Annotated in this window: 108 protein-coding genes and 1 tRNA gene (2 of these 109 cut by a window edge); 58 read left to right on the top strand and 51 right to left on the bottom strand. The window is 64.6% G+C overall.

Going from position 1 to position 113,593, the window contains the following annotated elements:
- Both MJ8_RS03490 and MJ8_RS03485 read right to left on the bottom strand, forming a co-directional pair.
- Positions 1-7 carry the beginning of a DedA family protein gene (locus MJ8_RS03490; protein ID WP_201413109.1) on the bottom strand. The gene continues 617 nt to the left of window position 1, outside the view, so only the first 7 of its 624 coding nucleotides appear in the window; it begins with the start codon at positions 5-7; the stop codon falls past the left edge of the window.
- On the bottom strand, positions 4-603 hold the full coding sequence (locus MJ8_RS03485) for a class I SAM-dependent methyltransferase (RefSeq protein WP_201413108.1): 600 nt from the start codon (positions 601-603) through the stop codon (positions 4-6). The genes MJ8_RS03490 and MJ8_RS03485 overlap by 4 nt, the downstream gene beginning before the upstream one ends.
- A gap of 214 nt (positions 604-817) precedes the next feature.
- Here MJ8_RS03485 and MJ8_RS03480 point away from each other — a divergent pair, with 214 nt between their 5' ends.
- Positions 818-1,492, top strand: coding sequence for a response regulator transcription factor (locus tag MJ8_RS03480; RefSeq protein WP_201413107.1), 675 nt, complete (start codon positions 818-820; stop codon positions 1,490-1,492).
- The gene (locus tag MJ8_RS03475) at positions 1,489-2,841 is read left to right on the top strand and encodes a sensor histidine kinase (protein WP_201413106.1); all 1,353 of its coding nucleotides are present in this window, start codon (positions 1,489-1,491) and stop codon (positions 2,839-2,841) included. Before MJ8_RS03480 ends, MJ8_RS03475 begins: the two co-directional genes overlap by 4 nt.
- 47 nt (positions 2,842-2,888) lie before the next feature.
- On the opposite strand, the gene MJ8_RS03470 is transcribed toward MJ8_RS03475, so the two are convergent.
- Positions 2,889-3,653, bottom strand: a complete 765-nt coding sequence (locus MJ8_RS03470; protein ID WP_201413105.1) for a DeoR/GlpR family DNA-binding transcription regulator — start codon at positions 3,651-3,653, stop codon at positions 2,889-2,891.
- Between the two features lie 384 nt (positions 3,654-4,037).
- Here MJ8_RS03470 and MJ8_RS03465 point away from each other — a divergent pair, with 384 nt between their 5' ends.
- On the top strand, positions 4,038-4,922 hold the full coding sequence (locus MJ8_RS03465) for a phosphotransferase family protein (RefSeq protein ID WP_201413104.1): 885 nt from the start codon (positions 4,038-4,040) through the stop codon (positions 4,920-4,922).
- Positions 4,919-7,372, top strand: a complete 2,454-nt coding sequence (locus tag MJ8_RS03460) for a GcvT family protein (RefSeq protein WP_201413103.1) — start codon at positions 4,919-4,921, stop codon at positions 7,370-7,372. The genes MJ8_RS03465 and MJ8_RS03460 overlap by 4 nt, the downstream gene beginning before the upstream one ends.
- Before the next feature lie 15 nt (positions 7,373-7,387).
- On the opposite strand, the gene MJ8_RS03455 is transcribed toward MJ8_RS03460, so the two are convergent.
- Positions 7,388-8,020 (bottom strand): class I SAM-dependent DNA methyltransferase, encoded by a 633-nt coding sequence (locus tag MJ8_RS03455; RefSeq protein WP_201413102.1) that lies wholly within the window; start codon positions 8,018-8,020, stop codon positions 7,388-7,390.
- Between the two features lie 101 nt (positions 8,021-8,121).
- Between MJ8_RS03455 and MJ8_RS03450 the strand changes: the two genes are divergently transcribed.
- Positions 8,122-9,021, top strand: a complete 900-nt coding sequence (locus tag MJ8_RS03450; RefSeq protein WP_201413101.1) for a phosphotransferase family protein — start codon at positions 8,122-8,124, stop codon at positions 9,019-9,021.
- Positions 9,022-9,024: 3 nt separating this feature from the next.
- Here MJ8_RS03450 and MJ8_RS03445 read toward each other — a convergent pair whose 3' ends face one another.
- Both MJ8_RS03445 and MJ8_RS03440 read right to left on the bottom strand, forming a co-directional pair.
- Complete coding sequence (locus MJ8_RS03445) at positions 9,025-9,948, bottom strand: DMT family transporter (RefSeq protein ID WP_201413100.1); 924 nt, start codon at positions 9,946-9,948, stop codon at positions 9,025-9,027.
- Positions 9,949-10,029: 81 nt separating this feature from the next.
- The gene (locus MJ8_RS03440; RefSeq protein WP_201413099.1) at positions 10,030-11,310 is read right to left on the bottom strand and encodes an amidohydrolase family protein; all 1,281 of its coding nucleotides are present in this window, start codon (positions 11,308-11,310) and stop codon (positions 10,030-10,032) included.
- A gap of 179 nt (positions 11,311-11,489) precedes the next feature.
- Between MJ8_RS03440 and MJ8_RS03435 the strand changes: the two genes are divergently transcribed.
- Positions 11,490-13,244 carry an ABC transporter ATP-binding protein gene (locus tag MJ8_RS03435; protein WP_201413098.1) on the top strand — a complete coding sequence of 585 codons (1,755 nt, stop codon included), beginning with the start codon at positions 11,490-11,492 and terminating at the stop codon, positions 13,242-13,244.
- A 165-nt stretch (positions 13,245-13,409) separates the two neighbouring features.
- Here MJ8_RS03435 and ilvD read toward each other — a convergent pair whose 3' ends face one another.
- The gene (gene ilvD, locus MJ8_RS03430) at positions 13,410-15,254 is read right to left on the bottom strand and encodes a dihydroxy-acid dehydratase (RefSeq protein WP_201413097.1); all 1,845 of its coding nucleotides are present in this window, start codon (positions 15,252-15,254) and stop codon (positions 13,410-13,412) included.
- A 270-nt stretch (positions 15,255-15,524) separates the two neighbouring features.
- Here ilvD and MJ8_RS03425 point away from each other — a divergent pair, with 270 nt between their 5' ends.
- Positions 15,525-15,992 carry a VOC family protein gene (locus MJ8_RS03425; protein WP_201413096.1) on the top strand — a complete coding sequence of 156 codons (468 nt, stop codon included), beginning with the start codon at positions 15,525-15,527 and terminating at the stop codon, positions 15,990-15,992.
- 162 nt (positions 15,993-16,154) lie between these two features.
- Here the strand turns inward: MJ8_RS03425 and MJ8_RS03420 are convergent, their stop codons facing one another.
- The 4 genes from MJ8_RS03420 to MJ8_RS03405 all read right to left on the bottom strand — a co-directional run bounded on the left by MJ8_RS03420 (position 16,155) and on the right by MJ8_RS03405 (position 19,014).
- Positions 16,155-17,747 carry a peptide chain release factor 3 gene (locus tag MJ8_RS03420; protein ID WP_201413095.1) on the bottom strand — a complete coding sequence of 531 codons (1,593 nt, stop codon included), beginning with the start codon at positions 17,745-17,747 and terminating at the stop codon, positions 16,155-16,157.
- Positions 17,748-17,870: 123 nt separating this feature from the next.
- The gene (locus MJ8_RS32085; RefSeq protein WP_210345617.1) at positions 17,871-18,029 is read right to left on the bottom strand and encodes a DUF1127 domain-containing protein; all 159 of its coding nucleotides are present in this window, start codon (positions 18,027-18,029) and stop codon (positions 17,871-17,873) included.
- Between the two features lie 171 nt (positions 18,030-18,200).
- A complete protein-coding gene (locus MJ8_RS03410) occupies positions 18,201-18,716 on the bottom strand; it encodes a hypothetical protein (protein ID WP_201413093.1) in 516 nt (171 codons plus the stop codon).
- 16 nt (positions 18,717-18,732) lie between these two features.
- Positions 18,733-19,014 (bottom strand): DUF4242 domain-containing protein, encoded by a 282-nt coding sequence (locus MJ8_RS03405; protein WP_201413092.1) that lies wholly within the window; start codon positions 19,012-19,014, stop codon positions 18,733-18,735.
- 204 nt (positions 19,015-19,218) lie between these two features.
- On the opposite strand from MJ8_RS03405, the gene MJ8_RS03400 reads away from it, so the two are divergent.
- Both MJ8_RS03400 and MJ8_RS03395 read left to right on the top strand, forming a co-directional pair.
- On the top strand, positions 19,219-21,048 hold the full coding sequence (locus tag MJ8_RS03400; protein WP_201413091.1) for a winged helix-turn-helix domain-containing protein: 1,830 nt from the start codon (positions 19,219-19,221) through the stop codon (positions 21,046-21,048).
- A gap of 51 nt (positions 21,049-21,099) precedes the next feature.
- The gene (locus MJ8_RS03395; protein WP_201413090.1) at positions 21,100-22,173 is read left to right on the top strand and encodes an NAD(P)/FAD-dependent oxidoreductase; all 1,074 of its coding nucleotides are present in this window, start codon (positions 21,100-21,102) and stop codon (positions 22,171-22,173) included.
- Between the two features lie 44 nt (positions 22,174-22,217).
- On the opposite strand, the gene MJ8_RS03390 is transcribed toward MJ8_RS03395, so the two are convergent.
- From MJ8_RS03390 to MJ8_RS03380, 3 genes are all read right to left on the bottom strand, one after another.
- Positions 22,218-23,018, bottom strand: coding sequence for a class II glutamine amidotransferase (locus tag MJ8_RS03390; protein WP_201413089.1), 801 nt, complete (start codon positions 23,016-23,018; stop codon positions 22,218-22,220).
- A 151-nt stretch (positions 23,019-23,169) separates the two neighbouring features.
- Positions 23,170-23,970 carry a class II glutamine amidotransferase gene (locus tag MJ8_RS03385; protein ID WP_201413088.1) on the bottom strand — a complete coding sequence of 267 codons (801 nt, stop codon included), beginning with the start codon at positions 23,968-23,970 and terminating at the stop codon, positions 23,170-23,172.
- A gap of 16 nt (positions 23,971-23,986) precedes the next feature.
- Positions 23,987-24,244 carry a DUF6356 family protein gene (locus tag MJ8_RS03380; protein WP_201413087.1) on the bottom strand — a complete coding sequence of 86 codons (258 nt, stop codon included), beginning with the start codon at positions 24,242-24,244 and terminating at the stop codon, positions 23,987-23,989.
- A gap of 115 nt (positions 24,245-24,359) precedes the next feature.
- Here MJ8_RS03380 and MJ8_RS03375 point away from each other — a divergent pair, with 115 nt between their 5' ends.
- The 5 genes from MJ8_RS03375 (at position 24,360) to MJ8_RS03355 (ending at position 28,030) form a co-directional block, all read left to right on the top strand.
- Positions 24,360-24,830: an Lrp/AsnC family transcriptional regulator gene (locus MJ8_RS03375; RefSeq protein WP_140750775.1), complete on the top strand. Its 471-nt coding sequence runs from the start codon at positions 24,360-24,362 to the stop codon at positions 24,828-24,830.
- Between the two features lie 150 nt (positions 24,831-24,980).
- On the top strand, positions 24,981-25,466 hold the full coding sequence (dut, locus tag MJ8_RS03370; protein ID WP_201413086.1) for a dUTP diphosphatase: 486 nt from the start codon (positions 24,981-24,983) through the stop codon (positions 25,464-25,466).
- Entirely contained in the window at positions 25,466-26,125 is a 660-nt protein-coding gene (locus MJ8_RS03365) for an HAD family hydrolase (protein WP_201413085.1), read from the top strand. Before dut ends, MJ8_RS03365 begins: the two co-directional genes overlap by 1 nt.
- Before the next feature lie 308 nt (positions 26,126-26,433).
- Positions 26,434-27,141 (top strand): hypothetical protein, encoded by a 708-nt coding sequence (locus MJ8_RS03360; RefSeq protein WP_225248115.1) that lies wholly within the window; start codon positions 26,434-26,436, stop codon positions 27,139-27,141.
- Between the two features lie 79 nt (positions 27,142-27,220).
- On the top strand, positions 27,221-28,030 hold the full coding sequence (locus MJ8_RS03355; RefSeq protein ID WP_201413083.1) for an isocitrate lyase/PEP mutase family protein: 810 nt from the start codon (positions 27,221-27,223) through the stop codon (positions 28,028-28,030).
- A gap of 1 nt (position 28,031) precedes the next feature.
- Here the strand turns inward: MJ8_RS03355 and MJ8_RS03350 are convergent, their stop codons facing one another.
- Together MJ8_RS03350 and MJ8_RS03345 are read right to left on the bottom strand one after the other, a co-directional pair.
- Entirely contained in the window at positions 28,032-28,727 is a 696-nt protein-coding gene (locus tag MJ8_RS03350; RefSeq protein WP_201413082.1) for a sulfate transporter family protein, read from the bottom strand.
- A gap of 94 nt (positions 28,728-28,821) precedes the next feature.
- Entirely contained in the window at positions 28,822-29,733 is a 912-nt protein-coding gene (locus tag MJ8_RS03345) for an EamA family transporter (RefSeq protein WP_201413081.1), read from the bottom strand.
- 277 nt (positions 29,734-30,010) lie between these two features.
- Between MJ8_RS03345 and MJ8_RS03340 the strand changes: the two genes are divergently transcribed.
- Positions 30,011-31,003 (top strand): adenosine kinase, encoded by a 993-nt coding sequence (locus MJ8_RS03340; protein ID WP_201413080.1) that lies wholly within the window; start codon positions 30,011-30,013, stop codon positions 31,001-31,003.
- A 267-nt stretch (positions 31,004-31,270) separates the two neighbouring features.
- Here the strand turns inward: MJ8_RS03340 and MJ8_RS32630 are convergent, their stop codons facing one another.
- Positions 31,271-31,414, bottom strand: coding sequence for a hypothetical protein (locus MJ8_RS32630; protein ID WP_318528203.1), 144 nt, complete (start codon positions 31,412-31,414; stop codon positions 31,271-31,273).
- A 156-nt stretch (positions 31,415-31,570) separates the two neighbouring features.
- Here MJ8_RS32630 and MJ8_RS32625 point away from each other — a divergent pair, with 156 nt between their 5' ends.
- Entirely contained in the window at positions 31,571-31,948 is a 378-nt protein-coding gene (locus MJ8_RS32625; RefSeq protein ID WP_318528202.1) for an antitoxin Xre/MbcA/ParS toxin-binding domain-containing protein, read from the top strand.
- Positions 31,949-32,316: 368 nt separating this feature from the next.
- Positions 32,317-33,420, top strand: coding sequence for a porin (locus MJ8_RS03330; RefSeq protein WP_201413078.1), 1,104 nt, complete (start codon positions 32,317-32,319; stop codon positions 33,418-33,420).
- Positions 33,421-33,512: 92 nt separating this feature from the next.
- Here MJ8_RS03330 and MJ8_RS03325 read toward each other — a convergent pair whose 3' ends face one another.
- Together MJ8_RS03325 and MJ8_RS03320 are read right to left on the bottom strand one after the other, a co-directional pair.
- Positions 33,513-35,792: an NADP-dependent malic enzyme gene (locus MJ8_RS03325; protein WP_201413077.1), complete on the bottom strand. Its 2,280-nt coding sequence runs from the start codon at positions 35,790-35,792 to the stop codon at positions 33,513-33,515.
- A 101-nt stretch (positions 35,793-35,893) separates the two neighbouring features.
- The gene (locus MJ8_RS03320) at positions 35,894-37,075 is read right to left on the bottom strand and encodes a glycosyltransferase (RefSeq protein ID WP_201413076.1); all 1,182 of its coding nucleotides are present in this window, start codon (positions 37,073-37,075) and stop codon (positions 35,894-35,896) included.
- A 148-nt stretch (positions 37,076-37,223) separates the two neighbouring features.
- Between MJ8_RS03320 and mutS the strand changes: the two genes are divergently transcribed.
- The 3 genes from mutS (at position 37,224) to MJ8_RS03305 (ending at position 41,129) form a co-directional block, all read left to right on the top strand.
- A complete protein-coding gene (gene mutS / locus MJ8_RS03315; RefSeq protein ID WP_201413075.1) occupies positions 37,224-39,962 on the top strand; it encodes a DNA mismatch repair protein MutS in 2,739 nt (912 codons plus the stop codon).
- 79 nt (positions 39,963-40,041) lie between these two features.
- A complete protein-coding gene (locus tag MJ8_RS03310; protein WP_201413074.1) occupies positions 40,042-40,506 on the top strand; it encodes a DUF1348 family protein in 465 nt (154 codons plus the stop codon).
- Between the two features lie 59 nt (positions 40,507-40,565).
- Positions 40,566-41,129, top strand: coding sequence for a TetR/AcrR family transcriptional regulator (locus MJ8_RS03305; RefSeq protein WP_201413073.1), 564 nt, complete (start codon positions 40,566-40,568; stop codon positions 41,127-41,129).
- A gap of 9 nt (positions 41,130-41,138) precedes the next feature.
- Here MJ8_RS03305 and MJ8_RS03300 read toward each other — a convergent pair whose 3' ends face one another.
- The 4 genes from MJ8_RS03300 to MJ8_RS03285 all read right to left on the bottom strand — a co-directional run bounded on the left by MJ8_RS03300 (position 41,139) and on the right by MJ8_RS03285 (position 45,851).
- Complete coding sequence (locus MJ8_RS03300) at positions 41,139-41,942, bottom strand: MBL fold metallo-hydrolase (protein ID WP_201413072.1); 804 nt, start codon at positions 41,940-41,942, stop codon at positions 41,139-41,141.
- Positions 41,943-41,984: 42 nt separating this feature from the next.
- A complete protein-coding gene (locus tag MJ8_RS03295; RefSeq protein ID WP_201413071.1) occupies positions 41,985-42,830 on the bottom strand; it encodes an aldo/keto reductase in 846 nt (281 codons plus the stop codon).
- Between the two features lie 89 nt (positions 42,831-42,919).
- Positions 42,920-43,309 (bottom strand): DUF305 domain-containing protein, encoded by a 390-nt coding sequence (locus MJ8_RS03290; RefSeq protein WP_201413070.1) that lies wholly within the window; start codon positions 43,307-43,309, stop codon positions 42,920-42,922.
- Between the two features lie 40 nt (positions 43,310-43,349).
- Entirely contained in the window at positions 43,350-45,851 is a 2,502-nt protein-coding gene (locus tag MJ8_RS03285) for a heavy metal translocating P-type ATPase (protein WP_201413069.1), read from the bottom strand.
- Positions 45,852-46,039: 188 nt separating this feature from the next.
- On the opposite strand from MJ8_RS03285, the gene MJ8_RS03280 reads away from it, so the two are divergent.
- Both MJ8_RS03280 and murJ read left to right on the top strand, forming a co-directional pair.
- Positions 46,040-48,841, top strand: coding sequence for a [protein-PII] uridylyltransferase (locus tag MJ8_RS03280; RefSeq protein WP_201413068.1), 2,802 nt, complete (start codon positions 46,040-46,042; stop codon positions 48,839-48,841).
- A 40-nt stretch (positions 48,842-48,881) separates the two neighbouring features.
- Entirely contained in the window at positions 48,882-50,486 is a 1,605-nt protein-coding gene (murJ, locus tag MJ8_RS03275) for a murein biosynthesis integral membrane protein MurJ (RefSeq protein ID WP_201413067.1), read from the top strand.
- Here the strand turns inward: murJ and MJ8_RS03270 are convergent.
- Together MJ8_RS03270 and MJ8_RS03265 are read right to left on the bottom strand one after the other, a co-directional pair.
- Entirely contained in the window at positions 50,461-50,865 is a 405-nt protein-coding gene (locus MJ8_RS03270; protein WP_201413066.1) for a type II toxin-antitoxin system VapC family toxin, read from the bottom strand. The two genes, murJ and MJ8_RS03270, sit on opposite strands and share 26 nt — an antisense overlap.
- Positions 50,865-51,110 (bottom strand): type II toxin-antitoxin system VapB family antitoxin, encoded by a 246-nt coding sequence (locus MJ8_RS03265; RefSeq protein WP_201413065.1) that lies wholly within the window; start codon positions 51,108-51,110, stop codon positions 50,865-50,867. The genes MJ8_RS03270 and MJ8_RS03265 overlap by 1 nt, the downstream gene beginning before the upstream one ends.
- 179 nt (positions 51,111-51,289) lie before the next feature.
- On the opposite strand from MJ8_RS03265, the gene trpS reads away from it, so the two are divergent.
- From trpS to MJ8_RS03250, 3 genes are all read left to right on the top strand, one after another.
- Positions 51,290-52,357 (top strand): tryptophan--tRNA ligase, encoded by a 1,068-nt coding sequence (gene trpS, locus MJ8_RS03260; protein WP_201413064.1) that lies wholly within the window; start codon positions 51,290-51,292, stop codon positions 52,355-52,357.
- A 99-nt stretch (positions 52,358-52,456) separates the two neighbouring features.
- Positions 52,457-52,948 (top strand): universal stress protein, encoded by a 492-nt coding sequence (locus tag MJ8_RS03255; RefSeq protein ID WP_201413063.1) that lies wholly within the window; start codon positions 52,457-52,459, stop codon positions 52,946-52,948.
- 274 nt (positions 52,949-53,222) lie between these two features.
- On the top strand, positions 53,223-53,792 hold the full coding sequence (locus MJ8_RS03250; protein WP_201413062.1) for a NifU family protein: 570 nt from the start codon (positions 53,223-53,225) through the stop codon (positions 53,790-53,792).
- Positions 53,793-53,973: 181 nt separating this feature from the next.
- Here MJ8_RS03250 and MJ8_RS03245 read toward each other — a convergent pair whose 3' ends face one another.
- Positions 53,974-54,591, bottom strand: coding sequence for a L,D-transpeptidase (locus MJ8_RS03245; protein WP_201413061.1), 618 nt, complete (start codon positions 54,589-54,591; stop codon positions 53,974-53,976).
- A gap of 226 nt (positions 54,592-54,817) precedes the next feature.
- Between MJ8_RS03245 and cueR the strand changes: the two genes are divergently transcribed.
- Complete coding sequence (gene cueR / locus MJ8_RS03240; protein WP_201413060.1) at positions 54,818-55,222, top strand: Cu(I)-responsive transcriptional regulator; 405 nt, start codon at positions 54,818-54,820, stop codon at positions 55,220-55,222.
- Between the two features lie 106 nt (positions 55,223-55,328).
- Here cueR and MJ8_RS03235 read toward each other — a convergent pair whose 3' ends face one another.
- Entirely contained in the window at positions 55,329-56,294 is a 966-nt protein-coding gene (locus tag MJ8_RS03235) for a helix-turn-helix domain-containing protein (RefSeq protein WP_201413059.1), read from the bottom strand.
- Between the two features lie 270 nt (positions 56,295-56,564).
- On the opposite strand from MJ8_RS03235, the gene MJ8_RS03230 reads away from it, so the two are divergent.
- Complete coding sequence (locus MJ8_RS03230) at positions 56,565-57,314, top strand: outer membrane protein (protein ID WP_201413058.1); 750 nt, start codon at positions 56,565-56,567, stop codon at positions 57,312-57,314.
- A gap of 7 nt (positions 57,315-57,321) precedes the next feature.
- On the opposite strand, the gene MJ8_RS03225 is transcribed toward MJ8_RS03230, so the two are convergent.
- Entirely contained in the window at positions 57,322-57,792 is a 471-nt protein-coding gene (locus MJ8_RS03225; protein WP_201413057.1) for a nucleoside deaminase, read from the bottom strand.
- Between the two features lie 145 nt (positions 57,793-57,937).
- On the opposite strand from MJ8_RS03225, the gene MJ8_RS03220 reads away from it, so the two are divergent.
- The 8 genes from MJ8_RS03220 (at position 57,938) to MJ8_RS03185 (ending at position 64,889) form a co-directional block, all read left to right on the top strand.
- Positions 57,938-58,159, top strand: coding sequence for a hypothetical protein (locus MJ8_RS03220; protein WP_201413056.1), 222 nt, complete (start codon positions 57,938-57,940; stop codon positions 58,157-58,159).
- A 917-nt stretch (positions 58,160-59,076) separates the two neighbouring features.
- Entirely contained in the window at positions 59,077-60,018 is a 942-nt protein-coding gene (locus MJ8_RS03215; RefSeq protein WP_201413055.1) for an IS1595 family transposase, read from the top strand.
- Positions 60,019-60,634: 616 nt separating this feature from the next.
- Positions 60,635-60,737, top strand: a tRNA-Trp gene (locus MJ8_RS03210).
- Between the two features lie 273 nt (positions 60,738-61,010).
- Positions 61,011-61,187 carry a hypothetical protein gene (locus MJ8_RS03205; RefSeq protein ID WP_201413054.1) on the top strand — a complete coding sequence of 59 codons (177 nt, stop codon included), beginning with the start codon at positions 61,011-61,013 and terminating at the stop codon, positions 61,185-61,187.
- Positions 61,188-61,193: 6 nt separating this feature from the next.
- Positions 61,194-62,015, top strand: a complete 822-nt coding sequence (locus tag MJ8_RS03200; RefSeq protein ID WP_201413053.1) for a DUF3800 domain-containing protein — start codon at positions 61,194-61,196, stop codon at positions 62,013-62,015.
- Positions 62,016-62,384: 369 nt separating this feature from the next.
- On the top strand, positions 62,385-62,885 hold the full coding sequence (locus tag MJ8_RS03195) for an MmcB family DNA repair protein (RefSeq protein ID WP_201413052.1): 501 nt from the start codon (positions 62,385-62,387) through the stop codon (positions 62,883-62,885).
- Between the two features lie 175 nt (positions 62,886-63,060).
- Positions 63,061-63,807, top strand: coding sequence for an SDR family NAD(P)-dependent oxidoreductase (locus MJ8_RS03190; RefSeq protein WP_201413051.1), 747 nt, complete (start codon positions 63,061-63,063; stop codon positions 63,805-63,807).
- 41 nt (positions 63,808-63,848) lie between these two features.
- Positions 63,849-64,889, top strand: a complete 1,041-nt coding sequence (locus tag MJ8_RS03185) for an RNA polymerase subunit sigma-70 (RefSeq protein WP_201413050.1) — start codon at positions 63,849-63,851, stop codon at positions 64,887-64,889.
- A 3-nt stretch (positions 64,890-64,892) separates the two neighbouring features.
- Here the strand turns inward: MJ8_RS03185 and nhaA are convergent, their stop codons facing one another.
- The 5 genes from nhaA to MJ8_RS03160 all read right to left on the bottom strand — a co-directional run bounded on the left by nhaA (position 64,893) and on the right by MJ8_RS03160 (position 72,010).
- Positions 64,893-66,089 (bottom strand): Na+/H+ antiporter NhaA, encoded by a 1,197-nt coding sequence (gene nhaA / locus MJ8_RS03180; protein ID WP_201413049.1) that lies wholly within the window; start codon positions 66,087-66,089, stop codon positions 64,893-64,895.
- Positions 66,090-66,410: 321 nt separating this feature from the next.
- Positions 66,411-66,974: an ActR/PrrA/RegA family redox response regulator transcription factor gene (locus tag MJ8_RS03175; protein WP_040993706.1), complete on the bottom strand. Its 564-nt coding sequence runs from the start codon at positions 66,972-66,974 to the stop codon at positions 66,411-66,413.
- A 202-nt stretch (positions 66,975-67,176) separates the two neighbouring features.
- Positions 67,177-68,502: an ActS/PrrB/RegB family redox-sensitive histidine kinase gene (locus MJ8_RS03170; protein ID WP_201415286.1), complete on the bottom strand. Its 1,326-nt coding sequence runs from the start codon at positions 68,500-68,502 to the stop codon at positions 67,177-67,179.
- Between the two features lie 101 nt (positions 68,503-68,603).
- Positions 68,604-71,066, bottom strand: coding sequence for an ATP-dependent helicase HrpB (gene hrpB / locus MJ8_RS03165; RefSeq protein WP_201413048.1), 2,463 nt, complete (start codon positions 71,064-71,066; stop codon positions 68,604-68,606).
- A gap of 53 nt (positions 71,067-71,119) precedes the next feature.
- Positions 71,120-72,010, bottom strand: a complete 891-nt coding sequence (locus tag MJ8_RS03160; RefSeq protein WP_201413047.1) for a DMT family transporter — start codon at positions 72,008-72,010, stop codon at positions 71,120-71,122.
- A gap of 21 nt (positions 72,011-72,031) precedes the next feature.
- Between MJ8_RS03160 and MJ8_RS03155 the strand changes: the two genes are divergently transcribed.
- The 15 genes from MJ8_RS03155 (at position 72,032) to MJ8_RS03085 (ending at position 86,164) form a co-directional block, all read left to right on the top strand.
- Positions 72,032-72,730, top strand: coding sequence for a PIG-L deacetylase family protein (locus tag MJ8_RS03155; RefSeq protein ID WP_201413046.1), 699 nt, complete (start codon positions 72,032-72,034; stop codon positions 72,728-72,730).
- 233 nt (positions 72,731-72,963) lie between these two features.
- On the top strand, positions 72,964-74,295 hold the full coding sequence (locus tag MJ8_RS03150; RefSeq protein ID WP_201413045.1) for an ABC transporter substrate-binding protein: 1,332 nt from the start codon (positions 72,964-72,966) through the stop codon (positions 74,293-74,295).
- A gap of 107 nt (positions 74,296-74,402) precedes the next feature.
- Entirely contained in the window at positions 74,403-75,350 is a 948-nt protein-coding gene (locus tag MJ8_RS03145; protein WP_201413044.1) for a carbohydrate ABC transporter permease, read from the top strand.
- Positions 75,347-76,297 (top strand): carbohydrate ABC transporter permease, encoded by a 951-nt coding sequence (locus tag MJ8_RS03140; protein WP_041001244.1) that lies wholly within the window; start codon positions 75,347-75,349, stop codon positions 76,295-76,297. Before MJ8_RS03145 ends, MJ8_RS03140 begins: the two co-directional genes overlap by 4 nt.
- Before the next feature lie 217 nt (positions 76,298-76,514).
- Complete coding sequence (locus MJ8_RS03135; RefSeq protein WP_201413043.1) at positions 76,515-76,718, top strand: hypothetical protein; 204 nt, start codon at positions 76,515-76,517, stop codon at positions 76,716-76,718.
- A 2-nt stretch (positions 76,719-76,720) separates the two neighbouring features.
- Entirely contained in the window at positions 76,721-77,827 is a 1,107-nt protein-coding gene (locus MJ8_RS03130; RefSeq protein ID WP_201413042.1) for an ABC transporter ATP-binding protein, read from the top strand.
- The gene (locus MJ8_RS03125) at positions 77,820-78,833 is read left to right on the top strand and encodes an ABC transporter ATP-binding protein (RefSeq protein ID WP_201413041.1); all 1,014 of its coding nucleotides are present in this window, start codon (positions 77,820-77,822) and stop codon (positions 78,831-78,833) included. Before MJ8_RS03130 ends, MJ8_RS03125 begins: the two co-directional genes overlap by 8 nt.
- A gap of 94 nt (positions 78,834-78,927) precedes the next feature.
- A complete protein-coding gene (locus tag MJ8_RS03120) occupies positions 78,928-80,568 on the top strand; it encodes a dihydroxyacetone kinase subunit DhaK (protein ID WP_201413040.1) in 1,641 nt (546 codons plus the stop codon).
- A gap of 10 nt (positions 80,569-80,578) precedes the next feature.
- Positions 80,579-81,178, top strand: a complete 600-nt coding sequence (gene dhaL, locus MJ8_RS03115; RefSeq protein WP_201415285.1) for a dihydroxyacetone kinase subunit DhaL — start codon at positions 80,579-80,581, stop codon at positions 81,176-81,178.
- Entirely contained in the window at positions 81,178-81,567 is a 390-nt protein-coding gene (gene dhaM / locus MJ8_RS03110) for a dihydroxyacetone kinase phosphoryl donor subunit DhaM (RefSeq protein WP_042645089.1), read from the top strand. The genes dhaL and dhaM overlap by 1 nt, the downstream gene beginning before the upstream one ends.
- Positions 81,568-81,586: 19 nt before the next feature.
- On the top strand, positions 81,587-81,889 hold the full coding sequence (locus MJ8_RS03105) for an HPr family phosphocarrier protein (protein WP_201413039.1): 303 nt from the start codon (positions 81,587-81,589) through the stop codon (positions 81,887-81,889).
- 41 nt (positions 81,890-81,930) lie between these two features.
- A complete protein-coding gene (gene ptsP / locus MJ8_RS03100) occupies positions 81,931-83,505 on the top strand; it encodes a phosphoenolpyruvate--protein phosphotransferase (RefSeq protein ID WP_201413038.1) in 1,575 nt (524 codons plus the stop codon).
- A gap of 7 nt (positions 83,506-83,512) precedes the next feature.
- Positions 83,513-83,944, top strand: a complete 432-nt coding sequence (locus MJ8_RS03095; RefSeq protein WP_201413037.1) for a hypothetical protein — start codon at positions 83,513-83,515, stop codon at positions 83,942-83,944.
- Between the two features lie 80 nt (positions 83,945-84,024).
- Positions 84,025-85,011: a dihydroxyacetone kinase subunit DhaK gene (dhaK, locus tag MJ8_RS03090; RefSeq protein ID WP_201413036.1), complete on the top strand. Its 987-nt coding sequence runs from the start codon at positions 84,025-84,027 to the stop codon at positions 85,009-85,011.
- 127 nt (positions 85,012-85,138) lie between these two features.
- Entirely contained in the window at positions 85,139-86,164 is a 1,026-nt protein-coding gene (locus tag MJ8_RS03085; protein WP_201413035.1) for a nucleotidyltransferase family protein, read from the top strand.
- 21 nt (positions 86,165-86,185) lie between these two features.
- Here the strand turns inward: MJ8_RS03085 and MJ8_RS03080 are convergent, their stop codons facing one another.
- From MJ8_RS03080 to MJ8_RS03070, 3 genes are read right to left on the bottom strand one after another with little or no spacing between them, the layout of a single operon-like run.
- Complete coding sequence (locus MJ8_RS03080; protein ID WP_201413034.1) at positions 86,186-87,166, bottom strand: serine kinase; 981 nt, start codon at positions 87,164-87,166, stop codon at positions 86,186-86,188.
- The gene (locus MJ8_RS03075) at positions 87,163-87,594 is read right to left on the bottom strand and encodes a lasso peptide biosynthesis B2 protein (protein ID WP_201413033.1); all 432 of its coding nucleotides are present in this window, start codon (positions 87,592-87,594) and stop codon (positions 87,163-87,165) included. Before MJ8_RS03075 ends, MJ8_RS03080 begins: the two co-directional genes overlap by 4 nt.
- Complete coding sequence (locus tag MJ8_RS03070) at positions 87,594-87,881, bottom strand: PqqD family protein (RefSeq protein WP_201413032.1); 288 nt, start codon at positions 87,879-87,881, stop codon at positions 87,594-87,596. The genes MJ8_RS03075 and MJ8_RS03070 overlap by 1 nt, the downstream gene beginning before the upstream one ends.
- Positions 87,882-88,338: 457 nt before the next feature.
- On the opposite strand from MJ8_RS03070, the gene MJ8_RS03065 reads away from it, so the two are divergent.
- From MJ8_RS03065 to MJ8_RS03055, 3 genes are all read left to right on the top strand, one after another.
- Positions 88,339-90,246: a propionyl-CoA synthetase gene (locus MJ8_RS03065; RefSeq protein WP_201413031.1), complete on the top strand. Its 1,908-nt coding sequence runs from the start codon at positions 88,339-88,341 to the stop codon at positions 90,244-90,246.
- Positions 90,247-90,368: 122 nt separating this feature from the next.
- Positions 90,369-91,448: an acyltransferase family protein gene (locus tag MJ8_RS03060; RefSeq protein WP_201413030.1), complete on the top strand. Its 1,080-nt coding sequence runs from the start codon at positions 90,369-90,371 to the stop codon at positions 91,446-91,448.
- Between the two features lie 150 nt (positions 91,449-91,598).
- On the top strand, positions 91,599-92,312 hold the full coding sequence (locus MJ8_RS03055; protein ID WP_225248114.1) for a metallophosphoesterase: 714 nt from the start codon (positions 91,599-91,601) through the stop codon (positions 92,310-92,312).
- 55 nt (positions 92,313-92,367) lie between these two features.
- On the opposite strand, the gene MJ8_RS03050 is transcribed toward MJ8_RS03055, so the two are convergent.
- The 6 genes from MJ8_RS03050 to MJ8_RS03025 form a co-directional block, all read right to left on the bottom strand.
- Positions 92,368-94,749 (bottom strand): polysaccharide biosynthesis tyrosine autokinase, encoded by a 2,382-nt coding sequence (locus tag MJ8_RS03050; RefSeq protein ID WP_201413028.1) that lies wholly within the window; start codon positions 94,747-94,749, stop codon positions 92,368-92,370.
- Positions 94,750-94,916: 167 nt separating this feature from the next.
- Positions 94,917-95,813, bottom strand: a complete 897-nt coding sequence (galU, locus tag MJ8_RS03045; protein WP_201413027.1) for a UTP--glucose-1-phosphate uridylyltransferase GalU — start codon at positions 95,811-95,813, stop codon at positions 94,917-94,919.
- A gap of 23 nt (positions 95,814-95,836) precedes the next feature.
- Entirely contained in the window at positions 95,837-96,823 is a 987-nt protein-coding gene (locus tag MJ8_RS03040) for a glycosyltransferase family 2 protein (RefSeq protein WP_201413026.1), read from the bottom strand.
- A complete protein-coding gene (locus MJ8_RS03035) occupies positions 96,813-97,754 on the bottom strand; it encodes a glycosyltransferase (protein WP_201413025.1) in 942 nt (313 codons plus the stop codon). Before MJ8_RS03035 ends, MJ8_RS03040 begins: the two co-directional genes overlap by 11 nt.
- A complete protein-coding gene (locus MJ8_RS03030; protein WP_201413024.1) occupies positions 97,751-98,764 on the bottom strand; it encodes a glycosyltransferase family 2 protein in 1,014 nt (337 codons plus the stop codon). Before MJ8_RS03030 ends, MJ8_RS03035 begins: the two co-directional genes overlap by 4 nt.
- Entirely contained in the window at positions 98,764-99,939 is a 1,176-nt protein-coding gene (locus MJ8_RS03025; RefSeq protein WP_201413023.1) for a glycosyl transferase family 1, read from the bottom strand. The genes MJ8_RS03030 and MJ8_RS03025 overlap by 1 nt, the downstream gene beginning before the upstream one ends.
- A 196-nt stretch (positions 99,940-100,135) precedes the next feature.
- Here MJ8_RS03025 and MJ8_RS03020 point away from each other — a divergent pair, with 196 nt between their 5' ends.
- Together MJ8_RS03020 and MJ8_RS03015 are read left to right on the top strand one after the other, a co-directional pair.
- Positions 100,136-101,632: a lipopolysaccharide biosynthesis protein gene (locus tag MJ8_RS03020; RefSeq protein ID WP_201413022.1), complete on the top strand. Its 1,497-nt coding sequence runs from the start codon at positions 100,136-100,138 to the stop codon at positions 101,630-101,632.
- A gap of 46 nt (positions 101,633-101,678) precedes the next feature.
- On the top strand, positions 101,679-102,701 hold the full coding sequence (locus tag MJ8_RS03015) for a phosphoribosyltransferase (protein ID WP_201413021.1): 1,023 nt from the start codon (positions 101,679-101,681) through the stop codon (positions 102,699-102,701).
- A gap of 2 nt (positions 102,702-102,703) precedes the next feature.
- On the opposite strand, the gene MJ8_RS03010 is transcribed toward MJ8_RS03015, so the two are convergent.
- From MJ8_RS03010 to MJ8_RS02970, 9 genes are all read right to left on the bottom strand, one after another.
- On the bottom strand, positions 102,704-103,783 hold the full coding sequence (locus MJ8_RS03010; RefSeq protein ID WP_201413020.1) for a glycosyltransferase: 1,080 nt from the start codon (positions 103,781-103,783) through the stop codon (positions 102,704-102,706).
- 59 nt (positions 103,784-103,842) lie between these two features.
- Positions 103,843-105,063, bottom strand: coding sequence for a glycosyltransferase family 2 protein (locus tag MJ8_RS03005; protein ID WP_201413019.1), 1,221 nt, complete (start codon positions 105,061-105,063; stop codon positions 103,843-103,845).
- A gap of 93 nt (positions 105,064-105,156) precedes the next feature.
- A complete protein-coding gene (locus MJ8_RS03000; protein ID WP_201413018.1) occupies positions 105,157-105,600 on the bottom strand; it encodes a hypothetical protein in 444 nt (147 codons plus the stop codon).
- 11 nt (positions 105,601-105,611) lie between these two features.
- On the bottom strand, positions 105,612-107,060 hold the full coding sequence (locus tag MJ8_RS02995) for a GMC oxidoreductase (protein WP_201413017.1): 1,449 nt from the start codon (positions 107,058-107,060) through the stop codon (positions 105,612-105,614).
- 90 nt (positions 107,061-107,150) lie between these two features.
- Complete coding sequence (locus MJ8_RS02990; RefSeq protein WP_201413016.1) at positions 107,151-108,482, bottom strand: UDP-glucose dehydrogenase family protein; 1,332 nt, start codon at positions 108,480-108,482, stop codon at positions 107,151-107,153.
- Positions 108,483-108,653: 171 nt separating this feature from the next.
- Positions 108,654-109,538: a family 16 glycosylhydrolase gene (locus MJ8_RS02985; RefSeq protein WP_201413015.1), complete on the bottom strand. Its 885-nt coding sequence runs from the start codon at positions 109,536-109,538 to the stop codon at positions 108,654-108,656.
- A 128-nt stretch (positions 109,539-109,666) separates the two neighbouring features.
- A complete protein-coding gene (locus MJ8_RS02980) occupies positions 109,667-110,044 on the bottom strand; it encodes a hypothetical protein (RefSeq protein ID WP_201415284.1) in 378 nt (125 codons plus the stop codon).
- Positions 110,045-110,168: 124 nt separating this feature from the next.
- The gene (locus MJ8_RS02975) at positions 110,169-111,197 is read right to left on the bottom strand and encodes a glycosyltransferase family 2 protein (RefSeq protein ID WP_201413014.1); all 1,029 of its coding nucleotides are present in this window, start codon (positions 111,195-111,197) and stop codon (positions 110,169-110,171) included.
- Positions 111,198-111,201: 4 nt separating this feature from the next.
- A complete protein-coding gene (locus MJ8_RS02970; protein ID WP_201413013.1) occupies positions 111,202-112,434 on the bottom strand; it encodes a nucleotidyltransferase family protein in 1,233 nt (410 codons plus the stop codon).
- Positions 112,435-112,935: 501 nt separating this feature from the next.
- Between MJ8_RS02970 and MJ8_RS02965 the strand changes: the two genes are divergently transcribed.
- From MJ8_RS02965 to MJ8_RS02955, 3 genes are all read left to right on the top strand, one after another.
- Positions 112,936-113,088: a lasso RiPP family leader peptide-containing protein gene (locus MJ8_RS02965; protein ID WP_095769314.1), complete on the top strand. Its 153-nt coding sequence runs from the start codon at positions 112,936-112,938 to the stop codon at positions 113,086-113,088.
- A gap of 161 nt (positions 113,089-113,249) precedes the next feature.
- Entirely contained in the window at positions 113,250-113,549 is a 300-nt protein-coding gene (locus MJ8_RS02960) for a PqqD family protein (protein ID WP_201413012.1), read from the top strand.
- On the top strand, positions 113,533-113,593 hold the 5' portion of the coding sequence (locus MJ8_RS02955) for a lasso peptide biosynthesis B2 protein (protein ID WP_225248113.1). 356 nt of this gene lie beyond the right edge of the window; only the first 61 of its 417 coding nucleotides appear in the window; its start codon is at positions 113,533-113,535; its stop codon lies off the right edge, out of view. The genes MJ8_RS02960 and MJ8_RS02955 overlap by 17 nt, the downstream gene beginning before the upstream one ends.

Raw genomic sequence — 113,593 nt, 5'->3', positions numbered from 1 at the left:
CGCTCATGCGAAACGCCAGTCATAGGTGTCGAGACCTTTGATGCGTGAAACACGATAGACCGTCGCCGGCGGGAAGTTGCGGAGGGTGCCGCCGATGCGCACCGCCTCGAGGTCGAGCCTGTCCAGCACCGTTTGCTCGAAAGGACACCGACGGCCAAAGGTGAACTGGTAGAGGGCCGCGCCCGGCCGCAGACAGGCAAAGACGCCTTCCAGGATCGCGGATGATTTGCGCGGTGATATCAGCCGGAACGGCAATCCGCTGACCGCCGAGCCGACGACGGGGCCATCGAACAGCGAAAGATGGCGCAGGCCGACCGCGTCCATCTCGACGATGCGCGCCGACGGGAAACGGCGCGCGAGCAGCGCGGCAAAATCGGGATCGGACTCGACCAGCGTCAGGTCGTTTTCGCGCACGCCGCGCTGCAGCAGGGCGCGGGTGAATGGACCGGTGCCCGGCCCGAGTTCCAGCACCGGCCCCGTGTCGGGGCCGATCTCGCGCGTCATCAGCGCCGCGAGACTTGGACTGGAGGGCGTGACCGAGCCCACCCGGAAGGGCGCCAGGGTCCAGGCCTTCAGGAAGGACAAAGCGTCATTTGCAGGCATGTTGACCTCATTGCTTGCGCGGGCGATTCGAGTTGCCCGGCATGGACGAGGCGCTGTTTGGAGGCCGCGGATTGCATGGACATTGCGAAGGGCATGGCTTCGCGAAAGAAAAAGTTCGCCGACGGCGGCAAGAAGTGGCGCCATGTTTATGCAATCTTGGCGCGATAGTCGGCGAGGCAAGAATTATAAGAGATGGGACTGCAAGAGGTCTTCAATGCGTATCCTGCTGGTCGAGGACGAGCCGGAAATGGTTTCGGCGCTGCGGGCGGCGCTGAGGCGGCACGACATGGTGGTCGACCATGCCGGCTCGCTGCTGGAAGCGGAAGGGTTCGTCGCCGTCGACGGCTATGACGCGATCCTGCTCGACCGGCAATTGCCGGACGGCGACGGGTTGACGCTGGTGCCTAAGCTTCGCGACGCCAGGAACACGACGCCGGTGCTGATGCTGACGGCACGGGGCGACACCGCCGACAAGGTCGACGGGCTCGACATGGGCGCCGACGACTATCTGGCCAAGCCTTTCGCCTTCGAGGAACTGCTGGCGCGGCTGAGGGCATTGCTGCGACGCCCGGCGGCGATCGAGACGCAGACGATCCGTGCCGGCCATCTTTCCCTCGATGTCGGCCACCGCGAGGCCTCGATCCGCGGCGAGCCGCTCGCCTTGCCGCGCCGCGAATTGCTGGTGCTGGAAGCGCTGATGCGGCGGACGGGGCGCATGGTACAGCGCGAGGCCTTGATGGAGGCCGTGTTCGGGCTGGACGACGAGATCCAGTCCAACGCGCTCGATACCCATGTCTCGCGGCTGCGTCGCAAGCTCAGCGAAGCCGACAGCGGGGTCGTCATCAACGGCATACGCGGCGTCGGCTACCTGCTGCGCGAAACGACATGAAGGTTCGCCGTCCGCGCTCGCTGAAATGGAGCCTGGTGCTGCGCATCGCCATCCTGCAATGCGTGATGCTGACGCTCATCATCGCCGGCATCATCGGCGCAATGCTCGCCACCGGCATCATCCCGCACGACTATGAGGACGGCACGATGGACGTGCTGGCGGATGCGGTGGCGCGCGACGCCAGCGGGGCGCTGGTGCTGAAGGAAAATTCCGATCTGACCAAGCTGCGGTCGGATGTCCCGGACCTCTGGTTCATCATACGCGACAAGGACGGACACCGGCTTCAGCAGGGCACCGTGCCGGTTGCCTACCAACCGTTCGTCGGATTGCTGGACAACATCAGCGATGCCCGCATCGACCTTGCCATCGGCGAAGCCGCGCCGCCGGGCGGCAAGATCCGCTGGACCGACACGGCGGCCGGCAATGTCCAGATCATGAGCGGCACCAAGGGCGAGCTCTCGCTGCTGCGCGTTCTCGGGCAGGCGCCCGCCCTCTTCCTGCAGGGGATCCTGCCGCTGGCCGGGCTGATGGCGCTGGCGACGCTGTTCGCGACGCCCTGGGTGGTGCGCGGCGCGCTTTCCGGCCTCGGCAACGCGGCGCGCGCAGCGGAGCAGATCGAAATCGACAAGCGCGGCGTGCAACTGCCGCTGGACGGCGTGCCGAAGGAAGTCACGCCGCTGGTCGACGCGGTCAACGCCGCCCTGTCGCGCCTCGATGCCGGCTACGCGCGGCACAAGCGGTTCCTGACCGACGCCGCGCATGAGCTCAGGACGCCGATCGCCATCCTCAACACGCGGCTCGCCGCGCTGCCGGCAACGCCCGAACGCGCCAGGCTCCTGCAGGACGCCGCGCGGCTGTCGACGCTGGCCGACCAATTGCTCGACCTGCAGCGGCTCGATCGCCAGGCGGAGCATTTCGGGCCGGTCGACCTGGTCCTCCTTGCCCGCAACGTCGTGGTCGACCTGGCGCCGTTGGCCTTCGCCGCCGGCTACGAAATGGCGTTCGAGCCGGCCAGGGACAAGCTTGTCGTGCGCGGCGACCGCACGGCGATCGAGCGCGCGGTGACCAATCTCGTCCAGAACGCGATCGACCACGGCGGCAAAGCCGGTCGCATCACCATCAGCGTATGCCTGCCCGCGGTTATCGAGGTGCTGGACGAAGGCGACGGCGTGCCGGCATGCGAACGCGAGCGGATATTCGAGCCTTTCTACCGCCTGCACCCGCGGGATCATGGCGCCGGCCTCGGCCTCAACCTTGTCCGCGACCTGATGCAACTGCATGGCGGCAAGGTGGAGGTGCTCGACGGCACGCAAGGCGGAGCCTGCTTCCGGATGATCTTTCCGGCCTGATGTAGCAGTCTTGGTGTTCGGCGAGCTTCCTGTTCCCTCGGGCGGGATCAAGCCGTCGCGATGGTCAGGCGCGCCCCGCCATGGCTCAGCGCGGCGACGATGTCGGGCGGCGGCGGCCGGTCGGTGGCAAGCTCGGAAAAGCCGTCGAAGCCGCAGACCCGGACCAGGCCCTGGCGGCCGAACTTGGTATGGTCGGTGACGACCACCGAGCGCTGGCCGCGCGACAGCACCATACGGGCGAACTCCGCCTCCTCCAGCTCGTAGTCGGTCAGGCCGGCGGCGGCGTCGACCGCGCCGATCGAGATCACCGCATGATCGACCGAAAAACGGCTGACGAACTCGATCGCCGAGATGCCGAAAGCAGCACCCGAATCGCTGCGCAGCTCGCCGCCCGCCATATAGACCTTGTTGCCGTTGACCGTCGCCAGCGTGCGGGCGATGTCGGAGGAATTGGTGACCACCGTCAGCCGGCGGTGCCCTAACAGCTCGCGGGCGAGAAAGGATGTGGTCGTGCCGGTATCGAGCATGATCGCCTCGCCATCGCGGATCGTAGCCGCGACCATCCTGGCGATCAGGCGCTTGGCTTCCGCATTTTCGCGCATGCGCCGCTCGAAAGGCGCCTCGCCCACCATCGAGGCAAGGCCAACGGCGCCATGCATCTTCAGCACCGACCCGTCATCGGCGAGCGGCTTGACGTCGCGCCGCACCGTTTCCAGCGAGACGCCGAGACGTTCGGCGAGGCTGGCGATGCTGATCGTGCCCTCTTCGCTGAGGAGCCGCAGGATTTCGGCATGCCGCTTCGAATGGATCATGGGCTTCCGGGAATTTTGACCGAATTTAAGGTTTTAGCAACGCTTTGAAAGGAGCCGCTTATATTTTCGGGCAAAACACCCAAAAAAGGTCACAGCTTTTGATTGACAGCTCTGCCGCCGCGGCATGAGACTGGTATCGTGACAGGCTCGGAGCTGCCACGGGAGGGTGATGGCAGAGCCGCAACCTAGTGACCAGATCGTCTGGAACCAGCCAGGCGCGAGCTTTTATCGAATCCGCGGGGGCGGATGCCGGGATATTATACCTGGCCAAGGGGCTCGTCGGTGCGGTGCGGGATACCGATCCTGGCGTCTCGCACCGACGAGGCTTTTTTATTTTGTCCCATCGTCGTTTTCCGCGGGACCGGCTGAGGCCGGAGCGAAGCCGTGAGTGCCGAAGACCGCATCCGCGTCCTGCCGTGCTGGAACGGCAGTATCCAGATCGAGCCGCTGCCGGGCGGCCTCAGCAACGCCAACTATGTCGTCACCGATGCGGCCGGGCGGCATGTCGTGCGCTTCGGCCAGGACTTCCCGTTCCACCACGTCTTTCGCGAGCGCGAGGTGATGACGGCGCGTGCGGCGCATGCGGCGGGCTTCGCGCCGGCCGTGCATTATGCCGAGCCCGGCATACTGGTGACGGAATTCCTCGGCGCAAAGACCTTCCTCGCTGAAGACGTGCGGGCCAATCTCGACCGTGTCGCGGGGCTGCTGCGCGGCTTCCATCGCGAGATGCCGAACCACGTCTCCGGCGCCGGCTTCATGTTCTGGGTGTTCCACGTCATCCGCGACTATGCGCGCACGCTGGACGAAGGCGGCAGCCGCAAGAAGGGCGAGCTGCCGCGCTACCTGACCTTGGCGGACGAACTCGAGCGGGCGCAGAAGCTGCTGCCGATCGTCTTCGGGCACAACGATCTTTTGCCGGCCAATATTCTCGACGACGGCAAGCGGCTGTGGCTGATCGATTTCGAATATGCCGGCTTCAACACGGCGATGTTCGATCTCGCCGGCGCCGCCTCCAATGCCGGGCTGAGCGATGACGAATCCTTCGCGTTCCTGACCGCCTATTTCATGAAGGAGCCGGACGGCGAGATCCGCCGTTCGCACGCCGCCATGCAATGTGCCTCGCTGCTGCGCGAGGCGATGTGGAGCATGGTCTCCGAACTTTGTCTCGACGCGCCAGGCATCGACTACGTCGCCTATACCGAGGAAAACCTCGTCCGGCTCGACGCCGCGCTGGAGAACTATCGGACGAAATACGGGACCAAGTCATGACTTTGCCCAGCCATGCCGAAATCGTCGTCATCGGCGGCGGGATCATCGGCTGTTCCACGGCCTATCACCTGGCGCGCGACCACAAGGCGGACGTGGTGCTGCTCGAGCAGGGCAAGCTGACTTCCGGCTCGACCTGGCACGCAGCCGGCCTGGTCGGACAGTTGCGCTCGTCGGCCTCGATCACGCGCGTGCTCAAATATTCGGTCGAACTCTACAAGGGCCTCGAGGCCGAGACTGGCCTGGCGACCGGCTGGAAGATGACCGGCTGCCTGCGGCTGGCGACCAATGCCGACCGCTGGACCGAGTTCAAGCGGCTGGCCACCACTGCCAAGAGCTTCGGCATGGACATGCAGCTTCTGTCACCGGCGGAAGTGAAGCGCATGTGGCCGCTGATGGAGACCGGCGACCTGGTCGGCGCTTCCTGGCTGCCGACCGACGGGCAGGCAAGCCCCTCCGACATCGCCCAGTCGCTGGCCAAGGGCGCGCGCATGCATGGCGCGAAACTGTTCGAGGACGTGCGCGTCACCGGTTTTGCGATGAAGGATGGCCGCATCGCGGCGGTGAGGACTTCAAAAGGCGACATCGCCTGCGACAAGGTGGTGAACTGCGCCGGGCAATGGGCGCGGCAGGTCGGCGCGATGGCCGGTATCAACGTGCCGCTGCAGCCGGTCAAGCACCAGTACATCATCACCGAGAAGATCGAAGGGTTGGCCGCCGACGCGCCGACGATCCGCGACCCCGACCGCCGCACCTATTTCAAGGAGGAGGTCGGCGGGCTGGTCATGGGCGGCTATGAGCCCAACCCGCAGCCCTGGGCGACCGGACTTCCCGGCGGCGACGTCCCCAACGACTGGGAGTTCCGCCTGTTCGACGACGACTACGATCATTTCGAGCAGCATATGAGCCAGGCGATCGCGCGTGTTCCGGCGCTGCAAACCGCCGGCGTCAAGCAGATGATCAACGGGCCCGAAAGCTTCACGCCGGACGGCAATTTCATCCTCGGCGTCGCGCCGGAATGCGCGAATATGTTCGTCGGGGCCGGCTTCAACGCCTTCGGCATCGCATCCGGCGGCGGCGCCGGCTGGGTGCTGGCGCAATGGGTGGTGGACGGCGAGGCGCCGCTCGACCTGTGGGTGGTCGACATCAGGCGCTTCTCCAGCCTCTATCGCGACCGCGACTGGGTCCGCGACCGCACGCTGGAAGCCTATGGCAAGCATTACACGATCGGCTTCCCGCACGAGGAATATCTATCCGGGCGTCCGCGCATCGTCTCGCCGCTCTATGAGCGGCTGAAGACGCACCGCGCAGTGTTCGGCTCCAAGCTCGGCTGGGAAAGGCCGAACTGGTTCGCGCCCGAAGGGATGGAGCCCGAAGATGCCTATTCGATGGGCCGCCAGAACTGGTTCGGCGCTGTCGGCGAGGAGCACCGGCACGTGCGCGAGAAGGTCGGCATCTTCGACCAATCCTCCTTCGCCAAATACGAGCTGACGGGCTCGGACGCGTCGAAGGCGCTCGACTGGATCTGCGCCAACGACATCAACAAACCGGTCGGACGGCTGACCTACACGCAGCTTCTCAACACGCGCGGCGGCATAGAGGCCGATCTCACCGTGTCGCGGCTCGGCGAGGACCGGTTCTACATCGTTACCGGCACCGGCTTCCGCACGCATGACCTGTCCTGGATAAGCGATCATATCGGCTCCGGCCTCGACGCCAGGCTGAAGGACGTCACGGAGGAGTACGGCACGCTGTCGCTGATGGGGCCCTGCGCCCGCGACGTGCTGTCTGCGGTGACGGAGGCCGATGTCTCGAATGCCGCCTTCCCCTTCGGCCATGCTCGCGAAATCCAGATTGCCGGCCACAACGTGAAGGCGCTTCGCGTCACCTATGTCGGCGAGCTCGGCTGGGAGCTGCATGTGCCGATCGCGGCAACCGGCGAGGTTTTCGATGCGCTGATGACGGCGGGCAAGGCGCATGGCATTCGCCCGGTCGGCTACCGGGCGCTGGAGTCGCTCAGGCTGGAAAAGGGCTACCGCGCCTGGGGCTCCGACATCACGCCGAACGACACGCCGCTGGAAGCGGGGCTCGGCTGGGCGGTGAAGCTTCGCAAGAACACCGACTTCGTCGGACGGAGAGCGCTGGAGAAAGCGGCCGGCAAGGCGCCGACGAAGCGATTTGCCGGCTTCACGGTGGACGACCCTGACATCGTGCTGGTCGGGCGCGAGACGATCCTGCGCGATGGCGAGCCCGTCGGCTACCTCACCAGCGGCGGGTATGGCTACACGGTGGAGAAGAACATCGGCTATGGCTATGTGCGCAATGCCGAGGGCATCAGCGACGCGTTTCTCGCCTCGGGCGACTACGAGCTGGTGGTGGCGATGGAGCGCACGCCGGCAAAAATCCATCTCGAGGCGCTGTACGACCCGGCCGGGACGAAGATAAAGGCCTGATCCGCGCAGCGCGGGTCAGCCGACGCGCAGCGCCAGACAACGGCTCGGCACGGTGTCGCCCTCGCCGGGCATCGAGGCATAGGGCCGTGTCTCTTCGAGGCGGCTTATCGCACCGCGGGCTTCCAGCTCGGCGATCCGCTCCGCGAAACCGGCATCCCACAGCGTGTTCTTTACCGTCAGCACGATGACGCCGCCCGGGCGGCAGATGCGGATCAGTTCGTCCAGGCCCTCGACCCCGACATGGCCCGAGGTGAAGACACCCGCCGAAATGACGCCGGCATAGGCGCCGTCGGCGAAGGGCAGAGCATCGCCCATCGCCAGGCGGTGCAGCGCCGCGTAGACGCCCTTGGCGCCGGCCTTGTCCAGCATGCCTTGCGAGATGTCGAGCGCCTCGACCCTCGGATAGCCGGTGATGGCGAGCCACTCGCCGATCAGGCCGGTGCCGGCGCCGGCGTCGAGCAAGGGTTCGGCGGCGCGCGGCAGGTGGCGGGCCAGCAGCGCCAGGCAGATCGTCGGATGGCGATAGCCGGCGGCCGACATGTCGGCGTCGTACGTCTCGGCCCAACTGTCATAGACCGCGGCGACCTCGTCCGGCCGGGTCGCGGCATAGGCCGCGCTTAGTGAGCCGTTGTGCTTGCCGTCCGTCATCGTCGCCCCTCGAAGCCGATTCACCTGCAAAGGATCATAGCCAAGCCGCTAAAACTGTGGAACCGTCCGAGCCAGAAGAATGGCGTGAACGGGGACACGACATGACCGACGAGCTGCACGCAGCGCTGGCGGCCATACCGGTGCTGGCAGGGTATGACGGACCGCTGGAACGTCTGGGAGGCCTGACCAATAGGGTCTACCGGGCCGGCGGAGCGTGTCTGCGCATTCCCGGCAAGGGTACCGAAGAATATATCAACCGCGCCAACGAGGCAGTGGCGGCGCGCGAGGCGGCCAAGGCCGGCGTCAGCCCAGAGGTGCTCTATTTCGATCCCGCATCCGGCCTGATGGCGACGCGCTTCATCGCCGGCGCCGAGACGATGTCGCCGGAGAAATTCAAGGCGCGGCCGGGCAGCCCCGCGCGGGCAGGCCAAGCCTTCCGCAAGCTGCATTCATCGGGCGCCGTCTTTCCCTTCCGCTTCGAGCTGTTTGCCATGATCGACGACTATCTAAGAGTGCTGTCGACCAAGGATGTCGCGCTGCCTTCGGGCTATCACGACGTGGTGAGCGAGGCGGACAGCGTGCGGGACGCGCTCGCCGCCCATCCGATCCCGCTCGCCGCCTGCCATTGCGATCCGCTGTGCGAGAACTTCCTCGATACGGGCGATCGCATGTGGATCGTCGACTGGGAATATTCCGGCATGAACGATCCGCTGTGGGACCTCGGCGACCTCTCGGTCGAGGGCAGGTTCGATGCGGGCCAGGACGAGGAATTGATGCGCGCCTATTTCGGCGGCGAGGCGCGGCCGGCAGAGCGCGGCCGCGTCGTCATCTATAAGGCGATGTGCGACCTGCTCTGGACGCTGTGGGGACTGATCCAGCTCGCCAACGACAATCCGGCCGACGATTTCCGCGCCTATGCCGACGGCCGCTTCGCCCGCTGTAAGGCGCTGATGGAAACGGCGGAGTTTTCACTGCATCTGGCGTCTGTTCGCGCCGGCTAGGTCCTAATTCACGCCCTTCGGCACGTTCTCGGGCGGCACCTCGGTCTCAACCACCTTCTGACGATGGAAGATGAACAGGCCGGCAAGCACGACGATCGCCGCGCCGATCAATATGCGCGGCCCCGGGACATCGCCGAAGAACACGAGGCCGAAGACCACAGCCCATAGGAGCAGCGTGTAATGCAGCGGCGCCAGCGTCGAGGCCGGCGCCAGCTTCAGCGCCCTCGTGATCATCAGATGCGCGGCGCAGGAGACGACGCCGAGCAGCAGCATGGCGCCGAAATCGAGGGCCGAGGGCGTGCGCCAGGTGCCGATGGTAAGCACGCCGCCGACGACCAGCGTGCCGATCGTCTGCCAGGTGACCAAGGTCGTGTCGCTGGTGCCGCGCAGGAGGCGGCCGAGGATGATGGCGAAGCCGAAGGCGATGCTGCCCACCAGCGCGAAGCCGGATGACATGGAGAAAGCCGCGGAGGACGGCTTCAGGATGATCAGCACGCCGCAGAAGCCGACCAGGATTGCCAGCCAGCGCCGCCAGCCGACCTTTTCGCCGAGCAAGAGGTGCGACAGCGCCGCGACATAGATCGGGCCGGCCATATAGAAGCTCATCACGTCGGCCAGCGGCAGGTAGACGACCGCGGCGTAGAAAAGCCCGGTATCGGTGGTGGTGGCCACGACGCGCAGGACCTGCAACAGCGGCCGGTCCATGTGGAACAGCTTGCCAGTGCCCTGGTTGGCGATCATCGGGCCGAGCACGATGAAGGCGCCGATCGAGCGGATCAGCACCACTTGTCCGACCGAGAAGGAGGCGACCAGCCATTTGCCCATCGCGTCGTTCAGCGCGAACATGAAGTCGCCGGCCAGCATCAAAAGGATGCCGGCGAGCAACATGTTCCTGATCGTGAAATTGCGGGCGATGGTCTGGACCATGCCGCTCCCTAGCCGCAAGCGGCCGGTTTGACGAGGGAAATCCGGAGCATCGGTAAGACCAGCGGCGGAAATCGGCTGGTTCTAGCCCGCCTTATGCCGCCGGTTGACCTGCGCCGGCCGGCCCGTAATCGACAGCCTGGTCTCCTGTTTCGTCCGCTCAGCCACCACCTTGCCCCTGGCGATGACGCAAAGGCGCTCCGGACGCAGGCGCACGGCCTCGATCGCATTGCCGGCGTCGAGCACGACGAGGCTGGCGCGCTTGCCGACGGCGAGGCCGAGATGGTCGAGACCCATGATGGCGGCGTTGACGTTGGTGACCATGTCGAAGCAGCGCGCCATGTCGGCCGGGCTCGACATCTGCGCCACGTGCAGGCCCATGAAGGCGACGTCGAGCATGTCGGCGGTGCCCAGCGAATACCAGGGGTCGAGCACGCAATCCTGGCCCCAGCCGACGCGGATGCCGAGCGCCAGCATCTCCTTGACCCGGGTCAGGCCGCGCCGCTTCGGAAAGGTGTCGTGGCGCCCCTGCAGCATGATGTTGATCAGCGGGTTGGGGATTGCCGAGACGCCGGCCTCCGCGATCAGAGGCAGGAGCTTCGAGACGTAGTAATTATCCATCGAATGCATGGAGGTGAGATGCGAGCCGGCCACCCTGCCCTGCAGGCCGAGGCGCTGGGTTTCATAGGCCAGTTGCTCGATATGGCGCGACAGCGGATCGTCGGTCTCGTCGCAATGCATGTCGACCATCAGGCCGCGTTTGGCGGCGATCTCGCAAAGCTCCGTCACCGAGCGCGTGCCGTCGGCCATGGTGCGCTCGAAATGCGGGATGCCGCCGACGATGTCGACGCCCATGTCGAGCGCCCGGACAGTGTTCTTCAACGCCGTCGGCGAGCGATAGAGGCCGTCCTGCGGAAAGGCGACGAGCTGCAGGTCGATATAGGGCGCGACGCTTTTCTTGACGTCGAGCAGGGCTTCCACCGCGAGCAGCCGGTCGTCGCAGACATCGACATGCGTGCGGATGGCGAGCAGGCCCATCGACACGGCCCAGTCGCAATAGGCGAGCGCGCGCTCGCGCACGGCCTCATGCGTCAGCAGCGGCTTCAGTTCGCCCCAGAGCGCGATGCCTTCGAGAAGCGTGCCCGATGCGTTGATGCGCGGAATGCCGTAGGAAAGCGTGGCGTCCATGTGGAAATGCGGGTCGACGAAGGGCGGCGAGACCAGATTGCCGCGGGCGTCGATCTCGGTCGGCGCGGAGCCCGGCAGTTTCTGCTCGATCGCGCGGATGGTCTCGCCGGCAATGCCGATATCGGCAATCCTGCCATCCGGCAGCGTGCCGCCGCGCACGATCAGGTCGAAATCCATCCGTCGTCACCCCTTTCTCCAAGAATCTGTATTCATCGTGGCCGAAAAGTCAGCCTGGCGCAGCCTTTTCTTTCGCCTGCGGCCGAAAGGTTCCATCGCGCCGCAACTCGCTCTATAAGCCGCCTCTCGCCCTCGTGGCGAATCCGAAATTCTTTGCAAGCCAGACACAGGATCGGCCGTTGTTTCGCTTCTTCCGCTCGACGGAAAACCAACGCCTTATTGCCAGGCTGGTGAGGGAATCCTTCCACGAGCATAAATTCGGCTATGGCGCGGCCATCCTGTCGATGCTGGTGGTGGCCGCCATGACCGGCGCCAGCGCCTGGATCCTGCGCGAGATCACCAACGAATTCGTCGTCTTCAAGAGGCTCGACCGCGTCAACCTGATCGCGGCGGGCGTCGCGGCGATCTTCCTGCTCAAGGGCTTTGCCAGCTTCGTCCAGGCCTATTTCATGAGCCGCGTCGGCAACGCCATCATCGCCGACCGGCAGCGCCGGATTTATGACCGGATCCTGGCGCAAGGCATCGAATTCTACCATTCGACCTCGTCGGCCGACCTGATCGCCCGCATGACCAACAACGCGCAGGCCGCGCGTAGCGTGCTCGACCTCGTCGTCACCTCCTATGTGCGCGACCTGGTGACGTTGATCGTCCTGGTCGGAGTCATGGTCTGGCAACAGCCGGCGCTGTCGCTGATCTGCTTCGTCGTCGGCCCGGTGGCGATCTATGGCGTCAACCGCATCCTCAAACGCGTGCGCAAGATCGCGGCGATGGAATTCGTCTCGCTCGGCCAGATCGTGCATGTGATGCAGGAGACGGCGATCGGCGTGCGCGTCGTCAAATCCTTCAATCTCGAAGCCGCGATGCGCAAGCGCATGCACAAGGCGGTGGCGGACGTCGAAACCCGCGCCAACAACATCGCGACGTTGGAAGCCGCCACAAGTCCGGTGATGGAAACGCTGGCGGGGCTGGCGATCGCCGGCGCAGTGCTGGTCAGCGGCCTGCTGGTGCTGCAGGGCGGCCAGATGCCCGGCAACATCATGGCCTTCATCGCGGCGCTTCTGCTGGCCTATGAGCCGGCGAAGCGGCTGGCGCGCGTGCGCATTTCGCTGGAGACCGGCATCGTCGGCGTGCGCATGATGTTCCAACTTGCCGACCGGCCGCTGACGCTCGCCGAGAAACCCGGCGCCACGCCGCTGCAACCCGGGCCGGGCGAAATCCGCTTCGACAATGTGAGCTTCGCCTATCCCGAAAGCCCGCCGGTGTTCGAGGGCCTGAACCTGACGCTGGCCGCCGGCAAGATGACGGCGCTCGTCGGACCCTCGGGTAGCGGCAAGTCGACGATTCTCAACCTGATCATGCGCATGTACGACCCGCAGACCGGCAGGGTGATGTTCGACGGCCAGGACATCTCGTTCGCGACGCTGGATTCGCTCAGGCAGAGGATCGCCTATGTCAGCCAGGACACGTTCCTGTTCGCCGGCACCATCATCAACAATATCCGCCTCGGCCGCGAAGGTGCGACCGACGAGGAGGTGATCGCCGCCGCCAAGGCCGCCAACGCGCATGAGTTCATCAGCGCGATGGCCAAGGGCTACGACACGGAGGTCGGCGAAAACGGCTCGCTGCTCTCCGGCGGCCAGCGCCAGCGCATCTCGATCGCACGCGCCATGCTGCGCAACGCCGAGATCCTGTTGCTCGACGAGGCGACCAGCGCGCTCGACGCCGAGTCGGAAGCGCTGTTCCGCGACGCGCTGCAGCAACTGACCGCCGGGCGCACGACGATCGTCATCGCGCACCGGCTTTCCACGGTGCATCAGGCCGACACGATCGTGGTGCTGGAAAAGGGCAAAGTGCTGGAGAGCGGCCCGCACAAGACCCTGCTCAAGCAGGGCGGGCTCTATCAGAAGCTTTATGAGTATCAGCTGATGCCGTGACGGAGCGCCCCCTTCTCCCCTTGTGGGAGAAGGTGTCGCCGAAGGCGACGGATGAGGGGTGTTCCAGATGCCACCAGCGTCTCACTCCGCTGGAACACCCCTCATCCGTCTCGGCGCTGCGCGCCGATCCACCTTCTCCCACAAGGGGAGAAGGGGGAGCCCAGCCTACTCCGGCACTTTCCTGACAGCGCCCTTGTCGGCGCTCGTGGCGAAGGCGGCGTAGGCGCGCAGCGCCGTCGTTACCTTGCGCTTGCGCTTCTCGGCGGGCTTCCAGGCGTCGGCGCCCTTGGCGTTCATCGCCGCCCGCCGCGCGTCGAGCTCGGCGTCGCTGATGGCGAGGCGGATGGTGCGGTTGGGAATGTCTATCTCGATCGTATCGCCTTCCTGGACCAGGCCGATCGCGCCGCCCTCGGCGGCTTCGGGCGAAACATGGCCGATCGACAGGCCCGACGTGCCGCCGGAGAAGCGGCCGTCGGTGATCAGCGCGCAGGCTTTGCCGAGGCCCTTCGATTTCAGATAGCTGGTGGGGTAGAGCATCTCCTGCATGCCTGGACCACCGCGCGGCCCTTCATAGCGGATGACGACGATGTCGCCCGCTTTGATCTCGTTGCCGAGGATCGCCTTGACGGAGGCGTCCTGGCTTTCGAAGACGCGGGCCGGGCCGGTGAATTTCAGGATCGACTCGTCGACGCCGGCGGTCTTCACGATGCAGCCGTCGAGGGCCAGATTGCCTTTCAGCACGGCAAGGCCGCCGTCCTTGGAGAACGGCGTCTTGGCCGAGCGGATGACGCCTTTCTCACGATCAAGATCAAGCTCGTCCCAGCGGCGGTCCTGGCTGAAAGCGACCTGCGTCGGCACGCCGCCGGGGGCGGCGCGGAAGAACTCGCGGACATTCTCGGCCGAGGTGCGGGCAATGTCCCAATGGTCGAGCGCTTCGCCGAGCGTGGCGGTGTGCACGGTCGGCAGGTCGCGGTTGATCAGCCCGGCCTGGTCGAGCTGGCCGAGGATCGCCATGATGCCGCCGGCGCGGTGGACGTCCTCCATGTGCACGTCGGACTTGGCCGGCGCCACTTTGCACAGCACCGGCACTTTCCGCGACAAGCGGTCGATGTCTTCCATGGTGAAGTCGACCTCGCCCTCATGGGCGGCGGCCAGGATATGCAGCACCGTGTTGGTCGAGCCCCCCATGGCGATGTCGAGGGCCATGGCATTCTCGAACGCGCCCTTGGAGGCGATGCTGCGCGGCAGGGCGCTTTCGTCGTCCTGCTCGTAATAGCGCTGGGCGAGATCGACGATCAGATGACCGGCCTCGACGAACAGCCGCTTGCGGTCCGCGTGAGTGGCCAAGGTCGAGCCGTTGCCGGGAAGCGACAGGCCTAGCGCCTCGGTCAGGCAGTTCATCGAATTGGCGGTGAACATGCCGGAGCACGAACCGCAGGTCGGACAGGCCGAGCGCTCGATGACCTTCACGTCCTCGTCGGAGATCCTGTCGTCGGCGGCCGCGACCATGGCGTCGACCAGGTCGAGCGCCTGCGCCTTGCCGGCCAGCACCACCTTGCCGGCCTCCATCGGGCCGCCGGAGACGAAGACGGTCGGGATGTTGAGGCGGAGCGAGGCCATCAGCATGCCGGGGGTGATCTTGTCGCAGTTGGAGATGCAGACCATGGCGTCGGCGCAATGCGCGTTGACCATGTATTCGACGGAATCGGCGATCAGCTCGCGCGACGGCAGCGAATAGAGCATGCCGTCATGGCCCATGGCGATGCCGTCATCGACCGCGATGGTGTTGAATTCCTTGGCGACGCCGCCGGCCTTCTCGATCTCGCGCGCGACGAGCTGGCCGAGATCCTTCAGATGCACGTGGCCCGGCACGAACTGGGTGAAGGAATTGACCACGGCGATGATCGGCTTGCCGAAATCCGAATCTTTCATGCCCGTGGCGCGCCACAGGCCGCGGGCGCCGGCCATGTTGCGGCCATGGGTGGTGGTGCGGGAACGATAGGCAGGCATCGTATTGTCCTTGCTGGCTGGCCGCGCCGACGCGCGGCGGGCGGCGCTCAATTTAGTCGGCAGCGGTTATAGCGGCCATGATCCGGCCTGACCACAATTTTGCGCTGCACCAGCACGCCTCCGGAAATTTAAGCTGTTCAGGAAATTTTGCAGCCGCTGTCGGATAATGCCTCGCCGAGCCGTCCTTGAGGCAGACGGCATCGAAATGGCACGAAATTGCCGGCGAGCCGTTTGACAACGAAAGCCAACATGAAGCCCGAGGAGCAAGGCATGCAGAAGATCACCACCTTCCTGTGGTTCGACAACCAGGCCGAGGAGGCCATGAACCACTACATCTCCATCTTCAAGAATTCGAAGGTGCTGAGCGTGACGCGCTGGCCCAAGGGCCATCCCCAGGAAGGCCAGGTGCTGGTCGCCTCTTTCGAGCTGGACGGCGTGCAGTTCCAAGCGCTGAACGGCGGACCGCAATACAAGTTCACCGAAGCGATCTCGCTGTCGATCGACTGCAAGACGCAGGAAGAGGTGGATCATTTCTGGGAGAGGCTCACCGAAGGCGGCGAACCGGGACGCTGCAGCTGGCTGAAGGACAAGTTCGGCGTTTCCTGGCAGGTCGTGCCGGAGCAACTGCCGCGCCTGCTTCAGGATCCGGACAGGGCCAAGGCCGGTCGCGTGATGTCGGCGATGATGCAGATGGGCAAGATCGAGATCGACAAGATCGAGGAAGCGGCGAAGGGGTGAGCGCGACGTTCCTTCTCCCCTTGTTGTGGGAGAAGGTGGATCGGCGCGTCGGCGCCGAGACGGATGAGGGGTGCTCCAGCGAAGTGCTTTCCCTGGGACACCCCTCATCCGACCTTGCTTCGCGAGGCCACCTTCCCCCACAAGGGGGAAGGGAAAGCAGCACTACGCCGCCTTATCACGCACCTGGTAATCCTTGACCGCGGTGAAGCGGATCGCCTTCCAGCGCTCGGCTTCGTAATTCAGCGAGAAGGCGTGCTGGGCGAGGAAGACCGGGTCATTGTCGAGATCGCGGGCGATGTCGCCGCGATGCGATTCGATGAAGCGCTGCACCTCCGCCTTTTCGTCGGCTGAGATCCAGCGGCAGACCGAGAAGCGCGACATCTCGAAATCCACCGGCAGCGTGTATTCGATGTTGAGCCGCTCCTTGAGCACGTCGAGCTGCAGCGCGCCGACGACGCCGACGATGGCCGGCGAGCCGTCTTCGGGCGAGAACAGCTGCACCACGCCCTCCTCGGCCATCTGGTGCAGCGCTTCCTTCAGCTTCTTGGCCTTCATGGCATCGCCGAGGCGCACGCGGCGCAGGATTTCCGGGGCGAAATTCGGCACGCCGCGGAACAGGATCTCCTCGCCTTCGGTCAGCGTGTCGCCGATGCGCAACGTGCCGTGGTTGGGGATGCCGACGACATCGCCGGCAAAGGCCTCGTCGGCGGTGACGCGGGTGCGGGCGAAGAAGAATTGCGGTGCCGACAGGCTCATCGGCTTGCCGGTGCGCACCAGCTTGGCCTTCATGCCGCGCTCCAGCTTGCCAGAGCAGACGCGCACGAAGGCGATGCGGTCGCGATGGTTGGGGTCCATGTTGGCCTGGATCTTGAAGACGAAGGAGGTCATCTTGTCCTCGGTCGCCTCGACCGTACGCTCATCGGCCTCCTGGGCGCGCGGCGGCGGGCCGTAGGCGCCGAGCGCCTCGATCAGGTCGCGCACGCCGTAGTTGCGCAGCGCCGAGCCGAAATAGACCGGTGTCAGATGGCCTTCACGGAAGGCGTCGATATCAAGAGGCCGGCAGGCCTCCCGCGCGAGCTCCAGTTCCTCGATGAAGTCGTTGCGCTCGTTTTCCGGCAAAAGCCCGGCGACGCGGTTGGAATCGGGGCCGTTGACCGGCGTGCGCTCCTTCTCATCGTCGCTGCGGCGCACCGCGTTCTGCGCCAGGTGATAGGTGCCCGAAAACGTCTTGCCGCGGCCGATCGGCCAGGTGACGGGCGCGGTGTCCAGCGCCAGCTTCTGCTCGATCTCGTCGAGGATCTCGAACGGATCGCGGCTCTCGCGGTCCATCTTGTTGACGAAGGTGATGATCGGGATGTCGCGCAAGCGGCAGACCTCGAACAGCTTCAGCGTGCGCGGCTCGATGCCCTTGGCGGCGTCGATGACCATGACGGCCGAATCCACCGCCGACAGCGTGCGATAGGTGTCGTCGGCGAAGTCTTCGTGGCCGGGCGTGTCAAGCAGGTTGAAGACGTTGTCGTCATATTCGAAGGTCATCACCGAGGTGACAACCGAGATGCCGCGCTCGCGCTCGATCTTCATCCAGTCGGAGCGCGTCTGGATGCGGTCCCTCTTGGCCTTGACCTCGCCGGCAAGCTGAATGGCGCCGCCGAACAGAAGCAGCTTTTCGGTGAGCGTGGTCTTGCCGGCGTCCGGGTGCGCGATGATCGCGAAGGTACGGCGGCGCGCTACCGCCTGTTCGATGTCTTCTGCCAATTTCTGGAATCCTGTCTGTGGCGCGGGCTTCTAGCAGCGCTTGCCCGGCCTGTCGACGGTTTTGGAGATGACAGGTTCGACCGGCGAGCAGAGAGCCGTACCGTCGACAAGGGACCCTGGTCTTCAAATCCACGGACCGCCGCGACGGGTCCTGCCGCCGAACCAGACGGCCAGCGAGATTTCCGAGCGTTCGATACCGATGTCGCGCAGCAGATAATCCGGCAGCTCGTCCAGCCAGGCGCGATCCCTGCGGATGCGGACGGTTCGCGCGGGCAGGCGCAAGCAGGAGCGGCATATTTCCGCGGCTGGCGCCAAGAAACGTCGGTTAACTGACCGACGGGCGATGGGCTTCATTCCCGTGAGAAGGGTTGGCATGATCATTTTCCCTGGTCTGAACGACGGGATCGGGAGGGCCTTGCGTGGCCCTCCCGAGGACGCTGCGCGTCACGCCTTTCAGGATCGGTCGTGCTCGCAGCTCACATACGGGTTCCAGTCGGCGAACATGCCGGCCGGATTGTGCCGCCAGTGCCAGACATGAAGCTCGTAATAGGGATCCACCGGGTGGACGCCCACCGTCGTCTTGCGCTGAAGGGTGCGGCCGAGGAATTCGGGCACGCCTTTGCCCCTCCAGTCCTTCTCGAAGACGATGTACTCCATCCCGACGAGCTGCATCGAGCCATCGGCTTCCGGTTCGTAGGTCAGCACGTCCGGTTCGCCGAGCACCAGCTTGCCGTCGCCGGCGCGGCCGGGATGGATGAAGTGGACACCCATCGTGCCGTGCTCGTCATGCATCGTGCATTCGAACAGTTGCCGGTAGCCGTCCGCCTTGGCGACCTTGATGTCGAGGTACTTGGCCGCCATCTCCCGAGACCGATTGAGCACTGGATCGGGCATGTCATGGGCGGCCGCGGTGCCGTAAAACAGCGCAGCTACGCCTACGGCAAGGACAATTTCCGCAAAGCGCTTCACGATCGACCCCTCCCCGTCACGCAGCGGCGTAAGCCGTCGTCGGATCGAAGAGCCGCTTGACCTCGGTGATCTTCGTCGCCGGGAAGCCGCTCATCTTGGCGTGGCGCTGGATGATCGCCTCGTCCTTGGCCAGATAGACGCAAAAGGTCTTGTCGTCGGCCACGAAGGATTCGACCCACTGGATGTCCGGGCCGAGCTCGGCCAGAACGGCATTCGAGGCCTTGGATGCGTCGCGAAGCTGCTGGCGCTCGAAGGTGCCGACCTTGGGAATCTCCCGTTCGATGATGTATTTCTGCATTTTGCAATCTCCTTGATCTGGGTTCAAATGCACCGGACGCCTGATCAGGTCGGGTGCCGGTGACATCCCGGGGGCCGCTGCGCTAAACTGCGGTTTGGCACGCCAGGCAGACGGAGAATTACGAAAAGAGGCGGCCGACAGTCCTTACGCCGCCCTTATCTTCTTCTGATCCTTTGCCTATTGCCGATACAGGGATTGCTGCCGATGGGAATTTATTGCTTCGGCGACTTCGAACTCAACGAGGATACCCGCGCCCTTCGTCTCGCCGGAAGCGAGGTCGAGGCACAGCCCCTCGTCTTCGATTTCCTCGCCATTTTGCTGCGGCACCAGGACCGGGCGATGAGCAAGGACGAATTGCTTGAAACACTGTGGCCCGGCGTGACGGTGACCGAGGCTTCGCTGCAACGCGTCGCGAGCCTTGCCCGGAGCATCCTTCGCCAAGGCGGCCTGGAGAGCGCACTGCGCAACCTGCCCCGCTTCGGCTACCGGATTTGCCTCGACCAGGCGGTTGCTCCGGAAAACGGAGCAGCTCCGGCGGATGCGGGCCACAGGCTTTCGAGCCCAGGCTCGTCAATCCTGTCGGCACGTGCGGCCGTTGCAGGCAGGAAATGGCACGAGGCCGCGGTTTCCTTCGCAAGAGCGGATGCCGCCGACGAGCTGCTGACACCCGACCTCGAAGAATGGGGTCTGGCGCTGGAATGCATGGGGCGTCCGGCCGAAGCCATCCCGCTTCTGGCGCGCGCGGTGACGGCCTACGGCGTTGCCGGCGAGCGCTTGCGCGCGGCTTCCCCCGCAATCACCCTTGCCAGGATTCACCTTGAGCGAGGCGAGCTTGCCGTTGCCAAAGGCTGGCACAAGCGCGCCGCGCAGTTGATCGATACCGCCACCGATAGCCGGGAACATGGCCTGTGGTGCTGGATGGGCGCGCGCATCATGGGCGCGGAAGCCGAACCGGAACAGGCGCTAGCGCTCGCCGAGCAGGCCTTCGCAGTCGGCAGGCATCTCGACGATCCGGTGGTGGAGTCGCTCGGCCTGATCTACCGCGGCTTCTTCAAGCTTTGCCTCGGCGAAACCAAATCCGGGCAGGAGGATCAGGACCTCGCGGCGGCGCTCGGCCTCTCCAGCGACGTCGATCCGATCGTCGGCGGCATCCTCTACTGCAACATACTGTGGGCCTGCCGGAATTTCGGCGACTGGTCGCGTGCCAACCAATGGACGTTAGGTTACGAGGACTGGTGCAGGGGACACGGGCTGGAAGACCTTTCAGGCTCGTGCCGGCTGCACCGCGCCGAAGTGCTCGGCGTTCATGGCACGCTGAAAGAGGCCGAGGCGCTTGTGCGCGCCGCCCTTGATCAACTCGCCCTCGACGCGCCCTGGGCGACCGGCGATGCCTTGCGCGTGCTGGGCGACATCCACCTCGCGGCCGGAGAATTCACGGAAGCCGAAACCGCATATCGCGCGTCGCATGCGGCGGGTTGGGATCCTCAGCCCGGACTTGCGCTTCTGCAACTCGAGCAAGGACAGGCGGAGGCCGCCTTCAGCGCTCTCGAACGTTCCCTGATAGGCAACGGCTGGCCGACCCTGCAGCGGCGAGGCATGGTCCTTGCCACGCTTGCCAAGGTGGCGGCACGCACCGGCCGGCGCGAGCGGGCGAAAGAGGTGATCGCCGAATTGGAGACGCAGCCGCAGCGCTGGCCGATGGCTTCCATCCAGGCGCTGACCGCCGAAGCCAAGGCGGAGCTTTTCATACAGGAAGAGCGCCTCGCCGAGGCCGCCCGGGAGCTGCAGATCGCATGCTCGCGCTGGAACGAGATCGGCTCGCCGATCAATGCCGCCGACGCCAGGTTGTCGCTTGCGGCGCTGCTCATCAAGACCGGGGATCTTTCCGGTGCTGAGCTGGAGCTCGGCACGGCGTTGGCGGTTGCGAGGAAAGTTGACTCTTCCCGGCTCATGCGGCGCTGCGAAGAGCTGAAGGACCTAATTGCCGGCGCGGAGGCGGTAGCGGTGAGCGGCGCCTGGCCGCCTCTCGCTTGAGGTCTGGCCGGCTCGATGGCATGAGAGGGGAAATCTCCCCAAAGGTCCTGCATGAGCACTGCAAAGCAAGTCATCGTTATCGGAGCCGGTATTATCGGCGCGTCGATCGCCTGGCATCTGACGAAAGCCGGCGCGCGCGTGACGGTCGTCTCGGCAAGCGGCGCCGGCGGCATCGCGACGCCGAATTCATTTGCCTGGATCAATGCGAGCTGGGGCAATCCGGAAACCTATTTCCGGTTGCGCATCCGCGCCATGGCCGAATGGGAACGGCTGGCGAACGAACTGCCGGGCCTGCCGCTCGCCATGTGCGGCGGCCTGTGCTTTGACCTGCCCGCAGACAGGCTCGAAGCCTACGCAGCCGAGCATTCGTCCTGGGGGTACGGCATCGAGCGGGTCGGGAGCGAACAAGCGGCGCGCATCGAGCCCTCTTTGGCGGACCTTCCCGAGTTTGCGCTTCACGTCGCAGAGGAAGGCGTGGCCGAGCCTGTGGCGACCACACAAGCGCTGCTGGCGGACGCCGAACGGCGCGGCGCGCGGGTCGTCACCGGAACTGTCGACAGGCTGACGCTGTCCAACGGCAAGGTGACGGGCGTCGTCGTTTCGGGGGAGAGCAAAGCCACCGACGAGGTGGTGATTGCGGCGGGCGCCGGGGCTCCGGCGATCGCCGCGACGGCGGGCATCGAGCTGCCGATCGAGACGCCGCCCGGTCTGATCGTGCATTCGCGCCCCTACAAGAAACTGCTCAACGGCCTGGTGCTGGCCGAGAAACTTCATATGCGCCAAACGGCGGAGGGCCGCATCATCGCCGGCTCTGACTTCGGCGGAGGCGAGCCGGGCGAGAACCCGCAGGCCGATGCGAGCGCGCTTTTCGAAGCTATGAAAGCGATGCTGCGCGGCGCCGACGGTCTGGAACTCGACTTCCACACCATCGGCTACCGTCCGACGCCGGCCGATGGTTTTCCGATCGTCAGCCGCGCCGACGGTGTCGGCGACCTCTACATCGCAGTCACCCATTCCGGCATCACACTGGCGCCGGCCGTGGGACTGTTCGCCGCCCGCGAGATCCTCGATGGCGAGCGCGATGCGTTGCTCGCGCCCTACGCCCTGTCCCGCTTCGCCCAGTAGCCCCGCTGCCGGCCGAAACCGCCGGCAGAAGGTGCGCTCAGGCCTCAGCTTGCCAGCGCCCACTCGATGACCGCTGGCGCGAACGGCCGGATGGCGGTGCGGTCCCGGGTCATCGTCACGAAGCTCGATTGCGGAATCTCGTGCCAAGTTCGGCCATCGCGATCGAACGGCTCGGAGACGATGCAGCGACCAACGCCCTTGGCGAAGGCGGCGGTATAGAGCGTCGGAGCCTGGTCGTCGGTGGCGTAGCGAACAGCATGAAGCGCCTTTCCGTCGCTGAAAGCGGCGGTCAGCTTCAGGGACGGGTCGATGCCGGCGCGGCGCGCAGCCTCGAGCACGCGGCTGGTGGCACGCGACACCGCGCCTTGCGGATCCTGCGCAAGGCCTTCGCCGATCATCATGCGGAAAAAGAGTTCGGAATCGGTGGTCCCTTCAAGCTGGTCGAACAGCGCATCCGAGAGCGAATTCTCCAGCATCCTGCGGATCCGCTCGAAGCCGCCGATCTGGCCGTTATGCATGAACGACCAGCGACCGGATACGAAGGGATGGCAGTTCGCACGGCTAGTGGCGCCGCCCGTCGAAGCGCGCACATGGGCCAGGAACAGGCCGGATTTTATCTGGCGTCCAAGGTTCCTGAGATTGGCATCGGACCAGGCCGGGAGGATGTCGCGGTAGAGGCCGGGTTCCGGCCGATCGCCATACCAGGCCACGCCGAAACCGTCGGCATTGGTCGGCGATTTCGCCTCCCGCGCCTCACGGCTCTGAACGATCAGCGAATGGGAGGGCGCGGCGATGACGTCCTCCAGGAAGATCGCGTCGCCGAGATAGGCAGCCCACCTGCACATTGTCCTGTGATCCTTGTCGATACGTTCTTGAGCGCGCGAATGATTCGCCGCTCGTTCGGGCGCCACAGATGACAGGGGGAAGCTTGGACGTCCTTACGCCGCGCTTACGTTTTGCTGATCTTTGCCCGGAGAGCGTCTCGACGGGTCTGTTTCAGCCGACGAGTGCCAGCTTGCTTGCCGCCGGCGCGAATGGCCGGATGCTGGTGCCGGCCCTGGTCATGGTGACGAAGCTCGATGGCGGGATCGCCTGCCAGTCGCCGCCGTCGCGATCGAAGGGCTCGGACACGATGCAACGACCATCGCGCCTCGCGAAGGCGCCGGTATAGAGCGTCGGGGCATGGTCGTCGGTAGCGTAGCGCACGGCGTAGAGCGCATCGCCATCGGAAAAGGCCGCGGTCAGTTTCAGCGCGGGCTCGATGCCGGCTCGGCGCGAGGCCTCGATGACGCGAACCGTGGCGCGCGACACCGCGCCTTGCGGATCATCTGCAAGCCCCTCGTCGAGCATCACCAGGAAAAAGAGCTCGGAATCGGTGGTGCCCTCGCGCTGGTCGAAGACCTCATCCGAAAGCGAGTTCTCCAGCGCCCGGCGGATCTTCTCGAAGCCGCCGATCTGGCCGTTATGCATGAAGGACCAGCGGCCGGAGACGAAAGGGTGGCAGTTCATGCGGCTGGTGGCGCCGCCGGTCGAGGCGCGCACATGGGCCAGGAACAGCCCGGACTTGATCTGCCGGCACAGGCTTTTGAGATTAGGATCGGACCAAGCCGGCAGGATATCGCGGTAGAGCCCGGGCTCCGGCCGGTCGCCGTACCAGGCGAGGCCAAAACCGTCGCCATTGGTCGGCGACTTGGCTTCCTGGGCGCAGTGGCTTTGGGCGATCAGCGAGTGGCAGGGCACGGTGATGATGTCTTCGAGGAAGACCGCTTCACCAAGATAGGCCGCCCACCGGCACATCGCTTGCCACCATCTATCAGGCGCGGTCCATCACAGCCTGAGGCTGCTTGACCGCGTGTGAGCCTCTGTTTTGCGTGCGCTCATAGAGCTCGCGAACGATTCGGCTGGCCGTAGTTTCGAACAGAAACGGCAAAAAAGCGTGAACGAGCGCGGCGGCCGCCGCCATCGACAGGCGCGAGCAGAACCAGGCGGCGAAGGCCATGTGGCCGAAATAGGTCTCGCCGACCTTTTCCGGGTGCGCGGTGAAGAGTGCCGTAAGCCTGGTGGTCGTCATGGTGATCCCTCCTGCCGGGATAAGCCCCGATGGTGAGTATCGTGTCATACAGCTTTGGTTCATCGGTCCCAATTTGTCCTTGCGTTTGGCTAATTGGTGGGACATTTATCCCAATATGGCTGCCGATATTGATGAAATCGATCGAAGATTGCTGGCCGAGCTGCAGCGCGACGGCACCCTTTCGGTCGACCAGTTGTCGGAACGGGTGGCGCTGTCGCGCAATGCCTGCTGGCGACGTGTCAAGCGGCTGGAGGAGGATGGCGTCATCACCGGCCGCGTGGCGCTGGTCGATGCCGACAAGCTCGGCCTCGGCCTCTCCGTCTTCATCCTGATCCGCACCTCCAACCATGACCCGGACTGGCTGCGGAAGTTCCGCGCCGCAGTGACCGGCTTTGCCGAGATCACCGGCGTCTACCGCATGTCGGGCGACCTCGACTACGTTCTGAGGGCCCGCGTCGCCGACGTGAAGGCCTATGACCGGCTCTACCAGCGGCTGATCGCCAAGGTGGCGCTGTCGGATGTCTCCGCCTCCTTCGTCATGGAGGAGATCAAGGAGACGACTGTAGTGCCAGTGGAACTGCGCTGAGGTGTGATGATATTCAGGCGATGCCGGCCTGCGAACAGCCTGCACTGAGCCTCAACACATCTCAGGTCATCGTGACGCCTCAAAGAAAGCCTTGGATAGCGTCACGGTCGAGTTGACCGAATCGGCATTCGCGCCGATAGGAGTGTGCTCATGCGCACGGCTGTCCATTCTTCCTCCGTCATCGGCCCCACCGTCGGTTTCGTCAGGCTTCCGCATGGCGAAGGCCTGCCCCTGCCGGCCTATGAGAGCGCGGGCGCCGCCGGCATGGATTTGCGCGCCGCGGTGCCGGAAGACCGGCCGCTGCTCATCCTGCCGGGGAAACGCGCGCTGGTGCCGACCGGGCTTGTGCTGGAAATTCCGGAAGGCATGGAAGGTCAGGTGCGGCCGCGCTCGGGCCTTGCCTTCAAACATGGGCTCACCGTCCTCAACTCGCCCGGCACCGTCGACAGCGACTATCGCGGCGAGGTGAAAGTCTTGCTGGTCAATCTCGGCGACGAGGATTTCGCGGTGACGCGGGGCATGCGCATCGCCCAGATCGTCTTCGCCCCGGTGACGCAGGTTACGGTCGAGGAGCGCGCTCTTGCCGGCGGTACGACGCGCGGAGCCGGTGGGTTCGGGTCGACCGGCACGGCCTAATGCAAGTTCCAAAGCTGGTCATCTTCGACTGCGACGGGGTTTTGGTCGATACCGAGAACCTTGCCAATCGGCGCCTCGCCGAATGGCTGACCGCCGCTGGCTTTGCGACCAGTTTCGAATATTGCCGCAGACATTTTTCCGGCCGCAGCATGGTCTCGGTGCAGAAGGAGATCGAAGAGACAACCGAGATCAGGCTCGGCGCCGACTTCGTCGAGCGCTGGAATGCCGGCCTGCCGGACCTCTTTTCGCACGGCGTCGAGGCGATTCCCCATGTGCGCGACCTCATCGAGACGGTTCGCACCGCGGGCATCGCCTATTGCGTCGCTTCCTCGGCGCGGGTGTCGAAGATGCATATCACGCTCGGCCAGACCGGACTGCTGCCGCTGTTCGAGCACGCGATGTTCTCGTCCACCATGGTTTCGCGGGGTAAGCCCTTCCCGGACCTATTCCTGCATGCGGCAGCAACGATGGGCTTCGCGCCGGCCGACAGCATCGTCATCGAGGACAGCGTCGCGGGAACGCAAGCCGGCGTTGCCGCCGGCATGCGGGTGTTCTCCTACCACGCCGATCCGTTCTCCGACCGCGACGGCCTGGCGGCAGCCGGCGGCATCTTGTTCGACGACATGTGCGAACTCGCGGACCTCGTGCCCATCCGCTGATCGGCTGCCCGGCGAAATCTTCCGTGCTGGAGCAATTCCAGGAAAAGTGTGAGCGGTTTTCCGTCCGGAATTGCGTAAAAACAAGGAGATAGAGCATTTCACCGTTTCCGTGAAACGGTGAAATGCTTTAGCCTGCATGCCTCAGACCGCCGGAAGCGCGCCGCATGAGACCCATTCTTCGCCTAGCTTTCGCTCTTGTGCTTCTGTCCCGGCTTTGGCTTCCGGCGAGCGCGGAAGAGGTCGTCTTTCCGGAGCTTGGCAGCGCCATCCCCGGGCACAACGACGTCACCTATCTCGATCTCGCCAGGATGGTCATCCCCGACCTGGCGTCGAACGCCGACGGTCTTTACCACGGCACCTTGCCGATCGAGATGCGGCACATCGAGGGACCGGACAGCGGCGGCTCGCCACCCGAAACATCGAGCCTGCCCAATGCCGCGGTGCTGCCCATCAAGGCCGGCGGCAAGGACCGGCTGGCCATGCTGTTCGATCTCGGCGACTCTCCCGACAGCGCCGAGGGCTATGCGGTGCTGGCGCTCTACGATCTGACCGGCAAGCCGGCGCTGCTTGATGCCGTCAATGTCGCCGTCGATCGCAGCACCTATTTCCGCGAACCGAACAAACTGTCCGTCGGGCCCGGCGACGACGTGCTCATCACCATGAGCGCGCATTTCAATTCAAGCCAGGGTTATGTGATCACGCCGCTGATCATGGTGCGCGACGACAAGTTCGAGCTGATCGACATGATCTACACATTCGATGAAAGGCTATGCGCTTACAGCCGCAAGCAGGATATCGCGTTTCACGTCGTTGGGAGTGGCCAACCCCATGCGGCCATCAAGGTCACGGTTACCGACGCAACGGTGCCGAGCGGGGAAAGCTGCGACGACGCGCCACCCAAGGCGTCGTCAAAAGACATATCCGTCACCTACCGTTGGAACGGACAAGCATCGCGCTACGTGGCGGATTCAGACGCCCTCAAACGTTTGTCAGCAGAGAACGAGAAACGCTTCTGAGCCGGACGCATTCGTTTGCCCGGTTCAAGCGACCGCGATAGATTTGCCCGCACAACCCGATCATGATTGAGGATCCGCCATGGACAAGGGCAAGATTTTTCGCGATCTGCATGCCTCCACCTTCGTCATGCCCAACCCCTGGGACATAGGCACAACCAAGCTTCTCGCTTCTTTCGGCTTCAAGGCGTTGGCCACGACCAGCGCCGGCTTCGCCTTCTCGCGCGGCCTGCCGGACGGCGCCGTGACCTTCGAGGCCATGATCCACCATTGCCGCGAGGTGACTGCGGCGACCGACCTGCCGGTTTCGGCCGATCTGGAGCGCGGCAAGGGCGACAGCGCCGAGCAGGCCGCCGAGACCATCTTCGCGGCGGAAGCCGCCGGTCTCGCCGGGTGCTCGATCGAGGACCACACCGGCGACCCCGCCAATCCGATCTACGATTTCTCGCACGCCGTGGAACGCGTCGCGGCCGCCGTCGAGGCGGCCCGGGCGCTCAAGCACGATTTCGTCTTCACCGCGCGGGCCGAGAATTTCCTATGGGGCAAAACCGACCTCGACGACACGATCAAGCGGCTGCAGGCCTTCGAAAAAGCCGGCGCCGACGTGCTTTATGCGCCTGGCATCGCCGACGTCGAAATGGTGCGCACGATCTGCTCGTCGGTGAGCCGGCCGGTCAATGTGATGGCCCGACCCGGTTTCACCATCGCCGACCTTGCCATGGCCGGCGTCAAGCGCATTTCGCTCGGACCGTGGCTGACCAATTTCGCCTATGGCATGCTGGAGACGGCCGCGCGCGAAATCCAGCAGGACGGCACTTTCGGCTTCACCCGGGCGGCGATGCCGTTCGGCAAACTGCAGGCGCTGTTCCGGGAAGATAAGGAGCAGGGCTAGACTAGATCGGCTCCCGCGCCGAAACCGCCTTGTGCAGATGCACCATCATGCCGGCCGCGAAAAGCGGCGTCAGAAGGTTGAGCAGCGGCACGGCGAGGAACAGGGCGATGACCAGCCCGGCCAGGAAAACCGTGCCGGCATATTTGCGGCGAAGTGCCTTGGCCTCGGCCTCGGGGCGGAAACGCATGGCGGCGAACTCGAAGAATTCGCGGCCAAGCAGATAGCCGTTGACGATGAAGAAAGCGGCAATGTTGATGCCCGGCACCAGAAGCAGGAGCAGCGCGACGATGTTGCCGAGGACCACCACGCCGAAGAATTTGATCGCCAGCACCAGCGAATGCAGCACCGGCACGGCGCGGCCGGGCGGATCGTTGGGATAGTCGGTGCGCTCGACCACTTCGGCAATATCGTCGAGGAAAAGGCCGGCGACGATCGCCGTCACCGGCGCGACGAGCAAGGCCAGCCCCACAGCCAGAACGATGCCGGCGATGATGCCGCCCAGCCAACCGGCCCAGGACGGCAGGCCCGGGAGCAGCGTTTGCAGCCACGGCCAGGCCAGCCATTCGAGCAGGCTCTCCAAGCCGAGCCAAAGCGCCACAAGGGCGAGCAGCGTCAGCCCCAGCGTCTTCAGGAAGACGGTACGGAATTCAGGCGAGAACAGCCGGCTGGCGGCGGCGCGGGCAGCTTCCAGGATCACGGCAGGTCCAGGCCCCTCATCGAGAAACGACGCCCCCGAGATAGGCGGCAAGGGAGAGCGGCGCAACTGCAAGGCGAGATCGCGGACCGACCGTTCACGCTTTTCCCGGGGCCGCTCCTGCCCGCCTGGCAGGAATGGTCATTGCCGCAACGCCCGCGACCACGAAACCCATTCCCACCCACGCCGTCGGTCCCAGGCTTTCGCCCAGGAAGACGGCGCCGATACCGACTCCGATCGGCACGCGCAAATAGGCCTGTGAGGTGGTGCCGACCGAGCCCAGCGTGTGGATCAGGCGGAAATAGATGACGAAGGCCAGCGCCGTCGAGAAGACCGACAGGCCGAGCAGGGCCACGATCGATGCGGCCGACGGCGCAAGCGTCCATGGCTGATCCACGACAAGGCTCAGCGGCACAAGGATGACTGCGCCGCAAAGCATCGAACCCGCGGCGGGTATCATCGGATCGAGGCCCTTGAAGCCGCGGCCGAAGATCGCCGCCCCGGCATAGGAGACCGTGGCGATGACGATCGCAAGCTGCGCCCACAATTGATGGCCAAGCCCGCCGAGCGCCTGCGTGCCGATGATGAGGCAGATGCCGACGATGCCGGCGCCGACACCGACGAGCTTGCGCGCCGTGGCCGGCTCATGGCGCGTGATCAACGCCGTCAGCAGGAAGGTGAAAATCGGTGATGTCGAATTGAGGATGGTGGCAAGGCCGGCGTCGACCGAGCGCTCGGCGGCGGCGATCAGCGTGAACGGCACGACGCTGTTGAGACAGGCCTGGAAGGCGAAGCGGCGCCATGTCGCGGCGTCGGCGGGCATGGCAAGGCCGCGCCAGCGGATGACGGCAAGGAGAATAGCCCCGGCGATCAGCGTCCGGGCGGCGATGAAGGTGACGGGCGGGATCGTCTCGACGCCGATCTTGATGAAGGTGTAGGAAGCGCCCCACAGCACCGCGAGCACGCCGAGCAGCGCGAGGTCGGTGGACATTTCGGTCTTTTCGGACATTTCTGCCTTCCATTGCGGGAACGATCCGCTTGTAGCTCACCACGCCGCAAAGAGGTTTCAATCGTGGTGGAACCATAGTCGCCAGCGCCGCCGCCGATATGAGCCAGTTCGACGCGAACGCTGCCGCAGCGGCGAACAATCGGCGCCGAGGTCGGCGTCACGGAAGACGATGGCGATTTTCGGGGTAGGCAAAGCAGCGCCAAGCCGCTAGACCCGCGCCCGGCCGGCATGCCAGATAGCCGGCCGGAAGCCTGATTGGCTCTTGGCGGAGATTTTGATGCCGGAATATGACGTGCTTTGCATCGGCAATGCCATTGTCGACATCATCGCGCAGTGCGACGAGGCTTTTCTCGAGACTAACGGCATCATCAAGGGAGCGATGAACCTCATCGACGCCAGGCGCGCCGAATTGCTTTACAGCCGCATGGGACCGGCGATCGAGGCTTCCGGCGGCAGCGCCGGCAACACGGCGGCCGGGGTCGCCAGTCTCGGCGGACGCGCAGCCTTCTTCGGCAAGGTGTCGAACGACGCGCTGGGCGACATCTACACCCATGACATCCACGCACAAGGCGTTGCCTTCGAGACCAGGCCGCTCGCGGGCGAACCGCCGACCGCACGCTCGATGATCTTCGTCACCCCCGACGGCGAGCGCTCGATGAACACCTATCTCGGCGCTTGCGTCGAGCTTGGCCCCGAGGATGTCGAGGCCGACAAGGCCGCCGGCGCCAAGGTGACTTATTTCGAGGGCTATCTGTGGGATCCGCCGCGCGCCAAGGAGGCGATCCGGCAGACCGCCCGGCTCGCGCATGCGGCGGGGCGCGAAGTGTCGATGACGCTGTCGGATTCCTTCTGCGTCGACCGCTACCGCGACGAGTTCCTCGAGCTGATGCGGTCGGGCACCGTAGACATCGTCTTTGCCAACAGCCACGAGATCAAATCGCTCTACCAGACTGCCTCCTTCGAGGAGGCGCTCGCCGCCATCCGCAAGGATTGCAGGATAGCCGCCGTGACCCGTTCCGAAAAAGGCTCGGTGATCGTGCGCGGCGACGAAACCGTTATCATCGAGGCGACCAAGATCAAGGAACTGGTCGACACGACCGGCGCCGGCGACCTCTATGCCGCCGGCTTCCTCTACGGCTACACGACCGGGCGCAGCCTCAAGGATTGCGGCGACCTCGGCTCGCTGGCCGCCGGTCTGGTGATCCAGCAGATCGGCCCGCGCCCACGCCAGAACCTGCGCCGCGAGGCCGAGCAGGCCGGGCTGCTGTAGCGACAGCTTCGACGCCGCGGCTTGCTTGTCGCACGCCTGTCACAGAGCGCTCATACAGGCACTGTGGGGCGTTCCGTGACTGACATTTCGGCACGCCAAACCAGGGGTGTGAAGATGCAAGCCAGCAAGCTGCCGGGCCGCGATGCCTGTTGTCGTCGCGATTTTTGCTTTCCGTTATAGAAGATTTCAGCAACCGCCGGCGCTTGGGGAGGAGCGCGGCCGCAAGATGAATGCATGACCAGATTCCAGAGCCCGTCTGAAGGGATTTCACGAGAGGCCTTGGCAGGCCTGGTGGCCGAAGCAGTGGAACAGGCCCTGACCAAGCACGGTGTCCTGCTCGATACCGAGGCGCTGGCGTCGGCCAGCAAGGTCGCCGGCCACGTAGCTGCTGCCCTTCCTTTCCTGCCACAAGGACAGCGCCTCGCGGTCGGTTCCTTCAAGGGCGACTGGGGCAGCCTTGCGTCCGATTTTTTCCGAATAATGGCAGAGAGAATTACGAGCGACGGTTCGCCCATATCCGACGCCGCCCTTGTGAGCATGTTGTCAAAGCCGGAATCGGGGAGGCCGATGGCCCAGCCGATCGCCGAGCGGGCCGCGGAGCTGCAATCGATGCTGATCGAGGATTGGGCCGGCGAGGTCGCCGGCTCGACCTATCTGGAAGAGAAGCTGCGAATCCCGCGTTCGACGCTGCATCGCTGGCAAAGGCGCGGCGAGGTCGTTGCCCTGCGCAAGGGCGGTCGCAAGCATGTCTTCCCATTGGCCCAGTTCATCGACGGCAGGCCGGTTCCGGGGATCGGCGACGTGCTTTCAGCGATCGCCAATCCGAGGCTTGCCTGGTTCTGGCTGAGCCGGCCCTCGCCCGAGCTCGGCGGCCGCGTCCCCATCGAGATGTTGAGGGAAGACATGGTCGAGGACGTTATCCGGGCCGCCCGCGCCCTGTCCTGACCTTCTGCCGGCGTCACATTTTCGCGTGTCCGCTTGTAAGTTAGCCGGCAAACTCATTGTCACAAATCTGTAATAATTGGCACATTTGGCACATTCTTGTGCCTTTCTACGCGTTTCGATTGTATATATCGTGCAATATGTGCCATTTTTACAAATATATGACGTGATTTTTTGGCAACAAGATCTTCCTAAGAGTCGGAAAGCCGCCTTCCAGACACAATCTCTGTTGTACGTGACGGCCGATTAAGCCATGTCCAAGGCGAAGAAGCGGCGCCGGTGCGCGACTTTTTCAACGATGGGGACGGGGGTGGCAAAAGCCGAACGGCATGTCAGGCCTGTCTTGAACCTTTGACTGGAGATTCAAGAAAATGAACATCAAGAGCCTTCTTCTCGGCTCCGCTGCGGCCCTGATCGCAGTTTCGGGCGCGCGCGCCGCCGACGCCGTGACCGTCGCCGAGCCGGAACCGGCCGAATACGTCAAGATCTGCGACGTCTATGGCGCCGGCTACTTCTACATCCCCGGCACCGAGACCTGCCTGCGTGTCGGCGGCTACATCCGCTACGACGCCGGCTTCGGCGATCCCGGCACCCTCGACGGCCGCAAGACGACCGACGTCATGGACGGCGACCCGCAGAACAGCTGGAACAAGAACGCCCGCTTCGCGCTCAGGACCTGGACCGGTCAGGAAACCGAGCTCGGCACGTTGAAGACCTATACCGAGACCCGATTCAACTTCAAGAACGGCGATTCGGCGGTAAACCTGGAGTTCGGCTGGATCCAGCTCGGCGGCCTGCGCGTCGGTGTGGATGAAACGCCTTACGACCAGTTCATCGGCTACGCCGGCAATGTCGTGCAGGACACGATCATCCCGTACGGCATCAAGGTCACCAACGTCGTCAGCTATTATTTCGACGCAGGTAGCGGCTTCTCAGGCGTGATCTCGCTCGAAGAGGGTGCGAACACCGGCAAAATCATCGGCTTGATCGACAGCTATGTACCGCATGTCGTCGGCGGCCTGAAGTACAAGGGCGACTGGGGCGCGATCACCGGCGTCGTGGCTTATGACAGCAACTACGAGGAAGTGGCCGGCAAGGTTCGCCTCGACGTCAACGTCACCAAGGACCTGTCGCTGTTCCTGATGGGCGGCTACGGCACCGACGACAACCTCGTCGATCACGGCAGCGGTCGCGGCTTCTACAAGCCGTGGGGCGGCAACTGGGCCGTCTGGGGCGGCGGCACCTACAAGTTCAACCCGAAGACCGCCTTCAACCTCCAGGTTTCGGCCGACGACGCCAAGAACTTCGCCGTCGCGGCAAACGTAGCCTACACGATCGTTTCGGGCTTCACGGTCACGACCGAAGTCGACTACTACCACGACGGCAAGTTCGGTCAGGCCGACGACTACAACTTCACCAAGGCCGACAAGAAGAACAGCTGGGGCGGCATCGTTCGCTTCCAGCGCAACTTCTGATCGAGCGTAAAGATCACGAAGGAAAGGCCCGCGGCATCGCCGCGGGCCTTTTGCTTGGCTCAAGCACAGGAAACGGCCGCACTGCTGCCGCGTCAATTCCCCGCCGTATAGGCCGCGATCGCCGCCATGTTGACGATATCGCTGTCCTTAGCGTTCAACGACACGATCTGGACCGGCTTGTTGAGGCCGACCAGCAGCGGGCCGATGACCGTGGAGCCGCCGAGTTCCTGCAGCATCTTGGTCGAGATCGAGGCCGAGTGGAAGGCCGGCATCACCAGCACATTGGCCGGGCCGGTGAGCCTGATGAACGGATATTGCGCCATGGCGCGCGGGTTCAGCGCCACGTCGGCCGCCATCTCCCCGTCATACTCGAAGTCGACGCGGCGCTTGTCGAGGATCCTCACCGCTTCCTGCACGCGCTCGGAGCGCTCGCCCTGCGGATGGCCGAAGGTGGAATAGGCGAGCATGGCGAGCCTCGGCTCATAACCCATGCGGCGGGCGAAGCCGGCCGCTTCCTCGGCGATGTCGGCTATCTGCTCGGCGTTCGGCATGTCGTGCACGGCGGTGTCGGCGACGAGAACCGTCCTGCCGCGCGCGAGCACGATCGACACGCCGATGACGCGATGGCCGGGCTTGGCGTCGATGATGCGGCGCACGTCGTCGAGCGCGGTGGAATAGTTGCGGGTGACGCCGGTGACGATGCCGTCGGCGTCGCCCAGCGCCACCATGCAGGCCGCGAAATGGTTGCGGTCGTTGTTGATCAGCCGCTGGCAGTCGCGGAACAGGAAACCCTTCCGCTGCATGCGCTCGTAGAGATAGTCGGTGTAGATGCCGTTGCGGCGCGACAGCCTGGCATTGATGATCTCGAGGCCCGGCTTGTTGAGATCGATGCCGGCATTCCTGGCATTGTCCTTGATGACGTCGTCGCGGCCGAGCAGGATTGCCGTGCCGAGCTTCTGGTTCACGTAGGAGACGGCGGCGCGCATCACCTGCTCCTCCTCGCCCTCGGCGAAGACGATGCGCTTGGGCTGGCGGCGCACGCGGTCGTAGATGCGCTGCAAGGTGGAGGCGATCGGGTCGCGGCGGGCGGACAGCTCCTGCGCGTAGCGGTCAAGATCGAGGATCGGCTTGCGGGCGACGCCGGATTCCATCGCAGCCTTCGCCACCGCCAGTGGGATCGCCGATATAAGGCGCGGATCGAAGGGCACCGGGATGATGTAGTTGGGGCCGAATTTCGGCCGGTTGCCCTGATAGGCGGCGGCGACGTCGTCCGGAACGTCCTGGCGCGCCAGCTCGGCCAGCGCACGCGCCGCGGCGATCTTCATCTCGTCATTGATGGTTGTGGCGCGCACATCCAGCGCGCCCCGGAAGATATAGGGGAAGCCCAGAACGTTGTTGACCTGGTTGGGGTAATCCGAGCGGCCGGTGGCCATGATGGCGTCGGTACGGATCTCGCCGACTTCCTCGGGCGTGATCTCCGGGTCGGGATTGGCCATGGCGAAGATGATCGGGTTCTTCGCCATCGACTGCACCATGGCAGGCGTCAGCGTGCCTTTGGCGGAAAGGCCGAGAAAGACGTCGGCCCCGTCCAGCGCCTCGGCGAGGCTGCGCGCCTCGGTCTTGACCGCGTGCGCAGATTTCCACTGGTTCATGCCTTCGGTACGGCCCTGGAAGACCACGCCCTTGGTGTCGCACAGGATGATGTTTTCCGGCGAAAAACCCATCGCCTTCATCAGTTCGATACAGGCGATGCCGGCGGCGCCCGCGCCGTTGCAGACCATCTTCGTGGTCTTCATGTCGCGGCCGGTGATCTCCAGCGCATTGATCAGGCCGGCGGCCGAGATGATTGCCGTGCCGTGCTGGTCGTCATGGAAGACGGGAATGTCCATCAGCTCGCGCAGCCGCTGCTCGATGATGAAGCACTCCGGCGCCTTGATGTCCTCGAGATTGATACCGCCGAAGGAAGGCCCGAGGAAGCGCACGCAATTGATGAACTCGTCGGCGTCCTCGGTCGCCACTTCGAGGTCGATGGAATCGACATCGGCGAAGCGCTTGAACAGCACCGCCTTGCCTTCCATCACCGGCTTGGAGGCCAGCGCGCCGAGATTACCGAGACCGAGAATGGCCGTGCCGTTGGAGATGACGGCGACCATGTTGCCGCGCGTCGTATAGTCGAAGGCGCGGCTTGGATCCTCGGCGATGGCGCGCACGGGAACGGCGACGCCTGGCGAATAGGCAAGGCTCAGATCGCGTTGCGTCGCCATCGGTTTGGTGGCGACGATCTCCAGTTTGCCGGCTCGTCCCATGGCGTGGAATTCCAACGCCTCCTCGGGACTGACGGAGGGGCCGCTGCTTTCGGTTTTCCTGGCCATGATGCTTTTGGTTTCCTCACCTTCGCGCACCCTTGAGGCAGGCGCGTGTTTATGTGCCTTCGGATTAAGGCTACACGGCAGCGCTGTAAACGGCCAAGCGGTCAGGCCCGGTCCGGCTCGCTGACGAGCGCGGCAATTTCCCGCACGGTGGCCCAGCGCATCAAGCCTTCCGTGCCGGAGAACGGCCACGTCTCCAGCGGGGGCGCGGTGCTGCCCTTGCGCCGCAGAAGCGCCGAGAGGAACGCCGTTAGCTCCAGGCGCTGCGCGCGAACCTTCGCAAGCGTCCTGCCGCGAATCTCCTCGCGCGGTATGGCGCGATCCCGAAGCCGCTCGACGGCGCGGCGAATGGCCGTCGGCTCCGGCTCGACGATCAGGCAATAGTCCGGATCGAAATAGACGTCGCGCCCGCCAAGGCTCGGCGTCGAGACGATCGGCAGGCCGGCCATCAGGTACTCCATGCTGGAATACATCGCCCCTTCGACCGCGGACAGACACAGGCCGACGGCAGCCTGATTGTAGACATGGTTGACCTCCGCGGAGGTCAACCTGCCGGGCAGGCCGTCGACAAGCGGATTGGCGATGCGGTGACGCGGCGATTGCGCCTGAAGGCGGCGTATGAAGGCGCGCGCGGCCGACGGCGTCAATTCGCCGATCGAATAGGTGACGTGAACCAGCCGGTCGATCTCGAAGGCGAGATAATGGCGCTTCATCGGCGAGATGCGGCCGTTGTAGACGGCATCGAATTCGACCAGCACGTCCGGCAATGGCCGGAAGACGTCCTCCGATATCATCAGATTGTGATTGGAGAACATGGCGTTGCCGCCGACCGCGGCGATGAGACGACGCTCCTCCTCGTTGTTGCAGAGGAAGATGACCTCATGAAGCGGAAAGCGCCTGGCATACCAGGCAAGATCGCGACCCATCTGGGCGACGACGGCCGGCCTCTCCATCGTCCACATCGGCATCAGCAGGAAGGTGGCGCGCCGCGCCGCCAGGCGCCGGCCCATGGCCGCCAACGGATAGAGCGGACGAGGTCCGCCGACCGGGATGTACAGCACCAGCGGATCGCGGCTGAATATGTGCGCCGACATCTCGATGCCGCCGTCGAGATCGGACAAGGGTCCGCGCGCCGGCAGGATATAAGGAAACCGCTTGCGCGCCGAAACCCTCAGCTTGTTGGCGGTTCGGTGAGCGCGCCGCGTCGCCAGCAGCCAGAGGCGCTCGGCGGCCGAACCGGCCGGGCCGACCATTTCGTCGAAAGTCTCCTGCTTATCGCGATCCACCCAGATCCCCGCCGCCTTGCCCAAGGGAACCATAGAGTGCTCGGCCGGCCCGGCGCAACCGGAGCCTGTCGCGACGCCGCGACGGTCTTCCCCTGCTTTTCGCGCCGCCGGCATTAAACCGGGCTGCCACATCTGCTAGCGTCCCGGCATGAACATGCACATACCGACAGACAACGACGCCCAGGAGGCGACGACGCCTGCGCCCGTCACCGGAGGCGTTACGCCGATGATGGAGCAATATATCAAGATCAAGGCGGCAAACCCGGATTCGCTGCTCTTCTACCGCATGGGCGATTTCTACGAGCTGTTCTTCGACGATGCGGAGAAGGCTAGCCAGGCGCTCGGCATCGTCCTAACCAGGCGTGGCAAGCATCAGGGCCACGACATCCCGATGTGCGGCGTGCCGGTGCATGCGGCGGACGATTATCTGCAGAAGCTGATCGCGCAAGGCTTTCGCGTCGCCGTCTGCGAGCAGATCGAGGACCCGGCAGAAGCCAAGAAACGCGGCTCCAAATCGGTGGTGCGCCGCGACGTGGTGCGGCTGGTGACGCCCGGCACCATCACCGAGGACAAGCTGCTTGCGCCCTCGGAATCGAGTTTCCTGATGGCGCTCGGCCGGGTAAAGGCCGGTGCAGCGGCCAGCCAGGCGAGCTTTGCCCTCGCCTGGATCGACATTTCGACAGGCGCCTTCCGTGTCGCCGAGACGAGCGCCGAGCGGCTGCTTGCCGACATCTTCCGCGTCGATCCGCGCGAGCTGATCGTCGCCGAACCGGTTTTCCACGATCCGGACTTGCGACCGGTCTTCGACGTTCTCGGCCGGGTCGCCAATCCGCAGCCGCCGTCGCTGTTCGATTCGGCCTCGGCCACGGGCCGCATCGCCCGCTTCTTCGAGGTCGCGACGCCCGACAGTTTCGGCACCTTCTCGCGCGCCGAGCTGTCGGCGATCTCGGGCGCCATCGCCTATGTCGAAAAGACGCAGAAGGCCGAACGCCCGCCTTTGTCCCGCCCCGAGCGCGAGGAGCAGGGCTCGACGCTGTTCATCGATCCGGCGACGCGCGCCAATCTGGAACTGCTGCGCACGCTCTCCGGCAGCCGCGACGGCTCGCTGTTCAAGGCGATCGACCGCACCGTCACGGGCGGCGGCGCGCGCTTGCTCGCCGACCGGCTGATGGCGCCGCTGACCGACCCGGCTACGATCGGAGCGCGATTGGATTCCGTCTCCTTCTTCCGCTCCGAAACGCGGCTCTGCCAGGGCTTGCGGGCGAGCCTGAAAAGTGTCGCCGACATGCCGAGGGCACTGTCCAGGCTGGCGCTCAACCGCGGCGGACCGCGCGATCTTGGCGCGTTGCGCGCCGGCTTCGAGGCGGCCGGCGCGATCGCCGAATTGTTCGCGGCGGCCGACCTGCCGGCCGAGCTCGCCGCGGCGCTGGCGGCGATCAAGGCCTTGCCGGAGGCGCTCGCCCGCCATCTCAGCGAGGCGCTCGACGACGAGCTGCCGCTGATCAAGCGTGACGGCGGCTTCGTGCGGTCTGGATACAATGCCGAGCTCGACGAGATGCGGGCGTTGCGCGACGAATCGCGAAAAGTGATCGCCGGCCTGGAGCGCTCGCTGATCGAGGAGACCGGCATCCGCTCGCTGAAGATCCGGCACAACAATGTGCTCGGCTACTACATCGAGGTAACGGCCAACCACCACTCGATCATGACCGGCAGCGACGCCGCCAAGGCGCGCTTCATCCATCGCCAGACCATGGCCAACGCCATGCGCTTCACCACGACCGAGCTGGCGGAGCTGGAATCGAAGATCGCCAACGCCGCCGACCGGGCGCTGAGCATCGAGCTCGCCGCTTTCGAGCGGCTGACCGCGGAGGTGGTGGGCGAGGCCGAACGGATCCGCGCCGGCGCAGACGCGCTTGCGGCCCTGGATGTTTCGTCTGCCCTGGCATTGCTTTCCGAGAGCGAGGGCTGGTGCCGGCCGCTGGTGGACTCGAGCCTCGCCTTCGAGATTGCCGGCGGGCGCCACCCGGTGGTCGAGCAGGCGCTCAGGCGTTCCGGCGAAGGGCCGTTCGTTGCCAATGATTGCGATCTGTCGCCCGAAGGCGGCGCCAAGGCCGGCGCGATCTGGTTGCTCACCGGCCCCAATATGGGCGGTAAATCGACCTTTCTCAGGCAGAACGCTCTGATCGCTATCCTGGCGCAGACCGGCTCCTTCGTGCCGGCGCAAAGCGCCCATATCGGCGTCGTCGACCGGCTGTTCTCGCGCGTCGGCGCCTCGGATGATCTGGCGCGCGGCCGCTCGACCTTCATGGTCGAGATGGTAGAGACCGCGGCGATCCTCAACCAGGCCGGCGAGCGGGCGCTGGTCATCCTCGACGAGATCGGCCGTGGCACCGCCACGTTCGACGGATTGTCGATCGCCTGGGCGGCGGTCGAATATCTGCATGAGAAGAACCGCTGCCGGGCGATCTTCGCCACGCATTTTCACGAGATGACGGCGCTGGCCGGCAAGCTCCCCCGGCTTCACAACGTCACCATGCGGGTCAAGGAATGGGAAGGCGACGTCGTCTTCCTGCACGAGGTAGGCAAGGGCGCGGCCGACCGCTCCTACGGCGTGCAGGTGGCGCGGCTCGCCGGGCTGCCCGAGGCGGTCGTCGCCCGCGCCAAGGAGGTGCTGCATCAGCTCGAGGAAGGCGAGGTCTCTGGCAAGACCAACCGGCTGGTCGACGATTTGCCGCTGTTTTCGGTGGCGGTGAAGCGCGAAGCGCCGAAGCCGGTCAAGAGCGACGCGCTGGGCGAAGCGCTCGGCGCGATCAATCCGGACGAGATGACGCCGCGCGAGGCGCTGGAGGCGCTCTACCGGCTGAAGGGCCTGGCGACGAAGCAGTAAGAAACAGGCTGGCCATTGACTCATTGTACCAATCGGTACAATGTCGGTTATCGACGATCGAAACCGACAGGAGATCTCCATGAGCCGCCCGCCATTGCCGCCTTTCACGGCCGAGACAGCGGCGCAAAAGGCGCGCCTTGCGGAGGACGCCTGGAACAGCCGAGATCCCGAACGGGTCTCGCTCGCCTATACCGAAGACAGCGTCTGGCGGAACCGGGCCGAATTCATCTCAGGCCGCGGCGAGATCGTCGGCTTCCTCAAGCGCAAATGGGCGCGCGAACTGGACTACCGCCTCATCAAGGAGGTGTGGACCTGGAACGACAATCGCATCGCGGTGCGCTTTGCCTATGAATGGCGCGACGACAGCGGCCACTGGTTCCGCTCCTACGGCAACGAGAACTGGGAGTTCGACGAAGCCGGACTGATGCGCCGTCGCGTGGCGAGCATCAATGACCTGCCGATCACGGAGCGCGAGCGGAAATACCACTGGCCGCTCGGCCGGCGGCCCGACGACCATCCCGGCCTTTCGGAACTTGGGCTTTAGAGCGTGATCCAAAAAGTGTGTGACGGATTTCGGATCATGCCCAAACAAGAACACTAAGCATGCGACGCATCGCTCCGGATCGCGACCAGTTGCTGGGGATCATTGCCGAAGTCTTCCGCGAGCACGGCTATGAGGGCGCCAGCCTTGCCCTGATCGGCGAAGCGACGGGACTCGGCAAGGGAAGCCTCTACCACTTCTTTCCCGGCGGCAAGGAGGAGATGGCGCGAGCCGTCATTGCTCATATCGACGGCTGGTTCGAGGACAATGTGTTTGCGACCCTGCGCGACGGCGCCGATCCGCTGGCCGGGATCGAACAGATGCTCGCGGCGACGGACAGCTATTTCCGCTCGGGGCGGCGGGTTTGCCTGATCGGCGCCTTTGCGCTCGATGAATCGCGCGATCTCTTCGCGGGCCAGATCGGAAGCTATTTCGGCCGCTGGGTCGTGCATCTTGCCGGTGCGCTGGAGCGATCCGGGCACCCACCGGTCGAGGCCGGCGAATTGGCCGAGGAAGCCGTCGCGGCCATCCAGGGCGCGCTCACGCTGGCCCGCGCGGCCAACGACCTTGACGTGTTTTCAAGGGCATTGCGGCGACTGCGGATAAGGCTGCTGGCCAAGACGTAGGGCCAGCCGCTACAGCGGCTGGAAGCGGAAGCCTGTTTCGCCTCGCGAAACCCGGCCGACACCCGGTGAATCGAGATGCGCTCCGGCAACGCACCAGGCGTTGTCGGCGGCAAGGGCCAAGATGCGCAACCGGGTCGCCCGCGCCTGTTCCTGGTCGGCGTCGAACTCCCATGCGACCTCCGGCCGCTCGAACTGAAGCGACGGCACATGCACGAGGTCGCCCCAGACCAACAATGTTTCGCCGCCGCTCGTGACTCGAAAGCATGTGTGACCGATTTCGTGGCCCGGCGCCGCGATCGCCTCGATATTCGCGCTCAGGCGCTGCCCAGGGTCCAACGGTTCTGCGCGGAAGCGGCTCAACCTCGCTACCGATCGGAACATGTCGAGCTCGGCTCGAGGGACAAACAGGCGGGAGAGCCGCGGGAAACCGTCGCGACCATCGGCAAGGACAAGCCCGTGGATATGGTCGAGATGCGTGTGGGTGAATGCAACCGTGCGGATCCGTTCGACGGCGATCCTCGCCTCGTCCAACGCCTGCGGCAGAAAGCCCATCGTCGGGTGCCAGGCGTTCGCGGATCCCGTATCGATGAGCGTGATGTCTTGGCCGTCATCGATGGCGAAGGCATTGACCGACAATCTGAGCGCGCGGTCGAAGAGTGGCACCTGCGACGGCAGATCGTTGCCGAATGGCTCGCCTCCCGGCTTATGCAGCCGCCGGACCGGCATGTCGACATAACCATCGCGCAGCGAGGTGACGGTCAAGTCGCCGATTTTGTAGGCCGTGTGATGGGGTCCGGCTGAAATTCGTTCCATGCCTGCTCTCTATCCAGTTACAATCCGGATCGACGTTTTCGGCTAGATCATCTCCAGGCCGCGCTTGCGCGTGGGCGGCGGGAAGGCGCGGTCGAGATCGGCGAAATCCTCAGGCGTCAGCTTGACGTCGAGCGCGGCTGCATTCTGGCGGACATGCTCCTGCCGGCTGGCCTTGGGGATGGCGATGACGCCCGGTTGCGCCATCACCCAGGCGAGCGCGATCTGCGCGGCGGTGGCGTTGTGGCGCGAGGCTACGGTCTCGAGCCTGGCATTGCGGGCCAGCGCGCCCTGCTCCACCGGCGAATAGGCCATCAGCGGGATGCCGCGCTCCGCGCACCACGGGGCGAGGTCGAATTCGGGGCCGCGCCGCGACAGGTTGTAGAGAACCTGATTGGTCTGGACATTGCCGCCGGACGACAGACCGACAAGGTCCTCCATCTCGTGGGTATCGAAATTGCTGACGCCCCAGTGGCGAATCTTGCCTTCAGCCTTCAGGGCCTCGAAGGCTTCAACGGTTTCGGACAGCGGCACGCTGCCCGGCCAATGCAAGAGATAGAGATCGATGCGATCGGTGGAAAGCCGCTTCAGGCTGCTCTCGCAGGCGCGTTTCACGCCGGCGCGCGAAGCGTTGGAGGGCAGCACCTTGGAGACCAGGAAGGTCTCGTCGCGGCGCCCGGCGATCGCCTCCGCCACCACTTCCTCGGCGCCGCCGCTGGCATACATCTCGGCCGTGTCGATCAGCGTGATGCCAAGGTCGAGCCCATGCTTCAGCGCCGCCACCTCTTCGGCGCGGCGGCGGCGGTCCTCACCCATCTTCCAGGTGCCTTGGCCCAGCACCGGAACGGCTTCGCCGGACGGCAGCTTGAGGGTTCTGACTGTTGACGGCATGGCTTTCTCCGCGCGAGGCCGGATCGCAGCACAGCCAAAGTCGGAAATCCAGGCCAAAGCCGCCTGGCCGCCTGGATTTCCCGGAGTGGCTACTTTACCGGGTGCTTGGCGAGCCAGTCCTTCATTTCCTCGATCTCGGCCTCCTGCGCCTTGACCACGCCTTCGGCGAGCTTGCGGATTTCGGGGTCCTTGCCGTTGGCGATCACCACCTTGGCCATGTCGATGGCGCCCTGGTGATGCGGGATCATGCCGCGGACGAAGTCGACATCGGCATTGCCGGTGTATTTGATCATCATGTCCTTGTGCATCTTCTTCATCGCCGCCTCGTAGCCCGCAGTGGCCGGGCTCCGGGCGCCCATCGCCATCTTGGACATGTCGTGCTTCATCTCCTCGGACGAGGCCGGCACGCTTTCGAGGAAGACGGCAAGCAGCATTCCCGCCGCCATCAAAAGCAGCACGATTTTCTTGGCCAGGGTCATTCAGGTCTCCTTTGTTGGATTTCGTATCTGGGGGTTTTGCTCAGAGTTTCAACGTCCTCAGCCGCAACGCGTTGCCGATCACCGAGACCGATGAGAGGCTCATCGCCGCCGCGGCGATCATCGGCGACAGCAACGTGCCGGTGAGCGGATAGAGCACGCCGGCGGCGACCGGAACGCCGAGCACGTTGTAGAGGAAGGCGAAGAACAGGTTCTGGCGAATGTTGCGGATCGTCGCCTGGGCAAGCGTGCGCGCCCTGACGATGCCGTACAAGTCGCCCTTGACCAGCGTGATGCCGGCGCTTTCGACCGCGACATCGGCGCCGGTGCCCATGGCGATGCCGACATCGGCTGCGGCCAGCGCCGGCGCGTCGTTGACGCCGTCGCCGGCCATGGCGACGACAGCGCCCTTGCCGCGCAACTCTTCCACCAGCGCGCTCTTGCCGTCCGGCAGCAGGCCGGCGCGGATATCGTCGATGCCGAGCCTGCCGGCGATGGCTTTTGCCGTGCGCTCATTGTCGCCGGTGGCCATGATGATCTTCAGGCCCTTGTCATGCAGCGCCCTGATCGCCTCGGTGGTCGTTGCCTTCACCGGATCGGCGACGGCGACGATGCCGGCGAAGCCGCCGTCGACAGCCACGAACATGGCCGTCTTGCCGTCGGCCTGCAGCGCCTCGGCATTGGCCGCCGACGTTCCGACGCCGAGATCCGCCATCATGGCCGCATTGCCGAGCGCCACCTTCCGGCCCGACACCGTGCCCGAAACGCCCTTGCCGGTGACGGCTTCGAAATCGGCGGCATCGGCCAGCTTCAGGCCGCGCGCGGCGGCGCCCTCGACGATCGCCTCGGCCAGCGGATGCTCCGAACCCTTTTCGAGCGCGGCGGCGAGGCCCAGCAATTCGTTTTCCTCGATACCCTCGGCAGCAACGACATCGGTCAACCGGGGCTTGCCCTCGGTCAGCGTGCCGGTCTTGTCGACGATCAGCGTGTCGACGGCGGCGAAGCGTTCGAGCGCCGCCGCTTCCTTGATCAGCACGCCGGCATGCGCGCCGCGCCCGGTCGCCGTCATGATCGACATCGGCGTGGCAAGGCCAAGCGCGCAGGGGCAGGCGATGATCAGCACCGACACCGCCGAGACGATGGCGAAGATCAGGCTGGGCGAAGGACCGAGGAGCGCCCAGGCGATGAAGGCGACGACCGCGACCAGCACGACGGCCGGGACGAAATAGAAGGACACGCGGTCGGCCAGGCCCTGGATCGGGGCGCGCGAACGCTGCGCCTTGGCGACCAGCTCGACGATGCGCGACAGCGTGGTTTCCGCGCCGACCTTCTCGGCGCGCATGACCAGCGAGCCGTTCTTGTTCAGCGTGCCCCCGGTAAGATTGTCGCCCTCAGTCTTCTCGACTGGCAGCGGCTCGCCCGTGATCATGGATTCGTCGATCGCCGAGCGGCCCTCCAGCACGATGCCGTCGACCGGCACCGCGTCGCCGGGGCGGATGCGAAGCCGATCTCCGGTCTTGACATGATCGAGCGGCACGTCCTTCTCGGAGCCGTCGGCGCCGATCAGCCGCGCCGTCTTCGGCGCAAGGTCGAGCAGGGCGCGGATGGCCGAGCCGGTGCGCTCGCGGGCGCGCAATTCCAGCACCTGGCCGAGGAAGACCAGCGCGACGATGACGGCGGCGGCCTCGAAATAGACCGGGACAGTGCCGTCGTGCCCGCGGAACTGATGCGGGAAGATGCCCGGGAACAGGGCGGCGACCACGCTGTAGAGATAGGCCGCGCCGACGCCCAGCGAAATCAGCGTCCACATATTCGGGCTGCGGTTGAGGATCGACTCCCAGCCACGATGGAAGAACGGAAACGCCGCCCACAACGCCACAGGGCTCGACAGCGCCAGTTCCGCCCAGGTCTTCGTGCGACCGTCGATGAGGCTTTCGAAGCTGAGGCCCAGCATTGGCGCCATGGCGACGATCAGAAGCGGCACGGAAAGCACCGCGCTGACCCAGAACCGGCGCGTGAAATCGACGAGTTCCGGGTTAGGGCCTTCATCGCCGGTCGGCACGCCCATCGGCTCCAGCGCCATGCCGCAGATCGGGCAGGAACCGGGCCTGTCGCGGATGATCTCGGGGTGCATGGGGCAAGTGTATTGCGTGCCCTTCGGCATCGGCTGCGGCTCGGGGCGGCCGGCAAGATATTTTGCCGGCTCCGCCTCGAACTTACCCTTGCAACCGGCGGAGCAGAAATAGAAGCCCTGCCCTTCATGACGCAGGAAGTGCTTCGCGCTCGCCCGATCGACGCTCATGCCGCAGACGGGATCGGTGGCCGTCAGGTAGCTCTCGGGCTCCGCCTGGAATTTCGCGCGGCAGCGCTCGCTACAGAAATGGAACGTCCGGCCGCCATGCTCGGCCGTCGGCTTGCCAGCCGCCGGATCGACCGTCATGCCGCAGACAGGATCGCGGATCACCGCCTCGGCGACGGGTGCGGTGCTCTTCACGGAGCAGCAGGCGCCATGCGCATGATGGTGGTGATGGTCGGAATGGGTCATCGCAATACCTCGGAATTCTCGAATTGAGGCGGAGGTAGTCCTTCCAGTAACTGGAAGGTCAAGGGCCGGTTTCGACTTTTGCGAAAATCGACCGGGGCGATTGCGGATCACGCCTCCGCGCGACGGCAAATCGCGACCGCCCGCCCCCCATACACAGCGCCGCGAAAACAGGCTATAGACGCCGCCGAATGGCAAAGATCTCCCTGAAACTCGAAGAAATCATCGATGGCGAAGCCTTGCGCCGCGACCTGACCGCGCTGACGGCGACAAGCGCCGGCGATGGTTCGGGACCGGCGGTTCGCACCGCCGTCCTCCAATTGCTCAAAGGCAGGCTGGCGGAGGGCCGCAGGATCGCCGAGGCTATGCTCAAGCAGGATGGCGGCGGCAATGCCTGCGCCGAACGGCTCTCGCATCTGATGGATGAACTGATCCGGGCGCTCTATGATTTCGCCGCCACCCACGTCTACCGGGTCAAGAACCGGTCCGTGGCCGAGCGCATGGCGGTCGTGGCCGTCGGCGGCTACGGTCGCGGCACGCTGGCGCCGGGCTCCGACATCGACCTGCTTTTCCTCTTGCCCTACAAGCAGACGCCGTGGGGCGAGCAGATCGTCGAATACATGCTCTACATGCTGTGGGACATGGGGCTGAAGGTCGGCCATGCCACCCGCAACATCGAGGAATGCCTCAGGCTCTCACGCAGCGACATCACCATCCGCACCTCGATCCTCGAGGCACGTTTCCTGTGGGGCGAACGCAAGCTCTATGACGAGCTGCTGACCCGCTTCGACCATGAGGTGGTGCGCACGACCGGGCCGGAATATGTGCAGGCGAAGCTCGCCGAGCGCGACGAGCGCCATGCCAAGGCCGGCGAAAGCCGCTATCTGGTCGAGCCCAACGTCAAGGACGGCAAGGGCGGGTTGCGCGACCTGCAGACGCTGTTCTGGATCGGCAAATACTTCTATCGCGTGCGCACTGGCGAGGAACTCGTCGAGAAGGGCGTCTTCACCGACGCCGAATACCGCGAATTCCAGAAGGCCGAGGACTTTTTGTGGGCCGTGCGCTGCCACATGCATTTCCTCACCGGCAAGGCGGAAGAGCGGCTGCACTTCGACATCCAGCGCGAGATCGCCGAACGGCTCGGCTACACCACGCATCCCGGCCTGTCGGCGGTCGAGCGCTTCATGAAGCATTATTTCCTCGTAGCCAAGGATGTCGGCGATCTTACCCGCATCTTCTGCGCGGCGCTCGAGGAAGAGCAGGCCAAGCATGTGCCGGGCTTCAATCGCATCTTCCTCACCTTCCAGCGGCGCAAGCGCAAGCTTGCCGGCACCTCCGACTTCATCGTCGACAACCACCGCATCAATATCGCCGACGACAGCGTGTTCGAGCGCGACCCGGTCAATCTGCTGAGGCTCTTCTGGTTCGCCGACAAGCACGGGCTGGAGTTCCATCCCGACGCACTGAAGCTGCTCACCCGCTCGCTGGGTCTCGTCAACAAGTCGCTCCGGCGCGACGAGGAGGCCAACCGGCTGTTCCTCGACATATTGACGTCGGACCGCAACGCCGAACTCAACCTGCGGCGCATGAACGAGGCCGGGCTGCTCGGCAGGCTGATCCCCGACTTCGGCAAGATCGTCGCCATGATGCAGTTCTCGATGTATCACCACTACACGGTGGACGAGCATCTGATCCGCTGCATCGGCGTGCTGGCCGAGATCGAGCGCGGCGACGGCGCCAAGGTGCATCCGCTGTCGCATTCGCTGATGCCGGGCCTGAAGAAGAGCCGCGAGGCGCTCTATGTCGCCGTGCTGCTGCACGACATCGCCAAGGGCAGGCCGGAGGATCATTCCGAGGCCGGCGCCCGCATTGCGCGGCGCATCTGCCCGCATATGGGACTATCTGCCGCCGACACCGAGACGGTCGCCTGGCTGGTCGAGAACCATCTCGTCATGTCGATGACGGCGCAGACGCGCGACCTCAACGACCGTAAGACGATCGAGGATTTCGCCTCGATCGTGCAGTCGGTGGAACGGCTGAAGCTGCTTTTGATCCTCACCGTCTGCGACATCCGCGGCGTCGGGCCCGGTGTCTGGAACGGCTGGAAGGGGCAATTGCTGCGCACGCTCTATTTCGAGACCGAACTGCTGCTTACCGGCGGCTTTTCGGAGGTCACGCGCGCCGAGCGTGCGGCCGCGGCGCGCGAGCGGCTGGCGGAGGCACTTGGCGCCTGGCCGGCCAAGGAGCGCAAGCGCTATGTCGCCCAGCACTACGAAAACTATCTGCTGACCGTCGACCTGCCGGACCAGCTCCGCCATGCCGAATTCATCCGCGAGGCCGACGCGGCGGGAAAGAAGCTCGCCACCATGGTCAAGACGCATGAGTTCGAGGCGGTGACCGAGATCACCGTGCTGGCGCCGGACCATCCGCGCCTGCTGTCGATCATCGCCGGAGCCTGCGCCGCGGCCGGCGGCAACATCGTCGACGCGCAAATCTTCACCACATCCGACGGACGCGCGCTGGACACCATCCTGATCTCCCGGGAGTTCGACCTCGACGAGGACGAGCGGCGCCGCGCCGAGCGGGTCGGCCGGCTGATCGAGGACGTGCTTTCCGGCAAGAGCTGGCTGCCTGAGATGATCGAGAAGCGCACCAAGCCGAAGCGCGGCGCCAAGGCGTTCCGCATCCCGCCGCGCGCCGAGATCCGCAACACGCTCTCCAACCGCTTCTCGGTGATCGAGGTCGAGGGGCTGGACCGGCCGGGCCTGCTCTCCGAGATCACCGGCACGCTCTCCGACCTGTCGCTCGACATCGCCTCGGCGCATATCACCACCTTCGGCGAGAAGGTCATCGACACCTTCTATGTCACCGACCTGACCGGCCAGAAGATCGACAGCCCGACGCGCACCGCCGCCATCCACAAGCGGCTGATCGATACGCTGGAAGGCAATTCGCCGGAACGCACCGGCAAGGCCAAGGCGGCGGCCGAGTGACCATCCAATTGACGCAATTTTTCTGGCAGTCGTTCCCAGCATGAGCCTCGTCAAGAAATTCGCCACCGTCGCGTCCGGCACGCTGATGAGCCGCGCGCTGGGTTTCGGCCGCGAGATGCTGATGGCGGCTGCCCTCGGCACCGGGCCGGTCGCCGACGCCTTCAACGCCGCCTTCCAGTTCCCCAACACCTTCCGCCGGCTGTTCGCCGAAGGCGCCTTCAACGCCGCTTTCGTGCCGCTCTTCGCCAAGGAGATCGAGCAGCATGGCAATGAAGGCGCCAAGCGCTTCTCGGAGGAAGTGTTCGGCGTGCTGTTTTCGGCGCTTTTGGCGCTGACCGTCGCGATGGAAGTCGCGATGCCGCTCATCGTGCGCTACCTCGTGGCGCCGGGCTTCGCCGACATTCCGGGCAAGTTCGAGACGACTGTCACGCTCGCCACGATCATGTTCCCCTACCTGATCTGCATGTCGCTCGGCGCCATGATGGCAGGCATGCTGAACTCGCTGCGCCGCTATTTCGCGGCGGCGATCGCGCCCGCCTTCCTCAACATCATCCTGATCAGCGTGCTCGCCTACGCCTGGTACCATGGGCTCGACGCGCATGATGTCGGCTTCGGGCTCTCCTGGGGCGTGCTGGCGGCGGGCATCGTGCAACTCGCCATCGTCTGGGTGGCGGTGCGCCACGCCGGCATCTCGATCGGTTTCCGCCGGCCGAAGATGACGCCGAACGTCAAGCGGCTGCTGATCCTGGCGCTGCCGGCGGCGATCACCGGCGGCATCACCCAGATCAATCAGCTGATCGGCACGGCGATCGCCTCGGGGCAGAACAGCGCGGTTTCGTCACTCGCCTATGCCGACCGCATCTATCAGCTGCCGCTCGGCGTCGTCGGCGTGGCCGTCGCCATCGTGCTGTTGCCGGAACTGTCGCGGGCGCTGAAATCGGGCAACCTCATCGAGGCCGCCAATCTGCAGAACCGCTCGGTCGAGTTCACCCTGTTCATGACCTTGCCGGCGGCGGCGGCGCTCTGGGTGATGTCGGAGCCGATCGTGCGGCTGGTCTATGAGCGCGGGGCGTTTGCCGCCAACCACTCGACGCCGGTCGTCGCCTCGATCCTGGCGATCTTCGGCCTCGGCCTGCCGGCCTTCGTGCTGATCAAGGCCTTCACGCCCGGCTATTTCGCGCGCGAGGACACGCGCACGCCGATGATCTTCGCGGCCATCTCGGTTGGCGTGAACGTCGCCACGGCGCTGACCCTGTTCCCGTCGATGGGCGCGCCGGGCATCGCGGTCGCCTCGGCCGTCGCCGGCTGGGTCAACGCGCTGATGCTGCTCGGCATGCTGATCCGGCGCGGCCATTGGGGCCGCGACATACCGCTTCTGAAGCGCATTCCGCGGCTGGTGCTGTCGGCGGTGATCATGGCGACCGCGCTTTACTTCGCCGAGCACTACTTCGCCACAAGGGTCGGGCCCGGCTCGCCCCTGGTGGTGAAGGCGACGACGCTGTTCGCGCTGGTCGGCGGAGGTGCGGCGCTCTATTTCATCGCCGCCTTCGGCACCGGCGGCGCCGATTTCGGCATGATCCGCAGGAATGTGAAGCGAGGCTCGGCGAAGACTCCGCCTGTCAGGGAACAGTCTCCAGATCCGTGAGCCTGAATTCGTCGGCCGTGGAGAGCATCGGAACCGCGTAGTGGCGCGCGCAAGCGTAGTGGAAACAATCCGCCATGTTCAGGCGCATGGCGTTGCTGCGAAACCGTGACGCGGCCTCGATAGATAGCGTCGCTGCCTCGACCGCAGGCGGAAGCTCGCGCAGCGCAATTGCCCGCTCTTCAAGAAAGCGGTTTACAATCTCCGCACTTCTGACGACCGGTATGGCCAGCTTTTCCGGCCGCGCCAGCGCCATCGCTGCCTCCCACATGGCGATGGCGGAAGTGAACGGTGCCGACGCTTCCGTGACCGCTCGTGCGCAGCGCTCGGCTTCGACCTCATTGCTTAGCATCGCGACGATGGCTGCTGCGTCGACAAACATCAGTCGCCGCCAGACAATTCATCGTAGACCGAACGCGGCAACGGCTTGCGCGCTTGCTCGCTGAGTTTGATCCCAAATTCAGCCCGCAGCCGCGCCGCCGTTTCCAAGGGCGTTTCATGATTGCGACGACGCTCCAGTGCCTCTCGCATCGCAATCACGATCGCCTCGGTGAGGCCGACCCCTTCGACTTTAGCGAAGGCCCGTGTCAGCCTGTCGGCTTCCTTGTTGTTGATGTTGATGGCCAAGGCTACATTCCTACATGTAGCCAACAATGTGTAGTTCTTACACGCAGGTGTCAACTGTGAGCTTGCCACGATTGGCTCAATTCCAAGCTCTTGATCCCGCAGCCACCTTCGTTCATAAGCGCGCCGTCGAAAGACTTTCGCCGCGCGCGAAACGGCCCTCCACAAGCCATGAGGAACTCATGTCCGCCTTCAAGCCACTCGTCTTTTCGGGCGTCCAGCCGACCGGCAACCTGCATCTCGGCAATTATCTCGGCGCCATCAAGAAATTCGTCGCCCTCCAGGAACAGTCCGACTGCATCTATTGCGTCGTCGACCTGCATTCGCTGACGGCGCAGCTCGTCCATCAGGATCTGGGCGACCAGACGCGCTCGATCACCGCGGCGTTCCTCGCCTCCGGCATCGACCCGAAGAAGCACATCGTCTTCAACCAGTCACGGGTCATCCAGCATGCCGAGCTTGCCTGGATCTTCAACTGCGTGGCGCGCATCGGCTGGATGTACCGCATGACGCAGTTCAAGGACAAAGCCGGCAAGGATCGCGAGAACGCCTCGCTCGGCCTGCTCGCCTATCCGAGCCTGATGGCCGCCGATATCCTGCTCTACCGCGCAACGCATGTGCCGGTGGGCGAGGACCAGAAGCAGCATCTGGAGCTGACCCGCGATATCGCGCAGAAATTCAACAACGATTTCTCCGAGAAGATCGCGGCGCTCGGCGTCGGCGTCGAGATGCAAGTCGGCGAGGAGACCGTGAACGGCTATTTCCCGATAACCGAACCGGTGATCGGCGGCCCGGCGGCCCGCATCATGAGCCTGCGCGACGGCTCGAAGAAAATGTCGAAGTCGGATCCGTCGGACCTGTCGCGCATCAACCTGACGGATGACGCCGACACCATCTCGAAGAAGATCCGCAAGGCCAAGACCGATCCGGAGGCCTTGCCGAGCGAGATCGACGGGCTGGAAAGCCGGCCCGAGGCGGAAAACCTCGTCGGCATCTATGCCGGTCTCGCGGAAATCTCGAAGGAAGACGTGCTGAAGCAATATGGCGGCCAGCAGTTCTCCGTGTTCAAGCCGGCGCTTGCAGACCTTGCCGTGGAGAAGCTGGCGCCGATCGCTTCGGAGATGCGCCGCATCGAGGGCGACCGCGCCTATGTCGATGCCGTGCTCAAGGATGGCGGCGACCGGGCTCGCGCGATCGCCGAGGGCACGATGAAGACGGTTCGCGATATCATCGGCCTGCTGCAGGACTGATCGAGCCGTCTTGCTGAACCATCGCCATGCCGGCCGGCGGCTTGCCGCCGGTCCGTGGCGGTGGCAGATTGCGGCTGAAACCATACCGAGCAGATAGACATGGTCTCCAAACGCCTCAGCCGCGAAGCCGGCCATCGCCGCAAATTCCTGGCGATCATCGACGACACGCCGGAATGCGAGCGCGCCGTCGCCTATGCCTCGAAGCGGGCGCAGCACACCGGCGGCGTGCTGGTGCTGCTCTATGTGATCGAGCCGGACGATTTCCAGCACTGGCTGGGCGTGGAAAAGATCATGCGCGAGGAAGCGAACGCGACCGCGCGCGGAGCACTCGACGGCTACGCCAACAAGGTGCGCCAAAGCGTCGGCATCGAGCCGGAGCTGGTGGTGCGCGAGGGCAAGCCGCCCGAAGAGATCCACAAGCTGATCGAGGAAGACCAGGACATCGCCATCCTGGTGCTGGCCGCCGGCGCCGGCAAGGAAGGTCCGGGACCGCTGGTCAGCGCCGTAGCGGGCCGGGGAGCGGCCTTTCCGATTCCGGTGACCGTCGTGCCGCAGAACCTGTCCGACGAAGAGATCGACAGCCTGGCCTGAGATGTGCTGATGTTGAGGTGAGGTCGGCCTGCTAGCGGCGGTTTCCCGTGCTTCCGGTGCTCACCACCTTAGGTACGCTCCGCTCCGGTTCTCGAAACCACCGTTCTTGACTCGGCCTGACCTGAATCTCAACACATCTCAATTGGATGAGGGGCCGAAAAAACATTCCGCCAGCCAGCCGTTTCCAGCGACGCGTTTCGCTTGAATGTCCAGCCAATAGAGCCTATTTAGAATTATTCCAAACTATCGGCCCGTGAAGGGCCTGGAGATACCCATGTTCATCCAGACCGAATCGACGCCGAACCCGGCGACGCTGAAATTCCTGCCGGGCAAGGAAGTGCTGCGCGAAGGAACAGCCGATTTCCGCAGCGCCGAAGCCGCGGCGGAGGCCTCGCCGCTGGCTGGCCGTCTGTTCGAGATCCCGGGCGTCACCGGGGTTTTCTTCGGCTATGATTTCATCACCGTGACCAAGGACGGCCCGGACTGGCAGCATCTGAAGCCGGCGATCCTCGGCGCCATCATGGAGCATTTCATGTCCGGCGCGCCGGTCATGGCCTCGGCCGCTCCGGCGAGTGAAGCCGGTGGAACCGGCGAGTTCTACGACAAAGCGGACGAGGAACTGGTGCTGACCATCAAGGAACTGCTCGACACGCGCGTGCGCCCGGCGGTCGCGCAGGACGGCGGCGACATCACCTTCCGCGGTTTCGAGAACGGCACGGTGTTCCTGCATATGAAAGGTGCCTGCGCCGGCTGCCCGTCGTCGACGGCGACGCTGAAGCACGGCATCCAGAACCTGCTTCGACACTTCGTGCCGGAGGTGCAGCAGGTCGAGCAAGTCGCCTGAGTATCCACGCCGGCCGCGTGCGGCGGAGCGAGTTCTGATCCAAACAAAAAACCGGGCCCCAACAGCCCGGTTTTCTGTTTTCAGGACGTCTTGTTGTTGCCTAGACGGTCCGCTTACGAAACTTTTCAGTTGACCACGATCTTTTCCGAAAACCGGTTCCCGCTTTTCGGGATCATGGTCCCTACATCACGATGACCTTGGCGCCGACCGACGTGCGGTCGTAGAGGTCGATAATATCCTGGTTCATCAGGCGGATGCAGCCCGACGACATCGCCTTGCCGATCGAGAACCATTCCGGGCTGCCATGCAGGCGGTAGCCCATGTCGCCGCCCTTGTTGAAGAGATACATGGCGCGCGCGCCAAGCGGGTTCTTAAGGCCCGGCTCCATGCCGCCGGCGTACTTGGCGAGCTCGGGCTGGCGCTTGATCATCGGCGCCGGCGGCGTCCAGGTCGGCCATTCGCGCTTCAACGCGATATGGGCGGTGCCGTGCCATTCAAAACCCTCGCGGCCGACGCCGATGCCGTAGCGCATCGCCATGCCGTCGCCCTCGATGAAGTAGAGGAACTTGTTCTGCGTATCGACGATGATGGTGCCCGGCTTCTCCGAAGTGTCGTAGCGCACTTCCTGGCGGTGGTAGCGAGCCGGAACCTTCTCGATCGGGATGCGCGGCAGCTGATAGCCGGCATCGCTCATCGCGCCATAGTTGTTGGTGAACATTTGCCCGCCGATGGTGCTGCACCCGCTGATCGCGGTCGACAGCGCAAGCGCGGCGAGGATTGCAAATGACTTCAAGCGCATGAATAGGTCCGACGCCCCGTGTCTATGGCAGCGGCACGAGTCGGCCGCTTTGTTGCCATCATTCATGCTGGCATTTCTTTTGCTTGCCAAGCGCGCACTGCCTATATGCAAGACCTTACGCGCCGGTAAGTGCCGAACTGCGGCATTTCCGCAACAGGCCTCACAGGATTGTGAAGCAAAATCAATGAGGCGGCTTATGGAGCCGTCTGGAGTCAAGGAGAGCGCCATGAATGTCGGTGATGCCGCCGAGCGTTCCGGCCTGCCGGCCAAGACCATCCGCTACTATGAGGAGATCGGCCTGATTCGTCCGGCGCGGGCCGAGAACGGCTATCGCGATTATTCCGGCGAGGACATCCACCGGCTGGCCTTCCTGCGCCGCGCCCGCAATCTCGGCTTCTCAATCGACGATTGCAGGCAGCTTATGGCGCTCTATCAGGACCGCGGCCGCGCCAGCCACGACGTGCGCGAGATCGCCGCCGCCCATGTCAGGGCGATCGAGGAGAAGGTGCGCGAATTGCAGTCGATGCGTTCGACGCTGCAGAAGCTGATCCACGCCTGCCATGGCGACGACCGGCCGGACTGTCCGATCCTGGACGATATGGCGGGCGCGGCGGACCAGCTATCCGCCTGACAGAAACCAGAGCGTTTCACCGTTCACGGAAACGGCGAACCGCTCTATCTCTTTGTTTTTACGCAATTCCAGACGGAAAACCGCTCACACTTTTCCTGGAATTGCCCTAGCCGCCGCGATATTGCGTGGGTGAAGCGCCGAAGCGGGCCCGGAACCGGCGGTTGAAATAAGACACGTCGTTGAAGCCCGCAGCGAGCGCGATGTCGCTCACCTTCGTGGCGTCGTGGCGGATGTCAGACAGCATGGCGCATGCCTTCCGCAGCCGGAGCTCCAGCACGCGCTCGGCAAAGGTGCTGCCGCTCTCGAGCAGAAGCGTGTTGAGATATCGACGCGAAAGCCCGACCGCACGAGCGACCATCTCGGTCGACAGCGCCGGTTCGGTGAAGCGCGCCTCGATCACCGCCATGGCTTCGCGCAGGCGCGCCGCGCGCAACCCGCGGCCGATCGCGATTTCCGCGGCATCGCCCTTGGCCCCGAGCGCCAGCACGATCAGGTCGGCCAATGCCGTTCCCGCCTGGCGCGAAAGCGCCGGCTCCGCATCCACCTCCTCGGATCCAAGCAGGAAGTCGATCGTGCGCTCCAGATGGCGCACGGCGGGACTTGCCGGGTCGAGCCGCGTCACGGGACGATCGTCGGCATGCGGCACCTGTCTCAGCAAGGCGGCGCGGGGGATGGAGGCCAGGACCCATGACGTGACGCCGTCCGTGAAACTGCGGCAGGGCTGGGCGACGTTGTAGGCGATGCCGTTGCCGCGCAGCAGCGACAGATCGCAATCGGCGACCGACCATATCTGCGGCTTGGGGCTGCGGTAGAATCCGACGAAGATATCATCGCGGTCGTTGGCGACATGCCGGCGCGTGCGCACATAGTATTCGGTCGTGGTCTCGAACTGGCCGACGCGAAGGTCGCCGAGGAAGCGCATCTTCGTCGCCGTCGCGAAACGCTTGTCCTCGGCATGCCTGATCTCGGCGTCGCCAAGCTGCTCCACCCACATGTCGCGCCAGAGGCGAAAGCGATCCCTGTCGCTCAGATGCGCCGGCAGGCTGGCGGACGAAAAATCGATCTTCTGCATAGGCGGAATTCTGATTGCTCGTGTTCAACCTAGCACGGCCGTCACGGCGCGGATCAGCAAAAAGAAGCAAGCAGGCCCGCCAGTCCAAGCCCAGGGCCATCTGGTCCAAGACGCGATCATTTGGATCGTCGCCCGTTGCAGCGGCGCCACATTGCGAATCGTTTTCACATGACACCCGCCCATCCAATGCCGGAGCCCGTCGGTCCAAGACGGGAGCGGCGAAATCGGCCATGGCTGAATATGCCAGATCAAAACTTCGAGGACTTTTGCATGAGACTCTTGTGTGCGGCCGGTGTGGTGATCGCAAGCATGTTGCCATCGACGGTGTCGGCCGCCGACATGAACGCTGTGGGACAAGCACCGGCCCGGGACTGGAGCGGGTTCTATCTTTCGGCCGGCGGCGGGTATGGCTGGTGGAACGCTGATCAGTATACGGATTTCGGGGGTTTTCCCGCGCCTGGACCGTCCGTGGGCACCAGCGCCAGCGGCGGCTTCGTCACGGTGGGCGGCGGCTTCGACTGGCAATTCGCCCCTTCCTGGGTGGCCGGTGCCTTTGCGGACGTTCAGTTCGGCGACATCAAGGGCACGATCAGGGCGCCTTTCGAGCAGTATTCCGGCACCACGAACGACAGGCTCAACCTTGCCGCGGGCCTCCGTCTAGGTGTGCTGGTTACCCCGGACGTGCTGGTCTATGCCAATGGCGGCTACAGCCGCGCCGAATTCACCGGATCCGGCCTCGATCCGACGCCGCTCGTGCCGTTGAGTGTTGCCGGACAACATTATGACGGGTGGTTCGTGGGCGGTGGCGTCGAGAACACGCTCGACTTCACGGGCATCTCTTCGCCAGGCTGGTCCATGAAGGCCGAATACCGCTTCGCCGACTACGGCCGCAGAAGCGCCGGCATGTATGTCGACGCCACCGGCGCCCCGGACAGTGCCATTGCCTTCAAGCCGAAAGTGCAGACGCTCTCGTTTTCGCTCGTCTACCGGTTCAACGAGCCGGGAAGCGCCCGCTTCTGAGACCGCGTCAGCGCTTCCAGAAATCGCGGTGCGGAGCGAGCAGTTCGTCGGCGATTTCGGGAAAGGGGCCGAAGACCTCGATCTTCTTCTGGCCGGAAGCGAAGACGGTGCGCGAGGCGAGGTTCATCGTCGGATTCTCCTCGTGATCCCCTGTGAGCGCCAGGAGGCTGGTTTCCTCGACCCCGTAGACCAGGCGGCCGATATTGGCCCAGTACATCGTGCCGGCGCACATCGCGCATGGTTCGAAGGTCGTGACCAGCGTGCACTGCCACAGGAACTCCGGCTCATAGGCGGCCGCGGCGCGGCGGGCGAGCTCGGTCTCGGCATGGCGCACCGTGTCGAGATTGCCCTGCCGCATCAAAACGCGATCGTCCGGCCCGACCAGCACGCAGCCGAACGGATGATGCCCATGCGCCGCCGCCTCGCGCGCGACGGCGTCGGCGGACCGGAGGTGGGCAAGCATCTGATCGCGGGTCATGGGGAAATCCTCTCACGGCGAGATTGCTGCCGAGGGATACGATTAGCAAGACCTGATCTCCTCCGCGCCACGGCCAAGCATCCCGCTTCCACGCATTTCCGGTTTGGTGCTATCTTGACGATCGCGCACGCACGGATTGCCGGCCATGGGTCTCCAAGAAGACATCGAGCGGGTCGAGCAGCACATCCGCGAGATCGAAGAGCGGATCGCGCGCCAGCGCGCGGTCATCACTCAGGCGGAAGAAAACGGCCTGCCGACGGAAGGCCCGAGCAACTTCCTGTGGTTCCTGAAAGAGACATTGAGCCTGAGCCGCGACCATTTGGCCAGGCTTCTGGCGGATGAGTTTCGGGCGGGCGACTCACGGTAAGGATCTCCGCATCCCTCGTATTCCACGAGCCATCAGGAATCCGCACTCGCTTGCTAGCCAGATCAGGAGTGAATCGGGCTGGAGTTCATTTGCTGGCTTTGGGGCCGGATCGCCTTAAAGCTGGCCCGCCCGAGATGGATGTCACGGGCGGGCTGTCAGGTCATCCCCAACGGCGGCACGATAAGCAGTGTTCCAGTCCTACGGATGCGCCGCGCTGCACAACGTGGGAGGTCAAGCAATGTTCCCCCGTTTGGGGCTGGGCAACGCCAGGTCGTGAACTCACAAGCCGGCACTGTGACTGCGCTGGAGCGGGACCGGCTCGTCCCCAGGTTACCCGCGCCTAACCGGCCCTTGTCCAGCCATCGGATCACGGCAGGTTCCCGCCGCCACGGACTGGCGACGGCGCAGGACGGACTTGTTGCAAGGCTTGTCAGGGAGACCGGCGTAAGCGAGGTACAGGCTGTGGAGCTTATCCGCTTCCTGGGTCGGGAGTGGGCTTCACTCGTTCGAGAGGCCAAGATGGTTCTTGGGAGGAATAGCTTCGGCCCGCTTGCTTCTCGGATGATCTTGGTAGCCTCTTCCAAGGTAATGCCGCACTTGCGGGCATAGTGGGCGGCTTCTGTTTAAGCTCGCCTTCTAATGGCTCGTTGTTCGGAAGAGGCGAGCCATTTTTTTGAACTGTCTAGGCGCGCGTTACCATGTTGAGACCAAGCCGTACCTTTTGGCTTTCGGCGTAGACGACGGCGAATTGCTCGATGTCGAACGCATGGGCGCTTTGGTTGCCGCTCTCCTCCACAAGCACATGCCGTTCCCCGCACACCTCGGTGATCGAAACCCATAATCGCCCGCTCGTTTGGTGATTATCCGGTTGACAAACCCAAATGGAACTGCGATAACGATTCCAAGGAGTTACCGCAATGTCCGTTTTGTCCCGCCCCGAATTCCATGACGAAGCCAAGGCTTTCGAGCATGTCGAATCCATACTGTGGCCGAACGGCCCCGTTTGCCCCAAGTGCGGTAGTGTAGATCGCCACTACGCTTTGAAGGGCGTTCGCACCAAGCCCTCCAAGAAGAACCCGAACGGCGTCGAGCGTCACGGCCTGTACAAGTGCCGCGCCTGCCGTTCGCAGTTCACCGTGCGTATGGGCACGATCTTCGAGGAAAGCCATCTGCCGCTCACCAAGTGGCTACAGGCCATCCACCTTATGTGCGCCTCTAAGAAGGGTATCAGCGCCCACCAGATGCACCGCATACTCGAATGCACTTATGAGGCCGCTTGGTTCCTCTGCCATCGCATTCGCCTTGCTATGGCCTCTGGCGAGCTTTCCCCGATGGGCGGCGGCGGCAAGACTGTCGAAGCCGACGAAACCTATATCGGTCGTTTGCAGGGTTCTCCCGTCAAGCGCGGCGGCAGCGCTCACAAGAACACGGTCGTTACGCTGGTGGAGCGCGGCGGCACGGCCCGTTCCTTCCATGTCGATACCGCCCGCATGGGTAACGTCATGCCTATCGTCCGCGCCAACATCGCCAAGGAAAGCGCGTTGATGACCGACGAGAGCGGTATCTATCGCCGCGCCAGCCAGGATTTCGCCTCGCATGAATTCGTCACGCATTCCAAGGACGAATATGTTCGCGGCAACGTCCACACCAACACCGTCGAAGGCTTCTTTTCGATCTTCAAGCGCGGCATGAAGGGCATCTATCAGCATTGCAGCGAACACCATCTGCACCGCTACCTTGCCGAATTCGACTTCCGGTATTCGAACCGCGTTGCGCTTGGCGTCGATGACGGTACCCGCGCTTTCATCGCCCTGAATGGCGTGAGGGGTAAGCGCCTTACCTATCGCAGACCTGCTTGACGATAAGCGCAAGCGCTACCGCAAGCCGGTTCAGCTAGAGCTACCGCTCTGGCGGTATCGGCAGCGAAAGAAATAGGTCAGCCTAGCTGACTTAACCAGAGTCGCGTTTAAACAACATCTGTTGCTGTCTGACTACAGAGACTTGAAACAAACTCCGAGCGCGACTATATGGAGTTCTATGACAAACGAACTCCGCGATTACCTGAAATCCCGGCATCGGGAGCTTCTGGATAAGATTACGCCGCTTCGGGCTGAGATCGCGGAGCGGCAATCTTATCTGGTGGCGCTGGAGGCCGAGTTGGCTGACGTGGAAAAATCGTCGGCGGCAATCGGTATGGTTAACGGAGTCCAAACGGCAGACCACAGGAAGGAGGGTGGCATCCGTCGCGGGACAATCAAGGACTACGTTGTTCAGGTTTTGTCCGACTACCCTGACGGGTTGGTCGCCCTGGATATTCTCACCAAAATCAACGAGCGTTTCGATACCGAGTTTACGCGCACCAGCCTTAGCCCTCAGCTAAGCCGCCTCGCCCACGATCAAATCGTGGGGAGGCGCGGGCTGGTTTGGTACCTCGTAAAAAGTTCAGGCCCGGATATTCCGTCCGGGCCTGTTACGGGAGAGATGGCAGAGCGGCTGAATGCGCCTGACTCCAAATCAGGAGAGGTCGGTTCCTCCAAGAACACCACGGCCTCCGGGGGTTCGAATCCCCCTCTCTCCGCACTTAGCCGGACCAAAGAGAGTTTGCTTTCCGGCTCTAATCTCTTTGGCCCACTCATCCCCCTTAAGTCGCCTGATTGGGCGAAGAAAGGAGGTTAGCTGTGTGGCAAGCAGTCATTAGTTCTTGACCCGTTTGCCGGCGGGGGTGCGATTTCAAATCGCACTCCCGTTGGCTTCAAATATGGGGTTATTTCCGGTTTTCGTCAAGGGATTCAGCATGTTAGATGCTATTGACGGCCAAAAGCTGTAGATAACAAATAGTTAGGGAGCCGCCATGCCAACAAAGAAAACCCAGAAAGAGAAATTTGAGGAAGCGGCCCGCGAACTGAAAACAGACCAATCGGAGGAAGCCTTCGAGGCCGCCGTTAACAAGATTGCACACGCACCGAAGCTGACCAACGATGAAATAAAAGATCTGGTGCGCCGGAAAAGCCAAAAGGCAACGAAATAACCCCCCATGCCCGTAACGTTGAATTTGTATCTGGACGATTCCGGTACCAGACATCCTACCCGCAATCCTGGGAAGAAACCCGAACACGGCTATGACTGGTTTGCGTTTGGTGGCGTGCTTATTCGAAGCGATGAAGAGGAAGCGGCACGCGAACTTCACCGCAGTTTTTCCGAGAGATGGCCAATCGAGGCGCCTCTGCACTCATCTGAAATCCGTTCGCAGAATGAGAATTTCGAATGGCTGCGAGGATTGAACGACGACGACAAAAAGCGGTTTTACGAAGAGCTTTATGTGATGATGCGCGATGCGCCCGTCACAGGTATCGCATGCACGATTGATCGTCCCGGCTACAATGCGCGCTATCTGGAAATGTACCAGAAAGCGCCGTGGCAGCTTTGTAAGACGGCGTTTAGCGTTGTCGTAGAGCGCGCTGCTAAGTTTGCTCGAAGCATGGACTTGCGTTTGCGCGTTCACCCAGAACGCTGCAACAAGCCGGAGGACGCGCTACTCAAAGCCTATTATGAGACCATGAAGGCAGAGGGCATGCCTTTCGCTAAGGACAATTCCGGCAAATACGCGCCACTAACGGCCGAGCAATTCACGGAAACCCTCTACGAATTCGCGACGAAACAGAAATCGTCTCCCATGGCGCAGTTCGCGGACCTGTTTTTGTGGCCGATTTGCATGGGCGGCTACCACGCGAGCAACCGAACTTACAAACGGCTTATGGACGATAAGAAGCTGATCGAATGCCACCTCAAAGAAGAGGATTGGCCAATGCTGGGGTCGAAATACAGCTGCTTTGAAAACGTCGAGCGCAAACCCTAGATACTCAAAAAGCCTCATGCGTTTCCGCAGAGGCTTTTGGGCGACCGCAAAGGCGATCTCGTGGGCCAGGCCCGGAGATATAACTAAACTAATTCGCTTTGGTTCACAAGATTCTGCGAAAAAATATCGTTGACAAATTCGCAATTGTGATCCGCACCACCACATTTTGCGACCATCGAAATTTTCATCGCAAAATTTAGCGGCAAATTTCACCCCACCCAAAACGCGAACGGCCCACCTTGTGGAAGGGTGGGCCGATCTAATCGCGACGTTGTTATTGTGTAACATTAAACGTTGGGTTTGTCAAACAGATAATCGCCGCTCGTTTGCGGGTTCAAACCGTGAACAAAATCTGGCATGGTGTTTGCTATGCCAATCGTTTCCCCGATTCCCCTTAACCCGTTGATCGACGGTCGCCAGTCGGAGCGCGCCATGCTGGTGCGGCGCGGCGTGCAGCGGCTGCTCAGCGAAATGGGCGCGCATGTGCTGCCGGAGCTGTCGCTCGCCACCGGCCGGCGCGCCGATCTCGTCGCGCTGACCAGGCAAGGCGACATCTGGATCATCGAGATCAAATCCTCGATCGAGGATTTCAGGGTCGACCGCAAATGGCCGGACTACCGGCTGCATTCGGACCGCTTCTTCTTCGCCACCCATCCCGGCGTTCCGGCTGACATCTTTCCCGAGGAATGCGGCTTCATCCTCTCCGACGGCTATGGCGCCGAGATCCTGCGCGATGCGCCTGAGCACCGCATGGCGGCCGCGACGCGCAAGGCGCTGATGCTGCGAATCGCCCGCGCGGGCGCCGCGCGGCTGCTGGCCGCCGAGCTTGCTGGCGTCGCCGTGCCGGCGCTGGACGGCGAGAGCGAGTAGCCTCCTCCCGAGAATGGAGGCCTGCCGTTGACGGCCGGCGCCGAGACAAGATTCAAACCGCCTCCATCTGCGGCCGACAAGAATTTCGACCTGCACCGATGATTTTCGCTGATCCCGATTGTCTTCACCAACAGATACGACCGGATGGACCGGCGGTCTGGAAAGAGGTGATCACATGAAATCGTTGCAAAATCAGAATGTCGTCGTGGTCGGAGGCAGCCGTGGCGTCGGCCGGGCGATCGTGGAGGCAGCGCTTGGCGAGGGAGCGACCGTGCTTGCCGTCGCCCGTGGCGCCGCCGACCTGAAGCAGCTCGCCTGGGAACGCCCGGGTCTGAAAACCCTCAGCATGGATGCAACGGCGGAAGGAGCGCCGCAGGCGGTTTTCGATGCGCTGGCACCCGACGTGCTGGTGGTCTGCGCCGGGGCGCTCGCCCCTGCCGAGCCGATCCAGGAGCAGAGTTGGGAGGTCTTCTCGGCGAATTGGGAGATGGACGTCAAGGCATCGTTCCTGTTCTGCCGGGAAGCCCTCAAGGGCCGGCTGAAGCCCGGAGCCCGCGTGCTGCTGATCGCCAGCGGCGCCGCCATCACCGGCGGCCCGCCGAATTCAGGCGGCTATGCCGGCGCCAAGCGCATGCAGATATTTCTGGCCGGCCATTGCCAGAAGGAATCGGACAGGCTCGGCCTCGGCCTGCGTTTCATGGCGCTTTCGCCGGCCCGCATCATGCCGGGCACCGGGGTTGGCGATCGCGGCATTGGCAGCATCGCAGCCTATATGGGCATCCGCCCGGCCGACTTCCTGGCCAGCTTGAGCGACATGCAGACGCCGGGCGATGTCGGACGAGCGGTGGTGCAGCTCGCGACCGGCAAGCTGCAGGGCAGTTCCTTCACCGTGAGCGGCAGCGGCCTTGCGGCAGCGGCATGAGGCGAGCAGGATGGCGGCCGGATTCAGCGCCCGGGTTTCCCATGACTGACGCGTCCGGCCCTATCGAGCCTTTGGGCCGGCCAGGCCAGCCGGTCCTCGACCGGCTGGCTTTCGAGCGCCTGAGCGTCGCCCATCGCCGCGCGCTCAAGCTGCATTGCTACCGGATGATGGGCTCGCTCAACGAGGCGGACGATCTCGTCCAGGAGACGTTCCTCAAGGCCTGGCGCGCGCGGTCGCAATTCGACGGGCGCGGCTCGGCGCGCGGCTGGCTCTACGCGATCGCCACCAAGAGCTGCCTCAATGCCATCAAGGCACGGTCGGCGGGGCGGCGCATTCTCCAGCAGCCCGGACGGCCGCCCTCCGACGGAGGAGCGACCGGTGGTCCGACCGCGGAGCTCGCCTGGCTGGAGCCATATCCGGATGCGGAGCTGCCGGACATTGCCGACGACAGGCCGGGTCCGGAAGCGCGCTACGAGGCCCGAGAGGCCGTGCGGCTCGCTTTCGTGGCGGCGATCCAGTTGTTGCCGCCCAGGCAGCGTGCGGCCTTGCTGCTTTGCGATGTGCTCGGATGGTCCGCCATCGAGACCGCGCAATTGCTCGGCGGAACCATAGCGTCGATCAACAGCGCCCTGCAGCGGGCCCGCGCGACGCTACGCGACCGCCAGGGGAGCCCGCCGCAGCGTTCGTGGCCCGGTCCGGAGGAAGGCGTGCTGCTCGAACGCTATATGCGGGCCTGGCAGGCCGACAATCTGGATGGGCTGGTGGGCCTGCTGCGCGAGGACGCCGTCTACCATATGCCGCCCTGGCGGGAATGGTACCATGGACATCAGGCGATCGGCGCCTTCCTCGGAACTGTCTGGGGCAATTTCGCCGGCTACCGCCCGGTGGCCATCGGCGCCAACGCCCAGCCGGCCGTGGGCGTCTACGCGCTCGGCCGCCAGGATTGCGTGTGGCGGCCTCATTCGTTGCATGTCATCGAGCCGGACGACGGCAAGATCGCCTCCCTGACCATCTATGTCCCGCCACTCGGCCCCGCCTTGTTCGCGGCCTTTGGCCTGCGGCCGGAGCCTGTCGCGTCCTGAGGATCAGCCCAGATCTTCTTCCGCCCCGCCGACCGCTGGCGCCGTCAGCAGTACGGCGGCGCCGAGCAGCGCGGCAACCAGCGAGCCCGCGAGGATGCCGACCTTCACCGCGTCCTGGAGCGCCGGATCGCTGGCGAAGGCGAGCAGGCCGATGAACAGGCTCATGGTGAAGCCGATGCCGCACAGCAGCGAAACGCCCAGCATATGCAGCCAGCCGGCATTGACCGGCAGGTCGGCGAGGCCAAAGCGGATGGCCAGCGCCGAGGAGCCGAACACGCCGACGAGCTTGCCCAGCACGAGGCCGGCGGCGACGCCCAGCGTCAGCGGCTCGACCAGGGCTGCAAGGCTCAAGCCCCCGAGCGAGACGCCGGCATTGGCGAAGCCGAAGATCGGGATGACGATGAAGGGCACGAGCTTGTGCAGGCCGTGCTCCAGCCGATGCAGGGGCGAATGTTCGGTATCGTGGCTGATGCCGGGAGAACGTTCCAGCGGGATGGTGAGCGCCAGCGCGACGCCGGCCAGCGTGGCATGCACGCCCGATTTCAGCACCAGCACCCACAAGACGACGCCAAGCAGGAGATACGGCCAGAGCTTCATGGCCCGCATCCGGTTGAGCAGGACGAGCAAGGCGATGACGACGAAGGCGGCGGCCAGATAAGCGAGCGACAGGCCGCTGGTGTAGAACAGCGCGATGATGACGACGGCGCCGAGATCGTCGATGATCGCCAAAGCGGTGAGGAAGACCTTCAGCGAGGCGGGCACGCGGCTGCCGAGCAGCGAAAGCACGCCGAGCGCGAAGGCGATGTCGGTGGCGGTGGGGATCGCCCAGCCGGCAAGCGCCGCCTGATTGTCGCGGTTGACGAAGACATAGACCAGCGCCGGGACCGCCATGCCGCCGGCCGCGGCGATGCCCGGCAGCACGCGGCGGGGCCAGGTCGAAAGCTGTCCGTCCAGCATTTCGCGCTTGATCTCCAGCCCGACCAGCAGGAAGAACACCGCCATCAGCCCGTCATTGATCCAGTGCGAGACGCTGAGCGGCCCGAGATAGGCGTGCAGGACGGCGAAATAGGTCCCGGCCAAAGGCGAATTGGCGACGATCAGCGCCAGGGCCGCGGCCACCATCAGGATGATGCCGCCGGCGGCCTCGCCGTCGAGGAACTCGCGCAGGATCGATTTCGGCCGTTGATCCAAAGCCTGCATTTCGACTCCTCACTTCCCTTTCGGCGGCGCGATGATGCGCAAACTTCGACGAGCGGGCAAGCATCACAATTTTGCGAACACCGGCGCCGCATCTTCTCTCCGTGAAACAGGGAGAAGAGTGCTCTCGCGCAGCACTTCGCTAATCTCCGACGGCGTGTAAGGGAGCCAGCGTTGCGGGCAGCCCCCTTCTCCCCGTCGCTATATAGGGAGAAGTGCTCCGGCAGGGCGATGAGGGGCAGCGATGACTTCGATGGTTTAGGTCTCGCTGCCAACCGAACCCCAGGTCGGCCGAAGCGCGTTATGCAGTACGTCCAGCGGCCCTCAGCGCGGCGCCCGCTTTGCGAGGATCCGCTGCAAGGTCCGGCGGTGCATGTTCAGCCGGCGCGCCGTCTCGGACACGTTGCGGTCGCACATTTCGTAGACGCGCTGGATGTGCTCCCAGCGCACGCGGTCAGCCGACATCGGGTTTTCCGGCGGCGCGGCACGCTCGCCGGAGGTGCGGGTGAGCGCGGCGAAGACGTCGTCGGCATCGGCGGGCTTGGAAAGATAGTCGACGGCGCCGAGCTTCACCGCAGTCACCGCGGTGGCGATATTGCCGTAGCCGGTCAGGATGATGGCGCGGGCGTCGTCGCGCTTCTCGCGGATGGCGGCCACGACGTCGAGGCCGTTGCCGTCGCCGAGCCGCATGTCGACCACAGCATAGGCCGGCGGATGGGCGCGCGCCTTGGCGACCGCCTCTTCCACGCTCTCCGCCGTCTCGACCACGAAGCCCCTTGTTTCCATGGCCCGGGCAAGCCGGGTGAGGAAAGGCTTATCGTCCTCGACGATGAGCAGCGAGGTGTCCTCGCCCTCGACCATTGCGCCAGTCGTTTCGTCTCCGCTCATCTTATCGGCATCCTATCGACCAAAAGCGCATCCGTCGAAACGAATTCCAGCGAAGGCGCTTGAAGTCCATGTTTTCAGGCATGCCGCTTTTCCAGACACAATTTCGGGCGACATGCTTCACTTTTACGCAGATACAGTCCCGCAAGGGCAATGTCCAATTTTTAGAGCCGGCAACAGAGCTGCCATGCGAGAACCGCAGGGTTCAGGCGTTGTCGAACATGGTGGCCGAGGCTTGTTCCTGGTTGAGGAAGAGGCCGCGTGGCCAGGATATCTGCACCACCGCGCCTTCGCCGAGCCCGCTCGAATTGCGGAAATCGATGGTGGCGCCGGAACGCTCCAGCAAGGTCTTGGCGATGAACAGCCCGAGCCCCAGGCCGCCGCCCGCCTCGGTGCCCTGGCGCGTCGACATATAGGGTTCGCCGATGCGATCGATGATCTCGGCCGGGAATCCCGGCCCGTCATCGGTGATGGAAAAGGTGACCGCCTCATTGTCCCAGCTCCAGCTGACGGTGACGGACTTGCGGGCGAAATCGACGGCATTCTCGACCAGATTGCCAAGCCCGTAGATGACGCCGGGGTTGCGCCGCCCGACCGGCTCCGGGCCGATGCGCTCGCCGGGCCGCAGCCGGATCGAGATGCCGAAATCGCGATGCGGCGCCGTCACCTCCTCGATCAGCGAGGTGAGCGGCATGCGCGACAGATGTGCCTCGCCTTCCGAGGAAAGGCTGGTCAGCCGCTTCAGGATCTCGCGGCAACGCTCGCTCTGGGAGCGCAGGAGCTTGACGTCCTCGCCATATTTCGGATCCTTGCCGAGCGCCTTCTCCATCTCCTTGGCGACGACGGTGATGGTGGCCAGCGGCGTGCCGAGCTCATGCGCGGCGGCGGCGGCCAGCCCGTCCAGCGCCGACAGATGCTGCTCGCGCTGCAGCACCAGCTCGGTGGCGGCAAGCGCGTTGGCGAGCAGGCGCGCTTCCGCGGCGACACGGAAGGCATAGATGGCGGTGAAAGCGATCGAGGCGAAGACCGCCATCCACATGCCGGCGACATAGATGAAGGGCATCGGCAGCGGCGATCCCTCATACCAGGGCAACGGCAGGTGAAAGAACACCAGCAGCGTGGCGGCCACTATGACCAGCGCGCCCAGCACCGCGGTCATGCGCAGCGGCAGCGAGGCGGCCGAGATGACGACCGGCACGGACAGCAGCACGCAAAACGGATTGGTCAGGCCGCCGGTCATGTAGAGCAAGCCGGTGAGTTGGACGCCATCGAAGGTGAGGATCGCAAAGGCCGCGAGCGGGGTGAGCCGATGCGCGGCCGGATAGCGGAAGGTGAGCCACAGATTCATCCAGGCCGACAAGGCGATGAGCGCAAAGCACATCGGCACGGGCAGCGGGAATTTCAGGCCATAGGCGACGACCAGCACGGTCAGGCTTTGGCCGACGATCGCCAACCAGCGCAGACGGATCAGCGTGTTGAGCCGCAGCCGCTGGCTTTGCTGTGTATCGGGCGCGCGCAGGATGTTGATCATCGCCAAGGATTACAACCGGCCGCGGCGAAACGATAGAGCACCGTCTTTGCCTGATGCATGTCGTTGTCCCAAAACCGCTGCGCACTTTTGGGCGACATGCATTACGTCCCGCGCGGCTTGGCGCGGCTGGTGGCAGCGGCCAGCAGCGGGTTTTCCGGCCAGACATGTCTCGGGTAGCGGCCGCGCATCTCGGCGCGCACATCCGCCCAGGAGCCGCGCCAGAAGCCGGGGAGATCACGCGTCGTCTGGATCGGGCGGTGCGCGGGCGACAGCAATTCCAGCGTCAGCGGCACGGTGCCGCCCGCGATGGCCGGATGACGGTCGAGGCCGAACAACTCCTGCACGCGGATCGCCAGCACCGGCCATTCGCCGTCATAGCGGATCGGCACGTGGCTGCCCGACGGCGCGTCGAAATGGGTCGGCGCCAGCGCGTCGACCTTGCGCTGCAGATCGTGCGGAACCAGCGCCATGAGCGCCGAGGATAGGGTCCCCGGCTTGATCGCCGCGAAGGAGGGATCGCCGGCGAGAAACGGCAGGAGCCAATCGTCGAGGCTTTCGACAAGCGCTTCGTCCGAGACGTCGGGCCAGGGTGCGCCAAGGCCGCGATGCAGCCAGCGGAGCCGTTGGCGGAGCGCCTCCGCCTCCTTCCCCCAATCGAGCAGCGACAGGCCGTGCTGGCGCAAGGCATCGAGGATGGCCTGATCGGCGTCGGCCCCGGACGGCGCGGGCAACATGCGCTCGGAGAGCGTGATGGCGCCGATCCTGGCGGTCTCGCGCATGCGCACCGCGCGGCGCTCGCGGTCGAAGCTCGCCTCGCGCTTCGTCTCGATGCGGTCGGCAAGGGCGCCGCGGATATCGGCTTCATCGACCGGCGCAGCGGCGGTGATGCGGGCGTTCTGCGCCTTGCCCTGCACGTCGGCGACGACGAGCCAAGTTTCATTGGCAAGCGGATCGGCGGCATCGACCATGGCGCCGGAGCCATTGGCGAGCACGAAGCGGCCGCGCTCGCCGCGCGCCCTTGCGACGCGATCCGGCCAGGCATGAATGAGGAGCGAGCCGGCGCTGGCCGTCTCGCCGCCCTGCCCGCCGCCGGTCTGCCTGGCCAAACGCTCGGCGAGCTGCCTGGCGGCGTTGGCGCGAGGGGATTTCTCGCCGCGAAACCGGATCAGACGCCGCTCCAGGTCGGCGCTGTCGCCGCCCAGCCCGCGCTCGGTCAAGAGCACGGCAAGCGTCGCCGCTTCCAGCGCATGGCCGGTCTTCGCGGCTTCGGCCACCATATGCGCCAGCCGCACTGGCAGCGCCAGCTTGCGCATGGCGGCGCCAGCCTCGGTCAGTCGACCGGCATCGTCGATAGCGTGCAGCGCCTTGAGCAGCACCCTTGCCTCGTTGAGCGCCGGGACCGGCGGCGGATCGAGGAAGGAGAGGCTCGACGGATCGGCGACGCCGAAGGCCGCACAGTCGAGCAGCAGGCCGGACAGATCGGCCTCGAGGATTTCGGGCGGCGTGAAGGCGGGAAGCGACGCGGTCTGCTCGGCGCGCCACAGGCGCACCGCCACGCCGGCTTGCGTGCGGCCGGCACGGCCGGCGCGCTGGTCGGCCGAGGCCCTGCTGACGCGCACCGTCTCGAGCCTGGTCAGGCCGCTCGCCGGCTCGTAGCGCGGCAGCCGCGACAGGCCGGAATCGATGACGACGCGCACGCCCTCGATGGTGATGGACGTCTCGGCTATCGATGTCGCCAGCACCACCTTGCGGCGACCGGCCGGCGCCGGCCTGATCGCCTGATCCTGCGCCCTGTTGTCGAGCTGGCCGTAGAGCGGAACGATGTCGGTGTCGGCCGCGACGTTGCCCTGAAGCCGCTCGGCGGTACGCTCGATCTCGCGCTGTCCGGGCAGGAAAGCGAGGACGCTGCCCTGCTCGCCGGCCAGGGCCGCGCGCACGGCCTTGGCCATGGCGTCCTCGACCGCCGTGCCCGCAGGCCGATCGTCGTAGCGGATATCGACCGGAAAGGCGCGGCCCTCGCTCTCGATCACCGGCGCTTCCGACAAAAGCTTCGCGACACGCGCGCCGTCGAGCGTCGCCGACATGACCAGCAGGCGCAAGTCGGGACGCAGCGCGCCCTGCACGTCGAGCGCCAGCGCCAGGCCGAAATCGCCGTCGAGCGAGCGCTCGTGGAATTCGTCGAAGATCACCGCCGAGACGCCCGGCAGTTCCGGGTCGTCAAGGATCATGCGCGAGAGCACGCCTTCGGTGACGACCAGGATTCTTGTCCGCGCGGAGGTGCGGTTCTCCATGCGCATGGCGTAGCCCACCGTACCGCCCGGCTCCTCGCCCAGCAGTTCTGCCATGCGGCGGGCGGCGGCGCGGGCGGCGAGCCGACGCGGCTCGAGCAGCACGATCCGGCCCTTGCCGAGCCATGGCGCGTCGAGCAGCGCCAGCGGCACCAGCGTCGTCTTGCCGGCGCCGGGCGGCGCCACCAGCACGGCGCTGTTGCGCCGCGATAGCGCTTCGCCGAGTGCCGGCAGCACGGCTGTGACCGGGAGTTCCGGCAAGGGTTTCGTCGTCATGTCGCCCGCATATCAGCGGTCGCGGTCACCGCGCAACGTGTGAGGTCCGGCGGTCAAAGCCTGGTGCGCGAAAACGGGTTCCAGCGCACGGTGCCGAGCCGAACCTCTTCGCGCACCATGGTCAGCAGGCCGGAGGCGCCGACCACCGCAAGGCCGACCAGCGACAGCCAGTCGGGATATTCCCGGAAGAACAGCGCGCCGAGGATGACCGCCCAGACGATCTGCGAGTAATGCGTCGGCGCGATGCGGTTTGCGGGCGCGTATTTGACCGCAAGCAATTGCAGCAGTTGTCCGCCGGCGGTGAAAAGGCCAGCCATCATCAGCCAGACCAGTTGGCCGAAATTAGGGAGCGAGAACGACGTGGCGGCCGCGCCGATACCGTTGAAGACAAGGCCGTAGCCGACCAGCGCGCCGAGGATCGTCGTGCGCCTTTCCTGCTGGGCGAGCGAGCGCATCAGGATGACGCTGATGGCGGCGAGGAAGGCATTGGCGAAGGCGGCGAGATGGCCGAGATGCAATTCCCGAAAGCCCGGCCGCACCACCAGCATGACGCCGACAAAGCCGGCGACCACGGCGAGCCACCGCCAGGGACCGACCCTTTCCTTCAGGATGACCGTCGACAGGATGGTGACCAGCAACGGCGCCAGGAAGATGAGCGCGTAGACTTCCGCCAGCGGAATGGTGGTGAAGGCAAAAACGCTGAGCACGCCCGAGGCGATGCCGGCCAAGGCACGCGCTTGCACCGCCCAAGGCCGTTTGGTGCGCCAGAAGTCGCGCCAGCGTTCGTCGCCCGGCTTGGTGAAGAACAGAAAACAGCCGGCAAACAAGGTCGAGAAGAAGCCGATCTCGAAGACAGTGAACTGCCCGCCCAGGCTCTTGATGACGGCGTCGCTGAACGAATAGCTTGCATAGGCGATCAGGGCGAGCAGGATTCCGTTCGGCATACCATTTCCGGGAGAGAAGACGTGAAGATACTGGCGCTGGGGGCACATCCCGACGACATCGAGATATTCATGTTCGGTACGCTGGCCGCATGCGCCGCGCAAGGCGCAGAGCTGACTTTTGCGATAGCCACGAACGGCGCCAGGGGCGGCAACGGCGATCCGGCGGCGCTTGCCAGGGCGCGGCGCGATGAAGCCACCGCGGCGGCAGGCCTGCTCGGCGTCGAGCCGCGCTTCCTCGGCTTTCCCGATGGCGAACTCATCGCCGATGCGGCATTGATTTCATCGCTGAAAGCGTTGATCGGCGAGGTGAAACCCGACCTCGCCATCACCCATGCGCCCTACGATTATCATGGCGACCACCGCGCCCTGTCCGACGGCGTGCGCATCGCGGCATCCTTCGCGGTGCCGGTGCTGCATGCCGACACCCTCGGCGGCACCGGTTTTTCGCCGACGCATTATGTCGAGATCTCCCAGCATTGGGACATCAAGGCGAAAGCGATCCGCGCGCACCGCTCGCAAGGTCCGGAGCACTATGTGCACAGGGCGCGCCTCCAGAACGAGTTTCGAGCCGGCCAGTGCAACGGCGCCGCCGGCGCGCTGGCAGAGGCCTTCCGCTTCGAGCCTACCTTTCCCTTCGCCGACATACGCGCGCTGTTGCCGCCGGCGCCGCCGATCCGGCCGGTGATGGCAAGTCCGGGCCCCGCCGGCCGGGCCGGCTGATCGCGGCGGACGCAGCGCCCGGCGATCATTTCCCAACGATTTCAATGATCCGTTTCGCCATGCTGCGGCGCAGCGACGATTTCGCTTGCGTTGTTTAGTAAAAAGAGCATCACTAAACAAATTACTAAACATCAGCCGCGCATCGCGCTTCGTGTTTAGGCCCTCGGAGGAGCGAGGGTTGAGGGGCTCTTGAAACCGTCATCCGGGCGCGTTTCGCAAATGGGAGGTAAGGCATGAAATCGACCTTGAAACTGGCGTTGGGACTGGCCTCGGCGATCTTTGCGTCGACAGCCGTCTCGAACGTCGCGCATGCGGAAGACCTGACGCTGTGCTGGGCGGCCTGGGATCCGGCCAACGCGCTCGTGGAACTGTCGAAGGACTTCACCAAGGAAACCGGGATCGGCATGAAGTTCGAGTTCGTGCCGTGGACGAACTACGCCGACCGCTTCCTCAACGAGCTCAACTCGCACGGCAAGCTCTGCGACCTGATCATCGGCGACAGCCAGTGGATCGGCGGCGCCGCCGAGAACGGCCACTACGTCAAGCTGAACGACTTCTTCGACAAGGAGAAGATCAGCATGGACGACTTCGTGCCGGCAACCGTTGTCGGCTATTCGGAATGGCCGAAGAACACGCCGAACTACTGGGCGCTGCCGGCCATGGGCGACGTCGTCGGCTGGACCTATCGCAAGGACTGGTTCTCGCGGCCCGAGCTGCAGAAGGAATTCAAGGAAAAATATGGCTGGGATCTCGCCCCGCCGACCACCTTCGACCAGCTGAAGCAGATCGCCGAATTCTTCCAGAAGCGGCAGATCGACGGTAAGACGGTCTACGGCGCCTCGATCTACACCGAGCGCGGCTCGGAAGGCATCACCATGGGCGCCATGGACCTGCTCTACAGCTACGGCTTCCAGTACGAGAACCCGAAGAAGCCATACGAGATGGAAGGCTTCGTCAACTCCGATAAATCGGTGAAGGGTCTCGAGTTCTACAAGGCGCTCTATGACTGCTGCACGCCGCCCGGCGCCTCCAACAGCTATATGGGCGAAGGCGTCGACGCCTTCAAATCCGGTCAGGTGGCGATGCATATGAACTTCGCCTTCACCTGGCCCGGCCTGCAGAAGGACGAGAATGTCGGCGGCGACAAGATCGGCTATTTCGTCAATCCGAAAGGACCCGACGGCGACCAGTTCGCGCAGCTCGGCGGCCAAGGCATTTCGGTGGTCTCCTATTCCGACAAGCAGGAATCGGCCCTGAAATACATCAAGTGGTTCGCCAACAAGGACGTGCAGGCCAAGTGGTGGTCGCTCGGCGGCTATTCCTGCCTGAACTCCGTGGTCAAGGACCCGAAGTTCCCGTCCAGCCAGCCTTACGCGCAGGCCTTCCTCGACTCCATGGCGATCGTGAAGGACTTCTGGGCCGAACCAAGCTACGCGCCGCTGCTGCAAGCCTCGCAGAAGCGCTTCCACGACTATGTCGTCGCCGGCCAGGGCTCGGCCAAGGATGCACTGGACGGCCTCGTCAAGGACTGGACGCAGGTCTTCCAGGATGACGGCAAGATGTAAGGCTCCTCCCGAGCCCAAGCCGCAGCGTCCCGTGCCGCCCTTGGCACGGGACGCAGTTCAGATAAATTCCATCATCGAGACTTGACGTGACCGAAGCAGGACTAACCATGCTCAATCGGACTGCGGACAACGTCGCCCGGGCGACCCCGGAGCCGTTGGCCAAGAAGATCCGGGGCATCAGCGACAAGGGCCTCGCCTGGCTGTTCATCTCGCCGACGATCCTGCTGTTGCTTGCCATCAACATCTTCCCGCTGTTCTGGGCGATCTACCTCTCCTTCACCAACTTCCGCGCCAACCGTCCCAACGAAGTGGTGAAGAATCTGGGGCTCGCTAACTACCAGCGAATCCTCGGCGACCATGACATCTGGATCGCCATGCAGACGACAGCGCATTTCGTGTTCTGGACGATCCTGCTGCAGACAGTCATCGGCTTCACGCTGGCATGGCTGATCGACCGCAAGTTCCGCGGCCACGCTTTCTGGACGACCATCATCCTGGTGCCGATGATGCTGTCGCCGGCGGTGGTCGGCAATTTCTGGCGCTTCCTCTACGAGCCGCAGATCGGGCTGTTTTCCTATGTCGTCTCGTTCGTCACCGGCATTCCGCCGACGAATGTGCAGATGCTGTCCAACGTCGAGCTGGCGCCCTGGGCGATCATCATCGTCGACACCTGGATGTGGACGCCTTACGTGATGCTGATCTGCCTCGCCGGCCTGCGCTCGATCCCCGAATACATCTATGAGGCGGCCGAGGTAGACCGCGCCTCCAACTGGCGGCAGTTCTGGTCGATCACGCTGCCGATGGCGCTGCCCTTCATCATGCTGGCGGTGCTGTTCCGCGGCATCGAGAACTTCAAGATGTTCGACATGGTCAACCTGCTCACCGGCGGCGGACCCGGATCCACCACCGAGGTCGCCTCGATCACGCTGAAACGGCAGGCGTTCGAAAGCTGGCGCACCGGCTATTCCTCGGCCTTCGCCATCATCCTGTTCGTCGCGGTGTTCGGCCTCGCCAACATCTACGTCAAGGCGCTCAACAAGGTGAAGCAGAGATGAGCCTGACCACCGCCCATTCCGTCGTAGCACCCTCGTCGAACGCGAAGCTGATCGCCGGTACAATCATCATAGCCTATGCGCTGATCTCCATCGTGCCGCTGCTCTGGATCTTCGCCACCAGCTTCAAGACGCCACCGGACTCCATCGCCTACCCGCCGAAGATCGTCTTCCAGCCGAGCATCGAGGGCTATTGCAACCTGTTCACCACGCGCACCCGGCAGACGCCGGAATATATCAATTCGCTCGGGCCGGCGACCGGCTTCTGCGATGAGACCGTGCGCAAGCGCAACATGGTGATCGCCGGGCCGTCGAACTTCCTGCCGCGCTTCGTCAACTCGCTGATCATCGCTTTCGGCTCGACCTTCTGCGCGGTGTTCCTCGGCACGCTCTCGGCTTATGGCTTCTCGCGCTTCAAGGTGCCTTTGGCCGACGACCTTCTGTTCTTCATCCTGTCGACGCGCTTCATGCCGCCGATCGCGGTGGCGATCCCGATCTACCTGATGTACCGCGAGCTCGGCCTCTCCGACACCGCGCTCGGCATGATCCTGCTCTACACCGCGGTCAACGTCTCGCTGGCTGTGTGGCTCTTGAAGGGCTTCATCGACGAGATCCCGCGCGAATATGAGGAGGCCGCGATGATCGACGGCTACACGCGGCTGCAGGCCTTCTGGCGGACCGTGCTGCCGCAGGCGACGACCGGCATCGCCGCGACCGCCATCTTCTGCCTGATCTTCGCCTGGAACGAATATGCGTTCGCAGCACTCCTCACCTCGGGCACCGCGCAGACCGCACCGCCCTTCATCCCGACCATCATCGGCGAAGGCGGCCAGGACTGGCCGGCAGTGGCCGCCGGCACGACCATCTTCCTGGTGCCGATCCTCGTCTTCACCATCCTGCTCCGCAAGCAATTGCTGCGCGGCATCACCTTCGGCGCGGTGCGCAAATGACTAGTGTGGAAATAAGTCGACCCCCACTCCGTCGAGCTTCGCTCGACACCTCTCCCCCGATCGACGGGGGAGCGGAAGGGCGCGAACTTCATTCAGCCGGGCTCCCTTCCTCTCCCTCCGGAGGGGGGAGAGGTGGCGCTGCGAAGCAGCGACGGAGTGGGGGAACCACCTCGCAGCCATCTCTCCCCGTGAACGGGGAGAAGGAAGGGGGTGCGGCATGAGCCGCAGTGTCGTCTCCAAGCGCTCCTCCTGGCCCCGCTGGGCCAGGCGCGGCCTGATGGAAAACATCGCGACCGCGATCATCGCGATCGGCTTCCTGATGCTGTTCCAGCCCTTCGCGCTGTCGCTCTACACCTATTCATTCATCACCATGCTGGCCGGCACGGTGATGTTCATCATCGTCTCGAAATTCCCGGAATAGAGATGGCCGAGATCCGTGTTCAGAATCTGAGGAAAGCCTTCGGCGCCTTCGTCGCCGTGCAGGATTCCAATTTCGTCGTCGAGGACGGCGAGTTCTTCGTCATGCTCGGCCCGTCCGGCTGCGGCAAGACGACGACGCTGCGCATGATCGCCGGCCTCGAGCTGCCGACCGGCGGCAAGATCCTGCTCGGCGGCGAGGACGTCACCATGCGCCGGGCGCGCGAGCGCGACATCGCCTTCGTCTTCCAGCTCTTCGCGCTCTACCCGCACGTGAATGTGCGCAAGAATATCGGCTTTCCACTGCTGGCGCAGGGCATGCCGTCGGCCGAGATCCGCAGCCGCGTCGAAGAGACGGCGAAGCTCTTGCGCATCGATCATCTCCTCGACAAATCCGTCTCCGGCCTTGCCGGCGGCGACCGCCAGCGCGTCGCGCTCGGCCGCGCCATCGTGCGGCGGCCGAAATGTTTTCTCATGGATGAGCCGCTGGGGACTCTCGATACGGAATTCCGCGATTTGATGGTGCATGAGCTGCGCGAACTGCACAACCGCATCCACGCCACCACAGTCTACGTCACGCATGACCAGATGGAAGCGATGTCGATGGCCGACAAGATCGCGGTGATGAACCACGGCGTCATCGAACAGTTCGGAAGCCCACGCGAAATCTATGACCGGCCAGCGACGATGTTCGTTGCCGATTTCATCGGCTCGCCGCCAATGAATTTCCTGAAATTCGGCGGCGGCCTCGCGAAGGGCGCGAAGGAGATCGTCGTTCAGGGCGCCAAGGTCGCGGTGCCGGAAGTGCGCGAGGACATCGCGCCCGCCGACATGGCGCTCGGCATCCGGCCCGAGCACATCCGCTTCGACGACGGCTCGAAGCTGCGCGGTGCGATCTACGGCACAGAATATCTCGGCACCACGCAGATCGTCGCGGTGGAGACGGCCGACGGCATCATCAAGGCGCGGGTGCCGGCCGGCATCCATCTCAGCCCCGGCGAACAGGTCGGGCTGACGCTGAGCAGCGCCCGGCTGTCGCTGTTCGAAAAGGGTTCCGGACGCGCGGTCAGGACCGCCATGCATGATCAGGCAGCGGAGGCACGCCATGGCTGATGTCCGTATCCAGGGCGTGACCAAGAGTTTTGGCGACACCATCGCGATCGAGGATCTCGACCTCGCGGTCAAGGACGGTGAATTCGTCGTGCTGCTCGGTCCGACCGGCGCCGGCAAGACGACGACGCTGAGGCTGATTGCCGGGCTGGAGCGGCCGGACAGCGGCACGATCCATATCGGCGGCCATGACGCGACCGCGCTGTCGCCGGCCGAGCGCGACACCGCCTTCGTCTTCCAGCAATATTCGCTCTACCCGCATCTGTCGGTGTTCGACAATCTCGCCTTCCCGCTGCGCTCGCCGGCGCGACGCTTTCCGGAGGAGGCGGTGCGCCGCCGCGTCGAGGAGGTGGCGCGCATGGTGCGCATCGACCACAAGCTCGACAACCGCTCGACAAGGTTGTCGGGCGGCGAGATGCAGCGCGTCGCCATCGGCCGCGCGCTGGTGCGCAAGCCCGCGATCTACCTGATGGACGAGCCGCTCTCCTCGCTCGACGCCAAGCTGCGCGCTGATCTCCGGCTCGAGCTGAAGCGAATCCAGTCCGAGCTCGGCGCCACCATGCTCTATGTCACGCACGACCAGATCGAAGCGATGACCATGGCCGACCGCATCGGCATCCTCGCCGACGGCGTGCTGGTGCAGATCGGCACGCCGCGGGCGATCTATTCCGAACCGGCGAACCTGCATGTCGCCGCGCGCCTCGGCCAGCCGGCGATCAACCTTCTGCCCGCCGGGCTCTTGCCCGACGGCGGCGCGCCAGCCGGAACGAAAACGATCGGCGCGCGCACCGAGCACCTCGCGATCGAGAAGGCAACGAACGGACATGCCGACGGCGTCGTCGACTGGGTCGAGCATCTCGGCGACCAGAACCACCTGCATGTGACCGTGGGCGCGAAGAAACTGGTGACGCTGACCGATCCCGACACGCCGCTCGCAAAGGGGGACAAGGTGACGATCCGCTATATCGCGCCGCTTTATTTCGGCTCGGACGGGCAGAGATTGATGTAGCGGGGGACTGATGTAGCCGCCTCGCCTCCTATATTCGCGCTCCGCCCTATACTCACACCGATTGACGACCGCAGATACGGACTGGACGAAATCCATGAAGCATTTTTTCAACCGCAAGGACACGATCGTCACGGAGGCGCTGGACGGCTTCCTCGCCACGGCAGGGTCGGGCACGCTCGCCCGCCTCGACGGCTACCCCGAGATCAAGGTCGTGCTGCGCGCCGACTGGGACAAGACGAAGGTGGCCGTGGTTTCGGGCGGCGGCGCCGGACATGAACCTTCGCATGCCGGCTTCGTCGGCGCCGGCATGCTGACGGCGGCCGTCTCCGGCGAGATCTTCGCCTCGCCCAGCGTCGAAGCGGTGCTGGCGGCGATCCGCGCCACGACCGGTTCCGCCGGCTGCCTGCTGATCGTCAAGAACTACACCGGCGACCGGCTTAATTTCGGACTGGCCGCGGAGAAGGCGCGCGCCGAGGGGCTTGCGGTCGAGATGGTGATCGTCAGCGACGACATCGCGCTGCCTGATATCGCCCAGCCGCGCGGCGTCGCCGGCACGCTGTTCGTACACAAGATCGCCGGTCACCTTTCGGAAGCCGGCCATGACTTGGCATCGGTTGCCGCGGCTGCGCGCGCGGCGGCCAAGGATATCGTTTCGCTCGGCATCTCGCTCTCCTCCTGCTCGATCCCCGGACAGGCGCATGAGGAGCGCTTCGGCGCCGAAGACGGCGAGCTCGGCCTCGGCATCCATGGCGAGCCGGGCGTCGAGCGTATCGCGCTGCAGAGCGCCAGCTCGCTCGTCGCCATCATGGCCGAGCGCCTCGCCGCGCGGCTCGATGCCGGCAGCCGCTACGCCCTGCTGGTCAACAATCTGGGATCGGTGCCGCCGCTCGAAATGTCACTGATCGCGAATGCCGTGCTGTCTTCGTCGCTGGCAAAGGCGGTGGCGCTGACGATCGGACCTGGGCACCTGATGACCGCGCTCAATATGAACGGCTTTTCGTTGTCGCTGATCAAGCTGGATGCGGAACGCGAGGCGGCGCTGCTGGCGCCCGTCGGGCCGCCTGCCTGGCTGCCGGCAAAGCCGGTTCGTCAGCCGGTCGTTATCGCGATGGCCAAGCCCGCCGCCGGCCCAGCCACAAAGCCCGCCAGCCGCGATGCGGCCGCCGAGCGGCTGATCAAAGCCGCCTGCCAAAGGCTGATCGAGCTCGAAGAGCCGCTCAACGCGCTCGACGCCAAGGCAGGCGACGGCGACACCGGCTCGACCGTTGCGACGGGCGCGCGCAGCATCCTCGAGCGCATCGATGCGCTGCCGCTCGCCGATCGCGCCGCGACGGTCGCCGCGATCGGCGATGCGCTGGGCACGTCGATGGGCGGCTCCAGTGGCGTGTTGCTGTCGATCTTTTTTACTGCCACCGCACAGACTTTGGGTTTCGGCGCAACTTTACCCAAGGCCCTGCTCGCCGGGCTCGACCGGATGACCTTCTATGGCGGCGCCAGGATCGGCGACCGCACCATGGTCGATGCGCTGGAGCCGGCGCTGAAGGCACTCGACGCGCGCGGACTGGAAGCGGCCGCTTCGGCCGCCCGACATGGCGCGGAGGCGACGGTGGCAATGCAGAAGGCGAAGGCCGGGCGTTCCGCCTATATCGGCAGGCAGCTCGACGTCGCGGATCCCGGCGCCTTCGCCGTGGCCGAAGTTTTCGCTGCCGTGGCGGCGCTGTTCGCCCCGGCATGAAGGGCAAATGATGGCCGCAGCCGATTTCTCCCGATTGATCGCGGCGGCCGCCGATACGATCGCGGCGCATGCCGAGGAGTTGACGGCGCTCGACCAGGCGATCGGCGACGGCGACCACGGGCTGAACATGAAACGCGGCTTCGAGGCGGTGCGCGCCGAGGCGGGCGCATTCGCGGCGAAACCGCTGCCCGACGCGCTGAAAGCGGTAGGCACCAAGCTGGTCATGACCGTGGGCGGCGCCTCCGGGCCGCTGTTCGGCACGCTGTTCATGGCGCTTGGCAAGGACCTGCCGCCGGCACCGGACCGCGCCGCGCTGACCACGGCGCTGGGCAAGGCGATCGAAGCGGTCGCGGCGCGCGGCAAATCGCAAGTTGGCCAAAAAACCATGCTCGACGTGCTGCAACCGGTGTATGACGCGCTGGCGCAAGGCGAGACGGGCGCGGAAATCGCCGATGCCGCCGACCGGGCGGCGGACGCTACCGTGCCGATGAAGGCCCTGCGCGGGCGGGCTTCCTTCCTGGGGGAGCGCTCGATCGGGCATATGGACGCCGGTGCGCGCTCGACCGCGCTGCTGGTGCGCGCAATCGCGGAAGCCATTGAGGGCAATTGATGAGCAATGTCGGTATCGTCATCGTGTCGCATTCGCCCTTGGTTGCCGAGGGCACGGCCGACATGGTGCGCCAGATGGTGGGCGACGAAGTGCCGCTTGCGTGGTGCGGCGGAAACGGCCATGGCGGGCTCGGCACCAGCGTCGAGGCGATCATGGGCGCGATCGACAAGGCCTGGTCGGAAGCGGGCGTCGCCATCCTGGTCGATCTCGGCGGCGCCGAGACCAATTCGGAGATGGCGGTCGAGATGATCGGCGAGCCACGCTCGCACAAGATCGTCGTCTGCAACGCGCCGATCGTGGAGGGCGCGGTGATGGCGGCAACCGAATCCTCCGGCGGCGCCTCGCTCAAGGAAGTGGTGGCGACGGCGCATGAATTGTCGCCGTCGTGAACGAACGGGAACCGACTGAATGTCCGCATCCGCCGAAGCAACGGTCCTGATCACCCACGCGGTGGGTCTGCATGCGCGCCCTTCGGTGAAGTTCACAAAGCTCGCCAAATCGTTCGCGGCCGAGGTGGAGGTGGCGGTCGCGGCAAATGGCCCCTGGTTCGACGCCAAGAGCATCGTCAAGGTGATGGCGGCAAAGGCGCCGAAAGGGACCATGCTGCATATCCGCGCCAGGGGCGACGGCGCGACCCAGGCGGTGAAGGCGCTGGTCGACCTCGTGCAGCGCGACTTCGACGAGGACACGGATCATGTCCGGTCCGCTTGAGACCGACCTGACTGTCGCCAGGCCGGCGAGGAACGCGAGCCATGCGGGTTGAGGGTATCCCCGCCTCTCCCGGCTATGCCGAAGGCCCGCTGTTCGACCTCGACCAGCCTCCGGCCAGCTACAAGCGCAAAGCAAGCGCCGAGGAAGAACAAGCCGCATTGGTGAGCGCAATCGGCAAGGCCGTCGGCCGGATGGCGGCGCTGGTCGAAACCGCCGATGGCGACGCCGCCGGCATCCTTGAATTCCACATCGCCATGCTGGAGGACGACGCATTGCGCGGTCCGGCCCTGGCGGCGATCGGCTCCGGACAGCCGGCGGACGCCGCCTGGCGCGCGGCGCTGGACAATGAGATCGCCGGCTATGAGGCGTCGGACCAGGACTATTTCCGCGCCCGCGCCGCCGATTTGCGCGACATCCGCGACCAGGTGCTGCGGGCGCTGAGCGAGACCGGCGAGGCCGCGGCGCCTCCGGGCGCGATCCTCTATGGTGAGGACATCGCGCCGACGCGTTTCCTCGAAACCGATTGGAGCAAGGGCGGCGGGATAGCGCTGAGAGCCGGCAGCACGGCCAGCCACGTTGCGATGCTGGCGCGCTCGCGCGGCGTGCCGATGGTGGTTGGGCTCGGTGCCCCGGCGGGGCGGCCCACCGGTGTCGTGCTGCTCGATGCGGAGCACGGCGCGATCGTCCTTTCGCCGTCGCGGGCTGAGATCGAAGCCTTCCGGCAATTGGCCTCCGCCTTCGCCAACCGCCAGGGCGCGGCGAGGACATTTCTGACGGCGCCTGCGGTGACCAAGGCCGGCACCGCCGTGCGGGTCCAGGTCAACATCGCCTACCCTTCCGACGTCGACGGCATCGATATCGCGACCTGCGACGGCGTCGGCCTGATGCGCACGGAATTCCTGTTCGGCAAGACGCTGCCCGACGAGGAAACGCAATACCATGCTTATCGCAAGGTGCTGGAATGGGCCGGCGACAAGCCGGTGACCATCCGCACCGTCGATGCCGGCGGCGACAAGCCGGTGCCGGGTTTCACCGTCGCGGAGACCAACCCGTTTCTCGGCCTGCGCGGCATAAGGCTTTCGCTCAAGCGGCGCGATATCTTCCGCGTGCAGATACGGGCATTGCTGCGCGCCGCCATCCACGGCAATCTGAAGGTGATGTTCCCGATGATCGCCACGCCTGACGAGTATGCCCAAGCCGCGGCGCTGTTCGCCGAAGAACAGTCGGCGCTTGCGGCGGAAGGCGTCGCGCACAAGCTTCCGCCGCTCGGCATCATGGTCGAGGTGCCTTCCGTCGCGCTGGCGCCGGAAGCCTTCCGCGATGTCGCCTTCCTCTCGATCGGCTCCAACGATCTGACGCAATATGTGATGGCGGCCGCGCGCGACAATGCGGCGGTCGCGCATCTCAATTCCGTGCGCCATCCGGCGGTGCTGCGGCTGATCGCTTCAGTCGCGGCCTTCGGACAGGAGAAGGGTGTTCCGGTCAGCCTCTGCGGCGACGCGGGCGGCGATCCGGCAGCCATCCCGGCGCTGCTCGAAGCGGGCCTGCGCGACCTGTCGGTCGCGCCGGCGCAACTTGCCATGGCCAAGGCGGCCATCGCGGACGTTTCGGTGTAGGCGCGGCATGGCCAAGACTGCCAAGATACAAGAAGCCGGTTCGGAAGACGCGATCCGCGCCTATAAGACGATCCTTTCGCAGGTCATCGACCAGCGTCCGTCGGGCATGCGCCAGCGGCTTGCCGATGCGCTCGGCAAGCACCGCAGCTTCGTCACGCAGATATCGAGCCCCGCCTATTCGATCCCGATCCCGTCGAAGCATCTGCCTTCCATCTTCTCGGTCTGCCACTTCAACCAGGCCGAGCGCGACCAGTTCATGGCCGCCTATCACCAGGCGCATCCCGGCAAGGCGCCCGCGGCTTCGGGCCAGCGCAAGACGCGCCATGTCTCGCTGATCGTGCCGGATTTCGGCGACGACAAGCAGAACGCCGCGCTCGACCGGGCGATCAACGAATTCATCCAGAAGATCACCAGCATCGCCGGCAAGGGCAGCGGCTGAGCACAAGCAATTCCAGGGAAAGGTGTGTAGCGGTTTTCCGTTCGGAATTGCGTAAACCAAAGACAGTCGGGAGGACTGCCATGAAGAAGTTTCTCAATTCGGTGGACACGGTGCTGACCGAAAGCCTCGACGGCTTCGCCGCCGCCCATGCCGACATCCTCGTGCTTGGCGACGACCACAAATTCATCCGCCGCAAGGAGCTGAAGCCCGGCAAGGTGGCGCTGATCTCCGGCGGCGGCTCGGGCCACGAGCCGCTGCATGGCGGGTTGGTCGGCCATGGCATGCTGGACGCCGCCTGCCCCGGCCAGGTCTTCACCTCGCCGACACCCGACCAGATGCTGGCCGCCGTCGAGGCGGTCGACACCGGCGCCGGCTGCCTGTTCATCGTCAAGAACTACGAAGGCGACGTGATGAATTTCGACATGGCGGCCGAGATGGCGGACGGCGTGCTGCAGGTGGTGACCAATGACGACGTCGCGGTCGAGAACTCGTCCTACACGACCGGACGGCGCGGAGTGGCCGGCACGCTGGTGGTGGAAAAGATCGTCGGCGGCGCCGCCGAGCAAGGCATGGCCCTGCCCGACCTCAAGGCGCTGGGCGATCGCGTCAACGCAGCGACGCGCTCGATGGGCGTGGCGCTGACCAGCGGCACGGTGCCAGCCGCCGGCAAGCCGACCTTCGAGATCGGCGACAGCGAGATGGAATTCGGCGTCGGCATCCATGGCGAGCCCGGCCGGCGGCGCGAGATGCTGAAGAGCGCCGACGCCATCGCCGAGGAGGTCTGCGCGGCCATCGCCGGCGACCTGGGTGAACGCGCCAAGGGGCCGGCGCTGCTTTTCGTCAACGGCTTCGGCGGCACGCCGTCGATGGAGCTTTATCTGATGTACAACAGCGCGCGCAAAATGTTCGAGAAACGCGGCGTGACAGTGATCCGCTCGTTGGTCGGCTCCTATGTGACCTCGCTCGACATGGCCGGATGCTCGATCACGCTCACCATGCTCGACGATGAGATGACGGCGCTATGGGACGCTCCCGTGCACACCGCTGCGCTGCGCTGGGGGATGTAGAGCAATTCCGGGAGAAGCGTGAAGCGGTTTTCCGTCCGGAACTGCGCTAAAACAACGAGATAGAGCGGCGCTGGCTTCGCTGGGGCTTTTCTGACAGCATGCATGGAACCTTGCTGCTGCCTGAACGATGCTGCCCGAGCTTTCGCCTGCCCAGGAAAAACTGCTGCTCAACCTCTCGGACCCGGAGGCAACCGCCGATCGGGACAAGGACGTTTCGGCAGCCGGCCTGCTGGCGCTGCTCGCCAATGCGGAGTTCCATGGCGTGCTGCCGATCGTGCTGCGCAAGCTCCGGGAACGAGGCGACGCCGATCTGCCGAAAGACGTGGGCCTGCGGCAAAAGCTTGCCGAGTTGCGCGACCAGATGACGATGGCGACCGGGCAGTCGATGTTGCTGCAATATCACGGCGACCGCGTGATGAAGGCGATGGCGGCAAAAGGCATCCCGGCCCGGATCGTCAAGGGGCCGGTGTTCGCGCGCAGGCTCTATCGGCAGCTTGCCGACCGTCCCTTCACCGACATCGACATCCTCGTCGATCCCGCCGGCATCGAGGCGGCCAACCGGACGATCGCCGAATGCGGCTTCGAGCTCGGCAGCGGCGAGGCCCTCTCGCACGAGCTGCAGGAATTCAAATGGCTGGAGAAAGACAACTCGAGCCTGCTCATCGAATTGCACGGCAATCTGGTGCACGACACCGGGATGCGCAGGCGTCTGTCGCTCGGCTTTCGTGAGCTGCAGGCGATCGACAAGGGCGAGCCCGACACGCCGGCGGCACTTCTCACCATCGCCATCGTCCATGCCGCAGGCGGCCACAAGTTCCACAGGCTGCAGCTCTGCGTCGACGTGCTGCAAGGCGTGCGGGCGTTGAAATCGCCAGAAGACGAAGCGCGCCTGCTCGAGGCCGCCCGCATGACGGGCATCGAGCTCGAGCTGGCGACGGTCCTCAACGTCACCGGTCGCCTGTTCGCCGCGCCGCGCGCGATCGAGCTCGCCGACCGCATCAAGCCGGATCTCTCGATACGGCTGGCGAAATGGCTGATCACCGGCAACATGCTGCTTCGCGTGAACTCGCGCGAAAAGCTGCGCTCACGCCTCAGCCGTGACGCTTTCCGCTGGGTGCAGAGGCTGGCGCGGCCGCGACCTCATCCGGCGTGATCGCGGGGAGCTCGCTTCCGGCTAGATATCCACCTTGGCGCGGATCAGCGCCGCCGCCTCGGCCGGCCTTGCCCCGACTTCCAGCGTGAAGGTCGGCACCGCCTTCACCAGCGCCGCGATCATCGCCATGCGCCTTTTCTGCAGCGACAGCAGGCCGGTCATGCCAGTCCGCACATTGTCGGTAGCCAAAGTCACCATGGCGTCGGTCCTGGCCATCGGCAGCAGCCGGGTCTCGGTATCGGCCGAGCGCGCGAGATGCAGGAGCGCGGCGACGGGCCTGGCACGCACATCCTCGACGCGGATGATTTCGCCGAGGCGGTCCAGCGAAACAGACTGTTCGCCCTCGGCATCCCAGCTTTCGCCCAGGCAAGGCGCGACGAAGGGCAGCATCGCCGCCGTGTTGCGGTGGACCTTCACCTTGCGCGGCATGCCCCAGGCCGTGATGCCCTGCGCCCTTGCGTTGAGGATCATCACGTCGTCCGAGCAAAGGCCGAAGCCCCGCGACGCAAGCGCCAGCGACGTCGTCGACTTGCCCGTGCCGCTTGGCGCATGAATGAGAACCAGGCCGTCCTTTCCAGGCAAGGTGAGACCCGCGGTGTGCAGCATATGCTGGCCGTCCGCGTCGAGCGCCGCGTCCAGCACCATCATCAGCAAAGTCCACTTGATCTTGCCGTCTGGATGAAGACGGATTTCGGCCCGACCCTCGCCGTCGCGGATCGACAACGTCTGCTGGCCCGGAAAGACGAGATGGAAGACGCTGCCGGCATCGATCATGCGGCAATGGCCGTCCGGCGGCACGTCGCCGTCGAAGGCCAGCTTTCCCTCCGGGTTCTCCTGCAACTCGGGCGTCTCGACGATGTCGACGCGAAAACCGGGCGGGACAGGCTCTTCCACACGCAGGGCGCCAAGCATCAGGTCGAAGCCCGGCCAAAGATCGGCGCGCGCGGCGGTGATGCCTATGACCTGGCCATTGAGGTCGTAGCGGAAAATCGGGTCGCTCAAGCGGCTGGCGCCTTCCTCCTGGCCGGGTGGCGGTAGATCTCCACCATGCCGGGCTGGCTGTCACTGACCACCGGCTTGCCGTCGAGGCAGACCCAGCAATGCGCCGACAGGCGAGACTCGTGCATCGAGTTGGCATCGACGCCAAAACGCAGCTCTGGGTCGAGGCCGGCCATGCGCAGAAAGCGAAAACCGAGCAGACCTTCGCGAAGGCATCTGCGATCGCGCATCAGCCAGGGACGCCGCACCGTTCGCTTGACGCGATGGACGATGTAGGTCCAAGGCAAGTTACGATAGGGCGCGGGCGAGCGCAGCGGCGCCAGTTTCAACACGCCTTCGAAATCGCGACGGCCGACCAGCAACGGCATCAGCCGCGCGCTGAGCCACAAATGGACGCGGAACAGGACGCGCAGGACCGGTCTGTCGGCCATCACGCCCCCGGGTCGGCGAGGATGCCTTCAGCCACCAGCTCGGCGGCCAATTCGGCCATGTCGTGGTCGAGCGTTGCCTTGTCGACCTCGAATTCGTCGGACAGCAGGTCGACGATCTGATTAAGGTTGCGCGCGCCGTTCACCTTGTCGAGAAAAGCCTCGGTCGTGTCGTTGCAGGTGTAGAGCTGGCCGCTACGCGCCAGGAGCACGACGGCGCCATCGCCGACATGCTGCACGGACGCATCGTCCGCCATCCGAAGCACCGTTTCAGAGCCGATTTCAGCCATCCGCCCGCTCCCTTCGCTCAAAGAGCAATTAGCGCGGTGCCGCGAGGCTGTCCATTGGCACGGATGCCGAAGGCGGGACGTCTAGCCCCGCAGGCCTGACCGTCGCGGGGCGAATATTAGCAAGGTCTTGCCTTCCTGCCGTTGGGTAAGCTATGAGTCCGCCGGGCTTTGGGGAGTGATCTGTATGCGTTACAATTGGGAACGGGCTCCGACGGCGTTCGAGCGTCATCGGAAGGCGCTTGCGGCGGCCATCCTGATCGCCGGCGGCGTCGGGCTGATGCTCGCGGCGCTGCCGCTTTAAGCCGGCTTAGATCAGGGACAGTGACAGCGACGCCTCCACCGGAGGCTCCGAACAGAGACGTTTGCCGGCGGTGTCGACCAAAATGCAGGAAGACATGGCCGTCACGCGCGGCTTAGTCTATGGCAGGCGGCAGAACGTTTCTTGGGAGGAAGGCGGATGGCCTCACGCTATCACGAAGTCTATGAGGGCTGGAAACGCGACCCCGTAGGGTTCTGGGCCGAAGCAGCGAAGGCGATCGACTGGTACAAGCCGGCCGAAAAGGTCTTCGACCCGACGCAAGGCGTCTATGGCCGCTGGTTCGTCGGCGCCACCTGCAACACCTGCTACAACGCAATCGACCGCCATGTCGCCGGCGGCCGCGCCGACCAGCTGGCGCTGATCCATGACAGCGCGATCACCGGCACGATCCGGAAATTCACCTATGCCGAATTGAAGCGCGAGGTCGTCGCGCTGGCCTCGGTGCTGCGGCATCGCGGCATCGGCAAGGGCGACCGCGTCATCATCTACATGCCGATGGTGGCGGAAGCGGCCATCGCCATGCTCGCCTCGGCCAGGCTGGGCGCCGTGCATTCGGTGGTGTTCGGCGGCTTCGCCTCGCATGAGCTCGCCACCCGCATCGACGACGCCAAGCCGAAGCTGATCATCTCCGCGTCCTGCGGGCTGGAGCCCGGACGGGTCGTCGCCTACAAGCCTTTGCTCGACAAGGCGATCGAGATGTCGAAGCACAAGCCCGACGCCTGCCTCATCCTGCAGCGCGAGCAGTTGCGCTGCGAGATGAAGGACAATTACGACTTCGACTATGCGGACGCGGTCGCCCGCGAACGGGCCGCCGGCGCCAATGTCGACTGCGTGCCGGTGCTGGCCACCGACCCGCTCTACATCATCTACACCTCCGGCACGACCGGCCAGCCGAAGGGCATCGTGCGCGACAATGGCGGCCACATGGTCGCGCTGAAATGGACCATGGACAACGAGTTCGGCGTCAAGCCCGGCGAAGTGTTCTGGGCGGCCTCCGACGTCGGCTGGGTGGTTGGCCATTCCTACATCGTCTACGGGCCGCTCCTGCATGGCTGCACCAGCGTGCTCTTCGAAGGCAAGCCGATCGGCACGCCGGACGCCGGCACCTACTGGCGGGTGATCTCCGAGCATGGCGTCGTGGCGCTGTTCACCGCGCCGACCGCCTTCCGCGCCATCAAGGGGCAGGATCCCAAGGGCGAGTTCGTGCCGAAATACGACCTGTCTAAGTTCCGCACCTTGTTTCTCGCCGGCGAGCGCGCCGATCCGGAAACCATCAAATGGGCGGAGCAGAAGCTCGACCGTCCGGTCGTCGACCATTGGTGGCAGACCGAAACCGGTTCGCCGATGACGATCAATCCGGCGGGGCTGGGGCTGTTGCCAGTGAAATACGGCTCGCCCGGCGTGCCGATGCCGGGCTACGACATCCGCATCCTCGACGATGCCGGCCATGAGGTGACGCGTGGCACGCTCGGCAATGTCGTGGTCAAGCTGCCGCTGCCCGCCGGCTGCCTGCCGACCCTGTGGAATGCGGACGCCCGCTTCCGGCAGGCCTATCTCGAGGAGTTCCCAGGCTACTACAAGACCGCCGATGCCGGCATGATGGACGAGGACGGCTATCTCTACGTGATGGCCCGCACCGACGACATCATCAATGTCGCCGGCCACCGGCTGTCGACCGGCGCCATGGAAGAGGTGCTTGCGGCGCATCCCGATGTCGCGGAATGCGCGGTCATCGGCATTGCCGACGCCATGAAGGGCCAGGTGCCGCTCGGCTTCGTCGTCCTCAATGCCGGCGTGTCGCGGGACACCGGCGCGATTGAAAGCGAGGTGGTGGGGCTGGTGCGCGAGCGGATCGGACCTGTCGCCGCCTTCAAGACGGTGGTGACGATCAAGCGGCTGCCCAAGACCCGTTCCGGCAAGATCCTGCGCGGCACGATGCAGAAGATCGCCGACAAGGAGGAATGGACGATGCCGGCGACCATCGATGACCCCGCGATCCTCGACGAGATCACGGCGGCGCTGAAGGGACGCGGCATCGGCGTGTAGCCATCCGGCAGACGGCGCTGTTAAGGACGAATTCACGAATTTATCCCGCACTGCAATCGCCTGTTGTGCAACGCAGCAATAGACCTTAAACTTTGCTTGGGGGGCCATACCGAAGGCACGGCATGGCTCAGCACAAGACGACATTCGGCGGTGTCGACATCCTGCGTTTCCTGGCTGCCGTCATGGTGATGTTCTATCACTATGGCTTCTGGGTCTGGGCTTTTCCGGACGGCATTTCGGCGCGCGCCACCGGCGGCATCCCGCCGCATCCAGAAATGGCCTTCGCCGGCTCCGGCTGGGTCGGCGTGCAGGTGTTCTTCGTCATCAGCGGCTTCGTCATCGCCTTCAGCGCCGAGAACGCGACGCCGCTGAAATTCTTCGAGGCGCGCTTCAGGCGGCTGGTGCCGGCGGTCTGGATCTGCGCGCCGATCACGGCGATCGTCCTGCTTGTGACGGGCCTTTCCTGGCCGACGGATGCCGTGATCCGCCTTGTCCGCACGGGTCTGTTCGTGCCCTTCGAGCCATGGGTGGACAGCGTCTACTGGACGCTCGGCATCGAGATCGCATTCTATGCCATCGTCTGGGTCCTGCTGCGGCTCGGTCGCTTCGATTTGATGGAACCGGTCGCCATCGTCATCGGCCTCGTCAGCACATTGTTCTGGATCGGCTATTTCGCCCTCGGCTGGACCGGTTTCGCCGAGACGCGCTGGCTGCAGCTGACGCTGGTGCATCACGGCGCGTTCTTCGCCGTCGGCGTGCTTTTGTGGCTGATGCGCTTCAAGGCAACGACGCTGCCGCGCCTCGCCTTCACGGCCCTGTTCCTGTTCGCGGGCGCGCTGCAGATCGCCAGCTCGGTCGACGTGCACAGCCTCAAGGTCGGAGCCGCCATGCCTTACGCGGCACCGATCATCATCTTCCTCGCAGCGGTCGCGCTGATGGCGTGGTCGCTGCGCCTCGGCCTTTCCTGGCGCGGCTGGCGGCGGATCGGACTGATGACCTACCCGCTCTATCTGATCCACGACGTCGTCGGCGCGGCGATGCTCGGCGCCCTGATGCGCGCCGGCGTGCCCTATCTGGCCGCTATCCCCGCTGTCGGCGCCGCCATGATCGCGGTGAGCTGGCTGATCGCGGCTGAGGCCGAGCCACGCATCCGGCTGCTCTTCGACCACACGCTGTTCCGTTATCGGTTGAAGGCCGCCTGACGAGGCGACCGTCGATCGCGCGCCGGTGTGGAATTGTTTGCATTCGGCATGATATCGAGGCGCAGATCAGTGCAAGCAGCCGAGCCCCAATCCGTGTACCTTTTCCAACGATCGAGACGCCCTCGACCCGCGCCGCGCGAGCGCCTCGTCATGGATATGCGCGACGCGGTCGTCTACGCGATCGGCGACGTGCATGGCTGCCTCGACGAGCTGCGCGCGCTGGAAGGCAAGATCCAGCTCGATGCGCAGCGTTTCCGCGGCCGCAAGATCATCATCATGCTGGGCGACTATATCGACCGCGGGCCGCATTCGCGGCGCGTGATCGACCATCTGATGGCGCCGCCGCCGAAGGGCTTCCAGCGCATCTGCCTCGTGGGCAACCACGAGGTCGCGCTGCTGCTCTATCTGGATGGTCATCTCTCGCGTGAAACCTGGCTCGGCTATGGCGGCCGCGAGACCCTGTTCTCCTACGGCGTCGACCCTGACCGGCTGATAAGCCTCTACGGTTCGAGCGAGCAGGCGGACGCGCGCATACGCGAGGCCATTCCAGCCAGCCATGTCGACTTCCTGCGCACGCTGCCGGCGATGGTCTGCTCCGACCAATTCGTCTTCGTGCATGCCGGCATCCGGCCCGGTATCGCGCTCGAGGCTCAGGACGAAGGCGATCTCCTCAACATACGCGAGGAGTTCTTCCAGGCGGCGCATCGCCTCGACCGCTGGGTGGTGCACGGGCACACGATCGTCGACGCTCCGACACTCGACGGGCGCCGGCTCGATATCGACACCGGCGCCTTCCAGACGGGACGGCTGACCGCGCTCAGGATCGTCGGCAGATACGGCCGGCTGCTGTCGTCACAAGATTAGGGCGGCACGCGTTCCAGGCTGAGCCGCCCTATTGTTTTCCGAACGGAAAACCGCCTCAGGCTGCCTGCTTGGGGCGCTGCTCGGATTTTTCCAGATAGTAGCTCGAATAGCGGTCGAAGAACCTTTCCGAACCGCCGAGCGAGCCGTATTTGGCCAGCTTCTTCAGATCGACCTTGTTGAGCACCGCGCCGATCACCTTGTTGGCGATATAGGGTTCGGATTCCAGCATCGAGCGCACCATGTTGCGCGGCGTGCGGCCCCATTCGGTGACCAGGACGAAACTGTCGACCAGCGGGGCGAAGGCCTTGGCGTCGACGACGGGGCCGAGCGGCGGCAGGTCGACGATGATGTATTCGAACGTCTCCTTGGCATTCTCGATGAAGCGCCGCATGCCGGCCGAGCCCAGAAGCTCGCTGGTGTGCGAGAACTGGCCGCGCAGCACGGCGGGAATGATCGCAAGTTTGGTCTGGCGGTCGACCTTGCCGACCGACTGCCATGTCTGGCCGTTGACCACCGCCTCCATCAGGCCTTGCTCGGCCTCCATGCCGAGGCTGCGGCTCAAGCCCGGATTGCGCAGGTCGCCGTCGATGAGCAGGGTCTTGGCGCCGTTGGCGGCGAGCAGGCCGGCGAGATTCGCCGCCACCGTCGACTTGCCCTCCCCGGGCAGCACGGAGATGACCCCGATGACCCGGCTGCCGCGGTCTTCCATGACGACGTCGAAGGCGATCTTGGCGTTGCGCAGCGTCTCGGCGAACATCGATGCCGGGGCATCGATGCTGACACGCATGCGCGCCCGTTTCTCCGCCGCCGAAAGGCTCGCCACCTTGCCGTCGGCCGGCAGGTCGTCGGCCTTGGACTCCTTGGCCTTGCCGCCGCCGATCGTCGGCAGATAGCCGAGGAACTTCAGACCGACCCGGTCGCGGATGTCCTCACCCGTCCTGAAGAACCGCTCGTTGAACTCGTTGAGCCCGCCAAAGCCGGCGCCAAGCATCAGGCCGAGCACCAGCGACAGCGCCAGCACGCGCAAGGTGCGGGGGCTGGAGGCCGCGAGCGGCATCGTCGCGTCTGATATGATGCGGACCTTGCCGACCGGGAAGGACTGCTGCTGCGAGGCTTCCTCGTAGCGGCTGAGGAAGGTCTGATAAAGCGTGGTCAGCGCCTGGGCCTGCTGATCGAGCTCCTTCAGCTTGACCTGCGACTGGTTGTCGATCGAGCTCTTGCCTGCCTGGGCGGCGATCTTCTCCCTAAGCGCGGTCTCGCGCGCCTGCGCCACCTGGTAGTCGTTTCGATAGCTTTCGGTGATCTGCTTCAGCTGGCCGAAGATCTGCGCCGACACGTCGGCCTTCTCCTTGGCCAGCGCGACCGCCTGCGGATGATCCTTGCCGAAGTTGTTCTCGACGTCCTGCAGGCGCTTGGCGATCGCGAGATAACGGGTTTTCAGCGCGATGATGACCGAGCTGCTCGGCTGGTCGGCTGCTATCGCGGAATCGTTGAAGGCGCTTTCGGAGCCGCTGTCGACGATCGCCTTGTATTGCTGGTAGCGGGCGCTGGCCCTGGCGGTATCAGCCTGGGCGACGATGAGCTGCGCGTTGAGATCGGCGAGCTGCTTGTCGCTCAGCAACTGGCCGTCGCTGTTGGCGGAGAGCCCATGCTCGGCCCTGAACTTCTCGACCGCCATCGCAGCCTGCTGCGAGCTCTCGCGCAACTCGGTGAGCCGGCCCTGCAGCCACAAGGCGGCGCGCTCGGTGGCGTCGAAGCTGGCATTGAGCTGATCCGCCAGATAGGCGTCCGCATAGGCCTTGGTGATGGCCATGGCCAAAGCAGGATCCGGCGCCTGATAGCCGATGGAAATCACGTAGCTGCGGCCGTTGCGCTGCGCCAGCACCTCGCTCTGCAGCTTCAGCACGGCATAGTCGTGTGTCGCCGTCTTGATCATGGCTTGGCGCGTCGCCTCGTCGACATTCTCAATGCCAGGGATGTCGCCCGCCGAGCTGCCGCGGAAGTAGCTGACCAGGCCGCGCAGGAAGCCGATGCCCTTCGCCAGAGCCGATTGGGGCGGGTTCATGAACGCATCGTTCTGATCGAGCTTCAGCTTGTCGACCACCACCGATGCCAAGCGCGCGGAGGTGAGAATCTCGACCTGGCTGAGAAAGGAAGCATCGGTCTGAACGGTTTGCGACGCCGCCGAGATGTCGTCGACGACCTTGTTCAGACCCTCGTCGATCAGAACACTCGCCACGGACATATATTGCTTGGGCGTGGTCTGCAGATAGATCACACCCAGGAACAGACCGATGACGGCGCAGACCGCCACGACCTTGGCCTGTCGGGCGGCCATGCCAAGCAGGCGCTCGACATCGATGAAGTCTTCACCCTTTTCCTGATCGGTACTGGGCAATGGCATCCTCTTGTCGAGGGGGAAGTTGGCATAGTTCATAGTCGGTCCAATTCCAGGTTGCAGGCGCTATCGGCCTTGGTAGATCGGCGTCGTGACCAGAAAAGACCGCGCAACGTTGTTGCCAGGATGCGCCGGGCCGGAAGGCCCGGGCGCTGGAGTGGCTGTCGCGCCATCGCGAAACCGCATATGCACCCGAAAGATGGGCATTATGCGGCTACTTCCCGGCGCTCATGCGACCGGACAAATTGCTGCAGCATCTCGAAGACAGGACCCTTCATGTCGTCGCGGGCCAGCGCAAAGGCGATGGTGGCCTCGATGAAGCCCTCCTTGGAACCACAGTCGAACATGCGGCCATCGAAAGGCTGGGCATAGAAAGGCTGGCTCTGAGCCAGGCGCACCATGGCGTCGGTGAGTTGAATCTCGTTGCCGGCGCCGCGCTGCTGGTTGCCGAGCAGGGCAAAGATCTCCGGCTGCAGGACGTAGCGGCCGTTGATGTAGAAATTCGACGGCGCGTTGGCGGGCGCCGGCTTTTCGACCATCGCCGTGACCTTGAAGCCGGAACCGACCTCGTCGCCGCGGCCGACAATGCCGTATTTGCTGGTTTCGGCCGGGTCGCAGCGCTCGACGGCGATGACATTGCCGCCGGTGCGCTGGTAAAGGTCGACCGTCTCGGCAAGGCAGCCGCGCGTGCCGAACGACACCATGTCGGGAAGCAGCAGCGCGAAGGGCTCGTTGCCGATCACGTCGCGCGCGCACCAGACGGCGTGGCCTAGGCCCTGCGGCGACTGCTGGCGGATGAAGGAGGTGGCGCCGGCGACGGGCAACAGGCTTTCCAGCGATTCGAGCTGTGCCTTCTTGCCGGTCTGCTCCAGCGTGCCGATCAGTTCAGGGTGCAGGTCGAAATAGTCCTCGATGACCGCCTTGTTGCGGCCGGTGACGAAGACGATGTGCTCGATGCCGGCCTCGAACGCCTCGTCGACGGCATATTGCACGACGGGCTTGTCGACGACGGGCAGCATTTCCTTCGGCATCGACTTGGTCGCCGGCAGGAACCGCGTTCCGAGCCCCGCCACCGGGATGACTGCCTTCCTGACTTTCTGCATCTGGTCTTCCTTCTGAGAGATTTCTACCTGTCGCCGGCTATCAAATCGCCAGCATGCTTTATCTCCCCACCCCCACGGCGAAGCTGCGCCGCAACCCTTTTGAGCCGGACCGCGATAGGCATGCTCAAATGCCCGATCGCGGCCGGATCCCTGAGCGCCGCGCCGATCGCCTTGATCGGCGCGCGCGCCTTGATGTGCTGAACCAGGGACAGGAACGACGACGCCTTGCGCAGGCTGCGGCCACGCCTGGCGAAGGCCGCCTTCGCGCTGCTGTCCATGGGATATGCCGCAGCGAAGGCGGCGTCGGCATGCGTCATCGCCTCGACGTGATGCAGGTCGAGCACCCGCGAGATCGAGCCGGTACGGATATGATAGACATAGCCGACGGTCGGCTCGACCACGCAGCGGCCGCCGCTGGCCAGCGCGCTGGCCAGAAGAATGTAGTCCTCGCCGATGCGCAGCTTCTCGTCGTAGCGCAGCCTGTTGTCGTCGAGGAAGCGGCGCTGGAAGATCGGCTTGAGATAGCCGAGATTGAAGCGCGATTCGAAGACCAGATTGCCGTCGATGTAGTCGGCCAGCGAGATTTCGCGCAGGCTTTCGAGATAGCTGGCCGGAAACATGGTGTCGTCGGGCGTGCCGTCCTCGCGCACGACCTGGACATTGTCGACCGCAATCTGGGCACCCGCCGCTTCGGCGCGGGAGATCATCATGGCCAGGCGGTCGGGAAGGACCGCATCGTCGGAATCCAGCACCGCCACCCAGCGGCCCCTGGCCAGGTCGAGGCCGGCATTGCGGGCGCCGCCCGGACCACGATTGGCCGGCAGCGCCACCACCTTGACGATATCTTGCGGATAGGCGCGCGCCACATCGAGCGTGCCGTCGCGCGACTGGTCGTCGACGACGATGACCTCGACGGTCACGCCGAGTTGCGCGATCGCGCCGGCAATGGCGCGGTCGAGGGTGGCCTCCGCATTATAGGCGGCAATGACGAAGCTGACGTCAGGCTGCACGCTTGTTCCCTTGTTCTGGCGACGTGAGGCCGTATTGGCGGATTTCGCGGACGCCGACCAAACCGCTGACGACGCCAACGTGCATAATGCCGCGCAGCACGCTGCGGTTCCGCCGCACCGGGCTGATCGCGGTCAAAATCGCCATGCCGAAACAGTAGGCGGCCTTGGCCGAAGCCAGCCCGATCTGGCCGGCGCGGCGTATGCCGCCAGCGCCGCGCCCGATCAGATGGCCATGCGTCTGGCCGAAGCGGAAGCGGCGGCGGCGCAGCCAGTCGAACGCGGCCCTGGCGCGCGGCACGACCTCATCGACGAAGGCATTAGGCGCAAAGGCGATACGTCCGCCGGCCTTGACCATGGCGTCGAAGAATTCGGTGTCCTCGCCGCCGGTCTGGCCGCGCGCCAGGCTGAAGCGCCGGCCGCGCAGGCTTGCATCGGCCGTTCTGAGCAGGACGTTGCAGGTGTAGCCGGTGCGGATCTCGCCGCGCACCCAGACCGGCAAGGTGGAATGGAAATCACCCTTCCGCATCCAGTCCGGCGCGTCCTGGCGATAATGCGCCCGCACTGGACCGAGCACCGCCGCGGCACCCGTAGCGTCGGCCGCCGCAATCAACTCGACCAGCCAGGAGGGCGACGCCGTCTCGTCGTCGTCGATGAAGGCGACGAAGTCCGACACGCTGGCGTCGAGGCAAGCGTTGCGGGCGATCGAGATGTTGCGCGCCGGCGCGTGGCGGTAACGGACCGGCAGCTTCAGCTCTTCGGCCAAAGCCTTCACCAGCTTCTGCGCGCTGGGCTCATCGTCATTGTCGGCAATGACGATGCCTATCTCCAGTCCCGCCGGCTTCTCCAGCGCAGCGACGGAGCGCAGCGTGTCGGCCAGCTCCGGCCGGCGGAAGGTGCAGATGCAGATGTCGATCGAGCGGCCGGCCATCATGCCACCTTGCGCTGCAAGCGGGACGTCAAAAGCTGCTGCCAGAAGCCGACGGACCAGCCGAAATGCATAACCATCGCCGAGACGCCGGCGAGCGCTATGCCGGCGTTGCGCTGGCGTAGCGCCGCCACCAGGCCGTAACTGAGGCACACCGCCGCCCACAAAAGGAAAGGCACCGCCGCCAGCCAGTGGACGAAGGAGAACAGGGCGAGCAGCACTACGGGCGCAACCAGCAGCGGAACCATCTGCCGGACCTTCGGCACCATACGGTGCTTCAGTACGTTCCTGGCGCGGCCGCGGCCATAGCCGAGATACTGGAAATAGAGGCTCTTCAGCGTCGAGCGCGGATAGTAGACCATCTGCGTCCTGCCGCTCATCCAGACGCGATAGCCGGCCTGGCGGAGCCGATAGTCGAGCTCGGCGTCCTCGTTGTGGCTGAAGCTCTCGTCATAGCCACCGACATGCCGGAAGGCGGCGACGCGCATCAGCGCGTGGTGGCCGTGGTCGACCCATTCGCCCTCGGACATGTGACGGTGCTTCGAGCCGCCGGTGCCGAGCTTGGAGTTCTGCGCCGCCGCGACCGCTTTCTGCACGGCGCCGGTGCCGGCGGTCAGCATCGAAACGACGACCGAATCGGCGCCGGTCGCAAGCGCATCCTCAACCAGCCGGTCGCAGTAATCGTCCGGATAGCCGCCATGCGCGTCGATGCGGATAAGGTAGTCGGCGCCTTCGCCGAGACTCGCCACCGCGAGATTGATGGCGGCGCTCTGGAGGCGCTTCGGATTGGCAAGCAGGATCACCCGGGGATCCTTCGCCACGATGTTTTCTACGATGGCCTGCGTGCCGTCGGTGCTGCCGCCGTCGGCGACGACGATGCGGCCGCCGAGCCGTGCCGCCGCGGGCCGCAATTGGTCGAGCAGGCCGCCGATATGGGCTGCCTCGTTGAGGCAGGGAATGACGATCAGGATCGACGGGATAGCCTGCGTCACTGGTTCCTGTGCGCCCCCTGCCATCACGCCGCGGCCTCCGTCGTCGCAAAATTTGAACGCATGGCGGCAAGGCCGCGCAGCTTTTCGACGAAAGCCGCGCAATCGCTGCGGTCGTAGCTCCAGGTCCTTGGATTGCGCGCCAGCACCCGCGACTTCAGGCCGCGATAGCGGTCCTGATCCATCCGGCCGAGCATCGCTTCGATGCCCTCGGGCGTCGCCTCGGACAGGAGCACGCCGATGTCCTGCCGCTTCAGGAACCGGCCGGTCTCGGTACCCGCCATCGAGATCGGCACGGCGCCAAAGCGGCAGCCTTCATAGAGACGGTTAGGAAGCAGCCATTCGGAATTCTGGCCGGCCTCGAAGAAATCGATCGCCCAGGAGAAATGCACTTGCCCGTAGATTGCCGCCATATCCTCCGGATTGCGGTAAGGGCCGCCGAATGAAAGCCACGGCTCGGCCTCGACGAAACCGTGAAAGTCCGGGAATTCGGACAGCGCCGGACGGCCCCTCAGCACCACCTCGAAGCGTCCCGCCTGCCGGCGGGTGAACTCGGCCAGCAGCTCCAACGAGCGGCGGCAGCGCAGCGCGCCAAACCAGCCGATACGCCAGGGCGGTGACGCCGGGCTGTCGTCCTCGAAAGAATGCACCGCCGCAACCGGCGCGGTCTCGAAATATTTGTTCTCGAGCAGCTCGACGGGCGCGACGATCTGCCCGAAAGGCTCGAAATAATTGGCGATGAAGGCCGGCGAGCTCGTCACCAGAAGCTTCACGTCGCGGGCGAGGTGGCGTTCGGCGCCGCGCAGCGTCCTGCCGACGAAATCGTCGCGCAATACCAGGCGATGGATGTCGAGGCATTCATAAACGATCGGCACATTCGTCCCAAGCGCGCCATTGGCGCGGCGGGCCAGTGCCAGCATCTCGAGGTTGCGCGCGATGATGAGATCGGGTGTGCGCATGGCGCCCAGCTTCGCGCCGATCGACATCGCGGCCTTGGCGACTGCGCCGAGGCGTTGCGCGAATCGGCCGTCGCGCGTCGCGCCGAGGTCGACAGGTTCGATGCCTTCGATCTCGGCGACCGGGCTGGTGGTGCGGCGGAACCCCGCCAGGGTGACCCCGGCGCCGCCTGCCTTGAGCATCTGAACCCTCCGGCGCACTGCCGGGTCGGATACGTCATGCACAAGGTACAAGACATGCAGCATGTAACTCGACCGCTGTTGGGCCCACCCATCGGGGATGCTAGTACAGCTTTTGCTGCATCGCAACAATTTTGGTGCGGCGAAGCAAATACCCGCACAATTTTTGTTGCACTGCAAAAACTTCTTGCGGTACCTTATCCATGGCGGCGGGCGCCGGTCGCGACGATGTCGGACCGATGCAAGATCAGGGATCCTGAGTTTGGAAACCAGTGCATTCGATCCGCCTGAGGGCTCTCTGCGCAAGTCGGTCGGACGCGGCGCGGTCGTCACCGCGGTCGCGCAAGGCGTGCGGGTGGCGACGCAGATCATCTCCGTCATCGTGCTGTCGCGCTTGTTGTCGCCGCAGGATTTCGGCGTCGTGGCGATGTGCGCGCCGGTGCTTGCCTTCATCGCGCTATTCCAGGATTTCGGCCTGACCCAGGCGACGATCCAGAAGAGCGGCATCCGCCATGAAGAGGTCAACTACCTGTTCTGGATCAACGTGGCGGTGAGCGCGGTGCTCGCCTGCATACTCGCGGCTTCCGCGCCGCTGGTCGCCGCCTTCTATAGCGAGCCGCGCGTGACGGGCCTCGTCGCCGCCTTCGGCCTGCAGATCATAGCCTATGGCCTTGGAGCCCAGCACGTGGCGCTGCTGACGCGCCGCATGGAGTTCACGCGGCTGGCCGTCATCGACATCGCCAGCGCGATCGTCGGCGTCGCCGTCTCGATCGTCTGGACCTTCATCGATCGCTCCTATTGGGCGCTTTTCGCCGGCACGCTGGCAAGCGCCGTGCTGCCGACGCTGTGCTACTGGTACTCCTCGCGCTGGCGTCCAGGCCTGCCGCGCAAGGTCGACGGCATCGGCGCGCTGATCAATTTCGGGGCCGGCATCACCGGCTTCAACTTCGCCAATTTCTTCGCCCGCAACCTCGACAACGTGCTGATCGGCAAATACTGGGGCGAGGCACAGCTCGGCCTCTATGACCGCGCCTACAAGCTTCTGCTTTTCCCGCTCAGCCAGATCACCAACCCGCTGGCGAAGGTGATGGTGCCGGCGCTGTCGCGATTGAAGGACGAGCCGGACCGCTATCGCAGCGCCTATCTGCGCGTCATGCCGCTGATCCTCCTGGTGGCGCTTCCCGGTGTCGCCTTCGCCGCCGCCATGTCGGACACGCTCATCCCCTTCGTGCTCGGCGAGCAATGGCGGGGAAGCGCGCCGATCTTCCTGGCACTGGGCTTCGCCGGATTGCTGCAGCCGCTCAACAACCCCGCGGGATGGCTGTTCGTAAGCCAGGGCCGTTCGGGCGACTTCATGCGCTGGGGCATCGTCACCGCCGTGACCTCGGTGCTGGCCTTCGCCATCGGCCTTCCCTACGGCGCGCTCGGCGTCGCGGTCGCCTATGCGGTCAGCGAATATATGCGCACGCCCTTCCTGTGGCTCTATGTCGGCAGGCACGGACCGCTCAAGGCCAGCCATGTGCTTCACGCGGCGCTGCCTTTCGTGCTTGGCGCGCATCTGGCATTCGGCGCGGTCTGGCTCGCCAAGCCGATGCTGCAGGCGCCGCCCGTGGTCGCGCTGGCCGGCGGCGCGGCGCTCTCCTATGTCGCGACCATTGTCGTCGCGCTTGCCTTCAGCGCCGGCCGCGAAGCGCTTCGCGAGGCCTTGCGGCTGATACCGGCAAGAGGGTTCCTCGCAGCCCCCAGCGGGGCGAAATGAGACCACGCGGCTCACGACACGCCGACCTTAGGACAGGGATAACCGCATGAACTATCGATCGATTTCAGACATGAACGACGCGATCCTGCGCAACCTGCACCGGTTGCCGCGCGACATCGACCTGGTCGTCGGCGTGCCGAGGAGCGGCATCCTCGCCGCGACGCTGGTCAGCCTGACGGCGAACATCCCGATGACCGATCTCGACAGTTTCCTGGCCGGCCGGATCTACACGTCCGGGATCACGAAGCGCTGGGCGGGCCTCGACAGGCAGGCATCAGAGATGCGCAAGATCCTGATCATCGACGACAGCATCATCGGCGGCACCGCCATGCGCAACGCACGCGAAAAAATCGCCGCCAGCGGCATCGAGGGCGATTTCATCTTCGCCGCCGTCTTCGGCCTCTCGCTGCAGCATGAGGAAACCGACATCGTCTTCGAGGCCGTGCCGCATCCCAGGATGTTCCAGTGGAATTTCATGCACCATGTCTTCCTCGAGCAATGCTGCGTCGACATTGACGGCGTGCTCTGCCTCGATCCGGCCGAGGACGAAAACGACGACGGCCCCGCCTACGAGAAATTCCTCGCCGAGGCGCGGCCGCTGCTCGGGCCGACCCGGAAGATCGGCTGGCTGGTGACGAGCCGGCTGGAAAAATACCGCAAGCTGACCGAGGCTTGGCTCGCCGGGCACAACATCAGATACGACCATCTCATCATGCTCGACCTGCCCAACAAGGCAGAGCGGCAGCGGCTCGGCGCGCATGGCAGCTTCAAGGCCGAGTTCTACCGCAAGTCGGACGCCATCCTGTTCATCGAGAGCGAGCATGAGCAGGCGCAGAGGATCGCCAAGCTCTCGGGTAAGCCGGTGCTGTGCGTCGAAACCAACATGATGAACCTGCCCGACCCGATTTCGCTGCCGGCGCTGCAGCAGGCGGCGCGCAACCTTCCGGCGCGGCTCAGGCAGATCAATTCGTCCGACGGGCGAAAGCAGGCCGTCAAGGCGACGGCGCGCGCCTTGCTCGGCGAGCGCGGCTATGAAGCGCTGAAGAACCGGGTGAAGCGCCCGGCTTAGAGCTACGCGGCGCGGCGAACGCCTTGCCGGGCCGCCCTTTCGAGGAGGTCCAGAAACACAACCAGCTGCCGCGCGGGATCGAGCTCCGGACGCTTGGAGAAGGTAAGAGCCGCAGCCGAAAGCCGCTCGTATTCCTGGCGGTCGTTCCACAGGCGCTCCACCGCGGAGGCCCAATCAGCGAGCGGAGCGTCGTAGTCGAGCACCACACCGCCGGGGCCGATGGCTTCGGGCAGGCCACCGCGCCTCGATCCGACGACCGGGATGCCGCTGCAATGCGCCTCGGACGCCACGCGGCCCCAGGCTTCCTCCCATTTGCTCGGGGCAAGCAGGATTTTGGTGCGGCCATAGACCGTCTTCATGTCGTTGGTGCGGTTTTCGAGCTTGATATTCGAGAATGGCGCAATGGTCTTCTCGACGCGCGCGCGATGGTCGTCGTCCAGCTTCCAGCTTTCCACGAAGAGGAAGGGGATCTCCGGACAAGCGCCCGCGATCTTGACCGCCAGATCGAAACCCTTCTCCTCATAGGGATTGATCATGGTGACGAATTCGCCGGTCGTGTGCGTGCAATAGAGGGCGTCGTTGATGGTCGGCGGAAGCACGATGGATTCGATGCCGAATTTTTCCCTGTAGGTGCGCGCGGTGAATTCCGAATTGGCGATGTACAAGGCCGAACCGAGCTCGCGCGGATCGCCGGCGAGCTCGTGGAATTCGACATTGTGGAGATAGACGACCAGCGGCACGCCTTCGGCGAGGAGCGCCTTTCCGAGCGGGACGGATTTGTGGCACTGCACGACGGCGACGTCGGGCCTGGTTTTGCTGACGGCGAAGCCGGCCGCGTCCCAGGGGAACCAGGCGCGTATCACCGGGTAGCCCGGAAAATTGTCGACCACCGCCGGCTGCCGCAGCAGCTTCATCTTGGCGCGCGCCTTGAAGCCGAACATGCCGTCGCCGAACAGCGAGGCCAGGACCGACGCCTGGTGGCCATGCTCGATCAGCTGTTCGACCAGATGATGGGTGTTGGATTGCACGCCGCCGGTGAACTCGGGGATGTATCCGTTGCCGCTTGCGAAAAGCACTTTCATCGTTCGGCTCCTAATTCGGTCCGGCGTTGTCCGGCAGCCCGGCGCTCAATTGTAGGCCGTCAGCTTGCGCCGCGCTGCAACGGAAGCTTCGACGTCATTGCCCGACAGAGGCGACTGACCGAGCCTGAAAGAGACAGCGTCGAGTACTCCCGCAAAAGCTTCGACGCTGGAACGAGTTTTCCCGCCTTCAAATCGCGGGCGAGGAAATAGGGGAAAGAGTGCATGTACTCCCTGACGATGTCGGCCTTCAGCGGACCCGCCTTCCATCCTTTCACCGCCGAGACGAATGCGTCGGCGGTGGCGGACGCCAGGCCCGTGTCATAGGCTTCGAAGGTGCGCCGCACGATGGCGCGCTCCTTGTCGCTGAGCGAGGTCTTTCCGGCTCGCTCGGCAAGCTGGGCGTAGCGGCGGATGTCCGCGGCCGCGTGGTGCCATAGGCCCTTCCTGGCCATGATGCTCGAGCGCTGCAGCAGCGCCTGCATCTCGAGATCGGCCGTCTTCGGCAAGGCCTGTTCCGAGCGATCGAGATATTCGTGGAGATCGACCGACTTGTAGATCTCCTCCATGATCACGCGGTCGTACGAGCCCCAGGCCTTTATCCGGTCGGTATAGGAAATCACGACCTTGGTGCTGCCGCGGACCATGTCGTGCTGGCGCTGGAAGAACATCAGGCCCTCGACCCGGATTGCCTTGAACCGGCGAGCGAGCCTCAGCATCATCTCATAGTCCTGCGACCGGACCAGGGTCTCGTTGAAGCCTCCCACCTCGTCATAGCATTCGCGGCGCACCAGGAGACCGGGTTGGTGGACGTGGCAATATTCGAGGTGGGACGGGAAGAAATTGTCCTGGGTGACGTGGCCGAAGGCGACGATCTCGTAGTCCTCCTCCTCGATCTGGGCCGAGCGCTGGAAGCGCGCATATTCGCCGAAAGCGAAATCGGCGTCCGGTTCCCGCTCGAAGGCGGCGAGAAACCGTTCCAGCGCCGTCGGGTGCGCGACGTCGTCGTCGTCGAATATCCAGACGAAATCGCCCGTGCAGTGCTTCAGGGCGAAATTCAGCGCCGTCGACTTGCCGCCATTCTCCTTGCGGTAATATTCCACCGGCGCCGGGAAAGCGGCCGCTACCGCGGCGGTGTTGTCCGTCGAGCCATCATCGACGATTAGTATCTGATCCGGCGCCACAGTCTGCCGCAGCAGGCTGTCGATGGCTTCGGGCAGGAATTTTTCACGATTGAAGGTGGGGACGATGACGGTGACCGTCGGTTTGCGCTGCACAGCCATTTGCGACCTCATGCTGAAGCAATTCCAGGAAAACCATTAGACGGTTTTGCGTCCGGAATTGCGTGAAAACAAAGGACTTCCGTTCCGCCTGCCTTACGCATTCTGCAGCTCCAGATCGGCGAAGGGATTGGTGCATGGATGCCAGCCGGTGAAGCGGACCGGATCGTCGGGCGAGCTGCGCCAGGCGTAATCGGTCAGCATGTGGAACTCGGCGATGACCCAGCGATCGAAGTGGCGCAGATCGCGCCGTTTGTCCTGCGGCAGCAGCTCGCGCGCCTTGCCGAGCTTCACCGTTTCGGCCAGCGTCACCACGTCCGCCACCTTGGCGCTCGGGAATATCCAGGGGTTGCGGTTCTGAAACTCGAGCACGAATTGCTGCAGGTGCTCGATGCGCATGTTGAGCGGACCGAAATATTTCTCCAGCGTGACGCGAACCAGGTCCTCGTCCGAGAAGGACGAGACGGCGGCAGCGGCGATACCCGTCGAGGCAATGCCGCCGGCGACGATGGCGAGTGCGGTGCGGCGTGTGATCTTCATCGGCCCCTCCCTCATGCCGCCAGCTTCCCCGCCGCCCGCAAGGACAGGGCAGCCGCGGTCAGGCTTGGATTGGCGCAGGAACAGCTCGGATAGGTGCTGGTGCCGACGACCACGAGGTTCCTGAGCTGGTGATGGATCATGTCGCGGTCGACCACGGAATCGGCCGGGCCTGTGCCCATGCGCAGCGTACCCTGCACGTGAGATTCCGTCGGCCTTATGCCGCGATCGAAAATCTGCTCGACCGGCAGCGGCTTGAGCAGCTCCGGCAGCCTTTCCAGCGCTTTCGCCATGCCCTTGGTGGCATAGTCAGACGCGCCCTTGAAGCTGACGAAGGCGTTCTCGTTCTTGTCGAGGATGACGCGGTTTTCAGGATCGAGCAGGTTCTCGGTGACGATGACCAGCGGCAGCACCTGCCGCAGCCTGCCCTTCTCGGCGCGCATACCGTGCTGCCAGCGATTCTCGAAATAGACGAGCGCCGCCGCATGCTCGGCCCGGTGCGGCCCGTCGTAAAGGCCGAAATTGAGGCCGGTGGTGATGGTCGAGCCGTCGAAATTGTCGACGCCGCCGAGATAGGCCTCGTAATTCCAGCCATAGGATTCGTGCAGGCCCAAGCCGACGAACTCGCCGCCAAGTCCGGAGCGCAGCATGATCGCGGGGCTCTGTATGGCATTGGCGCCAAGGATGAAGAGATCGCCGCCGACTGAATATTCCTTGCCGTCCCGCACGAAGGCGACGGAGCGGACCGCACCGCCGGCATGGTCGAACCGGCGTACCTCAGCGCCGAGGCAAACCGAGACGTCGGGATGCTGGAAGACATGCATCAGGCCGTTGTTGACGGTGAACTTGGCATCCGCCGGACACAACCAGCATCTCAAATTGGCGCAGCACGAAGCGCGCTGCGGCGTCGCCACCCGCGCCCGGGCGGTCGGCATGACGAAGTGCTGATCCGGCTGCGCCGCCTTCATCATACGGTCGGGCGTCGACATGCGATGCGGCGGCTGCGGAAACGGTCGCGAGCGCGGCAGCATCCGCGCCATGTCGGGATCGCCGGAGATCGACATGATTTCCTCGGCGTCGCCATAGAACGGCTCAAGCTCGTCATAGCTGATCGGCCAGTCGTTGCCGACGCCATAGGTGCTCTTCAGCCTGAAGTCGTTTGGATGGAAACGCGGCGTCTGCGCGAACCAGCAATTGGTGCCGCCGCCGAGGCCGATCGTGTAATTCCACGGCTTGTCGGGATTGTCCGTATCGTAGGTGCTCTCGTCGTCTATGTCGGTGTTGGCGTTCTGGCTGAGCTGCCACTCATGCGTATTGTGGCGGCCCCATTCGAGCACGAGGACGCGGGCTTTGCGCCGCTTCAGGAATTCGTGCAGGAAGAAGGACGACCCGAAGCCGGATCCGATGACGACGAGATCGAAATGCTCGCTGGCGATTTGTTCGGGCCGAACGTCCAGCACCATCAGATCGAACCCTCCTGCTTCACGGGCATGGTCATTGTCGGCCCCGCTGTCGTTCGGGGCGGAAGTTCTTCCTGGGGCAAGCAGCCATCGTCATGCCGCCATCCTGCCGATGGAGAAATACTCGATGCCGTAGCGCGCGATCACCTTGGGATCGTAGAGATTGCGGCCATCGAAGATGACCGGCGTCGTCAGCGCATCCTTGAGCGCGTCGAAGGACGGCGCGCGGAAGCTCTTCCATTCGGTGCAGATCAGCAGCGCGTTGGCGCCGCGCAGCGCCGCCTCCTTGGTGCCGCACAAAAGCAGATCCTCGCGCAGGCCATAGATCGCCTGGCACTCCTGCATCGCCTCGGGATCGTAGGCCTGCACCTTGGCGCCGGCCGCCCACAGCGCTTCCATCAGCGTGCGCGACGGCGCCTCGCGCATGTCGTCGGTGTTTGGCTTGAAGGCCAGCCCCCAGACGGCGAAGGTCTTGCCCCTGAGCGCGCCCTTGAAATAGTGGTTGACCTTATCGAACAGGACCGACTTTTGCGCATTGTTGCGCTCCTCGACGGCGCGCAGCAGCTTGGCGTCGAACTTGACGCCCTCAGCGGTCTTGATCAGCGCGCGCACATCCTTCGGGAAGCAGGAGCCGCCATAGCCGAGGCCGGGATAGATGAAGTGGTAGCCGATGCGCGGATCCGAGCCGATGCCCTTGCGCACCTCCTCGATGTCGGCGCCCAGCTGCTCGGCCAGGTTGGCCATCTCGTTCATGAAGCTGATCTTGGTCGCCAGCATGCAATTGGCGGCGTATTTGGTGAATTCGGCACTGCGTACATCCATCACGATCATCTTCTCGTGGTTGCGATTGAACGGCGCATAGAGCTCGCGCATCACCATCTCGGTGTCCTCGCTGGAGGTGCCCACGATGATGCGGTCCGGCTTCATGCAGTCGGCGACCGCCGAGCCCTCCTTGAGGAACTCCGGATTTGAGGCGACGTCGAAGGCGAGATCCTCGCGGCCGCGCTTCTTCAGCGTCTCGGCGATCTTGGCCTTCACCTTCTCGCAAGTGCCGACCGGCACCGTAGACTTGCCGACGACGATCTTGGGGCCGTCCATCTCGCGACCGATGGTCTCGGCGACGGCGAGCACATATCTCAGATCGGCCGAGCCATCCTCGCCGGGCGGCGTGCCGACCGCAATCATCTGAATCTGGCCATGCCTGACGGCCGCCGCGGCATCCGTGGTGAAGCGGATGCGGCCGGCCGCGTGGTTTTCCTTGACGAGACTTTCCAGGCCGGGTTCGAAAATCGGGATCAAACCCTGGTTGAGCCGCTCCACCTTCTTCTCGTCGACATCGACGCACACCACCTCGTGGCCGACCTCGGCAAGCACAGCCGCCTGGACGAGACCGACATAGCCAATCCCAAACACCGTCAAATTCATTTGGTTCTATTCCTGTCAAAGGCCGGGCCACAAAAGCAGCCCGGCCGGTTCAGATGTCCCCTAGGCCAACGGCCTGGTTGGTTCAGCATGATCTTATCCGAACCGCAGGTCAGCGAAGCAAAAACCGATTGCCACTTTTGCTGACGCTGTCCTTCGGTTCGGGATCACGCCCTAGTTGCTGTTACTTACGCTGCATGCCAGCGATTCCGGAAACTGGCATGGCTGGCCCAAAGCGGTGAAAGCGACGCGCTTGACCTGCATGATCACCCTGCTACCCGGATCGGTGAAGGCGCCCATCCAGTTGGTCAGCTTGTCGCTGCCCCAGAGGCTGAAGAAGATTTTCTGCGAGTGGGTCGGCAACTCGTCCGGGTTGGTCACCTCATGGACGAGCTTGCCGTTGATGTACCAGCGCAGCCGGTCCTTCTCCCAGACGAAGCCATAATCGTTGAAGCCCTTGTCGGCGCCGCCCTCGACGTCGACCAGCTTGCCGTTCTTGGGCTTGCCCTGGATGTAGCTGTTGACCTGCACCTTCGACGGATCCTTGGTGAGGACCTCGAAGTCGATCTCGTCCCAGGGCTGTTTGTCCTGCGGGCCGATATAAGAGAAGAAGGCGGCGTTGAGACCGGAGCCGGTGCCGGTCTTCATGCGCGCCTCGTAGACGCCATAGCCGTAGCGCTGCTTCGTCTGGATCTCGGCGCAGGCGAAATCGCGGTCCTTCAGCTTGCGCTTTTCGAAGCCCAGCGACAGCACGCCGTCGGAAAGCCGCACGAGATCCTTCGACCAAGTGCAGTTCTGATGGGCGCCGTTGGTCCAGCCGTCCGAGACGAACCAGCGAGACTGGTTGAAATTCGAGAAATCGTCGACGAAGGACGGTGCGCTTTTCAGCTCTTGCTGCGCCTCCTGCGCATGCGCGGGATGCAGGCTCCCGGCAAGGGTCGCTGCGATCGCAAGCAAGGCGCCGACGAAGCCTAGCCGCAGGCTGGTTAATCCGCTCCATGGCGCATGCGACGTCGCGCAAGCCGCCACGGCGGAGGTGTTGTCCGGATCTGCGTTCATAACAAACTCACCTTGTGTTGTCCGCCCAACCCAAGTCATCCTCGGTTCGCATGAGCGAGCCGCTTCCTGTCCTCCGCCCTTTGAACTCCTCTAATGCCTCGTACCGATGACAGCGCCCAACGCGCCCATCAACGTCTTACCGTCGCCTGCGCAGCGGGCCGATCGAAACCATCCCCGACGATCGCGTCAAGCGAATGACGCAGTTCCTTCATCAAACCTTTCTGGCGAGCGAGTTCCGCAATGCGGCGCTCGCAATTCAGGATCGAGCTGGTCATCGCGCTGACGTCCGATCCCTTGCTGGCCGATGCCGAACCGTTCTCCATCGCCTCGACCAGGAAGGCCGCGTTGGCGGCCGTCGACTTGTAACGGTTCTCCAGCCCGGTTTTCTCCGCCTCGATCTCCGCCGCGATCTGGTCGAAGAGCTTCGCCAACCGGTCGAAACGCTGGAGATCGGTCTGCCGGTCGCGCGCCGGATCCCGAGATCTGAAGCCAAAAATCGAAGCCATCATATCGGTCTTTCGAAATTGCTGCATTGCAACATAGACTGCCATTCCCGCAGCGACTAGGCAACATCATAGTTTTCCGAATGCGGATTTTTTGAGGGGCGCCAGCTTCCGGGACAATGCAGGATCACTCGTTCGCGGCGCTGGTTGCCGCCATCAGGAAGCGCATCGGCGGTATTTGCTGCCGCGCAACAATCCCGGTGCGGCGGAACAGCGCGTCGAGCTTGTCGGTGGCGACGCCGCGCACGATCGGGATCAGATTCGACTGGCTGGCGAAGGCGTAAGCCGCAGCCGACGCCAGCCCGCGCTCGGCTTTCACATCGAGGAAATTGCGCAGCCGGTATTTGTCGCGGACATGGCGCTCATGGCGCCGCAACGCTGCCTTCGAGCGCTCCGGAAGGCTGTCGATCTGGAGCAGCGCCAGATCGGCATCGGCAAGGCGCTTCAAATCCTGCGTTCTGTGGCGGCCGCTCAGCGAATCGGCGCGCACGATCGCGCCATAGCCGCAGGACTTGATGACTTTGAAGCGTGCCCCGCAGGCGACGGCGCGCGCGTAGAGTTCGTAATCTTCGCCAAGCCTGAGGTTCTCGTCGTAGCTCAGCCCATGCCGGTCGAGGAAAGTCCGGCTGATCACCGGCTTGAGGAAGCCCAACTCGCCGCGCCGCACGCGGCGGCGCGAGATGTTGCCGTCGATGAAGCGCTCGAAATCGAGAAATTCCGGCTCGGCTTCGAAAGGCGGCGCGGTGATCTTGGCGAGGTCCGTCGCCGCATCGTCTCGGATCAGCATGATGTTGTCGGCGGCGAAATCCCAATCGGCGCTGGCGAAAAGCCGGCGAAAGCGGCCCTCGAGGAAGAAATCGTCGGCATCAAGAATGCTGATGAAGGGCGATCTGGAGGCTTGGATGGCCGCGTTGCGCGCGGCGGAAGGGCCGCGATTGACGTCGAAGCGGATGACGGCAAGCCGGCCGCTGCCGTCATCGGCGGCCAGGGCCACTTCCCGGGTGTCGTCGGTGGAGGCGTCGTCGACCACGATGACTTCGGCGACTTCCGCCTCGCGCAGCGCCGAAGCGATGGCGCCGGGAATGGTGCGCGCCGCATTGCGCGCGGCGATGATGACGCAGACCCCTGGATTGGTGATGGGCGTCGTCACGGGCATGGGCTCACCTTTCGCTTGCATGATTGGCAGCCCCGCCCATGATTTTGATCATTTCGCCCTGCGCCGGCCCGATCGTGGCCGGCCGCTCGAAGATGCGCCGGCTGAGATCGGCGGAGGCGGCCCAACCGGCTTCAGCCAGGTAACGGACCGGCTCGCGGCCGCAGAGCTCCCAAAGCACATGGCGGCGCTGCGGCCAGCGCAATGACGCGAGCCACGGCGCCATGACCATGTGGAAGAGATCGGCGTTGTCGATGCGGGCCAGAATGCGGGTGGCGCGCTCCGAAAGCAGCGTGCCTGTGGCGCCGAGCAGCACATCGGCCGCGCGCAGGCCGAGGAGCAGCGTGTCCGCCAGGCCCTGTCCGGCGGCGTGATCGAGCACCCTCTGCTGCTCGGCTTCGTTCAGGCGGCCGGCGCTGGCCCTGATGTCGCAGACATAGCCGGCACAGGGCTCGCGGTTGAAAAAGGCCTTGGCGACGCTGATCGAGGACAATAGCAGCGTGTCGGCGGCCGAGATCACCGGCATGGCGGCGCCGGCCACCTCGACTTCGCGCTTGCGGCGCAGGAAGCCGTCGATGTCGCGTGGGCTCGGCGAGCCAGGCTGCTGCAGCCGATGATGGAGGTCGACCGTCGAGGCCCTCGCGCCGTCTTCGCGAACCATGTGCTGCTCGCCGAGGAAGCGAATCCACCAGACGGAGCGGGATTTGCCGGCAACCTCGTAGCCAATCGCCCGCAACGCCTCGCGCGCTTGCCCGAAGCGCGCCGGCGAAACCAGTATGTCGACATCGCCAGAAGGCTTCATGAAATGGTCGCCATAGAGCAGATGCTGCTGGAGCGGCCCCTTGAGGAAGACGAAATCGACCCCGCTCTCGCGCAGCGCGCGATCGATGGCTATCGAATCGCCGATGCAGGCGGCGTTCATCGACATCGTGCGCCGACGGTAGCCATCGAGCCAGCCAGCCAACTCCGCGGGCACAGCGTCCGCGGGCGCATGCTTGAGCGCCTTGAGCAGGAACACGGCGACCTTGTTCAGCCTGGCGATGTCGGCGACGTTGGCCGCCGAGACTGGGGCCGCCGAAATCGGGGCCGCCGAGACCGTCAGTGCGGGCAGATCGGCTGGGCCATCCGTGATCTTGGCTCGGGGCGTGAAAAACAGCCTCAGGCAGGCCTGCACATAGGCGACTTCGTTGGCGCAGCCGGCGGCGCGCAGCCTTTCATAGGAGCCATCCTGCACCGCCATGCCCGATGTCGTTCTCCGCAAAATGCCGCCCGAGCGATTTATACCGCAACTGCGAAGAAAAGCATCGGGAAAATTAACGCAGCTGCTTTAAAGCCCCGTTCGAGCTGGTTCATCGCTGCAACCTACGAGTTAGAATCGTCACGTGTTCAATCACTTTTGAAGACAACACAGGCGATATCCGGCCGAGGCCAGATAGTGAAGATTTTTTGCAGCAATTTCTTCGCATGCGCGAAACGGGTTGCATGCCGTGAAAATTACCACAAATAAATCAAAAGCTTACCTAAACGGCAGAGACCTGCGGTTGAATCCGAGGGCGGTCGGGGTTTACCCTAACGGCGCTCACGGCTTGACCGCCAAGGAAGGCGAGCGCAACCGAGAATTGATTAACGGTTGGTAAATCACGCTTGACTCATGAATGGTGCCGTGCAGCAATTGCGTTGCAGCATAGCGATATGCTGGCGGCATTCTGCAGCCGCTTCCAGTCCTCAGTTGGAGAGTAAAATGGAACAGAATGTTGAAAAGCATGAGTACGAAACCCCCAGCCTGACGGTTCACGGTTCGATTGAAACGATCACGCAGGGCGGTGCCGGCACGACGGCGCTTGACGCGAGCTTCCCCGCGCACACGCCGGTCGGCGAGCTGACCTTCTCCTAAAGCTAAAGCTCACAGGCAACCGGGTGTCTAAGTTGGGGCTCCGGATGCTCTCCACCAGGTGAGCCGGGGGGCTTCTGTCCCCCGGCTTCCTGCCGAGGATCGTCGGCAACCGATCCACGGCGAAAGGCCCAAGGGCGCGGGGCCAGCAACGAGGTTTTAGCATGGACTGGAACCCCTCGGACCATGACCGCGTGGTTGCGACCGGCGAGGCGGTCGCGTGTGAATTCGGCCCCGGACTGGCGCTGCTCCATCTCAAATCCAACGTCTATTACAGCCTGAACGGCGTCGGCGCCTTCATCTGGGAGCAGATCCAGGAGCCGCGATCGATCCTCGATATCCGCAGCGCCGTGCTTGCGCGCTACAATGTCGATGCGGAGCGCTGCAAGGCGGACGTCGAGGGTTTGCTCAGGGGGCTGAGCGAAGCAGGGCTTGCGAGGCTCCATCGTGAGGAACTGGTCTAGGCTCCGCTCGCTGAGCGGCCGGGAGATGCTGTTCCTGGCGCGCT

Source organism: Mesorhizobium sp. J8 (assembly GCF_016591715.1).
Classification (GTDB): domain Bacteria; phylum Pseudomonadota; class Alphaproteobacteria; order Rhizobiales; family Rhizobiaceae; genus Mesorhizobium.
This window is presented reverse-complemented; position numbering and strand designations above follow the sequence as displayed.

Coding starts and splice junctions, on each gene's coding strand:
- MJ8_RS03425 (WP_201413096.1), top strand. CDS start 15,525: ATGCAGAAGATCACCACCTTCCTGTGGTTCGACAACCAGGCCGAGGAG.
- MJ8_RS03200 (WP_201413053.1), top strand. CDS start 61,194: ATGCCCGTAACGTTGAATTTGTATCTGGACGATTCCGGTACCAGACAT.
- MJ8_RS03125 (WP_201413041.1), top strand. CDS start 77,820: ATGGCTGATGTCCGTATCCAGGGCGTGACCAAGAGTTTTGGCGACACC.
- MJ8_RS03385 (WP_201413088.1), bottom strand. CDS start 23,970: ATGTGCCGGTGGGCGGCCTATCTTGGTGAAGCGGTCTTCCTCGAAGAC.
- MJ8_RS03280 (WP_201413068.1), top strand. CDS start 46,040: ATGGCAAAGATCTCCCTGAAACTCGAAGAAATCATCGATGGCGAAGCC.
- MJ8_RS03405 (WP_201413092.1), bottom strand. CDS start 19,014: ATGCAGAAATACATCATCGAACGGGAGATTCCCAAGGTCGGCACCTTC.
- MJ8_RS03400 (WP_201413091.1), top strand. CDS start 19,219: ATGGGAATTTATTGCTTCGGCGACTTCGAACTCAACGAGGATACCCGC.
- MJ8_RS03035 (WP_201413025.1), bottom strand. CDS start 97,754: ATGATGGCCGGCCGCTCGATCGACATCTGCATCTGCACCTTCCGCCGG.
- MJ8_RS03105 (WP_201413039.1), top strand. CDS start 81,587: ATGTCCGCATCCGCCGAAGCAACGGTCCTGATCACCCACGCGGTGGGT.
- MJ8_RS03190 (WP_201413051.1), top strand. CDS start 63,061: ATGAAATCGTTGCAAAATCAGAATGTCGTCGTGGTCGGAGGCAGCCGT.
- MJ8_RS03285 (WP_201413069.1), bottom strand. CDS start 45,851: ATGACCCATTCCGACCATCACCACCATCATGCGCATGGCGCCTGCTGC.
- MJ8_RS03135 (WP_201413043.1), top strand. CDS start 76,515: ATGAGCCGCAGTGTCGTCTCCAAGCGCTCCTCCTGGCCCCGCTGGGCC.
- MJ8_RS03000 (WP_201413018.1), bottom strand. CDS start 105,600: ATGAAGATCACACGCCGCACCGCACTCGCCATCGTCGCCGGCGGCATT.
- MJ8_RS03235 (WP_201413059.1), bottom strand. CDS start 56,294: ATGCAGAAGATCGATTTTTCGTCCGCCAGCCTGCCGGCGCATCTGAGC.
- nhaA (WP_201413049.1), bottom strand. CDS start 66,089: ATGCAGGCTTTGGATCAACGGCCGAAATCGATCCTGCGCGAGTTCCTC.
- MJ8_RS02970 (WP_201413013.1), bottom strand. CDS start 112,434: ATGGCGGTGCAGGATGGCTCCTATGAAAGGCTGCGCGCCGCCGGCTGC.
- MJ8_RS03150 (WP_201413045.1), top strand. CDS start 72,964: ATGAAATCGACCTTGAAACTGGCGTTGGGACTGGCCTCGGCGATCTTT.
- dhaM (WP_042645089.1), top strand. CDS start 81,178: ATGAGCAATGTCGGTATCGTCATCGTGTCGCATTCGCCCTTGGTTGCC.
- MJ8_RS02995 (WP_201413017.1), bottom strand. CDS start 107,060: ATGGTGCTGGACGTTCGGCCCGAACAAATCGCCAGCGAGCATTTCGAT.
- MJ8_RS03030 (WP_201413024.1), bottom strand. CDS start 98,764: ATGGCAGGGGGCGCACAGGAACCAGTGACGCAGGCTATCCCGTCGATC.
- MJ8_RS03380 (WP_201413087.1), bottom strand. CDS start 24,244: ATGACGACCACCAGGCTTACGGCACTCTTCACCGCGCACCCGGAAAAG.
- MJ8_RS03245 (WP_201413061.1), bottom strand. CDS start 54,591: ATGCGCTTGAAGTCATTTGCAATCCTCGCCGCGCTTGCGCTGTCGACC.
- MJ8_RS03390 (WP_201413089.1), bottom strand. CDS start 23,018: ATGTGCAGGTGGGCTGCCTATCTCGGCGACGCGATCTTCCTGGAGGAC.
- MJ8_RS03220 (WP_201413056.1), top strand. CDS start 57,938: ATGGGTCTCCAAGAAGACATCGAGCGGGTCGAGCAGCACATCCGCGAG.
- MJ8_RS03270 (WP_201413066.1), bottom strand. CDS start 50,865: ATGTTTGTCGACGCAGCAGCCATCGTCGCGATGCTAAGCAATGAGGTC.
- MJ8_RS03480 (WP_201413107.1), top strand. CDS start 818: ATGCGTATCCTGCTGGTCGAGGACGAGCCGGAAATGGTTTCGGCGCTG.
- MJ8_RS03290 (WP_201413070.1), bottom strand. CDS start 43,309: ATGACCCTGGCCAAGAAAATCGTGCTGCTTTTGATGGCGGCGGGAATG.
- MJ8_RS03460 (WP_201413103.1), top strand. CDS start 4,919: ATGACTTTGCCCAGCCATGCCGAAATCGTCGTCATCGGCGGCGGGATC.
- trpS (WP_201413064.1), top strand. CDS start 51,290: ATGTCCGCCTTCAAGCCACTCGTCTTTTCGGGCGTCCAGCCGACCGGC.
- MJ8_RS32625 (WP_318528202.1), top strand. CDS start 31,571: ATGGCCCAGCCGATCGCCGAGCGGGCCGCGGAGCTGCAATCGATGCTG.
- MJ8_RS03295 (WP_201413071.1), bottom strand. CDS start 42,830: ATGCCGTCAACAGTCAGAACCCTCAAGCTGCCGTCCGGCGAAGCCGTT.
- MJ8_RS03065 (WP_201413031.1), top strand. CDS start 88,339: ATGGCCTCACGCTATCACGAAGTCTATGAGGGCTGGAAACGCGACCCC.
- MJ8_RS03470 (WP_201413105.1), bottom strand. CDS start 3,653: ATGATCCATTCGAAGCGGCATGCCGAAATCCTGCGGCTCCTCAGCGAA.
- MJ8_RS03455 (WP_201413102.1), bottom strand. CDS start 8,020: ATGACGGACGGCAAGCACAACGGCTCACTAAGCGCGGCCTATGCCGCG.
- MJ8_RS02975 (WP_201413014.1), bottom strand. CDS start 111,197: ATGCCCGTGACGACGCCCATCACCAATCCAGGGGTCTGCGTCATCATC.
- MJ8_RS03085 (WP_201413035.1), top strand. CDS start 85,139: ATGCTGCCCGAGCTTTCGCCTGCCCAGGAAAAACTGCTGCTCAACCTC.
- MJ8_RS03120 (WP_201413040.1), top strand. CDS start 78,928: ATGAAGCATTTTTTCAACCGCAAGGACACGATCGTCACGGAGGCGCTG.
- MJ8_RS03305 (WP_201413073.1), top strand. CDS start 40,566: ATGCGACGCATCGCTCCGGATCGCGACCAGTTGCTGGGGATCATTGCC.
- MJ8_RS03075 (WP_201413033.1), bottom strand. CDS start 87,594: ATGGCCGACAGACCGGTCCTGCGCGTCCTGTTCCGCGTCCATTTGTGG.
- MJ8_RS03095 (WP_201413037.1), top strand. CDS start 83,513: ATGGCCAAGACTGCCAAGATACAAGAAGCCGGTTCGGAAGACGCGATC.
- MJ8_RS02980 (WP_201415284.1), bottom strand. CDS start 110,044: ATGGCTTCGATTTTTGGCTTCAGATCTCGGGATCCGGCGCGCGACCGG.
- cueR (WP_201413060.1), top strand. CDS start 54,818: ATGAATGTCGGTGATGCCGCCGAGCGTTCCGGCCTGCCGGCCAAGACC.
- MJ8_RS03330 (WP_201413078.1), top strand. CDS start 32,317: ATGAACATCAAGAGCCTTCTTCTCGGCTCCGCTGCGGCCCTGATCGCA.
- MJ8_RS03340 (WP_201413080.1), top strand. CDS start 30,011: ATGCCGGAATATGACGTGCTTTGCATCGGCAATGCCATTGTCGACATC.
- MJ8_RS03130 (WP_201413042.1), top strand. CDS start 76,721: ATGGCCGAGATCCGTGTTCAGAATCTGAGGAAAGCCTTCGGCGCCTTC.
- MJ8_RS03170 (WP_201415286.1), bottom strand. CDS start 68,502: ATGATCAACATCCTGCGCGCGCCCGATACACAGCAAAGCCAGCGGCTG.
- MJ8_RS03450 (WP_201413101.1), top strand. CDS start 8,122: ATGACCGACGAGCTGCACGCAGCGCTGGCGGCCATACCGGTGCTGGCA.
- MJ8_RS03010 (WP_201413020.1), bottom strand. CDS start 103,783: ATGAAAGTGCTTTTCGCAAGCGGCAACGGATACATCCCCGAGTTCACC.
- MJ8_RS03160 (WP_201413047.1), bottom strand. CDS start 72,010: ATGCCGAACGGAATCCTGCTCGCCCTGATCGCCTATGCAAGCTATTCG.
- MJ8_RS03375 (WP_140750775.1), top strand. CDS start 24,360: ATGGCTGCCGATATTGATGAAATCGATCGAAGATTGCTGGCCGAGCTG.
- mutS (WP_201413075.1), top strand. CDS start 37,224: ATGAACATGCACATACCGACAGACAACGACGCCCAGGAGGCGACGACG.
- MJ8_RS03325 (WP_201413077.1), bottom strand. CDS start 35,792: ATGGCCAGGAAAACCGAAAGCAGCGGCCCCTCCGTCAGTCCCGAGGAG.
- dhaL (WP_201415285.1), top strand. CDS start 80,579: ATGGCCGCAGCCGATTTCTCCCGATTGATCGCGGCGGCCGCCGATACG.
- MJ8_RS03300 (WP_201413072.1), bottom strand. CDS start 41,942: ATGGAACGAATTTCAGCCGGACCCCATCACACGGCCTACAAAATCGGC.
- MJ8_RS03230 (WP_201413058.1), top strand. CDS start 56,565: ATGAGACTCTTGTGTGCGGCCGGTGTGGTGATCGCAAGCATGTTGCCA.
- MJ8_RS03485 (WP_201413108.1), bottom strand. CDS start 603: ATGCCTGCAAATGACGCTTTGTCCTTCCTGAAGGCCTGGACCCTGGCG.
- MJ8_RS03185 (WP_201413050.1), top strand. CDS start 63,849: ATGACTGACGCGTCCGGCCCTATCGAGCCTTTGGGCCGGCCAGGCCAG.
- dut (WP_201413086.1), top strand. CDS start 24,981: ATGCGCACGGCTGTCCATTCTTCCTCCGTCATCGGCCCCACCGTCGGT.
- MJ8_RS03060 (WP_201413030.1), top strand. CDS start 90,369: ATGGCTCAGCACAAGACGACATTCGGCGGTGTCGACATCCTGCGTTTC.
- MJ8_RS03445 (WP_201413100.1), bottom strand. CDS start 9,948: ATGGTCCAGACCATCGCCCGCAATTTCACGATCAGGAACATGTTGCTC.
- MJ8_RS03310 (WP_201413074.1), top strand. CDS start 40,042: ATGAGCCGCCCGCCATTGCCGCCTTTCACGGCCGAGACAGCGGCGCAA.
- MJ8_RS02990 (WP_201413016.1), bottom strand. CDS start 108,482: ATGAATTTGACGGTGTTTGGGATTGGCTATGTCGGTCTCGTCCAGGCG.
- MJ8_RS03005 (WP_201413019.1), bottom strand. CDS start 105,063: ATGGCTGTGCAGCGCAAACCGACGGTCACCGTCATCGTCCCCACCTTC.
- MJ8_RS03225 (WP_201413057.1), bottom strand. CDS start 57,792: ATGACCCGCGATCAGATGCTTGCCCACCTCCGGTCCGCCGACGCCGTC.
- MJ8_RS02965 (WP_095769314.1), top strand. CDS start 112,936: ATGGAACAGAATGTTGAAAAGCATGAGTACGAAACCCCCAGCCTGACG.
- MJ8_RS03395 (WP_201413090.1), top strand. CDS start 21,100: ATGAGCACTGCAAAGCAAGTCATCGTTATCGGAGCCGGTATTATCGGC.
- MJ8_RS03250 (WP_201413062.1), top strand. CDS start 53,223: ATGTTCATCCAGACCGAATCGACGCCGAACCCGGCGACGCTGAAATTC.
- MJ8_RS03355 (WP_201413083.1), top strand. CDS start 27,221: ATGGACAAGGGCAAGATTTTTCGCGATCTGCATGCCTCCACCTTCGTC.
- MJ8_RS03015 (WP_201413021.1), top strand. CDS start 101,679: ATGAACTATCGATCGATTTCAGACATGAACGACGCGATCCTGCGCAAC.
- MJ8_RS02960 (WP_201413012.1), top strand. CDS start 113,250: ATGGACTGGAACCCCTCGGACCATGACCGCGTGGTTGCGACCGGCGAG.
- MJ8_RS03050 (WP_201413028.1), bottom strand. CDS start 94,749: ATGAACTATGCCAACTTCCCCCTCGACAAGAGGATGCCATTGCCCAGT.
- MJ8_RS03215 (WP_201413055.1), top strand. CDS start 59,077: ATGTCCGTTTTGTCCCGCCCCGAATTCCATGACGAAGCCAAGGCTTTC.
- MJ8_RS03345 (WP_201413081.1), bottom strand. CDS start 29,733: ATGTCCGAAAAGACCGAAATGTCCACCGACCTCGCGCTGCTCGGCGTG.
- MJ8_RS03255 (WP_201413063.1), top strand. CDS start 52,457: ATGGTCTCCAAACGCCTCAGCCGCGAAGCCGGCCATCGCCGCAAATTC.
- dhaK (WP_201413036.1), top strand. CDS start 84,025: ATGAAGAAGTTTCTCAATTCGGTGGACACGGTGCTGACCGAAAGCCTC.
- MJ8_RS03195 (WP_201413052.1), top strand. CDS start 62,385: ATGCCAATCGTTTCCCCGATTCCCCTTAACCCGTTGATCGACGGTCGC.
- murJ (WP_201413067.1), top strand. CDS start 48,882: ATGAGCCTCGTCAAGAAATTCGCCACCGTCGCGTCCGGCACGCTGATG.
- MJ8_RS03365 (WP_201413085.1), top strand. CDS start 25,466: ATGCAAGTTCCAAAGCTGGTCATCTTCGACTGCGACGGGGTTTTGGTC.
- MJ8_RS03140 (WP_041001244.1), top strand. CDS start 75,347: ATGAGCCTGACCACCGCCCATTCCGTCGTAGCACCCTCGTCGAACGCG.
- MJ8_RS03175 (WP_040993706.1), bottom strand. CDS start 66,974: ATGAGCGGAGACGAAACGACTGGCGCAATGGTCGAGGGCGAGGACACC.
- MJ8_RS03205 (WP_201413054.1), top strand. CDS start 61,011: ATGCCAACAAAGAAAACCCAGAAAGAGAAATTTGAGGAAGCGGCCCGC.
- MJ8_RS03360 (WP_225248115.1), top strand. CDS start 26,434: ATGGTCATCCCCGACCTGGCGTCGAACGCCGACGGTCTTTACCACGGC.
- MJ8_RS03025 (WP_201413023.1), bottom strand. CDS start 99,939: ATGCTGCATGTCTTGTACCTTGTGCATGACGTATCCGACCCGGCAGTG.
- MJ8_RS03070 (WP_201413032.1), bottom strand. CDS start 87,881: ATGGCTGAAATCGGCTCTGAAACGGTGCTTCGGATGGCGGACGATGCG.
- MJ8_RS02985 (WP_201413015.1), bottom strand. CDS start 109,538: ATGAACGCAGATCCGGACAACACCTCCGCCGTGGCGGCTTGCGCGACG.
- MJ8_RS03440 (WP_201413099.1), bottom strand. CDS start 11,310: ATGGATTTCGACCTGATCGTGCGCGGCGGCACGCTGCCGGATGGCAGG.
- MJ8_RS03475 (WP_201413106.1), top strand. CDS start 1,489: ATGAAGGTTCGCCGTCCGCGCTCGCTGAAATGGAGCCTGGTGCTGCGC.
- galU (WP_201413027.1), bottom strand. CDS start 95,813: ATGCAGAAAGTCAGGAAGGCAGTCATCCCGGTGGCGGGGCTCGGAACG.
- ptsP (WP_201413038.1), top strand. CDS start 81,931: ATGCGGGTTGAGGGTATCCCCGCCTCTCCCGGCTATGCCGAAGGCCCG.
- MJ8_RS03055 (WP_225248114.1), top strand. CDS start 91,599: ATGGATATGCGCGACGCGGTCGTCTACGCGATCGGCGACGTGCATGGC.
- hrpB (WP_201413048.1), bottom strand. CDS start 71,066: ATGACGACGAAACCCTTGCCGGAACTCCCGGTCACAGCCGTGCTGCCG.
- MJ8_RS03145 (WP_201413044.1), top strand. CDS start 74,403: ATGCTCAATCGGACTGCGGACAACGTCGCCCGGGCGACCCCGGAGCCG.
- ilvD (WP_201413097.1), bottom strand. CDS start 15,254: ATGCCTGCCTATCGTTCCCGCACCACCACCCATGGCCGCAACATGGCC.